Consider the following 112543-nt stretch of genomic DNA (forward strand, 5'->3'; position numbering starts at 1 on the left):
GGGATGCGAGCCCAATAGACGCCGGATAGATTGAAGCAAGCCATCCATTCCATCTGATGAACAGTATTGCAAAAAATGGGGTGACCATAGATTGGTCTTGGCCAAAGTAACCAAAGCCGTTGCGCTCCATTCATCCGGCCCTGCGCTTCGCTCCGGGTTCCCTCACTCCGGCCTTGCTCCCGGGAGGGCCGCGCTGCAGGGCCCATCCTGGGCCCCCAGCGCTTGACGGGCATCCATGGCCGTCACCTCCCTCCGCAAGACCTCCGTTCGGCCTCCTGAAGTCGCGAAGTTACGGGCGGCGCCTGGGTTGGCGCAGCTGTCGCTAGTTGCAGCTTAATTAATCTTTCGATCGCATCGCGGGGCAAGCCCGCTCCCACCCAACAGTCGACGTTATATATAATCCTGTAGGAGCGGGCTCGCCCCGCGGAAGGGCTGGAATAGCCAATGCATAATGAACTGTAAAACAACTAACTTCGCATTTCTTGCTCTTGCTCTTGCTCTTGCTCTTGCTCTTGCTCTTGCTCTTGCTCTTGCTCTTGCTTCTAAGCGCGCGATAGTCCAGGCGCCGCCAATTGCGACTTCAGGAGGCCGAGCGGAGTTCTTGCGGAGGGAGGTGACGGCCATGGATGGCCGTCAAGCGCTGCGCCCCAGGATGGGGCGTTCAGCGCGGTCCTCCCGGGAGCAAGAACGGAGCGAGGGAACCCCGAAGCGAAGCGTAGGGGCCGGATGAACGGAGCGGAACGGTTTTGCCTACTTTTGCCAAGACAAAAGTAGGCCGCCGTAAGGGCGGAAAGGTGACTAAATGTCGTTATCTTCTACGAATGCGCATAAAAAAATCAAAACAATCACCCCGAACCCGAACCCGAACCCGAACCCGAACCCGAACTACCCCCGAAAAGCCCGAACAAAAACCCCAACAGCCTCCCGCACATGCGCCTCAGCCTCATCCCCACTCAGCGCCTGCGCGCACCCCAGCAACAACCGATAATCCGGCGCCCCCTTCACCAGGCAGAAGAAATGCTCCGCCGCCCGCAACGGGTTGTCGATCCGCAGCAACCCCTGCTGGTCGACACAGTGCAGCAGCGCCGCCATCCCGGCCATCACCCGCTTCGGCCCCGCCTCATAGAAATACTGCCCAAACCCCGGATCCTGGCTGCCGAGGGCAAAGATCAGGCGACTCAGCTTGACCGCCTCGTCACTGCTGATGAGCGCCTGGAACCCCCGGGCAATGTTCAGCAGCACATCCTCCACCGCCACCCCTTCCGGATACTCGAACATCAAGTCAGGCAACTGGTTCTGGCAGGTGGCCATGACCGCCGCGCCGAACAGCGTCTGCTTGTCGGTGAAATGGCTGTAGACGGTGAGTTTGGAAACACCTGCCGCCGCCGCGACCGCATCCATGCTGGTGTTGGCATAGCCAAGGCTGAGGAACAGGTGCTTGGCGGCTTCGAGAATGGCCTCGCGCTTGGCCAGGTCCTTGGGCCGGCCTGGGCCGATGGGTGCGTCGTTGGACATGAGGGACCGCATTCAATGTGAAAGAGGCACATCTTACCGGGTCGAGAAGGTGTCGGCTGCAGCATCCGTCGCAACACTATTATGGATTTTCTCTAACGCGCCCGCTTCCCCGGCCAGGTTCGCTGACTTAATATACTCGCCAGTATAAATATTCGATGCGCCCTCTGCCAAAGGTCATTCATCATGTTGCGTCGTGCGTTGTCCCTCGCTCTGCCGGCAGCCGCCGTGCTTCTGCTCTCCGCTTGCGGCCAGGAGGCCGCTTCACCTGTCGCGCCGCGCCCGGCGCTGGTGGTCCAGCCGCACCCCGCGCAGGCCTCGGCCGACAGCTATCCAGGCGAGGTGCGCGCGCGCTTTGAACCCGAACTGGCGTTTCGCATTGGCGGCAAGGTCAGCAAGCGCTTGGTGGAAGAGGGGCAGCGGGTCAAGGCCGAGCAGCCGCTGGCCGAACTCGATCCCCAGGACGTGCGCCTGCAACTGGAGGCCAACCGCGCCCAGCTGGCGGCGGCCGAGGCCAACCTGGCGCTGGTGCGCGCCGAGCGCGACCGCTACCAGAAGCTACTGGGCCGGCAGATGGTCAGCCGCTCCCAGTTCGACAACGCCGAGAACCTCTACCGTGCCGGCCAGGCGCGGCTGAAGCAGGCCAAGGCCGAGTTCGAAGTGGCCGGCAACCAGGCCGAGTACGCGGTGCTGCGCGCGCCCCAGGCCGGGGTGATTGCCAAGCGCCAGGTCGAGGTGGGCCAGGTAGTGGCCGCCGGGCAGACCGTGTTCACCCTCGCCGCCGACGGTGAGCGCGAAGTGGCCATCGGCTTGCCCGAGCAGCAGTTCGCCCGCTTTGCCGTCGGCCAGGCGGTGAGCGTGGAACTGTGGTCGCATCCTGACCGGCGTTTCGAGGGACTGATTCGCGAGCTCTCTCCGGCGGCGGACCCACGTTCGCGGACCTTTGCCGCACGCATCGCCTTCACCTCCAATGCCACGCCGGCCGAGCTCGGCCAGAGCGCCCGGGTGTTCATCGATCATGCCGAACGCTCGCCACTGGCGGTGCCGCTCTCGGCGGTGACCGCAGAGGCCGGACAGGCCTATGTCTGGCGGGTCGGCAAGGATAATCGCCTGGAGCGTGCGCAGGTGCGCCTGGGCGCCTATGGCGCCGACAGCGTGCCGGTGCTCGAAGGACTGCAGCCCGGCGACTGGGTGGTCGCCGCGGGCGGTCATGTTCTGCGCGAAGGGCAACAGGTGCGGCCTGTGGACCGCAGCAATCGTGAAGTGAACCTGGCGGCCAAGGAGTAAGTCCCGATGGGTTTCAACCTTTCCGCCTGGGCGCTGCGCAATCGCCAGATCGTGTTGTTCCTGATGATCCTGCTGGCGGCGATCGGCGCCATGTCTTACACCAAGCTGGGGCAGAGCGAAGATCCACCCTTCACCTTCAAGGCCATGGTCATCCGCACCCTGTGGCCCGGGGCGACCGCCGAGGAAGTGTCGCGCCAGGTCACCGAGCGCATCGAGAAGAAGCTGATGGAGACCGGCGAGTACGAGCGGATCGTCTCGTTCTCGCGGCCCGGTGAGTCCCAGGTCACCTTCATGGCCCGTGACTCGATGCATTCCGCGGATATTCCCGAGCTGTGGTACCAGATCCGCAAGAAAGTCGCGGACATCAAGCACACCCTGCCGCCCGAGGCGCAGGGGCCGTTCTTCAACGACGAGTTCGGCACCACCTTCGGCAACATCTATGCCCTGACCGGCGCCGGCTTCGACTATGCCGTGCTCAAGGACTACGCCGACCGTATCCAGATCCAATTGCAGCGGGTCAAGGACGTGGGCAAGGTCGAGTTGATCGGCCTGCAGGACGAGAAGGTCTGGATCGAACTGTCCAACGTCAAGCTGGCCACCCTGGGCGTGCCGTTGGCCGCCGTGCAGCAGGCGCTGCGCGAGCAGAACGCGGTAAGTACAGCGGGCTTCTTCGAAACCGCAAGCGAGCGCCTGCAACTGCGGGTCAGCGGGCGCTTCGACAGCGTCGAGCAGATTCGCCAGTTCCCCATCCGCGTCGGTGACCGCACCTTCCGCATCAGCGATGTCGCCGACGTGCAGCGCGGTTTCAACGACCCACCCGCGCCGCGCATGCGCTTCATGGGCGAGGATGCCATCGGCCTGGCGGTGTCGATGAAGAACGGCGGTGACATCCTGGTGCTCGGCAAGGCCCTGGAAGCCGAGTTCGCCCGCCTGGCGCAGAGCCTGCCGGCGGGCATGGAGCTGCGCAAGGTGTCCGACCAGCCGGCGGCGGTGAAGGCCGGGGTCGGCGAGTTCGTGCAGGTGCTGATCGAGGCACTGGCGATTGTCCTGCTGGTGAGCTTCTTCTCCCTGGGCCTGCGTACCGGCCTGGTAGTGGCGCTGGCGATCCCACTGGTACTGGCCATGACTTTCGCCGCCATGCACTACTTTGGCATCGGCCTGCACAAGATCTCGCTGGGGGCGCTGGTACTGGCCCTGGGGCTGCTGGTGGACGACGCGATCATCGCGGTGGAGATGATGGCGATCAAGATGGAGCAGGGCTACGACCGGCTCAAGGCGGCGAGCTACGCCTGGACCAGTACCGCGTTCCCGATGCTCACCGGCACCCTGATCACCGCCGCCGGTTTCCTGCCGATCGCCACGGCGGCTTCGAGCACGGGGGAGTACACCCGCTCGATCTTCCAGGTGGTGACCATTGCCCTGCTGACCTCCTGGGTCGCCGCGGTGGTGTTCGTGCCTTACCTGGGCGAGCGCCTGTTGCCGGACCTGGCCAAGCTTCACGCGGCCCGCCATGGCGCCGACGGGCATGCCCCCGACCCCTATGCCACGCCGTTCTACCAGCGCGTCAGGCGGGTGGTGGAGTGGTGCGTGCGGCGGCGCAAGACGGTGATCGTGCTGACCATCGCCGCGTTCGTCGGCAGCATCCTGCTGTTCCGTTTTGTGCCGCAGCAATTCTTCCCGGCCTCCGGCCGGCCGGAGCTGATGGTCGACCTGAAACTGGCCGAAGGCGCTTCGCTGAACAACACCGCCGAACGGGTCAAGCAGCTGGAGGCGCTGCTCAAGCAGCAGGACGGCATCGCCAACTATGTCGCCTACGTCGGCACTGGCTCGCCGCGCTTCTACCTGCCGCTGGACCAGCAACTGCCGGCGGCGAGCTTTGCCCAGTTCGTGGTGTTGGCCAAGTCGCTGGAGGACCGTGAGCGTCTGCGCAGCTGGCTGATCGGCACCCTCGAGCAGCAGTTCCCGGACCTGCGCTCGCGGGTCACGCGCCTGGAGAACGGCCCGCCCGTGGGCTATCCGGTGCAGTTCCGCGTCACCGGCGAGCACATCGAGAAGGTCCGCGCCCTGGCTCGCGAGGTGGCGGCCAAGGTGCGCGAGAACCCCCATGTGGTCAACGTGCACCTGGACTGGGAAGAGCCGAGCAAGGCGGTGTACCTGGATATCGACCAGGACCGTGCCCGGGCGCTGGGAGTGAGCACCGCGCACCTGTCGAGCTTCCTGCAGAGCTCGCTGACTGGCAGCAACGTCAGCCAGTACCGCGAGGACAACGAGCTGATCGAGATCCTCCTGCGCGGCACCCCGGAGGAGCGGCGCGAGTTGGGTAACCTGGGCAGCCTGGCGGTACCCACCGACAACGGCCAGAGCGTGGCCCTGTCGCAGGTGGCGACCTTGGAATACGGCTTCGAGGAAGGCATCATCTGGCACCGTAACCGCTTGCCCACTGTCACCGTGCGCGCCGATATCTACGACAAGGAGCAGCCGGCGACCCTGGTCAAGCAGATCCAGCCGACCCTGGCCCAGATCAAGGACGAGTTGCCCGATGGCTACCTGCTGGAAGTGGGCGGCACAGTGGAGGACTCCGAGCGTGGCCAGCGCTCGGTGAACGCCGGCATGCCCTTGTTCATCGTGGTGGTGCTGAGCCTGCTGATGATCCAGCTGCGCAGTTTCTCGCGGATGTTCATGGTGTTCCTCACCGCGCCCCTGGGGCTGATCGGCGTGACCCTGTTCCTGCTGGTGTTCCGCCAGCCGTTCGGCTTCGTCGCCATGCTCGGGACCATCGCCCTGGCGGGGATGATCATGCGTAACTCGGTGATCCTGGTAGACCAGATCGAACAGGATATCGCCGCCGGGATGGCGCGTTGGCAGGCGATCATCGAGGCCACGGTGCGGCGCTTCCGGCCGATCGTGCTGACCGCGCTGGCGGCGGTGCTGGCGATGATTCCGCTGTCGAGGAGCGTGTTCTACGGGCCGATGGCGGTGGCGATCATGGGTGGGTTGATCGTCGCCACGGTGTTGACCCTGTTGTTCCTGCCGGCGTTGTATGCGGCGTGGTTCAGGGTCAGGAAGGACTGACAACATCGCGGGTCAAGCCCGCTCCCACGGTGGGAGCGGGCTTGAGCCGCGATCGGAACCGACGCCTCAGAGTGCGCCGAACACCTTCTTGGCCAGGCTGGTCGCGGCACCGGCCGGGTTCTGGCGAATGCTCTCTTCCTGCTTGGCGATCATCTCGAACAGACCGTCCAGCGCCTTCTCGGTCACGTAGTTCTCGATGTTGGCGCTCTTGGCGTCGACCACGCCCAGGCCTGCGGCCTGCCCGGCGAAGTTGTTGTACTGCTGGGCCAGGCCGACCTTGTCGGTGGCCTGCTTGACGATCGGCAGGAACTTGGCGCGGATCTGCTCGCGGCTGCTCTTGTTCAGGTACTGGGTGGCCGAGTCCTGGCCGCCGCTGAGGATGCCTTTGGCATCGGTCACGGTCATCTTCTTCACCGCGTCCACCAGGATCGCCTGGGCTTGCGGCACAGCGGCCTCGGCGGCCTTGTTCATGCTGGTCTCCAGGGCTTCGACCTGTTCACCCTTGCCGAACATCTTCATGGCCTTGGCGGCCTTGCCGAGGTTGCCCGGCAGCTCGATGCGCACGTCGGGGTTGTTGCTGAAACCGCCGGGGGTGCTCAATTGCTTGACGGCGATCTGCGCGCCTTGGGTGAGGGCGTCCTTCAGGCCGCCGGAGGCGTCGCTCTGGGACAGGTCGCCCAGCGACAGGGCCAGGGCGCTGGCCGACAGCAGCAGGCCGGCGCACAGGGTGGTGAAGCGCAAGGAGGAGCGAATCATGGGGATTTCCTTATGGGCAGAATGGAGCAGGTTCAGCGTATCGGGTAGACCGGGATCGGGCCAGTTCACTCAACCGCCACAGGTTCCGGTGTTTCATCGCGGTGCAAGGCTACCTGGCGGATCGACAGGCGCAGCTCCGCCGACAGTACCCGCTTGGCCACGCCTTCGGCCAGCTCGGCGAGCTTGTCGTGGTAGCCCAGCTTGCCATCGGTGTCCGGCTGCAGCACGCCTTCGCGCACCAGGGTCTGGATGAAGTGGCGGAACAGGGTCTTGTCGAAGAACTCCGGGGCGTTCAGGCCATGCAGGATCGACAGGCGCTGGGCCATCATCACACACAGCTCCTCCAGCTCCTCGGCACTCAGCGTGTGCTGGCCGCTGTTGAGCAGCAACGAGGTTGCCATGTAGAAGCGCTGCAGGGTCTGGGTGATGGTGCGCGCCAGCAGCGTCAGCAGGACGAACTGCCGCGAGCTGGGGGCCGGGCGCATGTAGATGTCCTGCTCCCGGCGTAGCAGCCCCTGCTCGACCAGCGCTGTCAGCCATTGGTCGATCACCTCGTCCAGTTGCTCGGGCGTCCAGCGCAGGAACAGCTCGGCCTGCAGGTACGGATACAACGCTCGCACGTACTGGCCCAGCAGGTCGCGGCTCATGCGCGAGCTGCTGAGGAAGAAGCTCGCCAGCAGCCCCGGCAGGGCGAAGATGTGCAGCACGTTATTGCGGTAGTAGGTCATCAGCACCGCGTTGGCTTCGTCCAGGTAGAGGATGCGACCCAGCGCATCCTTCTGCTCGGCCAGCAGGTCCATGCCCAGCACATGGTCGATCAGCGCCTTGCCGTCGCCATCGGGCAGGGTGGTGTGTGGCGAGTAGGGCACCTGGCGCAGCAGGGTCAGGTACAGGTCGAGCACGCGGGTCAGGGCGCGCTCGTCCAGGGCCAGGCGGCTGGTCGACAACAGGGCCAGAGCCACCAGGTTGACCGGGTTGATCGCCGCGGCTTCGTTCAGGTGACGGGCGACGGTCTCACCCAGGCGGGTGGTGGTGTCGTTGAGCCAGGCCGGGCGGAACTGCGGGCCGAGCGGCTGATCGCGCCAGCCGGGCTGCTGTTCGTCGAGGAAGCTATTGAGGCGGATCGGCTCGCCGAAGTTGACGTAGACCTGGCCGAAGCGCTGCTTGAGCGCGCCGATGACCTTGAAGATGTCGAAGATCGATTCTTTCTTCTTGCTGGCGCCGCGCAGTTCGCCCAGGTAGGTGCGGCCTTCGAGCACCCGCTCGTAGCCGATGTACACCGGGACGAAGACGATCGGCGTGCGCGAGGAGCGCAGGAAGCTGCGCAGGGTGATCGCCAGCATGCCGGTGCGCGGCTGCAGCATGCGCCCGGTGCGCGAACGGCCGCCCTCGACGAAGTACTCCACCGGGAAACCCTTGGTGAACAGGGTGTGCAGGTACTCGTTGAACACCGCGGTGTACAGCGGGTTGCCCTTGAACGTGCGGCGCATGAAGAAGGCGCCGCCGCGGCGCAGCAGGCCGCCGATCACCGGCATGTTGAGGTTGATGCCGGCGGCGATGTGCGGCGGCGTCAGGCCATTGCGGAACAGCAGGTAGGACAGCAGCAGGTAGTCGATGTGGCTGCGGTGGCAGGGCACGTAGATCACCTCGTGACCGGGGGCGATGCCCTGCACCTGCTCAATGTGGTTGACCTTGATGCCGTCGTAGATCTTGTTCCAGAACCAGCTGAGCACCACTTCGAGGAAGCGGATGGCGGTGTAGGTGTAGTCCGAGGCGATCTCGTTGCCGTAGTGCAGCGCCTTGGCCTCGGCCTTGGCGTAGGGGATCTTCTCGCGGTCGGCCTCGTCGCTGATGGCCTGGCGCACCAGCGGGTCGTGCACCAGGCCCTTGACCAGGTTGCGTCGGTGCGAGATGTCGGGGCCGATCACCGCGGTCTTCAGGTTGCGGAAATGCACGCGCATCATGCGCTGGGCCATGCGCACGGTGCGCTCGTGGCCCTTGTTGTGCTGCACCAGTTCGCGCAGGTGGATCGGCGCGGAGAACTGCACCCGGGTCTTGCGCCCCAGGATCAGCACGCTGAGCAGGCGGCGCAGGCGGCCGGTGACGGCCCAGCTGTCGGCGAACAGCAGCTTCCACGGACTCGACTCGCTGGCGGGGGTCTGGCCCCAGAACACGCTGACCGGAATGATTTGCGCGTCTTCCTCGGCGTGCTGGCTGATCGCCGCAACCAGGCGCTCCAGCGTCGGTGGCGCGCCGCGTTTGTCCTGGCGGCCGAGCCAGTCAGGCTCGGGGGTCAGGTAGAAGAACGCCGCAGGCTCCTGCAATGGGCCGACAGCCACCGGCAGCACTGGGCGTGGCAGCCCCGCCTTGGTGCACTCGTGGTCGATCACGGCCAGGTCGGTGAGCGACGGCGAGGAGAGGGCGTAGAACACCGGTCGGCTACGGTCGAGCTTGAGCGTCAGCGAGGATTGGTTGATGGTTTCGGAGCGCACCCACAGGTAGAGAACGCGACGCAGGGCGCCGAAGATGAGGCGGCGCAGGGGAGAACGGGTCATGGGGTGGGGCCCTGGGTGAAAGTTTTCGTGTTTTACAGCCCGTTAGTCTGCCGTATCTGCGTAAGTTCAGCAAAATTCGGCCAAAAATGACCCTGTCATGAATTTTTTTTGTTCCCTGTCATATACTCGGCCTGCCGCTTGCAGGATATTTGTGCAAGCTGCGTCGGCGCGGATGGTGAACCCGCGCCAGCAAGGCGATCTTCAAAATAAAAATCCGGAGTAGTTCAGATGTCGTCTCGTGAGACTGGGAATGTGAAGTGGTTCAACGATGCCAAGGGTTATGGCTTCATTCAGCGCGAAGGTGGTGCGGACGTGTTCGTCCACTATCGGGCTATCCGCGGTGAGGGGCATCGCACCCTGGTCGAAGGGCAGCAGGTCGAGTACGCCCTCGTGCAAGGCCAGAAAGGCCTGCAGGCCGAGGACGTGGTAGGGCTCTGAGCCTCGAGGCTTAACGCTCAAGCTGCAAGTTGACCGTGGAACTTGCAGCCTGATGCGAACGCCTTCAGTGAGTGCGCCAGGTGATTTCCTGTTCACCGTCGGCGCTGATGCGGATCCAACGGTCTGCATCTTCTTCCCCGTCTTCCTCCGTCCAGCTGCCTGGCGCGCAACGCACTTCGACGTTGAGCGCGGCGAATGCCGCCCGGGCGCAGGCGATGTCGTCGGCCCACGGGGTCTGGTCGCTTTCCAGGTACAGGCTGTTCCATTTTCCCACAGCCTTCGGTAACCAAGTGACCGGAATGTTACCGGCCGTGCACTTGAAGGTCTGGCCCTTCTGCTTCCATTCGCTGCACGGCCCCAGGGCCTGGGTGAGCCAGTCGGCGATCTGCTTGTGGTCGACGTCGTCGTCCTTGAGGTAGATCTCGATATCGGGTTGACGCATGGGGGGCTCCAGTGTGCTCAGTCTTGGCGCACGAAATAGTCATAACGCATGGAAACGGTGACCTCGAAGGGTTCGGGCTGGTCGATCACCCGCGCGCGCTTCTCGGCGCTGGCGCGCCAGCCGTGCGGGGTCATGGCCAGCAGGTCGGCGCGGGCCTTGGCGTCGGCCAGGGTCAGGCGGAACTCGAGAATCTCGCCGTGGGCGTGGGCCATGCCTTCGGGGACCAGGGCCAGGTGCTTGTCGTCGGCGTAAGGGCGCACTTCATCGTAGAGCACCTCGCGCAGTTCCATCAGGTGGCCGCTGGTTGGGCCGACCCGCATCAGGCCGCCGCCGGGTGCCAGCAGGCGCTTGGCCTCCTGCCAGTCGAGCGGGCTGAACACGCTGGCGATGAAACCGCAGCTGGCATCGGCCATGGGCACGCGGGCCATGCTGGCGACCATCCAGGTCACCTCGGGGGCGCGGCGGCAGGCGCGCTTGACCGCCTCGCGGGAGATATCCAGGGCGTAGCCGTCGGCCGCCGGCAGGGCCTGGGCGATTTGCGCGGTGTAGTAGCCTTCGCCGCAGCCGATGTCCAGCCAGGCCTGTGGCTGGCGCTCAGCGGCCAGTTGCGCCAGGCGCCGGGCCACCGGCGCATAGTGGCCGGCGTCGAGGAAATCGCGGCGGGCTTCGACCATGGCCTGGTTATCGCCCGGATCGCGGCTGTTCTTGTGCTGCACCGGCAGCAGGTTCAGGTAGCCCTGGCGGGCGCGGTCGAAACGGTGGCCGGCGGGGCAGGCCACGCCATTGTCGAGTCGCGCCAAGGGGGCCTGGCAGAGTGGGCAGGCGAGCATCAGGCGAGCAACCGCACCAGGGTCTGGTAGTAGATTTCGGTCAGCAGGTCGAGGTCGCTGGCCAGGATGCGTTCGTCCACCTGGTGGATGGTGGCGTTGACCGGACCGAGCTCGACCACCTGGGTGCCCATGGTGGCGATGAAGCGGCCGTCGGACGTGCCGCCGCTGGTCGACGGACGGGTCTCGCGACCGGTGACCGCCTTGATGCTCGACGACACCGCATCGAGCAGATCGCCCGGCTCTGTGAGGAACGGCAGGCCCGACAGCGCCCAGTCGATGCTCCATTCCAGCTGATGCCTGTCGAGGATCGCCGCGACGCGCTGCTGCAGGCCCTCGACCGTCGATTCTGTGGAGAAGCGGAAGTTGAACAGCGCGGTCAGCTCGCCCGGGACCACGTTGGTGGCGCCGGTGCCGGAGTTGAGGTTGGAGATCTGGAAGCTGGTCGGCGGGAAGAACGCGTTGCCTTCGTCCCAGTGCTCGGCGGCAAGTTCCGCCAGGGCCGGCGCGGCCAGGTGGATCGGGTTGCGCGCCAGATGCGGATAGGCCACGTGGCCTTGCTTGCCGCGCACGGTCAGCTTGGCGCCAAGCGAGCCGCGACGGCCGTTCTTGACCACGTCACCGAGCAGGGTGGTGCTGGACGGCTCGCCGACGATGCACCAGTCCAGGCGTTCGTTGCGTGCCTTGAGGCGCTCGACCACGGCCTTGGTGCCATGGTGGGCCGGGCCTTCCTCGTCGCTGGTGATCAGGAAGGCGACCTTGCCGCGATGGTTCGGGTAGTCGTGCACGAAGCGCTCGCTGGCCACCACCATGGATGCCAGGCTGCCCTTCATGTCGGCGGCGCCACGGCCGCAGAGCATGCCGTCGGCATCGATCAGCGCCTCGAACGGCTCATGCTGCCACTGCTGCACCGGGCCGGTGGGGACCACGTCGGTGTGGCCGGCGAAGCACAGCACCGGGCCATCCTGGGTGCCATGGGTGGCCCAGAAATTGTCGACGTCCTCGATACGCATTGGCTCGAGCTGGAAGCCGACGGCGCCCAGGCGGTTCATCATCTGGGTCTGGCAGTCGGCATCGACCGGGGTGACCGAGGGGCGACGGATCAGGTCGCAGGCCAGTTGCAGGGTAGGCGAGAGCTCGGCTGGGGCCGTCATTGAGGGACTCCGGGGCATGGCAAGGCGGGAAACTGAGGGGCGTTATCTTATATCAAACTGACGGGCCGATGGGGCCGCTGTGCGGCCCTTTCGCGACACAAGGCCGCTCCCATAGGAGTTGCACAGGCCTTCTGGGCTGCGGTGATCCTGTGGGAGCGGCCTTGTGTCGCGAAAGGGGCGCAACGCGCCCCCGGCGATCTCAAGCCTGTTGTGGCTCTGCAACCTTTTCGGAGGGCTTGGGCAACGACGACAGCAACGCCATCACCAGCGCCGCCAGGTATGGCAACGACTGCACCAGCAGCATCGCTACCCAGAAGCGCATGTCCGAACTCGGCAGCCCCTGTACCAGGTAGATCCCCAGTGCAGCACCCCACAGCAACAACATGATGAACAGTTCTTCGCGGGCCTCGGAGATCGCCACCAGCACACCGTGGCTGTCGGCATTCTTTGGCGTGCGGAAGAACGGCATGCTGCTGGTGAAGAACCCGTACAGCACCGCCTTGGCGATGGTGTGCGACAGCGCCAGCCCCGCCAGCGCGGCGGCGAAGGCATCCTTCAGGTTGACGCCCACCGCGCGGCGGTAGAGGAAGACGATCTTGCCGACCTTGAAGAAGAACAGCGCCAGCGGCGGAATGGCGAACATCATCAGCGGCGGGTCGACCCGGTGCGGCACGATGATCATCGCCGCCGACCACAGCAGCGCGCCGACGGTGAAGAAAATGTTCATGCCATCGGCAATCCAAGGCAGCCAGCCGGCCAGGAAGTGGTAGCGCTGGCCACGGGTCAGCTCGCTGCCCTTGCCACGCAGCAGGGCGCCGGCGTGGTGCTTGATGATCTGGATGGCGCCGTAGGCCCAGCGGAAGCGCTGCTTCTTGAAGTCGATGAAGGTGTCGGGCATCAGGCCCTTGCCGTAGCTGTTGTGGGCGTAGGCCGCCGACAGACCCTTCTCGAACACGCGCAGGCCAAGCTCGGCATCCTCGCAGATGCACCACTCGGCCCAGCCCAGTTCATCGAGCACGCTGCGCCTGGTCATGGTCATGGTGCCGTGCTGGATGATCGCGTCACGGTCGTTGCGGGTGACCATGCCGATATGGAAGAAGCCCTTGTATTCGCTGTAGCACAGCTTTTTGAACGCGCTCTCGTGTTGGTCGCGGTAGTCCTGGGGCGATTGCACCACGGCGATCTTCGGGTCGGCGAAGTGCGGCACCATGTGCTTGAGCCAATTGCGGTCGACACAGTAGTCGGAGTCGATCACCGCGATCACCTCGGCGTCCTTGGCCGTGTGCGGGATCAGGTAGTTCAGCGCGCCGCCCTTGAAGCCGGCCAGCGGCGCGACGTGGAAGAACCTGAAGCGCTCGCCGAGCTTCTCGCAGTGGGCCTTGAGCGGTTCCCACACGGCTGGGTCCTTGGTGTTGTTGTCGATCACCAGCACTTCGTAGTCCGGGTAGTCCAGCGCGGCGAGGGCATCCAGGGTCTGCTTCACCATCTCCGGCGGCTCGTTGTAGCACGGCACGTGCACCGAGACCTTCGGGCGATAGGCGCTGTCGCCCTGCACGGGCAGGAACTCACGGCGGCGCTTGTGGATCCACACTGCCTCGGCCAGTTCGTGGGCCTCGGTCAGCAGCACGATGAACACCCCGAGGGCGCCCAGCGCCAGCAGTACACCGACCGTCAGGCTGAACCAGGTGCTGTACTGCTGGCTGTAGTCGTAGGCGATCCACACCAGCACCGACCCGCACAGGAAGGTGATGAAGGTGAGGAAGGTACGCCCGCGCTGGCGCAGGGCCGAGCCGTCGATCAGCAGGATGGCCAGGGCGATCATCGCCAGCACCACCGAGGCCACGGCCAGGGCGCGCCATTGCGGGATCGCCACGATCGGGCCTTCAAAGTTGAATTTCTGCTGGCGCTCGGCGTTGTACACGCCCCAATAGGCGCCCACCGAGCCTTCGTCGCTGGCCTTCCAAGGCTGGTCGTAGGCCTCGATGACGAAGTAGTTGTAGCCGCGGCGGTTGAGGGTGTTGACCAGGGTGCGCAGGTAGATGGCCTGGTCGGCCTGGGTGGCGTCGGCGCCGCCACGCATGCGGCCGTTGCTCGGCCAGCCGACCTCCGAGAGCAGCAGCGGCTTGCGTGGGAATTGCTTGCGCAACTCGCGGGCGCGGTCGAGGACGAACTGCACCGAGTCCTTCATGGGCACGAACTCCCAGTAGGGCAGGATGTGCGCGGCGATCAGGTCGACGTGTTTCGCCAGCTCCGGGTGCTCCTTCCAGATGTGCCACTGCTCACTGGTGGTCACCGGCACCTTTACCGCGGCACGGACCCGGTCGAGGTAGCCGATCAACTGCTCGGCGCTAACTTCCTCGCGGAACAACGCCTCGTTGCCGACGACCACCCGCACCACGCTGCGCGAAGTGTTGGCCAGGCCGATGGCCTTTTCGATCTCCCGCTCGTTGCGTTCCTGGTCGTTGCTGATCCAGATTCCCAGGGTGATGCGCAGGCCAAGCTCCTCGGCCAGGCGCGGCACCTCGGCCTGGGTACCTTCGACGGTGTAGATACGGATGTTGTCGGTCAGCTTGTTCAGTTGCTCAAGGTCCTGGCGGATCTCATCCTCGCTGGGGTACTGGCCCTTCTGTGGGCTTTGGCCGAGACGGAAGGGCGAGTAGGAAAAACCGGAAATCTGTTCCGGCCAGGCGGGGGCGGATACCGGGCGGTTGATCAAGGCCCAGAACCCGGTGAACAGCGCGGCGATGGCCAGGACCACTACCAGGTTGAGACCGAATTTGCGTGATGGCATAGGTGTTCGAGGTTCCGAAGAAGGGCGCGAGGCGTAGCCGCTGGGGCGTGGGTCCACGGATTCCGGGGAAGGTAACCCGTTGGATTATCGGCAGGGGATGTAGTTCTCAGTCCGCCTGCCTGCCGTCCAGATATAGTTACTTGATAGGACATTAAAGCAGGCTTGGTAGGACTTTTTCCAACCCGTGGCCGCTCTGGCATGTCCTGGCGGCATGATCGGGTGGCGCGCTTTGCCCGCGAACCCATGGCTTGGCCTATAATGCGCGCCGGTTTTTTCGGGGTATCAGCATGAGCACAGAAGATCCACGCTTTGCCGGCGTCGCCCGGCTCTACGGCGACGACGGTTTGCAACGCTTGCGCCAGGCCCATGTGGCCATCGTCGGCATTGGCGGCGTCGGTTCGTGGGCGGCCGAAGCGCTTGCCCGCAGCGGCGTGGGCGAGATCAGCCTGTTCGATCTGGACGATGTCTGCGTGAGCAACACCAACCGCCAGGCTCACGCCCTCGAAGGCCAGGTCGGCCGGGCCAAGGTCGAGGTGATGGCCGAGCGCCTGCGGGCGATCAACCCGGCCTGCACGGTGCACGCGGTGGCCGATTTCGTCACCCGCGAGACCATGGCCGAGCACATCACCGAGCAGATGGACTGCGTGATCGACTGCATCGACAGCGTGATGGCCAAGGCGGCGCTGATCGCCTGGTGCCGCCGCCGCAAGATTGCCATCGTCACCACCGGTGGCGCCGGCGGGCAGATCGATCCGACCCAGATCCAGATCGGCGACCTCAACAAGACCTTCAACGACCCGTTGGCTTCACGGGTGCGCTCGACCCTGCGCCGGGACTACAATTTCTCGCGCAACACCAGCCGCAACTATGGCGTGCCGTGCGTGTTTTCCAGCGAACAGCTGCGCTACCCCAAGGGCGACGGCAGCGTGTGCCTGCAGAAGAGCTTTGTCGGTGAAGGCGTGCGCCTGGACTGCGCCGGTGGATTCGGCGCGGTGATGATGGTGACCGCGACCTTCGGCATGGTCGCGGCGAGCAAGGCCGTGGAGAAGCTGGTGGCCGGGGCGCGGCGGCCTTCTGAGCGGATCAAGGCCGAATAGGTTATCGCGGGCTTGCCCCGCGATGAATCCAACAGCGATTCAGGCTTGGGTAGCGAGTTCGGCCATCTTTAGCAACACCGCATGCAGCCCATTGCTGCGCGACGGAGACAACTGCCGCTCAAGCCCCAACTGGGTAAACCAGGCGCTCAGGTCGAGCGCTGCCAATCGATCGCTCGCCAAGCCCTGCACCCGCACTAGCAACAGTGCAAGCAAGCCGCGCAACAGCCGTGCATCACTAGCGGCTTTGAAATGCCACTGACCCTTTTCTTGTTGGGCCACCAGCCACACCAGGCTCTCGCAGCCATGCACTCGGTTGGCCTCGATCTTCTCGCTGTCGTCCAGCGGCTCCAGCCGATCACCCCATTGCATCAGCAACCGCGCCCGCTGCTCCCAACCGCGCGCTTGCTCGAAGCTCTCCAGCGCCTGGCTGGCCTCGGCCGACAGGCTCATCGCAGCAGCTCCAGGCCCTGATCGAGTGCGTCGAAGAACCGTTGCAGGTCGTCGCTGTCGCTGTAAAGCCCCAGCGACACGCGGATCGCGCCGTCCAGGCCCAGATGCCTGAGCAGCGGCATGGCGCAATGATGCCCGGCGCGCACGGCGATGCCCTGTTCGGTCAGCAGATGGGCAATATCGGCGTTGTGCACCCCGTCAATGACGAAGCTGGCGAGTGCCGCGTGCGGTGAGCCAAGCAGGCGAACCCCCTCGCGATCGGCCAGGCCGCGCACCAGGTGCTGGTGCAAGGTGGCCTCATGGGCGGCCACGGCATTGGCATCAAGGCTGGCCAGATAGTCCAGGGTGGCGCCCAGGCCAATGACACCGGCGATCGGCGGCGTGCCGGCCTCGAATCCCAGCGGTGCCGGGCGGAAGCTGGCCTCCTGGTAGTCCGCCAACTGCACCATCTCGCCGCCGTACTGCCAGTGGCGCAGCAGTGCCAGCGCCTGCTGGCGACCGTACAGCACGCCGACGCCATCCGGGCCGTACAGCTTGTGGCTGGAGAACACATAGAAGTCGCAGTCCAGCTGCTGCACATCGTGGCGCCCGTGGACCACGCCCTGGGCGCCATCGACCACGCTCAGCACGCCCTGGGCGCGGGCATGGGCCAGCAACGGCGCCAGAGGCTGCCAGGTCCCCAGCACATTGGACAGTTGGCTGATCGCCAGCACGCGGGTGCGCGGGCCGATCAGTTGCAGCGCTTGTTCCAGATCTACCTGCCCCAGATCGTTCACCGGCAGTACTACCAGGCGCAGCTGACGTCGGTGCGCCAACTGTTGCCAGGGCAGGAGATTGGCGTGGTGTTCCAACGCGCTGACGACAATCTCGTCACCGGCCTCGAAGCGGTGCTCCAGGCCATAGGCCAGCAAGTTCAGGGCCGAGGTAGCACCATGGGTGAAGACGATCTGCCGCGCGTCGGCGGCATTGAGCCAGGCAGCGAGCTTGTCGCGAGTGCCCTCGAAGGCTTGGGTGGCCAGGGCGCCGGGCAGGTGCTGGGCGCGGTGCACGTTGGCGGCGCCATGGCCATAGTAATGACCCAGGGCATCCAGCAGAGCCTGGGGCTTCTGGGTGGTGGCGGCGCTGTCCAGGTAGGTCTGGTGCTGCCGTTGCAGGGCGCCGATGGCGGGGAAATCGGCACGCCAGGGGGAGGGCTGGAACATGTTAGCGGGGCCTGGAAAGAAAAATCGGGTCTGCCCACAGGCAAAACCTGGGAGCAGACCCGATCTTATCACTTCAAACCCAGGCGGGTTCTCAGTTGTGCGCGTGCAGCGCCTCGTTCAGCTCGATGGCCGACTTGTGAGTCTTGCACTCCACCGCGCCATTGAGCGAGTTGCGACGGAACAGCAGGTCGGTCTGGCCGGCCAGGTCGCGGGCCTTGACCACCTTGACCAGCTGGTTGTTCTCGTCCAGCAGGTTCACCTTGGTCCCGGCGGTGATGTACAGGCCGGCCTCGACGGTGTTGCGGTCGCCCAGCGGGATGCCGATGCCGGCGTTGGCGCCAATCAGGCAGCCTTCGCCGACCTTGATGACGATGTTGCCGCCACCGGACAGGGTGCCCATGGTCGAGCAGCCGCCGCCCAGGTCCGAACCCTTGCCGACGAATACGCCGGCGGAGACGCGGCCTTCGATCATGCCCGGGCCTTCGGTGCCGGCGTTAAAGTTGACGAAACCTTCGTGCATGATGGTGGTGCCTTCGCCGATGTAGGCGCCCAGGCGCACGCGGGCGGTGTCGGCGATACGCACGCCGGCCGGCACGACGTAGTCGGTCATCTTCGGGAACTTGTCCACCGAGAACACTTCCAGCAGTTCGCCTTTCAGGCGCGCTTCCAGTTGCAACTCGGCCAGCTCGGCCAGGTCGACCGCGCCCTGGTTGGTCCAGGCGACGTTCGGCAGCAGCGGGAAGATGCCGGCCAGCGACACGCCGTGCGGCTTGACCAGGCGGTGCGACAGCAGGTGCAGCTTGAGGTAGGCCTCTGGGGTGGAGGTCAGCGCGCCGTCTTCGGCCAGCAGGGTGGCGACCAGCGGCTTGTGGCTTTCGGCCAGGCGGGTCAGCAGGGCGGCCTGGGCGGCATCGACGCCCTTGAGTGCGTCGGCCAGTTGGGCGGCCTGGGCGGTGGTGAAGGCGATGGCCTGGTTGCCCCCTTCGTAGCCCAGCACTGGTGCGACGGCTGCGACCAGCTCGGCGGATGGCTTGAGCACGGGTTGTGCGTAGAAGACTTCCAGCCAGGTGCCCTGGCGGTTCTGGGTGCCGACACCGAAGGCCAGGCTGAACAGCGATTGAGACATGCGATTACCTCGTACGAAAAGGGGATGGAGCGTAATGCGGGATCAGGCCAGCGCCGCGGCGTACAGGTCAGGCTTGAAGCCGACCAGGGTACGCTCGCCGAGGTCGAGCACCGGGCGTTTGATCATCGACGGTTGGGCGAGCATCAGTTCGACGGCCTTGGCCTGGTCGAGGTCGGCCTTGCTGGCGTCGTCGAGCTTGCGGAAGGTGGTCCCGGCGCGGTTCAGCACGACTTCCCAGCCATGTTCGTCGCACCAGCGGTTCAAGCTGTCGCGGTCGATGCCCTGGGTCTTGTAGTCGTGGAAGTCGTAGCCGATGGCCTTGTCTTCAAGCCAGGTGCGGGCCTTTTTCATGGTGTCGCAGGCTTTGATGCCGTAGAGAGTGTAAGCCATTGAATGCCTGGGGCTGCCTGGTCGGGCCAGGCGTCCCCGATGCTCCTTGAAGATTGGGTGGGCCGATTATGCGGTATCGATGGGGCTGGCGCCACGGCTGCGGGCTGGAAGGCGTCGCCGATGTGTTTCACCGCTTCTCGCGTAGCATTGTGTTACACATTCCCGGCCAGGCTGCGACTATCGTGCAGCGGTCCACGATAGCGAGTCCCCGCTAACATATTGTTTCAATGGCGAAGTTTCGCCTCGCTGTGGTTTCTCCGATCAAACAGGAAGCTTGCCGATGCAGTCAGCCTATACCGTTCTAATCCTGCTGATGCTGGTGAGCGTGTCGAAACTGGTCGGGCGGGTGCTGCCACTGCCCCTGCCGCTGGTGCAGATTGGCGCCGGCGCCTTGCTGGCCTGGCCGACCCTGGGCCTGCACGTGGCGCTGGACCCGGAGCTGTTCCTTTTCCTGTTCCTGCCGCCGCTGTTGTTCGCCGACGGCTGGCGCATGCCCAAGCGCGAACTGTGGCGTATCCGCGGGCCTGTGGTGGCGCTGGCGGTGGGGCTGGTGCTGTTCACCGTGGTCGGCGCCGGCTACTTCATCCACTGGCTGTTGCCGAGCATTCCGCTGGCGGTGGCCTTCGCCCTGGCGGCGGTGCTGTCGCCCACCGACGCCGTGGCCGTCTCGGCCATCACCCAGGACCGCCTGCCGACACCGCTGATGCACATGCTTCAGGGCGAGGCGCTGATGAATGACGCCTCGGGCCTGGTGACCTTCAAGTTCGCCCTGGTGGCGGCGATCACCGGAGTGTTCTCGTTGACCGAGGCCAGCCTGACCTTCGTCCTGGTCGCCCTCGGCGGCCTGGCGGTGGGGGTGGCGCTGAGCTGGCTGGTCGGGCGCCTGCGTATGTGGATGATCACCCGCGGCTGGGACGACCCGGCGACTCACGTGGTATTCATGCTGCTGCTGCCCTTTGCCGCCTACGTACTGGCTGAACGGCTCGGCGTATCCGGCATTCTCTCGGCGGTGGCTGCCGGGATGATGCAGAGCTGGCTGGACCTGCTGCCCCGGCAGACCAGCACGCGCTTGCTCAATCGCAGTGTCTGGTCGCTGCTGGAGTTTGCCTTCAACGGCCTGATCTTCCTGCTGCTGGGGCTGCAATTGCCGGACATCATCAAGGCAGTGGTGACCGACGAAGCCGCAGCCTGGACGACCCTGGCCTGGCGCTGCCTGGATGTGGTGGCGATCTTCGCTGCGCTGGTGCTGTTGCGGTTCATCTGGGTGCAGAGCATCTGGCGGGCTATCGGCGTGGTCAGACGCTGGCGCGGCAAGCCTGCGCTGGTGCTGATGCCGACCGCGCGCTCCTGCTGGTTGCTGACCCTGGGCGGCGTACGTGGTGCTGTGACCCTGGCGGGCGTGATGTCGGTGCCGCTGCTGATCGGCGCGGGCAAGGCGTTTCCCGAGCGCGACCTGCTCATCTTCATCGCCGCCGGAGTGATTTTGCTGTCGCTGGTCAGCGCCTGTATTGCCTTGCCTCTCTTGCTGCGCGGGGTAACCAAGAGCCCGGACGAGCGCTTGCACCAGGAGGTGCAGGAGGCCTGGCGGCGCACCGCCGAGGCGGCGATCCATGCGCTTGAGGCCGAGGAGGTGATCGATGCAAACGCGCCGCAGGATGCCGCCCAGGCGACCCTGGCCACCGAGCTCAAGGCGCGGCTGATGGCCGAATACCGCGATGAGCTGGACAGCTACAACGACAGTGCCGAGGCCCGGGCGTTGGCCGAGCAGATGGATCTGCTCGAACGTCGTTTACGCCTGCGGGCCCTGCGTGCGCAGCGGCTGGAGTTGTACGAGTTGCATCGCCAGCACCTGGTCGGGGACGAAGTGGTGCGTCAGGTGCTAGGCGAGCTGGACCTGAGCGAGGCCAACCTCGGGCAGGTCCGCTAGTTATTGGCATGAAGCCGGATAGACCAGGCGCATGAAGCGCTTGTCCTTTTTGCTGATTTTCAGGTTATGGCTGCGCTTGAACGCGTGGCGCGTGAGTTTCTGCCTGATGGGGTAGTGCATGATCGACCGCCTGTCATAGGGCAGGATGAGCAGGTCGCCGTTGTCGGGCAAGGGCAGGAACTGAGTGGCAAGGTCCTCTTCGATCAGGTCGTCGAGGTCATTCGGGTTGTTGGCCTCGTCGGCCAGGACCACGGCCAGCATTTGGCGCACCGCGTCAAGGTCCCAGGGTATGTTGGCCCTTGGGTGTTGGTGCTCATGCTCCATCCCCAATGCGTGTCCGAACTCATGCAGTACGAACGGCTCGAACAGCGGGTCCGACAGCTTGACCCCCAATGCCATGGTGGCACCGCCCACGTCCAAGGCCTGGTTGCCCAGGAAACTGAAATTCACGCCCTCCTGCACATCGGTCTGGATGCGGATCTCGGCTTTGTCGACATCGTTGTCCAGGAGCTCGAAGTTCAGGTTGGCATATTTCAGCCATTGGCACGCGGTGTCGAAAATCGATTTCTTGAGCCAGGGGCATGGCGTGCCGATGAACGAGATCCTGAGTGTCTGGCCGGGGCGCCAGAATACAGAGTAATCGGCCACCGAGCGTTTCTTGCGCGGCTTCATCGCCTGGGGCAGATGCAGCTTCTGGCGTAGACGGTAGATCGCGTTTGCCACGAGAGTATCGGACATGGTTGTGCACCTTCAGGGGTTGATAGGTGCCAACTATCGGTCGCCAGTGTTCTGCACCAGCGGTACTTAATGCTTGTCTCGATAGAGATTGCGCCCCCCTTTGAGGAGGGGCGCCTGCCATCAGCGGCCCAGGAACGCGCGAATCCGCTCGGCCGCCTCGATGCATTCGGCCAGCGGCGCGACCAGGGCCATGCGCACGCGCCCGGCGCCCGGATTGACTCCGTCTACTTCGCGGGACAGGTACGAACCCGGCACCACGGTCACATGCTCTGCCTCGAACAGGTCGCGGGTGAAGTCGGCATCGCTGCCCGGTACCTTGGCCCACAGGTAGAAACTGCCGTCCGGGCGTTGCACGTCGAGCACCGGCTGCAGGATGTCGAGCACGGCGTCGTACTTGGCGCGGTACTGGTCGCGGTTTTCGCGTACATGGGCCTCGTCCTGCCAGGCGGCGATGCTGGCCAGCTGGGTCTGCACCGGCATGGCGCAGCCGTGGTAGGTGCGGTACAGCAGGAACGGCTTGATGATTTCGGCGTCGCCGGCGACGAAGCCCGAGCGCAAGCCCGGCAAGTTGGAGCGCTTGGACAGGCTATGGAACACCACGCAGCGCTTGAAGTCATTTCGGCCCAGTGCCGCGCAGGCGCTGAGCAGGCCCGGTGGTGGCGCTTCCTCGTCGAAGTACAGCTCGCTGTAGCACTCGTCGGCGGCGATCACGAAGTCGTGCTCGTCGGCCAGGGCGATCAGCTTTTTCAGGGTGTCCATCGGCACCAGGGCGCCAGTGGGGTTGCCCGGGGAGCACAGGAACAGGATCTGGCAACGTTTCCAGACGTCGACCGGCACGGCGTCGAAGTCCGGGTTGAAACCGTTGTTTTCCAGGCAGGGCAGGTAGTGCGGCGTGGCGCCGGCCAGCAGGGCCGCGCCTTCGTAGATCTGGTAGAACGGGTTGGGGCTGACCACCAGGCCGTCCGCGGAGCGATCGACCACGGCCTGGGTGAAGGCGAACAGCGCCTCACGGGTGCCGTTGACCGGCAGGATATGGCGGTCGGCGTCCAGCCAGCCGGCCGGCACGCCGAAGCGCCGCTCGCACCACTGGCCGATGGCCTGGCGCAGGGCCGGCAGGCCCAGGGTGCTGGGGTAGACCGCCAGCTTGCCGAGATTGTCGGCCATGGCCTTGGCGACGAAAGCCGGCGATTCGTGCTTCGGCTCGCCGATCGACAGGGCGATCGGGCGTTTGTCCGCCGCCGGTTTCACGCTCCCCAGCAGGGCACGCAGTTTCTCGAACGGGTAGGGCTGGAGCTGGGTCAGTGCTGGGTTCATTGGCGCAAGGTCTCGTTATCGTCAAAAGGTCATGCGGGTGGGGCTGGCATCGCTGGCCTGGCCGGCCTGCAGCTGCCGGACGATGGCCTCCTGCAGGCGGCTGCACAGCTGCGGGTCGGACAGCGGCTGGTTGTCGGCGTCGGTGATGAAGAACACGTCCTCCACGCGCTCGCCTAGGGTGGCGATCTTGGCGTTCTGCAGCGAGATGTCGAACTCCAGGAAGATCCGCCCGATCCGTGCCAGCAGGCCGGGGCGGTCCGGGGCGGTGATCTCGAGGATGGTCACTGGCCGTTGGGCGTCGTTGAGGATGGTCACCTGCGGTGGGAAGTCAAAGTGCTTGAGCTGGCGCGGCACCCGGCGCTGGATGATCGTCGGGTAGTCTTCGGGGGTGCGAAGCGCTTCGGTCAAGCCGTCGCGGATCTGCCTGACCCGCTGCGGATTGTCGCCGATCGAGCCGCCGTCGTTATCGAGCACAATGTAGGTGTCGAGGGTGAACTGGCTGCTCGAGGTGATAATCCGGGCGTCGTGGATGTTCAGGTTGAGCTGGGCCATGGCGGCCACGGTCACGGCGAAGAAATCGTGCTGGTCGGGGGCATAGATGAAGATCTGCGTGCCGCCCTCGAACTCGCGCTGGGTGGTTTCCTTGATCAGTACCAGCGGCCCGCCGTCGGCCGGCTGCTGGAGGATCGCGTCGCTGTGCCAGGCCACGTCGGCGGCGGTGTGTTTGAGGAAGTAGTCGTCACCCAGTTGCGACCAGAGCTGTTCGACGTCGTCCGGGTCGGTCCCTTCGCGCACCAGGATGTCGAGTGCGGCGCTCTGGGTCTGGCGGATCTGCTCCTCGCGGTCCAGCGGGTTTTCCAGGCCCCGGCGCAAGGCGCGCTTGGTCTCGGTGTAGAGCTGGCGCAAGAGGCTCGCCCGCCAGGAGTTCCACAGGCTGGGGTTGGTGGCGTTGATGTCGGCCACGGTCAGCACGTAGAGGTAGTCCAGGCGCGTCTCGTCGCCCACGTGCAGGGCGAAGTCGTTGATCACCTGAGGGTCGGAAAGGTCCTTGCGTTGCGCAGTGGTAGACATCACCAGGTGGTTCTGCACCAGCCAGACGATCAGCCGGCTGTCCCAGGCCGGTAGCTGGTGGCGCGCGCAGAAGGCCTGTGCGTCCACTGCGCCCAGCTCGGAGTGATCGCCCTGGCGACCCTTGCCGATGTCGTGGTAGAGGCCGGCCAGGTAGATCAGCTCGGGCTTGGGCAGGCGGCCCATGAGCTTGCTGGCCAGCGGAAATTTCTCGGAAACCGGGGTGTACTGCAGCTTGCGCAAGTGCTTGATCAGGTTGAGGGTGTGCGCATCGACCGTGTAGATGTGGAACAGGTCGTGCTGCATCTGCCCGACGATCAGGCCGAACTCCGGCAGGTAGCGGCCGAGGATGCCGTAGCGGTTCATCCGCCGCAGGTTGCGGTGGATGCCGATTTCGCACTTGAACAGCTCGATGAACAGGCTGGTGTTGCGGATATCGTTGCGGAACTTGTCGTCGATCAGGTGGCGATGCTCGCGCAGCAAGCGCACGGTGTCGGCGCGCACGCCCTTGATCTCGGGGTGCTGGGCCATCAGCACGAAGATCTCCAGCATGGCAAAGGGGGTGCGCCGGAAAACGTTCGGGTTGACCGCTTCTATATAGCCGTCGTGCAGGCGGAAGCGCGCGTTCAGCGGCTGGGTGGCGCCGCTGTCGTCATCGGCGAGGATCACTTCCTCGAAATGCTGGATGATCAGGTCGCACAGCTGGCTGATGCTCATTACCACCCGGTAGTACTGCTGCATGAACTGTTCGATGGCGCGCTTGGGGTTGTCGTCGGTGTAGCCCAGCAGCGCGGCGATGCTGCGCTGGTGGTCGAACAGCAGGCGGTCCTCGGCTCGCCCGGCGAGCATGTGCAGGGCATAGCGCACGCGCCAGAGGAAGGCCTGCGACGAAGCCAGCAGTTCGTTCTCGCTCTCCAGCAGGAAATCCTCGCCGGCCAGGGCATGCAGGTTCAGGGTGCCGTACTGGCGCCGGGCCACCCAGAGCACCGTTTGAATGTCGCGCAGGCCGCCCGGCCCGCCCTTGACGTTGGGCTCGAGGTTGTACTCGGTGTCGTTGTATTTGTGGTGGCGGGCCTTGAGCTCGGCGCGTTTGGCCAGGAAGAACTCCTTGCTCGGCCACATGTGCGCGGTGCTGGTGGCATCGAGCATGCGTTGGCGCAGCGACTCGGGGCCGGCGATGGTGCGGCTTTCCATCAGGTTGGTGATGACCGTGAGGTCGGCCCGGGCCTGCTCGGCGCATTCGTCGACGGTGCGCACGCTCTGGCCGACTTCCAGGCCGATATCCCACAGCAGCGTGAGGAAGCGCTCGATGGCGTCGCGGTACTGCTCGTGCTCGGCGGCGTCGAGCAGGATCAGCAGGTCGATGTCCGAGAACGGGTGCAACTCGCCGCGGCCATAGCCGCCCACCGCCACCAGGGCGATGCCGTCCGGCGTGCCCCAGCTGAACTGGTGCCAGGCCTGTTGCAGGATATTGTCGACGAACCAGGCACGATCCTCGATTAGCCGGCGGATCTCGCGGCCTTCACGGAAACGCTTGTCGAGCACCTCGCCGGCCATGCGGATGGCTTTCTTGAAAGCGGCGATAGGGCTTGCCTTGAGGGCCAGTTCCGCCTGGAACTGGCCGCGGTCGAACAGCTCGGGATCCACCTGGGGCATCGAGTCGCGTTCCTGTTAGTCAGTGTCAGGCCGAGGTGCGCGCAATGGTGTCGTCCTTGCGCAGGGTGAAGATCTCGTAGCCGTTGGCGGTCACTACCAGGGTGTGTTCCCACTGGGCCGAGAGCTTGCGGTCCTTGGTGATGGCGGTCCAGCCGTCGCCAAGCACCTTGGTGTCGGCCTTGCCCTGGTTGATCATCGGCTCGATGGTGAAGGTCATGCCTTCCTTGAGCTCCATGCCAGTGCCGGCGCGGCCGTAATGGAGGATCTGCGGCTCTTCGTGGAACACCTTGCCGATGCCGTGACCGCAGAACTCGCGAACCACCGAAAAACCGTTCTTCTCGGCGTGCTTCTGGATCACCTCGCCAATGTCGCCAAGACGGCAGCCGGGCTTGACCAGCTCGATGGCCTTGTACAGGCACTCCTGAGTGACCTTGGACAGGCGCTCGGCCCATGGCGCGACGGTGCCGACATGGAACATGCGGCTGGTGTCGCCGTGATAGCCGTCCTTGATCACGGTCACGTCGATGTTGATGGTGTCGCCGTCCTTTAGCGCCTTGTCATTGGGAATGCCGTGGCAGACCACATGGTTGATCGAGGTGCAGATCGACTTGGGGAAACCCTTGTAGTTGAGAGGCGCGGGGATCGCCTGCTGGACGTTGACGATATAGTCGTGGCACAGGCGGTCGAGTTCCTCGGTGGTGACGCCGGGCTTGACGTGTTCCTCGATCATTTCCAGCACTTCGGCGGCCAGGCGGCCAGCGATGCGCATCTTCTCGATGTCTTCTGCGGTCTTGATGGTGACGGTCATGAACAGGCTCTCTACGGCGCCCTGTGTGGCGCGAACAAACGGGAAAGACCGTATTCTACCAGAGCGCGGCGGCGATCTGTCGGGAGAGTCCCGTGGATCCGGAGGTCTATTGAAGGCATTCTGGCCGCAAAGCGCGGGGCCTGCAAAAGCCGCTGACGGACGAAGCATGATCCGGGTTCCGTTCGCGCTCGGCCTGTGGTATAAAATGCGCCGCTTTCGGGGGATGTCCTCCGTCAGCTCAAACCCACACACGTGTCGACACGATGGCCTGGGTGCCCGGTTTCCCTGGAAATACGGGTTGGTCATTGGGATACGTGGAGGCCCAACCCGACTTATCAAGGAACTATCATGTCCCAAGTCAACATGCGCGATATGCTGAAGGCCGGTGTGCACTTCGGCCACCAGACCCGTTACTGGAACCCGAAAATGGGCAAGTACATTTTCGGCGCGCGTAACAAGATCCATATCATCAACCTGGAAAAAACCCTGCCAATGTTCAACGAAGCTCTGTCCTTCGTAGAGCGCCTGGCCCAGGGCAAGAACAAGATCATGTTCGTCGGCACCAAGCGTTCCGCCGGCAAGATCGTCGCCGAGCAAGCTGCTCGTTGCGGTTCGCCATACGTTGATCACCGTTGGTTGGGCGGCATGCTGACCAACTACAAGACCATTCGCGCCTCGATCAAGCGTCTGCGCGACCTGGAAACCCAGGCCGAAGACGGCACCTTTGCCAAGCTGACCAAGAAAGAAGCCCTGATGCGTTCGCGCGATCTGGAAAAGCTGGATCGCAGCCTGGGTGGTATCAAGGACATGGGCGGCCTGCCTGATGCCCTGTTCGTGATCGACGTCGACCACGAGCGCATTGCCATCACCGAAGCCAACAAGCTGGGCATCCCGGTCATCGGCGTTGTCGATACCAACAGCAGCCCGGAAGGTGTTGACTACATCATCCCAGGTAACGATGACGCCATCCGCGCCATCGAGCTGTACATGACTTCGATGGCTGACGCCGTCATCCGCGGTCGCAACAACGTTGCCGGCGGCACTGAAGTCTACGCTGAAGAAGCGGCTGCACCTGCTGCCGAGTAATTGACGCCTGGCGTCGACTTGGCACGCAAAAAGGGGGCTTGGCCCCCTTTTTGCCACCTTGAAATCCTGCTGTCAGCAACGGCCCCGCATCATGGGCGAGCTGATATAAAGGCAGCGATTTGCAGAATTTAACGCCCGTGACGAGCGGGTGGAATGGTTGAAAAACTTTCCAAGAGGATTTTGAAATGGCAGCAATTACTGCGGCGCTGGTTAAAGAACTGCGCGAGCGTACCGGCGAAGGCATGATGGATTGCAAGAAGGCCCTGGAAAAGGCCGGCGGCGACATCGAAAAAGCCATTGACGACATGCGTGCCTCGGGCGCCATCAAGGCCGCCAAAAAGGCTGGCAACGTCGCTGCTGAAGGCGCTATCGCGGTCAAGACCGACGGTAAATCCGCCGTTCTGCTGGAAGTGAACTCGCAGACCGACTTCCTGGCCCTGCAGGACGACTTCAAGAACTTCGTTGCCGAAAGCCTCGAAGAAGCCTTCGCTCAGAAGCTGACCGACGCAGCTCCGCTGATCGCCTCGCGTGAAGCCGCTCGTGAAGCCCTGGTTGCCAAGTGCGGCGAGAACGTCAACATCCGTCGCCTGGTGCGCGTTGAGGGCGACGTTGTCGGCGCTTACCTGCACGGCAACAAGATCGGTGCCGTTGTTGTCCTGAAAGGCGGCGACGTCGACCTGGCCAAGAACATCGCCATGCACGTTGCAGCCTCGAACCCAGAGTTCCTGGACGCGTCGGAAATCTCCGCCGAGGCCATCGAGCGCGAGAAGAACGTCTTCCTGCAACTGAATGCCGACAAGATCGCCGGCAAGCCGGAAAACATCGTTGAGAACATGATCAACGGTCGTATCTCCAAGTTCAAAGCCGAAGCCTCGCTGAAAGAGCAAGCCTTCGTCATGGATCCGGAAGTCAAAGTTGGCGCGCTGGCCAAGAAAGCCGGTGCTGAAATCGTTTCCTTCACCTACTTCAAGGTCGGCGAAGGCATCGAGAAGCCGGTTGACGACTTCGCTGCCGAAGTTGCCGCCCAGGTAGCTGCCGCCAAGCAGTAAGACGGATTCGTCTGTCGCCCCGAAGAGGCTGCCCGCTTACGCGCGCAGCCTCTTTGTCAAAGCGGGAGCGGTTCACGAGACCGTTGCTCGCTGACGCATCAAGTGCGTCACGCTAGAGTTACGCGCAGGCTGAAACAGCCCGCCAGATTTTTACAAACGCCGCAGGAGAGATTCGCAATGGCTCAGCAGGGCAGTGGTCATCAGGCTCGCTATAAACGCATTCTACTCAAACTTAGCGGCGAGGCCCTGATGGGCTCGGAAGAGTTCGGGATCGACCCCAAGGTCCTGGATCGCATGGCGCTGGAAGTCGGCCAGCTGGTCGGCATCGGCGTTCAGGTCGGCCTGGTGATCGGTGGCGGCAACCTGTTCCGTGGCGCGGCGCTCAGTGCGGCCGGCATGGACCGCGTTACCGGCGACCACATGGGCATGCTGGCCACCGTGATGAACGGCCTGGCCATGCGCGACGCGCTGGAGCGGGCGAACATCACCGCCATCGTCATGTCGGCTATCTCCATGGTGGGTGTGACCGATCACTACGATCGCCGCAAGGCCATGCGCCACCTGAATTCCAAGGAAGTCGTAATCTTCGCTGCCGGTACCGGCAACCCGTTCTTCACCACCGACTCCGCCGCTTGCCTGCGCGCCATCGAAATCGATGCCGATGTGGTATTGAAGGCAACCAAGGTCGATGGTGTATACACTGCAGATCCATTCAAGGACCCGCATGCCGAGAAGTTCGATCATCTGTCCTACGATGAAGTGCTGGATCGCAAGCTGGGCGTAATGGACCTGACGGCAATCTGCCTTTGCCGCGATCACAAGATGCCGCTGCGCGTCTTCAACATGAACAAGCCCGGCGCCCTGCTCAATATTGTGCATGGTGGTGCGGAAGGAACTCTGATCGAGGAAGTTCAAAAATGATCAACGACATCAAGAAAGACGCCCAGGAGCGCATGGGCAAGTCCCTCGAGGCCCTGGCCCGCAACCTGGCGGCGATCCGCACCGGTCGCGCCCACCCGAGCATCCTGGATAGCGTCAAGGTGCCGGCCTGGGGCAGCGACATGCCGCTGAACCAGGTGGCCGCGATCACCGTCGAGGACGCCCGTACCCTGAAGATCGTCGCCCACGACAAGAACCTCAGCGCCGCCATCGAAAAGGCCATCCTGACCTCTGACCTGGGCCTGAACCCGTCCAGCGCCGGCACCACCATTCGTGTGCCGATGCCGGCCCTGACCGAAGAAACCCGCAAGGGCTACACCAAGCAGGCCAGCGGCGTTGCCGAGGACGCCAAGGTCGCAGTGCGCAACGTGCGTCGCGATGCCCTCGCCGATCTGAAGAAGCTGACCAAGGACAAGGAAATCAGCGAAGACGAAGAGCGCCGCGCGGCTGACGAGATCCAGAAGCTGACCGACAAGTTCGTTGCTGAGGTCGATGCTGCCTTCAAGGCCAAGGAAAAGGACCTGATGGCCGTTTGAGGCCAGGGTTGCTCTCTTAATGGAAAAGACCAAGTCAGCGGCACCGGGCTCGGTGCCGCGTCACGTCGCGATCATCATGGACGGCAACAACCGCTGGGCGAAGAAGCGTCTTCTGCCCGGCGTCGCCGGCCACAAGGCCGGCGTGGATGCCGTTCGCGCGGTGATCGAAGTCTGCGCCGAGGCCAAGGTCGAGGTGCTCACGCTCTTCGCCTTCTCCAGCGAAAACTGGCAGCGTCCGGCCGAGGAGGTCGGTGCGCTGATGGAACTGTTCTTCTCGGCATTGCGTCGGGAGGCCAAGCGCCTGAACGACAATAACATCAGCCTGCGCATCATCGGTGATCGCTCGCGGTTCCACCCTGAGCTCCAGGCGGCGATGCGCGAAGCCGAAGCGGCGACGGTGGGTAGCAACCGTTTCATCCTGCAGATCGCCGCCAACTATGGCGGCCAATGGGACATCGCCCAGGCCGCGCAACGCCTGGCGCGAGAAGTCCAGGCCGGTCATCTTCGCCCCGAGGACATCACCCCGGATCTGCTGCAGACCTGCCTGGCTACCGGTGACCTGCCGTTGCCCGACCTGTGCATCCGAACCGGTGGCGAGCACCGCATCAGCAACTTCCTGTTGTGGCAGCTGGCCTACGCCGAGCTGTACTTCTCCGACCTTTATTGGCCGGACTTCAAACACGAGGCCATGCGCAACGCGCTGGCCGATTTCGCTTCACGCCAGCGCCGCTTCGGTAAGACCAGCGAGCAGGTCGAAGCCGGAGCCCGTGCTTAATGCTTAAACAACGCATCATTACCGCGCTGATCCTGCTGCCGATCGCGTTGGGTGGTTTCTTCCTGCTCAACGGTGGGGATTTCGCCCTGTTCATCGGCTGCGTGGTAACGCTCGGCGCCTGGGAGTGGGCACGTCTGGCCGGCCTGGTGGCGCAGTCGCTGCGCATTGCCTACGCCGCCGTGGTGGCCGGTGGCTTGATGCTGCTCTACCTGATGCCCGACCTCGCGCCTTGGGTGCTGGGTGCATCGGTGATCTGGTGGGCCCTGGCCACCTGGCTGGTGCTGACCTACCCGCGCAGCGGCGAGCTGTGGAGCAGTGCCGCCTGTCGTCTGCTGATCGGCCTGCTGGTGCTGCTGCCTGCCTGGCAGGGGTTGGTGCTGCTCAAGCACTGGCCATTGGGCAACTGGCTGATCCTGTCGGTCATGGTCCTGGTCTGGGCTGCCGATATTGGCGCTTACTTCTCCGGTCGGGCCTTCGGCAAGCGCAAGCTGGCGCCGCAGGTCAGCCCGGGCAAGAGCTGGGAGGGCGTCTATGGCGGTCTTGCGGTCAGTCTGCTGATCACCCTGACCGTGGGCTTTGCCCGTGACTGGAGTATCGGCCAGGTGCTACTGGGGCTCTTGGGCGCCGGGGTGGTGGTGATGTCTTCGGTAGTCGGTGACTTGACCGAAAGCATGTTCAAGCGCCGTGAAGGCATCAAGGACAGCAGCAATCTGCTGCCGGGTCATGGCGGCGTGCTCGATCGCATCGACAGCCTGACTGCGGCGATTCCGATGTTTGCCGTGCTGTTGTGGGCGGCTGAGTGGGGTGTGATGTGAGTGCTGTGCAACGCATAACCGTGCTGGGAGCCACTGGCTCCATCGGCCTTAGCACGCTGGACGTCATTGCCCGGCACCCTGATCGTTACCAGGTGTTCGCCCTGAGCGGCTATTCGCGCATCGATGAGCTGCTCACCCTGTGCAAGCGTCATCGTCCGGCGTTTGCCGTGGTGCCGAGCGCCGAGGCGGCCACGCGCCTGCGTCAGGGGCTGGGCGCGGCGGGCTGCGCCACCGAGGTGCTCGAGGGTGAGGCCGGATTGTGCCAGGTGGCCGCTGCGTCAGAGGTGGACACCGTGATGGCGGCCATCGTCGGCGCCGCCGGCCTGCGCCCGACCCTGGCCGCGGTCGAGGCGGGCAAGAAGGTGTTGCTCGCCAACAAGGAGGCCCTGGTGATGTCCGGGGTCCTGTTCATGGATGCGGTGCGCCGCAGCGGTTCGGTGTTGCTGCCGATCGACAGTGAGCACAACGCGATCTTCCAGTGCATGCCCGGCGACTACGCCCGTGGCCTGGGTGCTGTCGGTGTGCGCCGGATCCTGCTGACCGCCTCAGGCGGGCCGTTCCGCGAAACCCCTGCCGAAGTGTTGCTGGATGTAACCCCGGAGCAGGCCTGCGCGCACCCGAACTGGTCCATGGGTCGCAAGATCTCGGTCGATTCGGCCAGCATGCTGAACAAAGGCCTGGAGCTGATCGAGGCCTGCTGGCTGTTCGATGCCAAGCCGTCCCAAATTGAAGTGGTGGTACACCCGCAAAGCGTCATCCATTCGCTGGTGGATTACGTCGATGGCTCGGTGCTTGCCCAGCTGGGTAACCCGGACATGCGCACGCCAATCTCCAACGCCCTGGCCTGGCCAGAGCGTATCGATTCGGGCGTCGCGCCGCTGGACTTGTTCGCCATCGCCCGTCTGGATTTCCAGGCGCCCGACGAACAGCGCTTCCCATGCCTGCGCCTGGCGCGTCAGGCTGCCGAGGCGGGCAACAGTGCGCCGGCGGTGCTCAACGCCGCCAACGAAGTGGCCGTCGAGGCGTTTCTCCAGCGGCGTATCCGCTTCCCGGAGATCGCGGGTATGATCGAACAGGTGCTCGACCAGGAGCCCGTGGTGGCATTGCCCACCCTCGAGGCGGTGTTCGCCGCCGACCAGCGTGCCCGGGAGCTGTCCCGGGAGTGGCTGCGACGCCACGGCCGCTGAAGCCTGCGGCCGACTCCGCCGAATGTCACCCGGAGATTGGACATGACTGCGCTCTACATGATTGTCGGCACCCTGATTGCACTGGGTGTGCTGGTTACCTTCCACGAGTTTGGCCACTTCTGGGTGGCGCGGCGTTGCGGGGTCAAGGTCCTGCGTTTCTCGGTGGGTTTCGGCACGCCGCTGGTGCGCTGGCATGATCGCCACGGTACCGAGTTCGTCGTCGCCGCTATTCCGCTGGGCGGTTACGTCAAGATGCTCGACGAGCGCGAGGGCGAGGTTCCTCCGGCGCTGGTCGAGCAGTCGTTCAATCGCAAGTCGGTTCGCCAGCGTATTGCCATCGTGGCCGCCGGTCCCATCGCCAACTTCCTGCTGGCCATCCTGTTCTTCTGGGTTGTGGCCATGCTGGGTTCGCAGCAGGTACGTCCGGTCATCGGCGGCGTCGAGGCTGGCAGCCTGGCGGCCAGCGCCGGTCTGAGCGTTGGCCAGGAAATCGTTTCCATCGATGGCGAACCGACCAATGGCTGGTCGGCGGTCAATCTGCAACTGGTACGCCGTTTAGGCGAGACCGGCACGTTGCGGATCGGGGTGCTCGATGAGGGCGCGACGGCCGAGCGCCAATTGAATGTTTCCCTGAATCAATGGCTCAAGGGCGTTGACGAACCCGAGCCGATCCAGTCCCTAGGCCTGCGCCCATGGCGTCCGGCTGTGGTGCCGGTACTGGCAGAGATCGATCCGAAAGGGCCGGCGGCCGCGGCCGGGCTCAAGACCGGTGACAAGCTGCTGGCGCTCGACGGCGTGGAGCTGGCCGATTGGCAGCAGGTGGTCGACGCAGTCCGTGCCCGTCCCGAGAAAAAGGTCAGCCTGCGCATCGAGCGTGACGGCGCGCCACTCGAGGTTGCCGTCACCCTGGCGCGCAAAGGCGAGGGCCAGGCTTCTGGCGGCTATCTGGGCGCCGGGGTCAAGGCCGCCGAGTGGCCGGCGAAGATGCTTCGCGAAGTCAGCTATGGGCCGCTGGAGGCGGTGGGCGAGGGACTTTCCCGCACCTGGAACATGAGCGTCCTTACCCTCGAATCGCTGAAGAAAATGCTGTTCGGGGAGCTCTCGGTAAAAAACTTGAGCGGACCGATAACCATTGCTAAAGTGGCGGGCGCTTCAGCCCAGTCGGGCGTTGGGGATTTCCTGAATTTCCTGGCCTACCTGAGCATAAGCCTGGGGGTTCTGAACCTGCTGCCCATCCCGGTACTGGATGGGGGGCATTTGCTGTTCTACCTGATCGAGTGGGCGCGCGGTCGTCCGCTCTCGGATCGGGTGCAAGGTTGGGGGGTCCAGATCGGTATCAGTTTGGTCGTCGGGGTGATGTTGCTCGCCCTGATCAACGATCTGGGTCGACTATAAAAGCTTCGCTCAATCGCGAAAACCTGCCGCCTTGTCGCGGCAGGTTGTTTATTGCCAGTTGGAATAAAAGGACTTCATGAAACGTCTGCTGCTAACTGCGGTGCTCTCCGCACTGATGATCGCTGAAGTTCACGCCGAGTCCTTCACCATCTCCGATATTCGTGTCAACGGCCTGCAGCGGGTGTCCGCCGGCAGCGTGTTCGGCGCGTTGCCGCTGAACGTCGGTGACCAGGTCGACGACCGCCGTCTGGTCGAATCGACCCGCTCGCTGTTCAAGACCGGCTTCTTCCAGGACATTCAGCTGAACCGCGACGGCAATGTCCTGATCATCAACGTGGTCGAGCGCCCCTCGGTGTCGAGCATCGAGATCGAAGGCAACAAGGCGATCAGCACCGAAGACCTGATGAAGGGCCTGAAGCAGTCGGGTCTGGCCGAAGGTGAAATCTTCCAGCGCGCGACGCTGGAAGGCGTGCGTAACGAACTGCAGCGCCAGTACGTTGCCCAGGGCCGCTACTCCGCCGAGGTCGACGCAGAGGTCGTTCCGCAACCGCGCAACCGCGTCGGCCTGAAGATCAAGATCAACGAAGGCACCGTGGCCGCGATCCAGCACATCAACGTGGTGGGTAACACGGTCTTCGACGACGAGACCCTCGGCCAGTTGTTCGAGCTCAAGACAACCAACTGGCTGTCGTTCTTCAAGAACGACGACAAGTACGCCCGGGAAAAGCTCTCCGGTGACCTGGAGCGGCTGCGTTCCTACTACCTGGACCGCGGCTACATCAACATGGACATCGCGTCCACCCAGGTGTCGATCACCCCGGACAAGAAGCACGTCTACATCACCGTCAACATCAACGAGGGCGAGAAGTACACCGTACGCGACGTGAAGCTGTCCGGTGACCTGAAAGTGCCGGAAGACCAGGTCAAGTCGCTGCTGCTGGTGCAGCCGGGCCAGGTGTTCTCGCGCAAGGTGATGACCACCACCTCCGACCTCATCACCCGTCGTCTGGGCAACGAAGGCTACACCTTCGCCAACGTCAACGGCGTGCCGCAGCCGAACGACCAGGATCACACCGTCGACATCATGTTCGTCGTCGATCCGGGCAAGCGTGCCTACGTCAACCGCATCAACTATCGCGGCAACACCAAGACCGAAGACGAAGTGCTGCGCCGCGAAATGCGTCAGATGGAAGGTGGCTGGGCTTCGACCTACCTGATCGACCAGTCCAAGACCCGCCTCGAGCGCCTGGGCTTCTTCAAGGAAGTCAACGTCGAGACGCCGCCGGTACCGGGTACCGACGACCAGGTCGACGTCAACTACAGCGTCGAAGAGCAGGCCTCCGGCTCGATCACTGCCAGCGTCGGTTTCGCCCAGAGCGCCGGCCTGATCCTGGGCGGCTCGATCAGCCAGAACAACTTCCTCGGTACTGGTAACAAGGTCTCCATTGGCCTGACCCGCTCCGAGTACCAGACCCGCTACAACTTCGGCTATGTCGATCCCTACTTCACCGCCGATGGCGTGAGCCTGGGCTACAACGCCTTCTACCGCAGCACCGACTACGACGACCTCGACGTCGACGTGGCCAGCTATGCGGTGGACAGCCTCGGTGCCGGTGTCAGCCTCGGCTACCCGATCAGCGAGACCTCGCGCCTGACCTACGGCCTGACCGTGCAGCAGGACAAGATCAAGACCGGCCGTTACACCGTCGATGAGATCTTCAAGTTCCTTCAGGACGAAGGCGACAACTTCCTGAACTTCAAGGCCTCGATCGGCTGGTCCGAGTCGACCCTGAACAAAGGCGTGCTGGCTACCCGTGGTCACTCCCAGAGCCTGACGCTGGAAACCACCGTGCCGGGCAGCGACCTGTCGTTCTACAAGCTCGACTACCGTGGCCAGCTGTTCAAGCCGATCAATAACGACTACACCCTGCGCCTGCACACCGAACTGGGCTATGGTGATGGTTTCGGCTCGACCTCCGGCCTGCCGTTCTATGAAAACTACTATGCGGGCGGCTTCAACTCCGTGCGCGGCTTCAAGGACAGCACCCTGGGCCCACGCAGTACTCCGAGCCGTGGCGCTGCGGTAACCGGCAACCAGGGCACCATCGCCGACCCGGACCAGGATCCGCTGCCGTTCGGTGGTAACGTCCTCGTCCAAGGTGGCGTGGAGCTGCTGTTCCCGCTGCCGTTCGTCAAGGATCAGCGTTCGCTGCGCACGTCCGTGTTCTGGGATGTGGGTAACGTGTTCGACACCAACTGCGGCTCGAAGCCCGATTGCACCAAGGTCGGCTTCTCGGACATGGCCAGCTCGGTCGGTCTGGGCGTGACCTGGATCACCGCGCTGGGCCCGTTGAGCTTCAGCCTGGCGATGCCGATCAAGAAACCGGACGACGCCGACACGCAAGTGTTCCAATTCTCTCTGGGCCAGACCTTCTGAGGTCGGCCCTTGCATAACGACAACGGATTATCCAGGAGTGCATCGTGCGTAAGTTGACCCAACTGGCCTTCGTAGCCGCGGCGCTGGTCGCCACCCCGGCTTTCGCCGAAATGAAAGTTGCCGTGCTGAACTATCAGATGGCTCTGCTGGAATCCGACGCGGCCAAGAAGTACGCCGTTGACGCCGAGAAGAAGTTCGGCCCGCAACTGACCAAGCTCAAGGGCCTGGAAAGCAGCGCCAAGGGTATCCAGGACCGCCTGATCAAGGGCGGCGACAAGATGCCTCAGCCTGAGCGTGAACGCCTGGAGCTTGAGTTCAAGCAAAAAGCCCGCGACTTCCAGTTCCAGTCCAAGGAACTCAACGAAGCCAAGGCCGTGGCCGACCGCGACATGCTCAAGCAGCTCAAGCCGAAGCTCGACGGTGCTGTCGAGGAAGTGATCAAGAAGGGCGGTTTCGACCTGGTTCTGGAGCGTGGCGCGGTCATCGATGTCAAGCCTCAGTACGACATCACCCGTCAGGTCATCGAGCGCATGAACCAAGCCCGTTGATATGACTGTGACCATGACGCTCGGCCAGCTGGCCGAAGCCCTCGGGGCCGAACTCAGAGGCCCCGAGGCGCTGCAGATCACCGGGCTGGCCACCTTGCAGGAGGCCGGTTGCGGGCAGTTGAGCTTCCTGGCCAACAAGCAGTATCGCAAGTTCCTGGACGATTCCTCGGCCAGTGCGGTACTGCTCAAGGCCGAGGACGCCGAAGGTTTTGCCGGCAACGCCTTGATCGTTCCCGACCCTTACCTGGCCTATGCGCGCATTTCGCACCTGTTCGATCCGAAGCCCAAGGCTGTGGCGGGAATCCATCCCAGCGCCGTGGTGGCCGAGGATGCCCAGGTCGATGCCAGCGCCAGCATCGGCCCGTTCGCGGTGATCGAAAGCGGCGCGTGCATCGGCGCCAATGTGACGGTCGGCGCGCACTGCTTCGTCGGTGCCCGCTGTGTCATCGGCGAGGGTGGCTGGCTGGCTGCGCGTGTCACGCTGTATCACGACGTGACCATTGGTAAGCGCGTGGTCATCCAGTCTGGCGCGGTGATCGGTGGCGAGGGCTTCGGCTTTGCCAACGAGAAGGGCATCTGGCGCAAGATCGCGCAGATCGGCGGCGTCACCCTGGGTGATGATGTGGAGATCGGCGTGAACACCGCGGTAGACCGTGGTGCGCTGTCGGACACCCGCATCGGCGATGGCGTCAAGCTCGACAACCAGATCCAGATCGCCCACAACGTGCAGGTCGGCGACCACACGGCGATGGCGGCCTGCGTCGGGATTTCCGGCAGTACCCGCATCGGCAAGCATTGCATGATTGCCGGTGGTGTCGGGATGGTCGGCCACATCGACGTCTGCGACAATGTCTTCGTTTCCGGCATGACCATGGTGACCCGTTCGATTACCGAGCCGGGTGGCTATTCTTCCGGTACGGCCATGCAACCCTTGGCCGAGTGGCGCAAGAGCGCCGCTCGCATTCGCCAGCTGGACGAGATGTCCAAGCGTCTCCAGCAGCTGGAAAAGCGTGTCGACACCGTGACCTCAGGTGGCCAGCCGACATCAGAAGGCTGATACCATTTACTGAGCGAGCGTTACAGTCGCTAGCTGGCTCCTCTTTGGATCTGCAAAAGGAGCGTGTGGTCAGCACCTGCGCTCCCTATTCTTATACAGGCTTCCCCCCGAAATGATGGACATCAACGAGATTCGCGAATACCTGCCTCACCGTTACCCGTTCCTGCTCGTGGACCGTGTGACGGATCTGGACTTCGAGGCTCAAAGCATTCGTGCCTACAAGAATGTCAGCATCAACGAGCCGTTCTTCAATGGCCACTTCCCGGCGCATCCGATCATGCCGGGCGTGCTGATCATCGAGGCGATGGCCCAGGCGGCCGGGATTCTCGGATTCAAGATGCTCGACGCCAAGCCGGCGGACGGCACCCTCTACTACTTCGTCGGCTCCGATAAGCTGCGTTTCCGCCAGCCGGTGCTGCCGGGCGACCAGCTGGTGCTGGAAGCCAAGTTCCTCAGCCGCAAGAGCATGATCTGGAAGTTCGAGTGCCGCGCCCTGGTGGACGGCAAGCCGGTCTGCTCGGCCGAGATCACCTGCGCGGAACGCTCCCTATGAGTTCGATTGACCCACGGGCGATCATCGACCCCTCGGCCAAGTTGGCCGAGGGCGTCGAGGTCGGCCCCTGGTCGATCGTAGGCCCCGATGTGGAAATCGGGGAGGGTACCGTCATCGGTCCGCATGTGGTGCTAAAGGGGCCGACCCGTATCGGCAAGCACAACCGCATCTATCAGTTTTCCTCGATCGGCGAAGACACCCCTGACCTGAAGTACAAGGGTGAGCCGACGCGCCTGGTGATCGGTGACCACAACGTGATCCGCGAGGGTGTCACCATCCACCGCGGCACCGTGCAGGACCGTTCGGAAACCACCCTGGGCGATCACAACCTGATCATGGCCTATGCCCACATCGGCCACGACAGCGTCATCGGCAACCACTGCATCCTGGTCAACAACACCGCGCTGGCGGGCCATGTGCATGTCGGCGACTGGGCCATCCTGTCCGGTTACACGCTGGTGCACCAGTACTGCCATATCGGCGCCCATGCGTTTTCCGGCATGGGCACCGCGATCGGCAAGGACGTACCGGCCTATGTCACCGTGTTCGGCAGCCCGGCCGAGGCGCGCAGCATGAACTTCGAAGGCCTGCGTCGTCGCGGTTTCAGCGACGAAGTGCTGCACGCCCTGCGTCGCGCCTACAAGATCGTCTACCGCCAGGGCCTGACCGTCGAAGAGGCGCTCAAGGAGCTGGATGAGCTGGTCACGCAGTTCCCTGAAGTCGATCTGTTCCGTCAATCGATCGCCAATTCCGCACGCGGCATCACCCGCTGATATGGCCCAGCTCTGCGTGGCGCTGGTCGCCGGCGAGGCCAGCGGGGACATTCTCGGTTCCGGCCTGATGCGCGCTATCAAGGCACGTCATCCCGATGTGCGGTTCATCGGTGTTGGCGGTCCCTTGATGGAAGCCGAGGGCATGACCTCCTACTTTCCGATGGAACGCCTGGCCGTCATGGGCCTGGTCGAGGTGCTCGGGCGCCTGCGCGAGCTGCTCAAGCGGCGCAAGGAACTGATCCACACACTGATCGGCGAAAAGCCCGACGTGTTCATCGGTATCGATGCCCCCGATTTCACCCTCAATATCGAACTCAAGCTGCGTCAGGCCGGAATCAAGACGGTGCATTACGTCAGCCCGTCGGTCTGGGCCTGGCGGCAGAAGCGCGTGCTGAAAATTCGTGAGGGCTGCGACCTGATGCTCACCCTGCTGCCGTTCGAGGCGCGCTTCTATGAAGAGCAGGGCGTGCCGGTGCGTTTCGTTGGCCATCCGCTGGCGGACACGATTCCCCTGGAGGCCGACCGTGGCGCGGCGCGTGCCGAACTGGGCCTGGCCGAAGGCCCGGTGATCGCGTTGATGCCTGGCAGCCGGGGCGGTGAGGTAGGGCGCCTGGGAGCTTTGTTCCTCGATGCCGCCCAGCGCTTGCGCGAGCTGGTGCCCGGCGTGCGCTTCGTGCTGCCGTGCGCGAATGCCGCCCGGCGCGCTCAGGTCGAGCAGATGCTCGAAGGGCGCGAACTGCCACTGACCTTGCTGGATGGCCGCTCGCACCAGGCGCTGGCCGCCTGTGACGCGGTGCTGATCGCCTCCGGCACCGCCACCCTGGAAGCGATGCTGTACAAGCGACCGATGGTGGTGGCCTACCGCTTGGCGCCGCTGACCTACTGGATCCTCAAGCGCATGGTCAAGAGCCCGTACGTGTCGCTGCCCAACCTGCTGGCCCAGCGCCTGCTGGTACCGGAGCTGTTGCAGGACGCCGCTACCAGCGAAGCCCTGGCACAGACCCTGGCGCCGCTGGTCAAGGACGGCTCGCAGCAGACCGACAGCTTCGACCAGATCCACCGCACCTTGCGCCGCGACGCCTCCAATCAGGCGGCCGACGCGGTGCTCGCCCTGTTGAAGGACCGCTGAGATGCAGATGGGACTGGATTTCAACCTGGTTGAAGAGCTGGTAGCCGGCGTCGATGAAGTGGGCCGTGGCCCGCTGTGCGGCGCGGTGGTCACCGCGGCGGTCATTCTCGACCCGCGCCGACCGATCCTCGGCCTGAACGACTCGAAAAAGCTCACCGAGGCCAAGCGCGACGCGCTGTTCGACGAGATCTGCGAGAAGGCGCTGAGTTTCTGCATCGCTCGCGCCGAGGTCGAGGAAATCGACCGACTGAACATCCTCCATGCGACCATGCTGGCCATGCAGCGTGCGGTCGAAGGGTTGCACATCACACCGAAACTGGCGCTGATCGACGGCAACCGTTGCCCGAAGCTTTCGGTACCGGCTGCGCCTGTGGTCAAGGGTGACTCGCAGGTGCCGGCGATCGCCGCTGCATCGATCCTGGCGAAGGTCACCCGCGACCGCGAGATGAGCGCGTTCGAGTTGATCTACCCGGGTTATGGGATCGGCGGGCACAAGGGGTATCCGACTCCAGTGCACCTTGAGGCCCTGGCCCGGCTTGGGCCGACGCCCATTCATCGGCGTTCGTTCGCGCCGGTTCGGGCCGCATGGGAAGCCCGTGAAGGCATTTCCACTTCGCTGATCTGATCGGCGCCACTCATCGCGGGGCAAGCCCGCTCCCACGCCAAGCCTGCACTGGAATCGGCTGCGTGGGAGCGGGCTTGCCCCGCGATGCATTCTGCAACCAACCGCTGACCTCCAGGCGAGGCAAGCGAAGAGCAATACGCTACAATCCCGCCCTTGTCGTTCAGCACTGCTACAGGATCCTCCATGTCGGTCTCCTTCGTTCACCTTCGCGTGCACTCCGAATTCTCCCTGGTCGACGGCCTGGTGCGGATCAAGCCGCTGGCCAAGGCCCTGGCCGGGATGAACATGCCGGCGGTGGCAATTACCGACCAGAGCAACATGTGCTCGCTGGTGAAGTTCTACAAGACCGCCATGGGCGCTGGCATCAAGCCGATCTGCGGCGCCGACCTGTGGCTGGCCGGGGCCGATTCCGAGGCGCCGCTGTCGCGCATCTGCTTCCTGGCCATGAATCCCAAGGGCTATCGCAACCTCACCGAGCTGATCTCCCGAGGCTGGACCGACGGCCAGCGCAACGGCCTGGTGATCATCCAGCGCGACTGGATCGCCCCGGCCAGCGAGGGGCTGATCGCCCTGTCGGCAGGCAAGGAAGGCGATATTGGCGTGGCCCTGATGGCCGGTCGCCAGGACGAAGCCGAAGCCCTGCTCGGCGACTGGATGGGCATGTTCCCGGACCGCTTCTATGTCGAGTTGCAGCGTACCAATCGCGCCGGTGACGAAGAGTACGTGCACGCCGCTGTGGCCCTGGCCGACAAGCTCGGCGCCCCGCTGGTGGCGACCAACGATGTGCGCTTCATCAAGCAGTCGGATTTCGACGCCCACGAGACCCGCGTGTGCATTGGCGAGGGCTGGACCCTCGACGACCCGCGCCGCCCGCGCGGCTACAGTGACCAGCAGTACCTCAAGTCACCCGAAGAGATGGCCGAGCTGTTCAGCGACCTGCCGGACGCCATCGCCAACACCGTGGAGATCGCCAAGCGCTGCAACATCACCGTGCAGCTGGGCAAATACTTCCTCCCCGATTTCCCGACGCCCAACGGCATGGGCATCGACGACTACCTGCGTCACGTCTCCCACGAAGGCCTGGAGGAGCGCCTGGCGGTGCTTTGGCCGAAAGAGACCACGCCCAATTACGAAGAGAAGCGCCAGGTCTACCTGGACCGCCTGAAGTTCGAGCTGGACATCATCATCCAGATGGGCTTCCCCGGTTACTTCCTGATCGTTATGGACTTCATCAAGTGGGCGAAGAACAACGACGTGCCGGTTGGCCCGGGCCGGGGCTCGGGTGCCGGCTCCCTGGTGGCCTATGTATTGAAGATCACCGACCTCGACCCGCTGGCCTATGACCTGCTGTTCGAGCGCTTCCTGAACCCAGAACGTATTTCCATGCCTGACTTCGACGTCGACTTCTGCATGGATGGCCGTGACCGGGTGATCGACTACGTGGCCGAAGCCTACGGCCGCAACGCGGTGAGCCAGATCATCACCTTCGGCACCATGGCCGCCAAGGCGGTGGTGCGCGACGTGGCGCGGGTGCAAGGCAAGTCCTACGGCCTGGCCGACCGCCTGTCGAAGATGATCCCGTTCGAAGTGGGCATGACCCTGGAGAAGGCCTACGAGCAGGAAGAGATCCTGCGCGACTTCCTCAAGGGCGACGAGGATGCCCGCGAGATCTGGGACATGGCGCTCAAGCTCGAAGGTGTCACCCGCGGTACCGGCAAGCACGCCGGTGGCGTGGTGATCGCGCCGACCAAGCTCACTGACTTCTCACCGATTGCCTGTGACGAAGAGGGCGGCGGCCTGGTTACCCAGTTCGACAAGGACGACGTCGAGGCTGCGGGCCTGGTGAAGTTCGACTTCCTCGGCCTGCGGACCCTGACCATCATCAAGTGGGCGATGGAGATCATCAACCGCGAGCAGGCCAAGAAGAACCTGCCCGACGTCAACATCGACTTCATCCCGCTGGACGACCGCAAGACTTACGAGCTGCTGCAGAAAGCCGAAACCACGGCGGTGTTCCAGCTCGAATCCCGGGGCATGAAGGAGCTGATCAAGAAGCTCAAGCCCGACTGCCTGGAAGACCTCATCGCACTGGTGGCGCTGTTCCGTCCGGGCCCGTTGCAATCGGGCATGGTGGACGACTTCATCAACCGCAAGCACGGCCGGGCGGAACTGGCCTACCCGCACTCCGACTACCAGTACGAAGGTCTGAAACCGGTACTCGCGCCTACCTACGGCATCATCCTGTACCAGGAACAGGTGATGCAGATCGCCCAGGTGATGGCCGGCTACACCCTCGGTGGCGCCGACATGCTGCGCCGGGCCATGGGTAAGAAAAAGCCCGAGGAAATGGCCAAGCAGCGCGGTGGTTTTATCGAAGGCTGCGTGGCCAACAACATCGATGCGGACCTGGCCGGTAACATTTTCGACCTGGTAGAGAAATTCGCCGGCTACGGCTTCAACAAATCCCACTCCGCCGCCTACGGCCTGGTGTCCTACCAGACCGCCTGGCTGAAAACCCACTACCCGGCGCCGTTCATGGCCGCGGTGCTGTCGGCGGATATGCACAACACCGACAAGGTGGTGGTGCTGGTCGAGGAAGTGCGCAGCATGAAGCTGCGCCTGGACGCGCCGGACGTGAACTTCTCGGACTTCAAGTTCACCGTCAACAACGATGGCCGCATCGTCTATGGCCTGGGCGCGATCAAGGGCGTCGGCGAGGGGCCGGTGGAGGCAATCGTCGAGGCCCGCGCCCAGGGCGGCCCGTTCAAGGACCTGTTCGACTTCTGCGAGCGTATCGACCTCAAGCGGGTCAACAAGCGGACCCTCGACGCGCTGATCCGCAGTGGTGCGCTGGACCGCCTGGGGCCGCATTTCCATGACGAGATCAAGGCCTATCAGGCCAACATCGACATCAACCGTGCAACCTTGCTGTCGGCGCTGGGCGAGGCAGTCAAGGCTGCCGAGCAGGCCGCCCATACTGCGGACAGTGGCCACGTCGACCTGTTCGGCGGCATGTTCGACGAGGCGGATGTCGACGTCTACGCCAACCACCGCAAGGTGCGCGAGCTGACGCTCAAGGAACGCCTCAAGGGTGAAAAGGACACCCTTGGCCTGTACCTGACCGGCCACCCGATCGACGAATACGAGACCGAGATCCGCCGCTTCGCCCGCCAGCGCATCGTCGACCTCAAACCGGCCCGCGACACCCAGACCATCGCCGGCATGATCATTGCCCTGCGGGTGATGAAGAACAAAAAGGGTGACAAGATGGGCTTCGTCACCTTGGATGACCGTTCCGGGCGCATCGAGGCCTCGCTGTTCGCCGATGCCTTCATGGGCGCCCAGGCCCTGCTGCAGACCGACGCCATGGTGGTGGTGGAGGGGGAGGTGAGCAACGACGACTTCTCCGGCGGCCTGCGCCTGCGGGTCAAGACCGTGATGACCATGGAGGATGCCCGGACCAAGCTGGCCGAGAGCCTGCGCCTGAAGGTTGGTCACGACGCGCTCAAGGGCGATCGTCTGAAATGGCTGGGCGAGCTGATCACCCGGCACCGTGGTGGTTGCCCGATCACCCTGGAGTACACCGGCAGCGACGCCAAGGCCATGCTGCAGTTTGGCGACCAGTGGTCGATCGACCCGGCCGATGGGCTGATTCAGGCACTGCGTGACCAGTTCGGGCGTGAGAACGTCTTCCTGCAATACCGTTGAAACGACGCATTTTAATCTCGACCTTTATGCGCCTGATCCCTTAAGGTAGGGCGCCAAACGGATCAACCGGCCGGCCGCCTGGCCGTAGACCCAAGACGGAAGCCTATGAACCCGAATTTCCTCGATTTCGAACAGCCGATTGCCGACCTGCAAGCCAAGATCGAAGAGCTGCGCCTGGTGGGCAACGACAACTCGCTGAACATCAGCGATGAAATTGCCCGTCTGCAGGACAAGAGCAGCACCCTGACCGAGAGCATCTTCGGCAACCTGACCAGCTGGCAGATCGCCCGTCTGGCCCGTCACCCGCGCCGCCCGTACACCCTCGATTACATCGACCACATCTTCACCGAGTTCGAGGAGCTGCACGGCGACCGTCACTTTGCCGACGACGCCGCGATCGTCGGTGGCACCGCGCGCCTGAACGACAAGCCGGTCATGGTCATCGGTCACCAGAAGGGCCGTGAGGTGCGTGAAAAGGTACGCCGCAACTTCGGCATGCCGCGCCCTGAAGGCTACCGCAAGGCCTGTCGCCTGATGGAAATGGCTGAGCGTTTCAAGATGCCGATCCTGACCTTCATCGACACCCCGGGTGCCTACCCGGGCATCGACGCCGAAGAGCGCAACCAGAGCGAGGCCATTGCCTGGAACCTGCGCGTGATGGCGCGCCTGAAGACGCCGATCATCGCCACCGTGATCGGTGAGGGTGGTTCCGGCGGCGCACTGGCCATCGGCGTGTGCGACCAGCTGAACATGCTGCAGTACTCCACCTACTCGGTGATCTCGCCGGAAGGTTGCGCCTCGATCCTGTGGAAGACCGCCGACCGCGCGGCCGATGCCGCCGAGGCCATGGGCGTGACCGCCGAGCGCCTGAAGAGCCTGAACATCGTCGACAAGGTCATCCCCGAGCCGCTGGGCGGCGCCCACCGCGATCCGGCGAAGATGGCGGCCAATGTTCGCGCCGATCTGATCGAACAGCTGGACATGCTCGGCAAGCTCGACAACGACGCGCTGCTCAAGCGCCGTTACGATCGCCTGATGAGCTACGGCCTCTGATGGATTCCGGGGGGCCGCTTCGCGGCCCTTTCGCGACACAAGGCCGCTCCCACAGGATTGCGCAGTATTCGAAACTGACGCCATCTTGTGGGAGCGGCCTTGTGTCGCGAAAGGGGCGCAAGGCGCCCCCGGCGATCTCAAGTCCTGTGAGGCCCTGATGCTCAACCTCACCCCCTGGCTCAACGCCCCCGCCTGGTACGTCGCCTTCTCCGGTGGCCTGGACTCCACCGTCCTCCTGCACCAGCTCGCCGACTACACCCGCAACCACCCCGCGCCCCCTCTGCGCGCCATCCATGTCCATCACGGCCTGCAAGCCGCCGCCGATGCCTGGCCCGATCACTGCCGAGCGGTGTGTGCTGCACTGGGTGTCGAACTCGATGTGCTTCCTGTCCAGGTTGCCCCCGGTGCCAGCCTCGAACAGGCGGCCCGCAACGCCCGCTACGACGCCTTCGAAAAACGGCTGGGCCTAGGCGAAGTGCTGTTCACCGGCCAGCACCGTGACGATCAGGCCGAGACCCTGCTGTTTCGCTTGCTGCGCGGCGCCGGCCTGCGTGGCTTGTCCGCCATGCCGCAACAGCGGCCGCTAGGGCAGGGCAGCCTGGTGCGCCCATTGCTGGGGCTGTCGCGCCAGCAACTGCAGACCTACGCCGACATGCACGGGCTGGTATGGGTCGACGACCCTTCCAATAGCGATACAGCCTTTGCCCGCAACTTCCTGCGCGGCGAGGTCTTCCCAATCCTGCGCCAGCGTTGGCCACAGGCCGAAGCCAATCTGGCACGCAGTGCCGAACACCTGGGCGAGGCGATGGGCCTGCTGGACGAACTGGCCGCCAGCGACCTGGCGATCGCCTGCGACAATGCGCCGCTGCCCTGGCTGGAGCTGTATTCGCTCAGCCTCGAGGTGCTCGCCGCGATGTCCCCAGCGCGCCAGCGCAATGCCCTGCAGTTCTGGCTCAGCCAGCGCACCCGCCTGCCCGACAGCCGCCACTGGGCCGGTTGGAACGATCTGCGCGACGCGGCGGCCGATGCCTGCCCGGTCTGGCGCCTGACCGATGGCGAACTGCATCGCAGCCATGGACGTATCTGGTGGCTAAATGGCGTTTGGCTGGCTGCGGTGTCGGGTAATTACCCCTGGCTGGACAGCGGGCAACCGTTGCGCCTGCCGGGTAATGGCAGTGTCCGCCTGATGTCGGCCCCGTTGGGTGAAGGCCTGCACATCCGCTACCGCCAGGGCGGCGAGATCATGCAACTGCCTGGTCGCGGTCGGCGCGATCTCAAGCGCCTGCTCAACGAGCTGCAGGTCCCGCACTTCGTGCGCCCGCGACTGCCGCTGCTATATCGCGGCGAGCAGTTGCTCGCGGTGGCCAACCTGCCCGAGCTGGCGCAGGCGAATTGTCAGTTGCACTGGCAGCCGCCGACGAACGTGCAAGGTTTGAGCTGAAGGGTACATTCGGGTAGACTACCCTCCCTTCTTGATACAGCTTCTGTGGGTTGCGCAAAATCACAGAGGTTGCCGATTACCAAGCAGTTTTTTGCTGGGCTGATTTCTTAAAATGACGAGCGAGCTCCATGCCGGGGACACCCCTGGTCTGTACAGACGCGGCAGTTTTTCGAGATGCACTGTGATTGACGCAGGTGATCGGGGGCTTCGGCCTTCCTTCGCTTTCTCCGGCGGCCCATGCCGCCTTAACGCAGACTTCTAGGGTTTTTCATGACGCGCTACATATTCGTCACGGGCGGTGTTGTTTCTTCATTGGGGAAAGGCATTGCCTCGGCTTCCCTGGCGGCCATCCTGGAAGCGCGGGGGCTCAAAGTCACCATGCTCAAGCTGGACCCGTACATCAACGTCGACCCGGGCACCATGAGCCCGTTCCAGCACGGTGAAGTATTCGTCACCCACGACGGCGCCGAGACCGACCTTGACCTGGGCCACTACGAGCGGTTCATCCGCACCACGATGACCCAGAACAACAACTTCACCACCGGCCGCATCTACGAGCACGTGCTGCGCAAGGAACGCCGTGGTGATTACCTGGGCGCGACCATCCAGGTCATTCCGCACATCACCGACGAGATCAAGCGCCGCATCATCAAGGGCGCCGGCGATGCCGACGTCGCGCTGGTCGAGATCGGCGGCACCGTGGGCGACATCGAGTCGCAACCGTTCCTCGAGGCGATCCGCCAGCTGCGCGTCGAAGTGGGCTCCAAGCGCGCCATGCTGATGCACCTGACCCTGGTCCCGTACATCGCCACTGCCGGCGAGACCAAGACCAAGCCGACCCAGCACTCGGTCAAGGAGTTGCGCTCCATCGGCCTGCAGCCCGATGTGCTGATCTGCCGCTCCGACCACCCGGTCGATGCCTCGTCGCGTCGCAAGATCGCGCTGTTCACCAACGTCGAAGAACGTGCGGTGATCTCGCTGGAAGACGTCGACACCATCTACAAGATCCCAGGCGTACTGCACGCCCAGGGCCTGGACGACTTCGTCGTCGAGCGCTTCGGCTTGCAGTGCAACAGCGCCGACCTGTCCGAGTGGGACAAGGTCGTCGATGCCAAGCTCAACCCTGAGCAGGAAGTGACCATCGCGATGGTCGGCAAGTACATGGAGCTGCTGGACGCGTACAAGTCGCTGATCGAAGCGATGAGCCACGCCGGCATCACCAACCGCACCAAGGTCAACCTGCGTTACATCGACTCCGAGGACATCGAGAACCAGGGCACCAGCCTGCTCGAAGGCGCCGATGCCATCCTGGTCCCGGGCGGTTTCGGCCTGCGCGGCGTCGAAGGCAAGATCACCGCGGTGCAATATGCCCGTGAGAACAAGGTCCCGTACCTGGGCATCTGCCTGGGCATGCAGGTGGCCGTGATCGAGTTCGCCCGCAACGTGATGGGTTGGAAAGACGCCAACTCCACCGAGTTCGACCGCAACAGCGGCCACCCGGTTGTCGGCCTGATCACCGAATGGGCCGATGCCACCGGCGCGGTCGAGACCCGTACCGAAGCCTCCGACCTGGGCGGCACCATGCGCCTGGGCGCCCAGGACTGCCAGCTGGCGGCCGGCTCCAAGGTTCACGACTGCTACGGCAAGGACGTGATCACCGAGCGCCACCGTCACCGTTACGAAGTCAACAACGTCCTGCTGCCGCAACTGGTCGACGCCGGCCTGGTGGTTTCCGGCCGTTCCGAGGACGGCGCGCTGGTCGAAGTGGTCGAGTCCAAGGACCACCCTTGGTTCGTTGCTTGCCAGTTCCACCCGGAGTTCACCTCGACCCCGCGTGACGGCCACCCGCTGTTCAGCGGCTTCGTCAAGGCGGCCCTGGCACAGAAGAACAAGGCCTGATCCATGACTCAGAAGATCATTCGCGTCGGTAACATCGAGATCGCCAACGACAAGCCGTTCGTCCTGTTCGGCGGCATGAACGTCCTGGAGTCCCGTGACCTGGCCCTGAAGGTCTGCGAGGAGTACGTGCGGGTGACCGAGAAGCTCGGCATCCCGTACGTGTTCAAGGCCAGCTTCGACAAGGCCAACCGTTCGTCGGTCAACTCGTACCGCGGCCCCGGCATGGAAGAAGGCCTGAAGATCTTCGAGGAGATCAAGCAGACCTTCAATGTGCCGGTGATCACCGACGTGCACGAGCCCTACCAGTGCGAGCCGGTGGCCAAGGTGTGCGACATCATCCAGCTGCCGGCCTTCCTGTCGCGCCAGACCGACCTGGTCGTGGCGATGGCCAAGACCGGTGCCGTGATCAACATCAAGAAGGCGCAGTTCCTCGCGCCCCACGAGATGAAGCACATCCTCGCCAAGTGCGTCGAGGCAGGCAACGACCAGCTCATCCTCTGTGAGCGCGGTTCGAGCTTCGGCTACAACAACCTGGTCGTGGACATGCTCGGCTTCGGCATCATGAAGCAGTTCGAGTACCCGGTGTTCTTCGATGTGACCCATTCGTTGCAAACCCCAGGTGGTCGCGCCGACTCCGCCGGCGGCCGCCGCGCCCAGGTCACCGACCTGGCCAAGGCTGGCATGAGCCAGGGCTTGGCGGGCCTGTTCCTCGAGGCCCACCCGGATCCGGACAACGCCAAGTGCGACGGTCCGTGTGCCCTGCGCCTGGATAAGTTGGAGCCGTTCCTGGCCCAGCTCAAGCAACTGGACGACCTGGTGAAAAGTTTTCCGACGGTAGAAACCGCGTAAAGCTCGTTTCTCGGGTAAAGTACCGCCCGTTCCACCCCTGACCTTTCGGTCAGGGGCTCCCTTCGCCAGGCCTGCCCGTGCCATGTCGCCTGGTGAACGGCAAGAATTCCCAAAGCTGCGTTGTTTTCGTCAATTCTGGAGTGCTTACAACAATGGCAAAGATCGTCGACATCAAAGGTCGTGAAGTTCTCGATTCGCGTGGCAACCCCACCGTGGAAGCCGATGTACTGCTCGACAACGGCATCATCGGCAGCGCCTGCGCGCCGTCGGGTGCTTCCACTGGCTCGCGCGAAGCGCTGGAGCTGCGTGATGGCGACAAGAGCCGTTACCTGGGCAAGGGCGTGCTGAAGGCCGTCGGCAACATCAACGGCCCGATCCGTGACCTGCTGCTGGGCAAGGACCCGGCCGACCAGAAAGCCCTGGACCGTGCCATGATCGAGCTGGACGGTACCGAGAACAAGGCCAAGCTGGGCGCCAACGCCATCCTGGCAGTATCCCTGGCCGCCGCCAAGGCCGCCGCTCAAGACCTGGACCTGCCGCTGTACGCCCACATCGCCAACCTCAATGGCACCCCGGGCCAGTACTCCATGCCGGTGCCGATGATGAACATCATCAACGGCGGCGAGCACGCCGACAACAACGTCGACATCCAGGAGTTCATGGTGCAGCCGGTTGGCGCCAAGACCTTCTCCGATGGCCTGCGCATGGGCACCGAGATCTTCCACCACCTCAAGGCTGTACTGAAGGCCCGTGGCCTGAACACCGCCGTCGGCGACGAAGGTGGCTTCGCGCCGAACCTGGCTTCCAACGAAGACGCCCTGGCAGCCATTGCCGAAGCCGTCGAAAAGGCCGGCTACAAGCTGGGCACCGACGTGACCCTGGCCCTGGACTGCGCGGCTTCCGAATTCTATGAAGACGGCAAGTACAACCTGTCCGGTGAAGGCAAGTCGTTCGACGCCGAAGGCTTCGCCGAGTACCTGAAGGGCCTGACCGAGCGTTTCCCGATCATCTCGATCGAAGACGGCCTGGACGAGTCCGACTGGGCCGGTTGGAAGATCCTGACCGACAAGATCGGTGCCAAGGTGCAACTGGTTGGCGACGACCTGTTCGTGACCAACACCAAGATCCTCAAGGAAGGCATCGAGAAGGGCATCGGCAACTCGATCCTGATCAAGTTCAACCAGATCGGCTCGCTGACCGAGACCCTGGAAGCCATCCAGATGGCCAAGGCCGCCGGCTACACCGCGGTGATCTCGCACCGTTCCGGTGAAACCGAGGATTCGACCATCGCCGACCTGGCCGTGGGTACCGCCGCCGGTCAGATCAAGACCGGTTCGCTGTGCCGTTCCGACCGCGTCAGCAAGTACAACCAACTGCTGCGCATCGAAGAGCAACTGGGCGCCAAGGCTGTATATCGCGGTCGTGCCGAGTTTCGCGGCTGAGCAAGAGATGGTAAAAAGGCAGCAGCCGGGGCCGGCTGAACGTTCGTACTGATCGTTCGGTCGTTTCCACGGGTTTCTGTCGACGAAGCCTGGCCTCGGCCAGGCTTCGTGCTATCGGAAGCTCGCTGCGGCGGCCTTTTTTACCCTGGATATCTTCATGCGCAGTCCCTATTGGTTGTTCCTCGTCCTGCTCCTGCTGCTCGGCGGCCTGCAATATCGCCTTTGGGTAGGCAATGGCAGCCTGGCGCAAGTGACCGAACTCAAGCAGCAGATCGCCGACCAGCATGCGGAAAACGAGCGCCTGCTGGAGCGCAATCGCGTGCTCGACGCTGAAGTCCTGGAATTGAAGAAAGGTATGGAGACCGTGGAAGAACGGGCTCGTCATGAACTGGGGATGGTCAAGGAGGGCGAAACCCTCTACCAGCTGCCGCAGAAATGACACATGAACTGCCGGCCTTCTGGGCCGTGATTCCCGCCGCGGGCGTTGGTGCCCGCATGGCTGCCGACCGTCCCAAGCAGTACCTTCAACTGGGCGGGCAGACGATTCTCGAGCACAGCCTCGACTGTTTCCTCGACCATCCCATGCTCAAGGGCGTGGTGGTCAGCATTGCCGAACAAGACCCTTACTGGCCCGGCCTGCGCTGCGCCAGCGATCCACGCATCCAGCGCGCCCCGGGCGGTCGCGAGCGCGCCGATTCGGTGCTCAATGCGCTGTTGCTGCTGCACGCACAGGGTGCATCGGATGACGACTGGGTGCTGGTGCACGACGCCGCGCGGCCGAACCTGGCGCGCAGCGATCTGGACAAATTGCTGTCAGCCCTGGCTGAAGATCCCGTCGGCGGATTGCTCGCCGTTCCCGCCCGGGACACGCTCAAGCGTGCCGACGGCGAGGGCAGGGTGGCGGCCACGGTCGATCGCAGCACCGTCTGGCAGGCGTACACCCCGCAGATGTTCCGCCTTGGCATGCTGCACCGGGCGCTGGCCGAGTGCCTGGTATCCGATGTGGCGGTCACCGACGAGTCGTCGGCCATCGAATGGGCCGGTAATGCGCCACGCCTGGTCGAAGGGCGCAGCGACAACATCAAGGTGACCCGTCCGGAAGACCTGGAGTGGCTGCGCCAGCGCTGGGCCGGGCGCCGCTGAGCGCCTGCGGGGGAGTGGTGCGATACTCCGGCAACTGTGCCAACCCTTCCTTCAGGTAGTCGACCAACCTGCGCACCTTCGGCGACAGATGCCGTTGCTGTGGATACAACGCCCACACCGCCGTATTCGGCGGCTGATGGCCCTCCAGCAACGACACCAGCGCGCCGCTGCGCAAATGCTCGAGCACGTAGTAGTCCGGCAACTGGCACAGCCCCATGCCTTGCAGCGCCGCGTCCAGCACCGCCTGGCCGCTGTTGCAGCGCCAGTTGCCCTGCACCCGCTGGCTGATCTCGCGTCCCTCCTGCTGCAGCGCCCACAGGTCCGAACTGCCCACCAGGCAGTTGTGCCGCGCCAGCTCAGATAAGCTGTGCGGTCGACCATAGCGCTCCAGGTAGGCCGGCGACGCGCACAGGTACATGCGCCGAGGCGCCAGGCGCGTGGCCACCAGCCGCGAATCCTGCAGCCGTCCCAGGCGGATCGCCAGGTCCATGCCTTCGTGCAGCAGGTCGAGGGTACGGTTGCTCAGCTCCACTTCGACCCGCAACTGCGGGTACTGCGCCATGAAGCGTGTCACCAAGGGCACGATGAAGCGTTCGCCATAGGCCACCGCGCACGTCATGCGCAGCAGGCCCTTGGGCTCGCTGGCCAAGTCGCCCATGGCCCTCAGCGCCTCCTCGCGGCCGTCCTGCAGGCGCTGGCAGTGCTGGAGAAAGGTCTGCCCGGCTTCGCTCAGGGTCACCCGTCGGGTGCTGCGGTACAGCAAACGTGTCTGCAGGCGTTCCTCCAGGCGGGCGATTTGCCGGCTGATGTGCGAGGACGACACCCCAAGTCGTTCGGCGGCGGCGGTGAACTGACCTGATTCGGCCACCGCGACGAACTCGTCGATGCCTTCCCAGCGGCTGCTCATGGATTATCCCTGTGTAGCAATAATGTTTTGTGAGTGGCTGGATTATTCATCAAAAGACGGTGAATTACACTGTAAGCCAGCAACCCATACCTGTTCTGGAGACCTTTGATGATCAAGTCCCGCGCCGCCGTCGCCTTCGAGGCCAAGAAACCCCTGGAAATCGTCGAAGTGGACGTGGCCATGCCCAAGGCCGGCGAAGTGCTGCTGCGCGTTGTCGCCTCCGGTGTCTGCCACACCGACGCCTATACCCTGTCCGGCGCCGACCCGGAGGGCATCTTCCCGTCGATCCTTGGCCATGAGGGTGGTGCGATTGTCGAAGCCGTAGGCGAAGGCGTCACCTCGGTGGTGGTCGGTGACCATGTGATCCCGCTTTACACCCCGGAATGCGGCAAGTGCAAGTTCTGCCTGTCGGGCAAGACCAACCTGTGCCAGGCCATCCGCGCCACCCAAGGCAAAGGCCTGATGCCCGACGGCACCACCCGCTTCAGCTACAAGGGTCAGCAGCTGTTCCACTACATGGGCACCTCGACCTTCTCCGAGTACACCGTGCTGCCGGAAATCTCCGTGGCCAAGATCCAGAAGGAAGCTCCGCTGGAAAAGGTCTGCCTGCTCGGTTGCGGCGTGACCACTGGCATCGGCGCGGTACTCAACACCGCCAAGGTCAAGCCGGGTGACACCGTGGCCATCTTCGGCCTCGGCGGCATCGGCCTGTCGGCGGTGATCGGCGCGGTCAAGGCCAAGGCTTCGCGCATCATCGCCATCGACATCAACCCGGCCAAGTTCGAGATCGCCCGCCAACTGGGCGCCACCGACTGCATCAACCCGAAAGACTACGATCGCCCGATCCAGGAAGTGATCGTCGACCTCACCGACGGCGGCGTCGATTTCTCCTTCGAGTGCATCGGCAACGTGCAACTGATGCGCGCGGCGCTGGAGTGCTGCCACAAGGGCTGGGGCGAGTCGGTGATCATCGGCGTCGCCGGTGCCGGCCAGGAAATCGCCACCCGTCCGTTCCAGCTGGTCACCGGCCGCGTCTGGCGTGGTTCGGCCTTCGGCGGCGTGCGGGGTCGCAGCGAGCTGCCGAGCTACGTCGAGATGTCCGAGAAGGGCGAGATTCCGCTGGACACCTTCATTACCCACACCATGGGCCTGGAGGACATCAACAAGGCCTTTGACCTGATGCACGAAGGCAAGAGCATCCGCAGCGTGATCCACTTCTGAGGGCCTCGCCATGACCCTGGACAACCTCTCCTGCCAGAAAAGCTTCGGCGGCTGGCACAAGCGTTACCGGCACAGCTCCAAGGTACTCGGCTGCGACATGGTGTTTGCCGTCTACCTGCCGCCCCAGGCCGAGCAGGGCGATAAGCTGCCGGTGTTGTACTGGCTCAGCGGCCTGACCTGCACCGACGAGAACTTCATGCAGAAGGCCGGTGCCCAGCGCCTGGCTGCGGAACTCGGGCTGATCATCGTTGCCCCGGATACCAGCCCGCGTGGCGAGCAGGTGCCGGGCGACCCGGATGGCGCCTGGGACTTCGGCCTGGGCGCAGGGTTCTACCTCAATGCCACCCAGCAGCCCTGGGCCCAGCATTACCGGATGCACGACTACGTGGTGGAGGAGTTGCCGGCCCTGATCGAGGCGCACTTCCCGGCGTCGGACCAGCGCAGCATCAGCGGCCATTCCATGGGTGGGCATGGCGCGCTGGTCTGCGCCCTGCGCAACCCAGGGCGCTACCGTTCGGTGTCGGCGTTTTCGCCCATCAGCAATCCGATGGATTGCCCGTGGGGCGAGAAGGCGTTTTCCCGCTACCTGGGGGAGGACCGTGCGCGTTGGCGGGAGTGGGACGCCAGCGTGTTGCTGGCCGAGGCAGGGGAGTGCCCGCCGTTGCTGGTGGACCAGGGCGATCGCGATGACTTCCTCGAGAAGCAGCTCAAGCCGCAAGCGCTGGAGCAGGCGGCGCGCAAGGGTGGTCATGCGCTGACCCTGCGCCTGCAGCCGGGCTATGACCACAGCTACTACTTCATCGCCAGCTTCATCGATGAGCACCTGCGTCATCATGCGGTGGCGTTGGGCAGGGTCTGACACCGCCTGCAATTTCTGGGAGAGCTGGCTTGCCGGCGATGGGCTGCGAAGCAGCCCCATTACCTCAAAAGCAGGTAGAATCACGCCCTGACTCAATCAGGGCGTTTTTCTATGCGTATTGGCCACGGCTACGATGTCCACCGTTTCTGCGACGGTGATTTCATTACCTTGGGCGGGGTGCGTATCCCCCACAAGTTCGGCCTGCTGGCCCACTCCGACGGTGACGTGCTGCTGCACGCCCTGAGCGATGCCCTGCTCGGCGCTGCGGCGTTGGGCGACATCGGCAAGCATTTCCCTGACACCGACCCGCAGTTCAAGGGTGCCGACAGTCGCGTGCTGCTGCGCCACGTGGTCGCCGTCGTGCGCGACAAGGGCTGGAAGGTCGGCAACGTCGACGCCACCATCGTCGCCCAGGCGCCGAAGATGGCCCCGCATATCGAGACCATGCGCCAGCAGATCGCCGCAGACCTGCAGGTCGAACTCGACCAGGTCAACGTCAAGGCCACCACCGAAGAAAAGCTGGGCTTCACCGGCCGCGAGGAGGGCATCGCCGTGCACGCGGTTGCCCTGCTACTGCCAGCATGACCGAACTGGAACTGCTGGGGCCGCGGGCCTCGGGCGAAGCCTTGGGCACCGCCGTGCTCAAGGCGGTGGCCGAAGACTTCCAGGTCGATGAAGTCCTCGATATCCCGCTGTCCGGTCAGGGGGAGCATCTGTGGCTGTGGGTCGAGAAGCGCGATCTCAACACCGAGGAAGCGGCCCGCCGCCTGGCCCGCGCCGCCGGTGTGCCGGTGCGCGCCATCAGCTATGCCGGCCTGAAGGACCGCCAAGCCTTGACACGCCAGTGGTTCAGCCTGCACCTGCCGGGCAAGGCCGACCCCGACCTGTCCCGCGCCGAGGACGACACCCTGCGGGTGCTCAAGCAGGTGCGCCATCAGCGCAAGCTGCAGCGTGGGGCCCATTCGGCCAATGGTTTCACCTTGCGCCTGACCGCGCTGCAGGCCGACCGCCCGGCCCTCGATGCCCGCCTGGAGCAACTCAAGCAGCAGGGTGTGCCTAATTACTTCGGCAGCCAGCGTTTCGGTCATGCCGGCGGCAACGTGCATGATGCCCAGGACTGGGCTGCACGCCAGGCATTGCCCGAGCAGCGCAACGTGCGCTCGCGGCTGTTGTCGGCCGGGCGCAGCTACCTGTTCAACCAGGTGCTGGCCGCCCGGGTGGCCGACGGCAGCTGGCAGCGTGCCCAGGTCGGCGACCTGCTCGCGTTCACCGACAGTCGCAGTTTCTTCCCGGCGGGAGAGGGCGAGTGCAGCGATCCGCGCCTGGCCATTCTTGACTTGCATCCCACCGGCCCGCTGTGGGGCGAAGGGCAATCGCCTTGTGCCGGCGCGACCCAGGTGCTCGAGAGCGAAGTCGCCGCGCGTCATCCTGCGTTGTGCCAATGGCTGGCGCGAGCGGGCATGGATCACGAACGGCGCATCCTGCGGCTCCCTATTGGGCGTCTGTCGTGGCATTATCCCGAGCCTGATATCCTGCAACTGGAATTCGTCCTTCCGGCCGGATGCTTCGCCACCGTGGTGGTGCGCGAACTCGTCGATCTGGTGCCGGCAGGGCAGACGGACAGCCCATGCGTATTCTGATTTCGAATGACGACGGTGTTACCGCACCCGGCATCGCCGCGCTGCATGAAGCGCTGGCGGATTACGCCGAGTGCGTGGTGATTGCCCCGGATCAAGACAAGAGCGGCGCCGGCAGTTCGCTGACGCTCGATCGGCCGCTGCACCCGCAGACCCTGGCCAACGGTTTCATCAGCCTCAACGGCACGCCCACTGACTGCGTGCACCTGGGGCTCAACGGCCTGCTGCCAGAAACCCCCGACATGGTGGTGTCCGGCATCAACCTGGGCGCCAACCTGGGTGACGACGTGCTGTATTCCGGCACGGTCGCCGCCGCCCTGGAAGGGCGTTTCCTCGGCGGTACCTCGCTGGCCTTTTCGCTCCTGTCGCGCCTGCCCGACAACCTGCCGACTGCCGCCTATATCGCCCGGCGCCTGGTCGAGGCGCAGTCGCGCCTGGAGCTGCCACCGCGCACCGTGCTCAACGTCAATATCCCCAACCTGCCGCTGGAGCACATCCGTGGCATCCAGCTCACCCGCCTGGGACATCGGGCGCGTGCCGCAGCGCCGACCAAGGTGGTCAACCCGCGGGGCAAGGAAGGCTACTGGATCGCCGTGGCCGGCGATGCCGAGGACGGCGGGCCGGGTACCGATTTCCATGCAGTGATGCAAGGCTACGTGTCGATCACGCCGTTGCAGCTGGATCGCACCTTCAACGATGCCTTCGAGCGCCTCGACGGCTGGCTGGAGGGCGTGCTCTGATGCGCGAACAGGACGATCTGCAGCGTCGCGGTATCGGCATGACTTCCCAGCGTACCCGGGAGCGGCTGATCCAGCGCCTCTACGAAGAAGGCGTGTCGAACGCCAAGGTGCTCGAGGCCATTCGCCGCACTCCGCGCCACCTGTTCGTCGATGAAGCCCTGGCCCATCGGGCCTACGAGGACACGGCGCTGCCGATCGGCCATAACCAGACGATCTCCCAGCCGTTCATGGTCGCGCACATGAGCGAGCTGTTGCTGGAAGCCGGGCCCCTGGACAAGGTGCTGGAGATTGGCACCGGCTCGGGCTACCAGACGGCGATCCTGGCCCAACTGGTGGAACGGGTGTTTTCGGTTGAGCGGATCAAGGTCCTGCAGGATCGGGCCAAGGAGCGTCTGGTCGAGCTCAACCTGCGCAACGTGGTGTTCCGCTGGGGCGACGGCTGCGAAGGTTGGCCGGCGCTGGCGCCGTACAACGGCATCATCGTCACCGCGGTTGCGCCCGAGGTGCCCCAGGCACTGCTCGACCAGCTGGCACCGGGCGGGCGCATGGTGATCCCGGTCGGTCCGGCGGGGGAAACCCAGCAACTGATGCTGATCGTGCGTGAAGAACATGGTTTCTCGCGCCGGGTGCTCGGGGCCGTGCGCTTCGTGCCCCTGCTCAACGGCCCGCTGGCCTGAGTGGCGCAACGGAATATTTGCGTCGGCGACGAATTCTTGCGTCGGGCCCCTGTCTATCTGGCGTGGCGATATTCGTACACCGATCAGGCCAATTGCGAGTCACCCCTGGCAGGGTGGCTCGGTTATAATTGAAACAATATTGCATTTTGTATCGTCATTATTTGACAGCATGAGGGGAGCGCGGGTGGGTCACACAGGCATGCGGCAGCGCAAGGAACGGTCGGTATTGAAGCTTCTGGTGATTGCGCTGGCCATGGGTACCCTGTTGGCTGGCTGTTCCAGCACCAGCTCCAACGGCGCCCGTGTGGTCGATCGCAACAACACCGCGCCCAAGCGCCCGACAGTCACCTCGGGGCAGTACATCGTCAAGCCTGGGGATACGCTGTTCTCCATCGCCTTCCGCTATGGCTGGGACTACAAGGAGCTGGCGGCGCGCAACAACATTCCCGCCCCCTACACCATTCGCCCGGGTCAGCCGATTCGTTTCAGTAGCGGCGTGGGGGGGAGCACCACGGTTGTCAGCAGCCCTTCTTCGTCGAGCAAGACCACCGTCATCCGCCGACCGGTCGCGACCACCGTACCGGCGACCGGTAATGGCAAAAGTGCCACTACTGCCTCTTCCACCACCTCGCAAACGGTTGCCCAGGTGCCCGCCGCAGAGCGCGCCGTGGGCGGTTGGACGTGGCCGGCGAACGGCGTGCTGATTGGTAAATTTGCTTCAAACGGTAGTTTGAATAAAGGCATTGATATCGCCGGTGATTTGGGACAGCCTGTTTTTGCTGCGTCTGATGGAGCGGTGGTCTACGCCGGCAGTGGCTTGAGGGGCTATGGCGAGCTCATCATCATCAAACACAGCGATACCTACGTCAGTGCCTACGGTCACAACCGCAGGCTTTTGGTTCGGGAGGGGCAGCAGGTCAAGGCAGGGCAGACGATCGCAGAAATGGGGTCCACGGGCACTGATCGGGTGAAGCTGCATTTCGAGATTCGCCGCCAGGGCAAACCCGTCGATCCTCTCCAGTTCCTGCCACGCCGTTGATCAATGTCCCAGCCTGTTCCTTGGATGTAGAGGGGACAGGCTCAGGCGCTGCCATGGAAGGGTGACGCTCGAGTCTGAGTTCGAACTCAGCAAAGGACTATAACAATGGCTCTCAGCAAAGAAGTGCCGGAGTTTGACATCGACGATGACCTCCTTCTGATGGAGACAGGCATCGTTTTGGAAACGGATGTGGTGTCAGACGAACCTGCTGTACCTTCGGTTCGGACCAAGTCGAAACAGGGCGCGTCGCTCAAGCAGCACAAGTACATCGACTACAGTCGCGCACTTGATGCCACTCAGCTCTATCTCAATGAAATCGGCTTCTCGCCCCTGCTTTCGCCAGAGGAAGAAGTGCATTTCGCGCGTCTGTCGCAAAAAGGCGACCCGGCCGGTCGCAAGCGCATGATCGAAAGCAACCTGCGCCTGGTGGTCAAGATCGCCCGCCGTTACGTCAATCGCGGCCTGTCGTTGCTCGACCTGATCGAGGAAGGCAACCTGGGCCTGATCCGTGCGGTGGAGAAATTCGACCCCGAGCGGGGCTTCCGTTTCTCGACCTACGCGACCTGGTGGATCCGCCAGACCATCGAGCGGGCGATCATGAACCAGACCCGCACCATTCGCCTGCCCATCCACGTGGTCAAGGAGCTCAACGTCTACCTGCGCGCTGCCCGTGAGCTGACGCAAAAGCTCGACCACGAGCCGTCGCCGGAAGAAATCGCCAGTCTGCTGGAGAAGCCGGTGGCCGAGGTCAAGCGCATGCTTGGCCTGAACGAGCGGGTGTCCTCGGTGGATGTCTCGCTCGGGCCTGACTCCGACAAGACGCTGCTCGACACGCTTACCGATGATCGCCCCACCGATCCGTGCGAGCTGCTGCAGGACGACGACCTGTCGCAGAGCATCGACCAGTGGCTGGGCGAACTGACCGACAAGCAGCGCGAGGTGGTGGTGCGGCGTTTCGGCCTGCGTGGGCATGAAAGCAGCACCCTCGAGGATGTCGGCCTGGAGATCGGCCTGACCCGCGAGCGTGTGCGGCAGATCCAGGTTGAAGGCCTCAAGCGCCTGCGCGAGATCCTCGAGAAGAATGGCCTGTCCAGCGAGTCGCTGTTCCAGTAGTCACTGACGTGCGCCAGGCAAACGCCCCGACTTGTTCGGGGCGTTTGCGTTTTTTGCGCAGGCGCCAATCTGGTTGACTGACCTGACATCATTGAGGGGCCTTACTCACAACCCCATAGCCTGTCACCTGCGAAGTATTTATTTCTCCACCCTCGTAGCATCGCGTGTAAGCATTCGCTTACTCGTCATGTAAGCGATCGCTGTAGGGATCAGTAAATCAATGTCGTTTCCAGTGGCGTACTTTTTCTAACTATATGAAATATATAGGTTTTATAAATATCAAAAGATGTGTCGTCTGAATCATCCTGAGATATTCGTCGCTTGTTCCGTACCGGGGAATCGCTAGTATTCGAACTGTGTCAAGGGACAGACACAGGCCTTCAAGGATGACGGCCAGGGACATCGCGGGACGCGATTCATCAGTGGATGATGATTGGGACATACAGGGACTACGGAAAAAAATGTGGGCGGGTCAAACCGCCCCTTTTTTTTGCCTGTCGGAAATGAAAAAAGGCCCTTTCGGGCCTTTTTCGCAACTGAACGCGATCAGCGCTCCAGATCGGCAATCTTGCCAGTCTTGCCGTCCCACGCTTCGGCGTCCGGCAGGGCGTCTTTCTTCTCGGTGATGTTCGGCCAGATCTCCGCCAGCTCGGCGTTCAGCTCGATGAAGTTCTCCATGCCGGACGGCACTTCGTCTTCCGAGAAAATCGCCTGAGCCGGGCACTCCGGCTCGCACAGCGCACAGTCAATGCACTCGTCCGGGTGAATCACCAGGAAGTTCGGGCCTTCGTAGAAGCAGTCCACCGGACAGACTTCCACGCAGTCGGTGTACTTGCATTTGATGCAGTTGTCGGTGACGACGAAGGTCATTTCTAATTCTCTCCTCAGGCGACGGCAGCTTGCCCTTCCTTACCAGGGCAGCGCGGTTAACGGTGCTGGCTGCAGGCCAGGCTAATAACCTGCAGTGCTCGCAAACCGCGCCGGATTCTACCAGCTTGCGCGGTGGGCCGTTATAACAGGTTTTTCAGTTGATATAGCATTTCGATAGCTTGGCGCGGCGTCATGTCGTCCAGGTCCAGCTTGGCCAGCTTCTCGATGGCCGGGTGTGGCAGGCTGGCGAACAGGTCGCTCTGGTGCGGCACGTGAGGCATGTTGTCGCGGGCCGGCATGACTGGCGCCTCGTGGGGCAGGCTGGCAGTCTCCAGCCGGCCCAGATGCTCGCGGGCGCGCTGGATCACCGCCGCCGGCACGCCCGCCAGTTGTGCCACGGCCAGGCCGTAGCTCTGGCTCGCCGGCCCCGGCAGGACGTGGTGCAGGAACACGATGCGTTCGTTGTGTTCGGTGGCGTTCAGGTGCACGTTGGCCACCAGTGGTTCGCTGTCCGGCAACACGGTGAGTTCGAAGTAGTGGGTGGCAAACAGCGTGTAGGCGCGCAGCTGGGCCAGGCGCTCGGCGGCGGCCCAGGCCAGCGACAGGCCATCGAAGGTGCTGGTGCCGCGGCCGACCTCGTCCATCAGCACCAGGCTGCGGTCGGTGGCATTGTGCAGGATGTTGGCAGTCTCGCTCATCTCGACCATGAAGGTCGAACGCCCGCCGGCAAGGTCGTCGCTGGAGCCGATACGGGTGAAAATGCGGTCGACCGGCGACAGTTCGCAGGCGGCGGCCGGGACGAAGCTGCCGATATGGGCCATCAGCACGATCAGGGCGGTCTGGCGCATGTAGGTGGACTTACCGCCCATGTTCGGGCCGGTGATGATCAGCATGCGCGTGCCGTTGTCCAGCCCGAGGTCGTTGGCCACGAACGGCGTGGTCAGCACCTGCTCGACCACCGGGTGACGACCCTGCTCGATGCGCAGGCACGGCTCGTCGACGAAGCTTGGGCAGTTCAGGTCCAGGTTCAGGGCGCGCTCGGCCAGGTTGCTCAGCACATCCAGTTCGGCCAGCGCGGCGGCGCTGTCCTGCAACGGCGCCAGGTGCTCGATCAGGGTTTCGAGCAGGGCGTCGTAGAGCATCTTCTCGCGGGCCAGGGCGCGGCTCTTGGCCGACAGCGCTTTGTCCTCGAACGCCTTGAGCTCGGGGGTGATGAAGCGTTCGGCCCCTTTGAGCGTCTGCCGGCGGATGTAGTCGACTGGCGCCTGCTCGGCCTGCTTGGTCGGCAGCTCGATGAAGTAGCCGTGCACGCGGTTGTAGCCGACCTTGAGGTTGGCCAGGCCCGTGCGGGCCTTCTCGCGGGCTTCCAGGTCGATCAGGAACTGGCCGGCGTTCTCGCTGATCGCCAGCAGCTCGTCCAGCTCGCTGTCGTAGCCGGTCTTGAGCACGCCACCGTCGCGGATCACCGCCGGCGGGTTGTCGATGATCGCCCGCTCCAGCAGGCCGGCCAGCTCCGGGTAGGTGCCGGTGATCGCGGCCAGCCGCGCCAGGTGCGGCGCTTCCAGCTCGGTCATGGCGTTCTGCAGCTCCGGCAGGGCGCCGAGGGCATCGCGCAGGCGTGCCAGGTCACGGGGACGGGCATTGCGCAGGCCGATTCGCGCCAGGATCCGCTCGATGTCGCCGATTTCCTTGAGCTGCGGTTGCAGCTTCTCGAAACGGTAGCCGTCGAGCAGGCATCGGATCGAATCCTGACGGGCCTTTAGCACCTTCAGATCGCGCAGCGGACGGTTCAGCCAGCGGGTCAGCAGCCGGCTGGCCATGGCGGTCTGGCAACGGTCGATGACCGATTGCAGGGTGTTGTCGCGGCCACCGGCCAGGTTGATGTCCAGCTCCAGGTTGCGGCGGCTGGCGGCATCGAGGATGACCGTGTCGTCCATGCGCTCGTGGCGCAGGCTGCGCAGGTGGGGCAGGGCGGTGCGCTGGGTTTCCTTGGCGTAGGTCAGCAGGCAGCCGGCGGCGCCGATGGCCAGGGTCAGCTTGTCGCAGCCAAAGCCCTTGAGGTCCTGGGTTGCGAACTGCTGGCAGAGGCTCTTGCGCGCCGTGTCGCGGTCGAAGTCCCACGGTGCGCGGCGGCGGGCGCCGGGGCGCTTCTCGGCCGGCAAGCCCTGCGGCCAGTCGTCGGGGATCAGCAGTTCCACCGGGTTGATGCGCTCGAGTTCGGCCAGCAGGTTCTCCCAGCCCTTGATCTCCTGCACGGTGAAGTTGCCGCTGGTGATGTCCAGCACCGCCAGGCCGAACAGGCGCTCGTCACCCAGCAGGGCGGCGATCAGGTTGTCGCGGCGCTCGTCGAGCAAGGCCTCGTCGCTGATCGTGCCCGGGGTGATGATGCGCACCACCTGGCGCTCCACCGGGCCCTTGCTGGTGGCCGGGTCGCCGATCTGCTCGCAGATCACCACCGATTCGCCGAGCTTGACCAGCTTGGCCAGGTAGCCTTCCAGCGAGTGGAACGGAATCCCGCACATGGGAATCGACTGGCCCGCGGACTGACCGCGGGCGGTCAGGGTGATATCCAGCAGTTTCGCGGCTTTCTTCGCATCTTCGTAGAAGATCTCGTAGAAATCGCCCATGCGGTAGAACATCAGCTGGTCCGGGTGCTGGTTTTTCAGCTTCCAGTACTGCTGCATCATCGGGGTGTGTGCGGAGAGATCAGACATTCAGGGCCTTACAGCGGGTGGTCTGGTGGCAAATTTCGAAACCGCTAATGGTACAGGCTTTTTCCGGTCGACGCAGGTCGGATGGGATGGGGCAAATCTGCGCAGGTTGCCTGTTGCAGGGCCCATTGCATTTTCGCTTCCGCGGTTGCATTATGCGCATTATGCAAAAACGCAACGTAGCCTCCGTACTCAGAGAACTGCTCGCCCGCCACGGCCTGTCCCCTACAGAGCTGCATCGGCGCACGGGTGTGCCTCAATCCACCCTGTCGCGGATCCTCAGCGAGAAGATCGTCGATCCTTCGGACAAGCATGTCTCGAAGATCGCCGAGTACTTCGGCGTGAGCACCGACCAGTTGCGCGGCCGTGTCGAACTGGGTGAATCCCGTGACGCGGTCCCGCTCGCCCAGGGCCACGCGGCCCTGAGCGATATCAGCCTGTGGGACGATGAAACCCCCGTCGAGGACGACGAGGTTTCCGTTCCTTTTCTTCGTGAGGTCGAGTTGGCAGCAGGATCAGGAAGATTCGTCATCGAGGAAAGCGAGAACGCTCGCTTGCGCTTCGGCAAACGCAGCCTGCGCCACAATGGCGTGCAGTTCGACAACGCCAAGTGCGTGACGGTACGTGGCAACAGCATGCTGCCGGTGCTGCGCGATGGCGCCACGGTCGGGGTCAATACCGGTAAAAGCACCATCGGCGACATCATCGACGGTGACCTTTATGCCATCAACCACAATGGCCAGCTGCGGGTGAAACAAGTGTACCGCCTGCCCACCGGCATCCGCCTGCGCAGCTTCAACCGCGATGAGCACCCCGACGAGGACTACAGCTTCCAGCAGATGCAGGAAGAACAGATCAGCCTCCTCGGTCACGTTTTCTGGTGGGGCATGTACGCCCGTTGATCCCCGCGCCTCGATAGAAACCCGCCTCGGCGGGTTTTTTTTCGTCCTCAGAACCCCCCTACATCCACGTCGGATCAGGCCTCCATGCATAGGAGCAAAAGCTGATGCATAAAAATTTGAGTTTGTGCATTGACTGCATATGCATGAATGCATAATATGTATCCCAAGCCGGACGCAAACCGGTTGAGATACAGGCAGCGATGAACAGGCCTCGACTGTTCAGAGGGTTGGCAACTGGCCCGGGTGTGCAGCGTAAAGCACCACGATCAGTTATCCGGCGGGCAGGCGGCCGCGGTCGGAGTCACCAATTTGAAGCGCAACCGTACGGCGTCACCAGTCGTGGCCGACGGTTACACCGCGCATTACTGAAAAGCCTGCATAGCGGGCTTTTTGGAATGCCGAGTCAAGCCAATCACGATCCGCCGGCCTGTCGCCGGCGGGCAAACACACAGGAGACAGGAACGTGACGAACGAGCAACAGACGTTGCTGGAGATGCCGCTCTGGCTGGTGATCCTCCTGGCATTGCTGGGCGGACTTTCCGGCGAGATGTGGCGCGCCGACAAGGCCGGCGCCCGCGGCTGGGGGCTGCTCAGGCGGCTGGCGCTGCGCTCGGGGGCCTGCATGGTCTGCGGGGTGTCGACGGTCATGCTGCTGTACGCCAGCGGCATGTCGATCTGGAGTGCCAGCGCTTTTGGCTGCCTTACCGCCATGGCCGGCGCCGACGTGGCCATCGGCCTTTACGAGCGCTGGGCCGCTCGGCGGCTGGGGTTGGACGAACAGCCCGCGGCTGTACGCCAGGACGAAGAATGAACGTGGCAACAAGGAAGAAAAGCGAATGTTCAACGAGTTTCGCTGCGGTAAATGCAACCGCTTGCTGGCCCGCATCGGCGGGGCGGCGGTGGTCCAGATCAAGTGCTCGCGTTGCGCGACCTTGAACCACATGAAGGCCACGGGCCTCGACAACGTGCCGACGAGCGATCAGGACGGGCCGCAGAGTCCAGCTCCCCTTCAATCGATCCAGTAGGAGAAACACCATGGCAGGTCGTACCCGCATTCCTTTCAACGGCGTCGGCACTTCGGTGCTGCCCGCTTACCAGACCCTGTCGGCGGGCCAGTACCTGCTGTCGCCCAATCAGCGCTTCAAGCTGCTGCTGCAGGGCGATGGCAATTTGGTGATCCAGGACAACGGCGCCACCGTCTGGGTCGCCAATGAACAGCAACCTTTCAGCTCGACTATCCCCTTGCGCAACAAGAAGGCCCCGCTGGCCTTCTACGTTCAGTACGGCGCGTTCCTCGACGACTACTCGCGACGCCGGGTGTGGCTGACTGACAACAGCACCTTCACCAGCAACGACCAGTGGAACCGTACCCACCTGGTGCTGCAAGACGACGGCAATATCGTGCTGGTCGACTCGCTGGCGCTGTGGAACGGCACGCCGGCCATCCCGTTGGTGCCTGGCGCGATCGACTCGCTGCTGCTGGCACCTGGCTCCGAGCTGGTACAGGGCGTGGTGTACGGCGCGGGCGCCAGCAAGCTGGTGTTCCAGGGTGACGGTAATCTCGTGGCCTATGGCCCGAACGGCGCGGCCACCTGGAACGCCGGCACTCAAGGCAAGGGCGCCGTGCGCGCGGTGTTCCAGGGTGACGGCAACCTGGTGGTCTACGGTGCCGGCAATGCGGTGCTGTGGCACTCGCATACCGGCGGCCATGCCAGCGCTGTGCTGCGCCTGCAGGCCAACGGCAGCATCGCCATCCTCGACGAGAAACCGGTATGGGCGCGCTTCGGCTTCCAGCCGACCTATCGCCATATCCGCAAGATCAACCCTGACCAGAAGCCGATCGACATCTGGACCTGGCATTTCTGAGTCGGGCGCCGGGCCTTCACGGGCCCGGCCTTTGTCGAACCGAGCGTTCAAGGAGCACAAGCATGAGCGAACTGGCCCAGTTGTACGCGGCCGTCACCTCCACCCTGCGGGCGACGTTGCCGGCCTTCGCCACGGTCGCCACGGAGGGCGACGTCACGCTCGAACCAGCCTTGCCGGCCTTGGTCCATGGCGTGTTGCGCATGCGTGGCGACGAGGCGCTGCGTGACGGTCGCTCATTGCTGATGGCGACCTTCGAGGCCCGCGTCACCGCCCAGGGCACCCCCGCGCAGGCACGGACGCAGGCCGGCGTGCTGGCGGCGCAGCTGATCGATGTGCTGCGCCAGCAGTCCTGGGGGCTTGATTACGTCGAGGGCGCACGAGACATCCTCGCCGAAGCCGAGGGCACTTCCTGGCGGGTGCAATGGGAGCAACCGGTCCTGCTGGGCAGTGTCCAGTGGCCCTGGCCCGACCAGCCGGCGGGCAGCCTGATGCTGGGCTTCGCGCCGGACACCGGGCCCGGCAACCAGGACAAGTACCTGTCACCGGAGGACCTGGCATGAGCTACGCCAGCGCTATGCACGATCGCATGCTGGCCAGCCTGGTGATTCCCTGCCGGGTAGTGGCGGTGGACCTGGCCGCGGCCCGGGTACGGGTGTCCGATGGCGGCGGCTGGACCAGCGCCTGGGTGCGCTGGCATGCCCAGGCTGCCGGCAAGGCCCGCCATTGGCGGGCACCGAGCCTGGACGAGCAGGGCGTGTTGATCAGCCCCAGCGGCGAACCGGCCTTGGGCACCTTCGTCGCGGGGTTGTACGGCAATGCCGGGACGGCGCCGGACAACCGCGACCATGTCGAGGTCTGGCGCTTCGACGATGGCGGCTCACTGGCCTACGACTGGCAGGCCAAACGTTATGACATCCAACTGCCCAGCGGCCAGGCCACGGTCAAGGTCGGCGCCAGTACCCTGGTGGTCAGCGACAACGCCATCACTCTCGACGCCGCGTCGATCACCCTGACCGGCAAGGTTGCCATCAACGGCCCGCTGACGGTCAGCGGCGACATCAACGGCGGTGGCCGGATCATCGACACGGCCGGCAACACCGCCAACCACAAGCACTGAACCAAGGCCTGTACGAAATGTGTCTGCGCGAAGGCCAGACAAGGCGAAACGGGGGGCGGAACGGCCGGGGTCGCGCCCGACTGTACTGGAGTACATGAGCATTCCGAGCCCCGTTTCAACGCAGTATGGGCGAGTGCAGATACATTTCGTACAGAGCCTAAGGCCTTGAGCCCAGCAAGATCGCCATTGAGCGACATGAGTGCGGCATGTGCCGCGACCCATCATTTCGACTCAAAAGGTAAAGCAACATGGAAGCAGTAAAAGTCGGCAAGCATTTCTTCAACGCCCACCCAACCGCCGTCAGCCAGGTCTTCAGCGCCGCGGATAACAAGGATGGCGTGTACCTGCGCACTGCCACCCTGTGCACCGGCGGCGGCATCCTCAACCTGTACACCGGCCCGAAGGCGCCGGCCTACCTCGGCGACATGAGCGTCCACGCCATCATGGGCGGGATCAACGGCGGCATTGATTCGCAGTACACCCTGCCTTATCCGCTGTTCATCCCGGCGGGCTACGGCCTGTGGACCGTCGCCAACAACGCCACGGCGGCCATCGCCCTGACCTACGACTTCGTCTCCTGAAACGGCTGTCCGGCTTGTCCGGGCAACCCTTTCCTGCCTGCCAGGTGATAACCATGCGCTATCCGAACAGGCTACCTGGAGCCTCAATTCCAGGAGGTGCCCCATGATCGGCATGGACCGCCGCACCGGCCAGCCCCTGTCGGGCGTGGCCCACCTGCGTCAATCCATCGAGGACATTCTTACCACGCCGTTGGGCAGCCGGCGAATGCGTCCGGAGTACGGCAGCCAGCTGCGCCGTTACGTCGACCTGCCGGTCAACGAAGGCTGGAAGAGTGCGGTGCAGGCCGAGGTGGCCAGGGCCCTGGGGCGCTGGGAGCCGCGGCTGAAGCTGGAGCGGGTCAAGGTCGTCGCGGTGCTCGATGGCCAGGTCAGCCTGGCCTTGAGCGGTCGTTACCTGGGGGATGACGCCCTGGTGGAGGTGACGGTATGAGCCAGGTCGACCTGTCGAAACTGCCCGCTCCGCAACTGCTCGAAGACCTCGATTTCGAGGCGCTGTACCAGGAAGACCTGGCCAGCTTCCGCGCCCAGCTGGGCGACGACTGGACCGCCAACCTGGAAAGCGACCCGGTGACCAAGCTGCTCGAAGTCGGCGCGTACCGCAAACTGCTCAACCGGGCACGGATCAATGACGCGGCCAAGGCGCTGCTACTGGCCTATGCCCAGGGCAGCGATCTGGATCAGCTGGCGGCCAACGTCAGCCTGCAACGCCTGGTGATCCAGGCGGCGGACCCGGGCACGATTCCACCGACCGAGGCCGTGCTCGAATCCGACGACGCCCTGCGCGAACGGGTGCAACTGGTCTACGAAGGGCTGACCACCGCCGGTCCGCGTAACAGCTACATCCTCCATGCCCGCAACGCTTCGGGGCGGGTCGCCGACGCGACCGCCGAAAGCCCGTCGCCGGCGGTGGTGGACGTTACTGTGCTTAGCCTGGACAACGACGGCGTGGCCAGCCCCGAGCTGCTGGCGCAGGTAAACGCCTACCTCAACGACGACGATATTCGCCCGGTCGCCGACCGGGTCAATGTGCGCAGCGCCGAGGTGCTGCCGTACCGCGTCGAGGCAGTGCTGCACATGGCCGACAACGGCCCGGAGTTCGAGGCGATCCTCAGCGAATGCCGGCGCCGTCTCCAGGCCTGGGTCAATCCGCGTCGACGCCTTGGCGTCGAGGTCGCCCGCTCCGGGATCGATGCGCAGTTGCACATTGATGGCGTAAGCCGTGTCGAGCTGGTCGGTTGGAGCGACATTCGCCCGAGCAAGGCCCAGGCCGCCTGGTGCACCGGCATCGTACTGCGGCGGGGAGGTTGATATGCAGAGCCTTCTGCCGCTCAACCGCACGCCGCTGGAGCGGGCCATCAAGGTGGCGGCCGACGAGGACCTCAAGGTCACGTTGCGCACCCTCTACAACCCCGACACCTGCCCGGCGCACCTGCTCTACCAGCTGGCCTGGGCCTGGTCGGTGGACCGCTGGGACGACAGCTGGAGCGAGGCGATCAAGCGCTCGGTGATCCGCTCGGCGTTCTTCGTCCACGCCCACAAGGGCACCCTCGGCGCTCTCCGGCGGGTGGTCGAGCCATTCGGCTACCTCATCGAGGTGCAGGAATGGTGGCAGACCCAGCCTGCCGGCGTACCGGGGACCTTTGCCCTGAAGGTCGGGGTGACCGACACCGGCATCAGCGAGGAAACCTACAACGAACTGTCGTCGCTGATCGACGACGCCCGGCCGGTCAGCCGCCACATGACTGGTCTGGCGATCAGTCTCGAAAGCCGTGGCGGTCTCTATTTCGGCTGCGCGCTGCAGGACGGCGACGAACTCGACGTCTACCCGCCGGCACCTCCTGACCTGATCGTCAGTGGCGCCATGGGGCGTGGCGGCCGGGAACACACAATCGATACCTTGGACATTGCACATGGTTGACCAGAATTCCCAGTTCTACGCCATCCTCACCAACGTGGGCGCGGCGAAACAGGCCAACGCGGATGCCTTGGGCATCCCGTGGAAAATCACCCAGATGGGCGTGGGCGACGCCAACGGCACCGACCCCACCCCCAACGCCACCCAGACCAGCCTGATCAACGAATGGCGCCGGGCGCCGCTGAACCAGCTGAAGGTGGACGACAAGAACAGCGCGATCATCGTCGCCGAGCAGGTCATCCCGGCGGATGTCGGCGGCAAGTGGATCCGCGAGATCGCGCTGTACGACGCCGATGGCGACATGGTCGCCGTGGCCAACTGCGCGCCGACCTACAAACCGTTGCTCAGCCAGGGCTCGGGGCGCACCCAGGTGGTGCGCATGAACCTGATCGTCAGCAGCGCCAGCAACGTGCAACTGAAGATCGATCCAGCGGTGGTCCTAGCCACTCGTGAGTGGGTTACCGAGGAGCTGGCGCGGCAGGACTTCAAGCATTCGGTGCAGGTGGCTACGACGGCAGCCATCTCGCTGAGTGGGTTACAGGTGATCGATGGCGTTGCATTGCAGGTTGGCGCTCGGGTTTTGGTGAAGAACCAGGCGGCAGCCAAGGACAATGGTCTCTACTTGGTCGCCGCAGGCGCATGGGTGCGCTGCACTGATGCTGATACCGATACCAAGGTTACACCAGGGCTTCTGGTGCTGATAGAGAGAGGCGTAGTCAATGGCGATAGTGCTTGGCAACTAGTCAGTGATGGTCCGATCACGCTGGGAGTAAGTGCACAGGACTATGAAATGGCCTTCGGTCGAAGTGGAGTAGGCGCGGGTACTTATCGCAGTGTCACGGTCGATAAATATGGACGTGTGACAGCCGCAAGCAATCCGACTACGGCTGCTGGATATGGCCTGACTGATGTCTATACCAAAGCCCAGGTTGACAGCGCTCTGCTGCTTAAAGCACCGCTCGCAAACCCAGTACTTACGGGTGATCCCAAGGCACCCACACCACCAACAACAGACAACGATACGTCAATTGCCACTACCGCATTCGTACGAAATGTACTGGCTCGTTATGGTTTGGCAACAAATGTCGCGTATGTGTGGGCTGGTAATATTGATCAGCTTAACGAAACAGGTCTGTATATCTCTTCGACGATTACCAGCGGTACGTTTCCTGTATATGCGCCAACCGGGGAAACCATCGTTGGTGGAATGTTGCTTCATTTGGAGCGAGACTCTGAAAAGTCCGCCTTGCAGTTCTGGGAGTCTGTCACCAACGGCGTGGGGGGGGCACCAGGCGGGCTGACTTTTAAGCGATCTCGTTTTCTTAACGGTACTTGGAGTGCCTGGGCGCAATTGTGGGACAGCCTCAATACACCGAAGATGGCCTCGCAGACGGACAACACACCGGGTCGGATGGTGACTTCCGGTGCCTATGGGTTGGGCGTGGCCATCGTCAACGGCGAGGTGGACCTAAACAAGTACACCGTTCCTGGCAATTACATGACGCCGATAGCGGGTATGATAAACCTGCCTACCGGATGGGCAAATGGTTCGCGTCGCTATTCGCTGGTCGTCAACGGTTTCAATGATAAAAACTATCTGACTCAGACGCTTACTTCTGGACAATCAGGGGCGATATCCGATCCGGTGTTTCAGGCCGTTCGAGTGATGTCCGATGAGCAGAAATGGTCACCGTGGCGGGTACTTGCATCTACGGATAGCCCGGCACTCATAGGTAACCCCGTAGCACCGACACCTGGACGGGGTGACATTTCGACGCGCTTGGCTACAACCGAGTTCGTCAAAGAGAGCGGTTTTACCCTGTCTTCAAAAGTCGTGTCCGCTGCGGTGGGCTCCACACTGACGGCCGAACATGTTGGGCGCTTGACCTACATGGGAGGTGTCGGTGCTTGGAGTGGCAGTCTCCAGTTACCGTCCTCGGGAATTGCAACCGGTTCGGTCTTCACGATTTCGGTGGGCGATGGTGACGGGACGGTGACCATAAAGAAACCCGTAGCTGCTGGTGGGTACATCAGCATCGGATCCAGGCAGTACGACACAATCACCATCCGCTCCAACGAGCTACCGGTTATGTTGATGTGTGTATCCGACAATATCTACACGGTGATCGCTGGTGGCTTGTCCAATACCCCTGGGTATTCATCCCTAATTGCTATGAACGGTTGGGCAAAAAATCCCAATGGGTTAATTGAGCAGTGGGGGACAATCTATCTTCCGGCAAACATTTCAACAGCCAATATTGATACGGTTTTCCCATTGAGATTTCCTAACGGTTGCCTGTCCGTTGTCGCGAGCATTGGCGTAACGATTGAGGATTATGATCGTGTGTCCTATTACCGACAGGATCGACAGTCAGTAAGTATTGGAAAGCCCAGTACTCTGGGCTTTGATGGGCAGGCTTTCTGCGATACCAATCCTGCAGACGGGCGCACGGTGCAGTGGCGCGCGATCGGCTTTTGAGGAGTAGTCAATGTCAATTTTCGTGGTGAAAGGTGAACGTACGTTTTACAACGATGAGGTTCATCAGGATATTCCGGAGTCTGGTAAAAAAATTTCTGATGAGCTCTATGGGCAACTTTTACAGGCACAATCGGATTACAAAACCCTGGATTTCAGCGTATTTCCACCTGCGATCCTGGAACGTGACAAAGTGTGGCCAGCATTCACAGAGCTGCAAAGATTGATCGATGATCAGGTGGCAATCATTTATGCGAACTGGAGCCGTTTTGAAAAGGAGCATCTTGCTCGTGAAAATGCTGCCCGACAATACAGGAATGCCGGCTATCAAAGCGATGCCGGAATCTGGATCAAGAGTTACGCGGACTCCGCAGGCGTGAGCTGCACCGAAGCTGCTGACCTCATCATTCAGCAGGCTGAGCAACAACGGATGGACCAGGAGGCTCTAGCGGTACTGCGCATGCGCAAGCATGAACTGGATATTGCCGATGGCGAAGCCCGATTCGAACGCTATCAGTCTTTGGTGCGAGAGATCGAACTAATCACCAGTTCTAAAGCCAAGTAACTTCTGCCTTTCAGGAGGCCCCACATATTCGGGGCGTTGTTCATCCTGCCCCCCTTCCAGGCCCCGCACCCGCGGGGCTTTTTCATATCTGAACCTGGAGTAAACCTACATGAGTGGATTCTTCCACGGCGTCACCGTGACCAACGTCGACACCGGCGCCCGCAGCATCGCGCTGCCGTCGTCCTCGATCATCGGCCTGGTCGACACCTTCACCGAAGGCCCGGGCGTCACCGCCAAGGCCAATGACCTTATCCTGATCACCAGCGAGCGCGAAGCGGTCGCGGCGTTCGGCCAGGACGCGGCGATCACCAAGGCCTGCCGCGCCATCTACAGCCGCGCCAAGGCGGTCATCGTCGCCTGCGGCGTGGCCAAGCTCGAAGATGCCGCCGAGCAGACCTCGGCGATCATCGGCAACGTGCTGGCCGACGGCAAGCGCACCGGCCTGCAGGCGCTGCTCGACGGCAAGAGCCGCTTCAACGCCCAGCCGCGCCTGCTGGTCACCCCCAAGCACAGCGCCACCCAGGCCGTCGGCACCGCCCTGGTGGCCCTGGCCGACAAGCTGCGCGCCATCGCCATCATCGACGGCCCCAACACCACCGATGAAGCGGCCATCGCCTACGCCAAGAACTTCGGCGCCAAGCGCGCCTTCCTGGTCGATCCGGGCGTGCGCTACTGGGACAACGCCGAAGAGGCCACCGTCGACGCGCCGGGGTCGGCCTGGGTTGCCGGCCTGTTCGCCTTCACCGACCGCGAGTACGGCTTCTGGGCTTCGCCTTCGAACAAGGAGTTCGTCGGCATCACCGGCACCACCCGCGCCGTGGAGTTCCTCGATGGCGACGACACCTGCCGCGCCAACCTGCTGAACAACGCCAACATCGCCACCATCATCCGCGACGACGGCTTCCGCCTGTGGGGCAACCGCACCCTGTCGAGCGACCCGAAATGGGCTTTCGTCACCCGCGTACGGACCATGGACATTGTCATGGACGCGATCCTCTACGGCCACAAGTGGGCCGTCGACCGCTCCATCACCGCCACCTACGTCAAGGACGTCACCGAAGGCCTGCAGGCCTTCATGCGCGACCTGAAGAACCAGGGCGCGATCATCAACTTCGAGGTCTTCGCCGATCCGGAGCTGAACACCGCCAGCCAACTGGAGCAGGGCAAGGTGTACTGGAACATCCGCTTCACCGATGTGCCGCCTGCCGAAAACCCCAATTTCCGCGTCGAAGTCACCAACCAGTGGCTGACCGAAGTCCTCGATTCCGCCGCTTAAGGAGCGCATCCGCATGGCAATGATTCCCGAAACACTGGCCAACCTGAACCTGTTCGTCGATGGCGTCAGCTTCCAGGGCGACGTGCCCAGCCTGACCCTGCCCAAGCTTACCCTGAAGATGGAAGAGCACCGCCCCGGCGGCATGGACATGCCGGTCGAGATGGACCAGGGCATGGAGAAGCAGGAAGCCGCCTTCACCACCACCGGCGTGCGCCGCGAGTCGCTGAAGTTCTTCGGCCTGGCCGACGGCACCGCCTTCAACGGCACCTTCCGCGGCGCCTTCAAGGGCCTGAAGGGCAAGATCAACCCGGTCATCGTCACCCTGCGCGGCTCGCTGAAAGAGATCGACATGGGTGACTGGAAGTCCGGCGACAAGGCCGAGATCAAGCACAGCGTCGCCGTCACCTACTACAAGCTCGAAGTCGATGGCCGCCTGGTCTACGAAATCGACGCCCTGGGCATGAAGCGGGTGATCGACGGCGTCGACCAACTGGCCGCCCAGCGCGCCGCCCTGGGTCTTTAAGGAGAACGCTCGATGGCTCAAGCGAAAAAATTGCCGCAATGGCTGACCGTCGACGCCGAGCGCGTGACCGTGCGCCTGTCGCGCCCCAGCGAGGCCAACGGTGTGCAGGTTGACAGCCTGTCGCTGCGCGCACCGACCGTGCGTGACATCCGCAATGCCCAGGCCGGTGGCGTGGGCGATGACGAGCAGCGCGAACTGAACCTGTTCGCCTCGCTCGCCGAGGTTGGCGTCAAGGACCTCGAGGGCCTGGCCCTGAAGGACTACAGCCGCCTGCAGACTGGCTATTTTCGCCTGGTGCAGGACGACGAGGTTTGACCCTGCCCGGCAGAAAGCCGCCGCCAGGCGGCTGGCCAAGGAGCTGAACTTTTCCGCCAGCGAAATCATGACCATGTCGTACAGCGACATGGTCTGGTGGTTGGCGGAATGACAAGGAGGAACCCATGGCGAACACACAGGTGTTCACCCTCGGGCTCGGCGTCAGCGCCGACAGGCCGTTGGGCGCCGCGTTCGATAAGCTCCGTCAGCGCATCGGACACTTGCGCATGGAGGCGGATGGCACCCGCCTGGGACGCCTCATCGCAGAGGTGATCCGTCTGGGGTTGGAGCTGGACAAGGCGGGGCAGGTCGGCAGGAGGCTGGCCGGTGAACAGGCAGGAAGTCATTACACGCAGGTCGAGCGCTTGCGCGATGAAGGCGATCGTGTCGCTGATCTGCAGCAGGCTTACGTTCGCCTCGGGCAGGTGATCGCGGGGTTGCCGCGACTCAAACCGTTGCCCGCTCGCAGCGTCTGGCACCCACCCTTGCTGCTGCCGGCGGCGAACGGCAAGACAACGGTTGGGACGCCGGTCAAGCCGACGACACCGGCCAAAACCACATCCACGCCCCGTAGTGCCGGCGAGAAAACCAGAATCGTCATGGCAAGCCTGGGTGGGCTTGCCGCAGGGGGGATTGCGGCATACAAGGCCAGTCGCCGTCTGTCTCCTGAAGAGCGGCAGCGGGCCGTCAAGGCGGTCAATAGCAAGACCGAGATGGGCGCTGTTACAGCGCTGCTGAAGGGCACCGAGGCAATGGTGACCGGTGAGGATGGCCGGGCGAAGTCCAAGGGTGTCGGTGCTGCCATCGGCGAGCTTGCCGGCAACCTCCTTGGCGCGGCCCTTGGGGCGGCGAAGGGCGGTGCGAGCGGCGGCAAGCGTGGTGAGGAGTACGGCAGCCTGTTTGGTGCCTACCTGGGCGATAAGCTTGGCGGTCGCGCTGGCGAGGGGCTGTACGACTTCTTCACCGACAGCAGTGACGACAAGGGCAGCAAGCCTGAGGCGTCTGCGGATAATTCTGCCACGACTGCATCGCCGCTCCAGTTGGCCGGGCCCTCGGTCAGCCTGTTCGAGGCACAGGTTGACGCAGGCACGCTACCGGCCTTGGGCAGCGCCTTTGGCGAACTCGGGGCCGGCGCTACACTTGCGGGTCAACGCTTGTTGGCTCTGGGTGATGCAACCGGGTCTGGTGCACAGGTCCCTCTGGTAGCTGCACCCATGCAAGCACCCGCTAGCGGTTTGCTGAAGGCCGTGACGGATAAGCCACCAGCAGCACCCGCTTCAACGCCAGTCACGCCGTCCTCAGCAGCAGCCGACGCTCCCAAGGGAATGCTCGCCAAGATGGGCGGTGCCGTTAAATCGCTCGGCAAGCCAGCGGTACTTGGAGCCGTGGGTAAAGGCCTTGGGACATTCACCAGTGACAAGTCCGATAGCGAGAAGGCCGAAGGCTACGGCAATGCTGTAGGTGGTTTGGTCGGCACGCTGGTTGGTGGTGCTTTGGGCTCGGTCGTGCCGGGCCTGGGAACTGTCGTCGGCTCCACGGTCGGCGGCATGGTGGGTGAGGCGGTCGGTGGCTGGGTCGGTAAAACCTGGTTCGGTGGTGACAAGGAGGTTGCCAAACTGGCCGCCGGAAACGTGGAGTCATCCGCAACGCCTGCTGCCGAGGGTGATCCGGGGGGCGCGAAGTCTGCAAGCAACAAGATTGCCGCGGCAAGCGAACCTGCCAAGGAAGGCGCGCAAGCTTCCCAAACGGCTCAACCTACACCCGATGCAGCCTCAGCACCGGAACCCAGGGGCGTTGGCGCGGCGATGAAGGTCCTGGCCAAGCCTGCGGTGCTGAAAGCGACTCGGCAAGGGTTGGAAACCTTCACCAACGACAAGCCTGATGGCGAGAAAGCCGAAGGCTACGGCAGCGCCGTCGGTGGGTTGGTCGGGACGCTGGTCGGCGGGGCCATCGGCTCTGTCGTGCCGGTGCTCGGCACCACCTTCGGTGCCGCACTGGGTGGGATGGTGGGCGATCAGCTCGGCGGTTGGTTGGGCAAGACCTGGTTTGGCGGCAAGGATCAGCCGGTCAAAGGGGATGCTGCAGCCAAGGCCGGCGGGGCTACGTCCGCTGCGCCCAAGGACACGCTCGAACAGAAGGCCGTACCCGGTGATGTGGTGCGCTCGATAAGCAGTCAGGTGACACCTGCACAGGGGCCGCCCGCCGTTACATCGACACCTGCTGCCACACCGCCGGCAGCCGTCTACAACCAGCAGTTCACGTTCACCTCGAACATGCCCGTCAGTGTCACCAATAGCCTCGACGACCCAGGCACGCTTGCGCAACTGGAGACCATCGCCCGTCGCCAGCTCGAGGAACTCATGCGCCAGGCCCGTTCCGCGCAGTTGGCCGACACCCCACATATCGCACTTTAAGGAGGATCCATGACCTATCTGGAGCAGCTGCAAGCCACGCTGCACGCCCTGGTCAAGGCGGGAGAGGCAGGGCGTCGGCGTGCCGACGCCATGCTCGATCCGATGAACGACGCGATCGTCCATATACAGGGCGCGGTGGGTGAGCTGGAAGGCTTGCCGGTGGTTGGCCCGATCATCGGGGCCAAGCTGCAGCGCACCATGCGCGCAATCACCAACGCCCAGGCCCGGGTTGCCAAGGTGGTAGCCAAGTATGACCAGACGGTGGCGGTGGTGCGCCAGGTGCGTGATCGCATCGACGGCTTCGCCGCCCATGCCGCCAAGGCCGGTGCGGCGATTCGCCGTGTGGTGGGGGAGGTGCGCTCGACCGTCAATGGCGTGCTGTCGACGCTGGGCTTCGCGCCCGAGGCGACGCCGGCTGCCGAAGCGGTCAAGCCGTTCCCGCACTTGCTGGTGCTGCAACCGCTCAAGGCGGGCGCGGCGCCGTACTACTTCAACCTGGACACCGCCGCCTTCGACCAGCTGCGCCGGCAGACGCGCTTTCGCTGGGCCGGGCAGGAGCGCCTGAGCCGCGCGAACGCCCAACAGGCGGTCAGCCTGGGTGAGGAGAGCATCAACATCCGTGGCGCGATCTTCCCCGGGTTCAAGGGCGGCCTCGGCCAGTTGCAGACGCTGCGCAGCATCGGCCGCCAGCTGCTGCCGCTGTCATTGACCACCGGTTACGGCGAGGTGCTCGGCACCTGGTGCCTGACCAGCATCGAGGAGGAGCAGAGCGTCCTGCTGGCCGGCGGCATTCCGCGCAAACAAGGGTTTTCACTGGAGTTCGTGAGCTATGGCCAAGACCTGCACAACGTCTGAGGGCGACCTGCTCGATACGCTCTGCCAGCACTACTACGGCCACTTGGCCGGTACGGTCGAGGCCGTGCTGGATGCCAACCAGGGGCTGGCGGACGAGGCGCAGCCGTTTCGCGCCGGGGTGAGGATCCTGTTGCCCGAACTGCCGATGACGACGAGCGATACCGTGCAACTATGGGACTGATCTGGAGCCTCAATCGTGCAACCCCAATTTCGTATCACCGCCGATGGCAACGATATTACCACCCTGATCAACGACCGTTTGCTGCTGCTGCGCACCACCGACAAGCCGGGCCTGGAGTCCGATGAGTTCGAACTGCGCCTCGATGCGCGGGACGGCGCCCTGGCCTTGCCAGCCAGGGGCGCAATGCTCGAAGTGCACCTGGGTTACGCCGGTCAGCCATTGAACCGCCTGGGTCGCTACACCGTGGACGAGGTCGAGCTGTCCGGACCGCCGGACACCCTGGTGATCCGCGGCAAGGCGAGCGACCTGCGCGGCAGCGGCAAGACCATTCGCAGCGGCAACTGGGAGAATTCGACGCTGCAGCGCATCGTCGCCGAGATCGGCGCCCGCAATGGCTGGCAGGCGGTGTGCCCGGTGGCCGTGCAGGTGCCGAGGGTCGACCAGTACAGCGAGTCGGACTTCAACTTCATCACCCGCCTGGCGCGCCTGCACGACTGCACCGCCAAGCTCGCCAACGGCCAGTTGCTGGTGCTGCCGCGCCAGGGTGGGCAGAGCGCCAGCGGCAAGCCCCTGGGGATGATCGGTATTGCCCGCAGCGACGTCAGCCAGTGGCAGTTTCGCCTGGCTGACAAGAGTACCCACAAGGCCGTCAGGACCCGCCACCAGGACAGCGCCAGCGGGCGCCTGCAGGCGGTGGAACTGGTCAATGACGATGCGCCGGACGGCCTGCAGCCGGTCTACACCGACCGCCACCTGTACCCCAACCGCGCGGCGGCGGAGCAGGCAGCCCGCGCCCGGCTGGCCAGCTTCAACCGCGACACCGCCAGCGTGCGCCTGGACATGCCCGGGCGCACCGACCTGTTCGCCGAGCGCGCCATCGATGTCCAGGGCTTCCTGGCTGGGCTCGATGGGCACTACCTGATCGAGTCGGTCGAGCAGGTGTTCACCAGCAGCGGCTGGCGCACCACCGTGCAGTGCAACGGCGGCCGCCAGGGCAAGGCCAAGGCCAAGGGTTCCGCGCCTCGGCGGGCGGGTTCGCTCAAGGCCTGAGACAGGGCGGTGAGGGTTTCCCGATGCCTGCCGGCGGTGGCGTTCCCTATAGTCGCTGTCAGCCGGCCGCATCACCCTGTTTCCGAGCTCCAGATCAGGTGCGGCGCTCGCCATACCTTGAATCCTGTGAAAGCCACGCGCTTCGAGCCATCGCCCATGAGCGAGCCACAGGCGGCACCGGCCGCCTTTCGATCAGACCGCAATGGAGAATGCACCGATGCCGCTCACTGAACAGCAACTCAAGCAGATCTACCCGCTCGCCGGCCAACGCGTCGCCGCCTTCCTACCGGCGCTGAACACGGCCATGGCCAACTGGGAGATCGACCACCCCAAACGCATTGCCGCGTTCCTGGCCCAGGTCGGCCATGAGTCCGGTCAGCTGCGCTACGTCAAGGAACTGGGCGGCGACCGCTATCTGGCCCGCTACGACACCGGCAGCCTGGCCTTGCGCCTGGGCAATACGCCCGAAGCCGACGGCGATGGCCAGCGCTATTGCGGCCGTGGCCTGATCCAGGTGACCGGACGCAACAACTACCAGGCCTGCAGCCGTGCGCTGTTCGGCGACGAACGCCTGCTGGCGCAACCGCAGATGCTCGAGCAGCCGCGCTGGGCCTGTGAATCGGCAGCCTGGTTCTGGCACTCGCGCGGGCTCAACGCCCTGGCCGACCAGGGTGAGTTCAACCGCATCACCCGGCACATCAACGGCGGCCTGAACGGCTTGTCGGAACGCCTCGAACTGTGGGCGCGGGCGCGGGAGGTGCTGTGCTGAGCCGCCTGCAACTGGCGCTGTGCCTCGGCTTGATGGCGCTCTCCGCCGCGTTGGCCTGGCAGCTGCAGGGCTGGCGCCTCGGACGTCAGCTGGCCGAGCAGGAACAGGCGCTGGTGCAGCAGCGCCTTGACCAGGCCGAGGCGCTGCACGGCCTGCTGCTCGCCGAACGCGATCAGCGCCAGGACCTCGAACAACGCCTGCATGACAGTGAAGCGAAATATTTCCAGGAGCTGACCGATGCCCAACAGACTCAGGCTCGCCTGCGTGACCGCCTTGCTACTGCCGATCTGCGCCTGTCGGTCCTGGTCGAGCGCGACACCGCCTGTGCCCCAGTGCCTGCCGCCGCCGGCGCCAGCGGCGTGGATCATGGCCCCGTACGCGCCCGACTTGACCCGGCGCATGCTCGACGAATTGTCGCCATCACCGACGAAGGCGACCGTGGACTGATCGCCCTGCGGGCGTGCCAGGCTTATGTGCGTGCACTGTCGCACTGATCTGCATTTCTTATCTTTTTTCCATGGCCGGCCTCACTTTCGTGGGGCCGGCCATTTTTCAAGCAAGCCAATTCAAGGAGTAGAGAATGGGCGAAAAGAACATCATCGTGGACCGTGGCATTCCCTCTTCGGGTTCCTCAGGTGGAGGGGGACGCGGTGGAAGTTCAACGGGAGGCATCACTATCCCTTTGGGTGTCAATGGTGAACCCTCCCACCATGCACTCAACGTTGCCGCGCTGATGAACGGCACAGTGCTTGAAGCGGTGCTGGAGGGGCAGGGTTGGCCAAGCCCGGATGCCTACTATGACCTGGGCGTCGATATGTGAGGCATGTTGCCCTATCAGATCGTCGAGATGCGTAATGAACTGAGTGACAGCTACCTCAGAAAGGAGCGCAACCTGCCGGCCAGCCTCAATGCCGAGTTGGCTGCGGCCGAAGCCGCCGCGGGTAGCACTGCGGCGCTGCCGGACTCGAAGAAAGCCGAGCGCTCCATTGGGATCATCAAGTCGATGATGGCTACTCGCGACCAGCAGATCGCATTCAACCGTGGGCGACTGGGCACGGAGCAGGGCGGTCGTTTCGATGACCGCAGCATCAAGGAAGTGATCGACGAACTGCGCAAGCTGGACGATTACGATGTGCCAGCGGCACTGGATGTCGAGCTTTCGCTTTATACCGCAGCCCTGGCCTTGTATGTCGACTTGAAGGCGCAGGAGCAGTTGCGCGAAAAGCTCGATGCCCTGGAGAAGGCGCGCCGCGATGCCCTGGAGAAAGAGTCCTACAAGGAAGCGGCCACCTACGCCAGTGATATTGGCAAGGAAATCGCCAATCGCTTTGGCAACCAGGTGGCGCAGGCCGCCAACGACATGCAGAAGGGCATCGCGGGCAAGCGCATAGGCAGCTACCAGGAGGCCTTGAAGGCCTTCGAAAAGCTGTCGCAAAACCCTGGCTTGCGGCTGAACGCCAAGGACTCGGTGGCGGTTGCCCAGGCACTTGAGGCGCTGGACAAGGCCACGCTTGGCGATAACATGCTGCGTTTGGGCAAGGCCTTCGGTGTGACCGGTGGCGTCATTCAGGCTGCCGGGCTGGTTGACTCGGCAGTGAGCGGTTTCAAGACCGGTGACTGGAAACCCTTTCTTCTGGAACTCGAAAGTGCTGTCGTCGGCAAGGTGGCGGGCAGTCTGGCGGGCGCCATGGCTGGCATCGCCCTGGGCTTTCTGGTTTCCGTCCCCGCTGGCGCAGTGGCGGGAACCGTTTTGGCGGCCGTCTTCATCGGGGCTGCCAGCTCATACTTCGATACCGAGAAGGTCGACCAGATCAATCAGTGGGTCACGGGCGTAGTAGCACCCTGATACCTTTGCACCGAGCGCGCACAATGTTGCTCTCGGTGCCTCGCAACCTGTCTGTGCAAGGAGTTGTGACGTTGAATGCGAAACACACGGCCAGTCACTGGCCGTTGTATCTGATCACGGTCTCGAGCCTTGTGCCGGTGTTCCTGCTAGCCTGTTGGGTGCCGACGCTGAGTCAGGAGCAAGCCTTGGTCTTGGATCGCCTGCTTGACCAGCATCTGCTGGGGCAGGTGGGTGTCTGGTCGTCCAATTTTGCGCTGATGTCCAAGGCGGTCGCCAACTATGTAGCGATCGCCGCACCGTTGTGTTCAATCGGCCTGGCGCTGCTGGTATGCCGCCATCATCTACGTCCCTTGGAGCTACTGCCGGTGCTGTCATTGCGCCGCCAGTTATTTTTCCATGTCGGTTGGGTGGTGGTGGTTGGGGTGCTACTTGCCCAGAACTACTTCGGCTACACAGATTTCGCCCACCATCGTGCGAAGTTTCGCTGGGTGGGCAATCACCCTGGTTTGTATCCCTTTTTTGCCAGCATGATGTTGCTTGCGCTCGAATTCGCGTTCGTCTTCAGCTATGTCGTGCTGGTGCATTACCCATTGCTGCGCCTGGCCTATCGGCGTAAGGCAAGCCAGGACTGAGCCTGGCTTGAATGGTAGGGTATGGCGGTCGCAAACGAGGAGCCGCCATGGACCCGATCACCGTACTCTCCACCCGCCTGGGCGAACACCTGCGGCGCTTCAACGCCCAGGTGAGCACCGCCGAATCCTGCACCGGCGGCGGCATCGCCGAGGCGATCACCCGTATCCCCGGCAGCTCGGCCTGGTTCGAGGCCGGCTATGTCACCTATTCCAATGCCCAGAAAACCCGCCAGTTGGGCGTCCCCGAGGCGTTGTTCGCCCAGGTGGGGGCGGTCAGCCAGGAAGTGGTCGAGGCCATGGTGCGGGGCGCCCAGGCCGCCAGCGGAGCGCGCTTCGCGGTGGCGGTCAGTGGCGTGGCCGGGCCAGACGGCGGTTCGCCGGCCAAGCCGGTGGGCACGGTGTGGCTGGCCTGGGCTGACGGAACCCACGTGAGCAGCGAGCGCCGGCACTTCGACGGCGACCGCGAAGCGGTGCGCCGACAGACGGTGATAGCCGCGTTAGACGGCTTGTTACAGCTTGGTGCGGAGTAAATCGCCCGACGGGGGTTTGCGGAAACGAATCGCTGTGGAATAATACTGGCTACTTATACAGTTATTCCGGCCGTCAGGGCCACGTCGAACACGTGAGGATTTCAATGGACGACAACAAGAAGCGCGCCTTGGCTGCGGCCCTGGGTCAAATCGAACGCCAATTCGGCAAGGGTGCGGTCATGCGCATGGGCGACCACGAGCGCCAGGCCATCCCTGCCATTTCCACCGGTTCCCTGGGCCTGGACATCGCCCTGGGCATCGGCGGCCTGCCGAAAGGCCGTATCGTCGAGATCTACGGCCCGGAATCCTCGGGTAAAACCACGCTGACCCTGTCGGTCATCGCCGAAGCCCAGAAGAACGGCGCCACCTGCGCCTTCGTCGACGCCGAGCACGCCCTCGACCCTGAGTACGCCGGCAAGCTGGGCGTCAACGTCGACGACCTGCTGGTCTCGCAGCCGGACACCGGCGAACAGGCCCTGGAAATCACCGACATGCTGGTGCGCTCCAACGCCGTCGACGTGATTATCGTCGACTCCGTGGCCGCCCTTGTGCCGAAGGCCGAGATCGAAGGCGAGATGGGCGACATGCATGTCGGCCTGCAGGCCCGCCTGATGTCCCAGGCCCTGCGCAAGATCACCGGTAACATCAAGAACGCCAACTGCCTGGTCATCTTCATCAACCAGATCCGTATGAAGATCGGCGTGATGTTCGGCAGCCCGGAAACCACCACTGGTGGTAACGCCCTGAAGTTCTACGCCTCGGTGCGCCTGGACATCCGCCGTACCGGCGCGGTCAAGGAAGGCGACGAAGTGGTCGGTAGCGAAACCCGCGTCAAGATCGTCAAGAACAAGGTTTCGCCACCGTTCCGTCAGGCCGAGTTCCAGATCCTCTACGGCAAGGGCATCTACCGCAACGGCGAGATCATCGACCTGGGTGTGTCCCAAGGCCTGGTGGAAAAATCCGGTGCCTGGTACAGCTACCAGGGCAACAAAATCGGTCAAGGCAAGGCCAATGCCGCCAAGTACCTGCAAGAGAACCCGGCCATTGGCAGCGAGATCGAGAAGCAGATTCGCGACAAGCTGCTGACCGCGGGTGCCGCCGCCGCTGCAGCAGCTGCCGCCAAGGCCGGTGCAGCCGAAGCCGATGCCGACGACCTGGCTGACGCCGACGCCGGTTATTGATTGGCCCCATGTCCGTCGTACTCGACACCCCCGTCGCCGTTCGGCGGACAGCCATGGACCTGCTCGCTCGCCGCGAGCATGGTCGCGTCGAGCTGACGCGCAAGCTGCGTCAGCGTGGCGCACCGGACGAGCTGATCGAGCCTGCGCTCGATCGGCTGGCCGAAGAAGGGCTGCTCAGTGAGGCCCGCTATCTGGAAAGCTTCATCCGCTACCGGTCCAGTGCCGGCTACGGCCCCGCGCGAATTCGCGAGGAGCTTGGCCAACGCGGCTTGAACCGTGGCGATATCGACCAGGCCCTGCGCGACAGCGAAGTGGACTGGGCGACGCAACTGCGTGATGTCTGGCAGCGCAAGTTCGCCGGGCAACGCCCGCAAGATCCACGCAGCCGGGCGCAGCAGACGCGTTTTCTCGCCTACCGTGGTTTCCCCATGGACATGATCGGCCGGCTGCTCAGCGGTCGCGATCTCGACGATTATTGATGCCCTGTACGGCTGACACCCATGCGTGTCAGCCGTACAGGGCATTTTGCGTTCAGCTGACCCGCAAGGCTTCCCGGGCGCGCTGGGTGGTGTGCATCGGCTGGGGTTTGGCCCAGTTCTCCGGCAGATTGATGAAGTCGACCAGTTCGCGCAGGCGGCCCTGGTCGCGGCCGTTGAAGGCAAAGGTCAGGCGCGTCAGGTGGCTGAAGTTGCCTTCCTCGTGTTCGGCGCCGCTGTCCGGTTGCTGGTGGTACCTGCCGCTCAGGCGCAGGTCGGCGAAGCCTTCTTCCACATCATGCAGGGCCGCCTCGCTCAAGGGGTGGTGCATGCGGATCACGAACTGGCTCTTCAGCCAGCGGCTGGAGTGGTAGTTGCTGTAGAACTGGTTGATCTCCTCGACCGCCTCGTCGGCGCTGTGCACCAGGCGCACCAGCTTGAGGTCGCTGGGCAGGATATAGCGGTTCTCTTCGAGCTGGCGGCTGATGAAGGCCAGGGCGTCCTGCCAGAAACTGCCGCCGGGCGAGTCGAGCAGCACCACCGGCACCAACGGGCTCTTGCCGGTCTGGATCAGCGTCAGCACCTCCAGCGCCTCGTCGAGGGTGCCGAAGCCGCCGGGGCAGAGCACCAGCGCGTCGGCTTCCTTGACGAAGAACAGCTTGCGGATGAAGAAGAAATGGAACGGCAGCAGCTTGTCGGTGCCATTGACCGTGGCATTGGCGTGCTGTTCGAACGGCAGGGTGATGTTGAAGCCCAGGCTGTGGTCGGTGCCGGCGCCTTCATGGGCGGCGGCCATGATGCCGCCACCGGCGCCGGTGATGACCATCAGGTCCGAGCGCGCCAGCGTTGCGCCCAACTCCCGGGCCAGGGCGTACATGGGGTGTTCCATTGGTGTGCGCGCCGAGCCGAACACGGTGACTTTGCGCCGCCCCTTGTAGTGCTCGAGGGTGCGGAAGGAGTGGTCGAGCTCACGCAGGGCTTGCAGGGTGATCTTGGCGTTCCAGCGGTTGCGGTCGTCGTGGGCCATGCGCAGCACGGTCAGCAGCATGTCGCGGTACAGCGGCAGGTTGGGACTGTTCGGCGCGACCAGTTGCAGTTGTTCGTCGATCTTGCTCAGGTCGATGCCGTTGTCCCTGAAATGGTTGAACAGCAGCTCGTTCGATTGGTAAGGCATTCAACGTCTCCTTCTGCAGCAAAACCTCTGACCGGGTCGATGGCGTGTCCCGGCCGCGACACTGCGTGTGTCGCTGGCTGCTGTGGCTCGAGTGTGCCCCCCGAGCGTTGCAGTAGGCCTTCAAGGCCATGTTGCAGTGGCAATTCCATCGCGTTGTCGTTGTTATGGGTACTCGATATCAATCTAGACGCTGGCGCGGCTTTGTGCCGCCACAGGCGCGCACTACCGCCGGTCAGGCGAAAGCCAGTGACGACAGGGCTTTGGTTAACTGGGGGCAGTAAGGCGATACAGCGAGGTGACGGTATGCACCGGCTGGTGATCGAGGTGGATAGGCAACTGTTGCAGTTGCTCGAGTACGAGGCCAAGGCTCATCACCTGAGTCTTGAGGGGGAGTGCCTGCGCCGGCTGCAAGGGGCCGAGGCGCATTCGCGCTACTTGCAGGCCCTGCTGGCCGAGTTGCGCGCCGATGATGAGCAGCGGCGCGCCAGTAACAGCGATCAGTTGGCTTGAATCACTTCTTCTTGTTGCCGGCCGCGCAGCTGGCGGCGTCGAAGGCCTGGTCCATGACCGGCTGGTTGGTCTTGTAGACAGTGAAGCGGTAGACCATTACGGCACCCTTGGACATCAGCTGGCGGTAGCCGTTGTTACGGCACACGCTGTCACCCAGCTGGCTGCGAACCTGCGCGGGATTGGCCTGCATGCGCTGGGCGTGCTCCTGGCGTACACTCAGGTGATTGACCAGTGCCTTGCCTTCGACGGTGTAGCCCTGGTCGAGGATGTCCTCGTTGATGGCACGCGGGGTGCCGACGCTGCTTTCCTTGGCGACCTTCTGCAGCATCTGGTTCAGCTCGTATTCCTGCTTGGACGCAGCCTGGGCGGCCAGGGGCAGGGCGAGCAGCAGGCTCAGGGTCGGGACGATAAGACGCAGCATGGATCTCTCCTGGTTCGATGACTGGCGCTTTGACCAGCGCCGACGGGCGGCGTTCCATGAAACCGCAGGGTTTCCAGGCCGCCAGGACCTGCGAGTATAAAGGAGCGGCGCCGCTGGCTGCACGGCAAATGACGTGGGCTCTGGTAGACTGGGCGCCTTGTTTTCATCGAGTCGTCGCCGTGCCCCTCCCACTTCCCTGCCAAGGCCTGTTGCCATGAGCCACGCGGTAGCGCGCCTGCGCGCCGAACGCCTGGCGCGCAGCATCAAACCCTTTGTCGCCCGAGGCTCGCGCGCCGAGCGTTGCCCGGATTGCCGGGTGATCGCCACGCACTGCCTGTGCGCCTGGAAACCCCGGGTGCCGGCCGAGTCCGGCATGTGCCTGCTGATGCACGATACCGAGCCGCTGAAGCCGACCAACACCGGCTGGCTAATCGCCGACGTGATTGAGGACACTTCGGCCTTCGGCTGGCTGCGCACCTCGGTGGACGAGGGGCTGCTGGCGCTGCTGGACGATCCACGCTGGCAGCCCTACATCGTCTTTCCGGGCGAGTTCGTCAAGGAAGATCGGGTGGTCAGCGAAGTCGTGCGCGAGCCGGGCAAGCGCCCGTTGTTCATCTTGCTCGACGCCACCTGGACCGAGGCGCGCAAGATGTTCCGCAAGAGCCCTTACCTCGATCGCTTCCCGGTGCTGAGCCTGCAGCCCGAGCAGATGTCGCGCTACCGCCTGCGCCGTTCCAAGCGTGATGACCACTTCTGCACCGCCGAAGTGGCCGCCATGTGCCTGGAACTGGCCGGCGACGGCCAGGCTTCGCAGGCCCTGGACGCCTACCTGGACGTCTTCAGCCTGCACTACCTCAGTGGCAAGCGGCGCCTGCCGCTGGACGAGCAGGACGAGGTCCACCAGCGTTTGCATACCTTCCTATAGTCCAAGGGGCAGGCGCGACGGATTGGTTCATACTGTCGGGGCTGGCAGCCAGGGTAGGCGGGTTCGACCGGGCAAGTGGCTTGACCACCCGGGGCGTGCTCGGCATCCTTGGCGCCGCTTCGGGCACGACGAAGCTGCTGTTATCCCGGACTTCGCCGTGCCATCCCGGCCCGCGGCCCTGCCGTTCGCGCCATGAGTTGCCCGCCAGGCGTCTCCCGTATCCCCTGCGCCTGGCACAGAACAGGATCCATAGATCGATGGCCACATACGAAATCCTGATTGCCGATGACCACCCGCTGTTTCGCAGCGCACTGCGCCAGGCCGTTACCCTCGGCCTGGGCCCGGACGTGCGCCTGGTCGAGGTGGCGAGCATCGCCGAACTGGAAACCAGCCTCACCGAGAAAGCCGACTGGGACCTGGTCCTGCTGGACCTGAACATGCCCGGCGCCTATGGCTTCTCCGGCCTGGTCCTGCTGCGCGGCCAGTACCCGCAGATCCCGGTGGTGATGGTCTCGGCCCAGGAAGAGGCGGCCGTCGTGGTCAAGTCCCGCGAATTCGGCGCCAGCGGTTTCATTCCCAAGTCCAGCGAGCTCAGCAAGATCCAGGAAGCTGTGCGCAACGTGCTCGATGGCGATGTCTGGTGGCCGCCGCAGGCATTCGACAAGGTCGATGTGTCGGCCGAGGCCAAGGCCGCCAGCGAAGGCCTGGCCAGCCTCACCCCGCAGCAGTTCCGCGTGCTGACCATGGTCTGCGAAGGGCTGCTGAACAAGCAGATCGCCTATGAACTGAACGTTTCCGAGGCGACCATCAAGGCCCACGTGACGGCGATCTTCCGCAAGCTGGGGGTGCGCACGCGGACCCAGGCGGCGCTGCTGCTGCAACAACTTGAATCGGTTTCGGCCAGCTAAGTACCCGTGCATTCACGCTTTTTTGACTCAGGCTGGACTAGCCTTCGGGCCTTTCTCCGGTGAAGTGACGGACACACATGTCGCCATTCAAAGGCCAGACCGGCCTCAAACGTATCGTCAACGCCGCCAGCTATTCGCTGGACGGCCTGCGCACCGCCTTCAAGGGCGAGGCCGCCTTCCGGCAGCTGGTGCTGCTCAACGTGGTGCTGGTGCCGCTGGCCTTCTGGCTGCCGGTCAGCCGCGGTGAGCGGGCGATCCTCATTGCCGTGTGCCTGCTGGGGCTGATCGTCGAATTGCTCAATTCGGCGGTGGAGGCTGCCATCGACCGCATTTCCCTCGACCGCCACCCGCTGTCGAAGAACGCCAAGGACATGGGCAGCGCCGCGCAGCTGGTGGCCATGAGCATGGTTGCGGTGGTCTGGGGTGTGATCCTGCTTGGTTGACCTTCAAGCGATCGGCGGCAGCACGATTTCGTCGCTGCGCCGCACGCCTGCAGTAAAGCTGCGGCACAGTTCGAGGAACTCGCGCATGGCCGAGGTCTGGTACTTCTGTTTGTGCCAGATGAAGTAGAACTGCCGCGCCAGGTCCAGGGTCGGGGTCTCCACCGGTACCAGGCTGCCGCGGCGGAAAGCATCTCGCAGGGCCAGGCGTGAGATGCAGCCGATGCCCAGGCCCGACTCCACGGCACGCTTGATCGCCTCGGTATGTTCCAGTTCCAGGCGGATGTTCAGGTTGGCGCGGTGATGGCGCATGGCCTGGTCGAAGGTCAGGCGCGTGCCCGAGCCCTGCTCGCGCAGGATCCAGGCTTCATGGGATAACTGCTCGATACCGGCATGGCCGACCTTGGCCAGGGGGTGCTGGGGCGCACAGAACACCACCAGCTCGTCCTCCACCCAGGGCTGAACCTCAAGATCGGGATGGTTGCAGTCACCTTCGATTAGACCCAGGTCAATTTCATAGTGGGCGACCTGTTGCACGATATGCGCGGTGTTCTGCACGTGCAGCTTGACCTGGCTTTCCGGGTGTACCTGCATGAAGCTGCCGATCAGCAGGGTGGCCAGGTAGTTGCCGATCGTCAGCGTGGCGCCGACGGCCAGCGAGCCGAACCCCGACTTGCCGTTGAGCAGGTCCTCGATCTCCTTGGCCTGGTCGAGCAGGGCCACGGCCTGGGGCAGCAGTTGATGGCCCAGAGCATTGAGACTCAGGCGCTTGCCTGCGCGGTCGAACAGCTGGCAGCTGGACTGGCGCTCCAGTTCGGTGATCGAGGTGCTGGCGGCCGATTGCGACAAGGCCAGCACGCCGGCGGCCCGGGACACGCTCTGGTGCTGGGCGACGGCGACGAATACCTGGAGCTGACGGAGTGTGAATCGCATATCTATATAACCGATAACACATATCTTGATAATTCAGTTAACAGATATTGTCGCTGCCCCTAAACTATCGCGCAACTGCGCGTCTTGCGCGCGCCGCGTTTTCCTTCAGGAGCCCCATCGATGAGCAACATGAACCACGAACGTGTCCTCAGTGTGCACCACTGGAACGACACCCTGTTCAGCTTCAAGTGCACCCGTGATCCGGGCCTGCGCTTCGAGAACGGTCAGTTCGTGATGATCGGCCTGCAGCAGGACAGCGGCCGTCCGCTCATGCGCGCCTACTCCATCGCCTCGCCGAACTGGGAAGAGCATCTGGAGTTCTTCAGCATCAAGGTGCCGGACGGCCCGCTGACCTCGCAGTTGCAGCACCTGAAGGAAGGCGACGAGATCATCATCAGCAAGAAACCTACCGGTACCTTGGTGCTGGATGACCTGAACCCGGGCAAGCACCTGTATCTGCTGAGCACCGGCACCGGCCTGGCGCCGTTCATGAGTGTCATCCAGGACCCGGAGACCTACGAGCGCTTTGAGAAAGTGATCCTGGTTCACGGCGTGCGTTACGTCAACGAAGTGGCCTACCGCGAGTTCATTACCGAGCACCTGCCGCAGAACGAGTTCTTCGGTGACGCGGTGCGTGACAAGCTGATCTACTACCCGACAGTGACTCGCGAGCCTTTCGAAAACCAGGGTCGCCTGACCGACCTGATGCGCAGTGGCAAGCTGTTCAGCGACATCGGTCTGCCACCGATCAACCCGCAGGACGACCGCGCGATGATCTGCGGCAGCCCGAGCATGCTCGACGAGACCAGCGAAGTGCTCGACAGCTTCGGCCTGAAGATCTCCCCGCGCATGCGTGAGCCAGGTGACTACCTGATCGAGCGTGCGTTCGTCGAGAAGTAAGGCGAGCGGCAGGCATTAAAAACGCAGGCTTGGCCTGCGTTTTTTTATGCCTGGAATGTGCGTCTTATCGACACCCCATTACTCCGGCGTCACCTCCAGCACCCGAATCACCTCCGGCTGCGGATAATGCCAGCGCACCTGCACATCCCAGAACTTCACCCCATACACTCGTTCGGGCGGTGGCACCTGGTAGGCCGGGCGTGGATCCTGGGCCAGGCACTGCTCGATCAGCTCGACCAAGGGTTCGCCCAGGCGCAGTGCGTGGGTGTGTGCCTGGGGCAGTGCGCTCTCGCTCCATAGCACGCTGATCGGCTCCGGCGCATCACTGGCCATCAGGTTCGATGCCTCGGCGACGCTGTCCGCGTACGGCACGTAAGGCTTGATATCCAGCACCGGCGTACCGTCCAGCAGGTCGATCCCCGACAGCAGCAGACGCCCCGGTTCGACGCCTTCCAGGCGCACCACTGACTGGCCGATGCCATTGGGCCGGTGGGTGGCCCGGGTGGCGAACACCCCCATGCTCTTGTTGCCGCCCAGGCGCGGTGGCCGCACCTTCAGGCGTGGCTTGTCTTCCAGTGCCTGGTGGAACAGGAACAGCAGCCACACATGGCTGACCTGTTCCAGCCCTTCGACGGCATCGCCCTGGTCAAAGGGCGGCAGCAGTTCCAGCACGCCACGGGCAGCCGGCGCCAGCTGGGGCTGGCGCGGGATGGCGAACTTTTCCTTGAAGCAGGAACGGACGATGCCGACCGGCGAGACGCTATGCTGCATCACGGCTCAGCCGCGCACGCGCAGGGTCAGGCCCTTGAGGAAATTGCGCAGCAACTGGTCGCCGCAGGGCCGGTAGTTGTCGTGGCCGACCTTGCGGAACAATGCGCTCAGCTCGGGCTTGGACACCGGGAAATTGACTGACTTGAGCACTGCGTGCAGGTCGTCTTCCTTCAGCTCGAAGGCCACCCGCAGCTTCTTGAGTACGGTGTTGTTGGTCACCGGTACTTCGATCGGCTGCGGTGGGCGGCTGTCGTCACGACCGCGACGGTGGATCACCAGGCCGTCGAGGAAGTGCGCCATGACCTTCTCCGGGCAGCGCACGAAGCCAGGTTCCTCTTCTTTCTTGACGTAGCCGGCGATGGCCTCGGCGGAAACTTCCAGGCCCGAGAGCTTGATAATCTCGGCCAGCTTCTGGTCGTTGGCCTTGAGCATGTAGCGCAGGCTGCGCAGTACATCGTTGTGGTTCATTGCAGCGAATCCTGTTCTGTTGCCGTGTCAGTCTTTGCGCGGCGGTAATGCTGGGCTCTGTACGAAATGTATCTGCACTCGCCCATACTGCGTTGAAACGGGGCTCGGAATGCTCATGTACTCCAGTACACTCCGCTTCCCCCCGTTTCGCCTTGTCTGGCCTTCGCGCAGACACATTTCGTACAGACCCTAGAAGCGTTCTGTAGCGGCCACATAGCGCCACTGGCCCACTGGCAGCTTGCCCATCGACACGCCGCCCAGGCGAATGCGGCGCATCGCCAGGACCTTGAGGCCGGCGGTTTCGCACAGTTGTTCGATCAACCCGGGCTGCGGGTTCTTCAGGACCATGCGCAAGTGCTGTTCGTTCTGCCAGCTGGCCTTGGCCTTCGGCAGTTCGACGCCCTTGCGCTCGACACCGCGGGCCAGGCGCTCGAGAGCGCCTGGCTTGGCTTCACCGCTGACCTGGACGATGTATTCCTGCTCCATTCGGCGCAGGTCGGCGTCGAGCTTGCGGGTCACCCGCCAGTCCTGGGTGAACAGTTGCAGGCCGCTGGCGCCTGGCAGCAGCGGGGCGACACAGGCCTGGCGGGCGAAATGCCCGTGCAGCGGGCGCACGCCATCGCGGTGCGCTTCGCTGAGACTGGCCATGCTCATGCCCGCCTGGGCGCTGGCGACGTCCTGTCCGGCCTGCTGATTGAGCAGCAGGGTCACCGGTTCAAGTGTTTCGGCACGGGCGCCCGGGAGCAGTTCGATGCGTTGTCCGGCGACCTTGAACTGCGGCTGTTCGACCACCTCGCCGTCGACCGTGACCCAGCCTCCCTCGATGTACAGTTCGGCCTCTCGGCGGGAGCAGCCAAGCTGTTCGATGAGGCGTTTGGAGAGACGAATGGGTTCGGACATGGACACGGGCATCACGCGGTAGGGAAAGCTCTCATTGTACCTGCCCGCGCAGGGTAGCGGCTGCAAATCGATGTCATTTGCGCCATTTCGGAGCGGGGTGGTGGTTTCCTTGGCTTTTGTCCTAGGACGTTGTACGAATCAGCCTCATGTGCAGCAGGGGATAGGGCTGCCCCAGGCCGTCGGTTTCCGAGCGCCCGTACACCTCGAAGCCTTCGTGCAGATAGAAGCCCAGGGCCTGCGGGTTCTGCTCGTTGACGTCCAGGCGTTCGGCATTGAGCTCTCTTACAGCATGCCGCAGCAGGCGTTGGCCAATACCCTGGCCACGGTACTGCGGCGCGACGAAGAGCATGTCGACACGGCCATTGGCCACGCCGGCGAAGCCGAGGATGCGTCGCCTGGCGTCCTTGCAGCAGACCAGCATCACCGCGTCGAGGTATTTGCGCAGCACATGCTCGCGCAGCAGCACGATGTAGCCGTCGGGCAGGAAGTCGTGGGTGGCGCGCACCGACGCCTCCCACACCCGCACCAGTTCGGGGTAGTCGCTCAAGTGGGGCGTTTGCAGCGTGACGGTGGGCGACATCCTGTGATCCTCGGGGCCATTGAGGAAAACATAGATGCAAAAAAATACCCCGCCAGTGGGCGGGGTATCTTCAGGCGAGCATCGCTCAGACGGGCTCGGCCCACATGTCGTACTCGTCGGCATCGACGATGCGGCAACGGACCTTGTCGCCCGGCTTGAAGCCGTGGTCGCCGTCGATGAACACGTTGCCGTCGATTTCCGGTGCGTCGAAGAAGCTGCGACCGACCGAGCCCTGCTCCTCGACCTCGTCGATCAGCACTTCGATCTCCTTGCCGATGCGCTGTTGCAGGCGCGCGGCGCTGATCGCCTGCTGGTGGGCCATGAAGCGGTCCCAACGTTCCTGCTTGACGTCGTCCGGTACTTCATCCAGGCCCAGGTCATTGGCCGGGGCGCCTTCGACCGGCGAGTACTGGAAGCAGCCGACGCGGTCGAGCTGGGCTTCGGTCAGCCAGTCGAGCAGGTACTGGAAGTCTTCCTCGGTCTCGCCGGGGAAGCCGACGATGAAGGTCGAACGGATCACCAGCTCCGGGCACTGCTCGCGCCAGCTCTTGATGCGCGCCAGGGTGCGGTCTTCGAAGGCCGGGCGCTTCATCGACTTGAGCACCTTGGGGCTGGCGTGCTGGAACGGAATGTCCAGGTACGGCAGGATCTTGCCGGCTGCCATCAGCGGGATCACGTCGTCGACGTTCGGGTACGGGTAGACATAGTGCAGGCGCACCCAGGCGCCCAGGCTGCTCAAGGCCTCGCACAGCTCGAGCATGCGGGTCTTGACCGGGCGGCCGTTCCAGAAGTCGGTCTTGTACTTGACGTCGACGCCGTAGGCGCTGGTGTCCTGGGAAATCACCAGGATCTCCTTGACGCCGGCCTTGACCAGGCGCTCGGCCTCGCTCAGCACTTCACCGACCGGACGGCTGACCAGCTTGCCGCGCATCGACGGAATGATGCAGAAGCTGCAGCTGTGGTTGCAGCCTTCGGAAATCTTCAGGTAGGCATAATGGCGCGGGGTCAGCTTGATGCCTTGCGGCGGCACCAGGTCGATCAGCGGGTTATGGTCCTGGCGTGGCGGCACCACCTCGTGCACGGCGTTGACCACCTGCTCGTACTGCTGGGGGCCACTGACCGACAGCACGCTGGGGTGCACGTCGCGGATATTGCCTTCCTCGACACCCATGCAGCCGGTGACGATGACCTTGCCGTTCTCCTTGATCGCCTCGCCGATCACTTCCAGCGACTCGGCCTTGGCACTGTCGATGAAGCCGCAGGTGTTGACCACCACCACGTCGGCGCCATCGTAGGTAGGCACGACTTCATAGCCTTCCATGCGCAGCTGGGTCAGGATGCGCTCGGAATCGACCAGGGCCTTGGGGCAACCCAGGGAAACGAAGCCGACCTTTGGGGTGGCGGGAGTGGTGGACATGGCTAACCTCGGTATTGAATACAGGTCGCCCGACCGGTAACGGGGGCGATCCTGGCGGACGCTTTTGGCGCCTCTGATCAAAAAGTGCGCAATTCTAGCGAGCGCAAGGTCGCTTTACCAGCAGAAATACGACGAACGCTGCGCTATGCTTCGCGCCGTTGCGCCGGGGCATCCGGGATGGCCCGGCGCGGGTAGGAATTCAACCGGTCTAGATGGCCGTCTGCGGGAGTGGTCGATGGTTCAGGCAAGCAGTCACGCCGAAGGCGGACAGGGCGCGGCACGGCCGCTGGGCCTGCTGGTGGCAGCTGTTGGGGTGGTCTATGGCGATATCGGCACCAGTCCGCTTTACACCCTCAAAGAGGTCTTTACCGGTGGTTATGGCGTACAGGTCAACCATGACGGGGTGCTGGGCATCCTGTCGTTGATCCTCTGGTCGCTGCTGTGGGTGGTGTCGTTCAAGTACGTGATGTTCATCCTGCGCGCCGACAACCAGGGCGAGGGCGGCACCATGGCCCTGACCGCGTTGGCGCGGCGGGCCACGGCGCAGTACCCGCGGTTGCGCATGCTGATGGTCGGTTGCGGCCTGGTCGGCGCCTCGCTGTTCTACGGCGACAGCATGATCACCCCGGCGGTGTCGGTGCTCTCGGCGGTGGAGGGCATGGGCCTGGCGTTCGAGGGTATCGATCACTGGGTGGTGCCGATTTCGCTGGTGGTACTGGTGGCGCTGTTCCTGGTGCAGAAACACGGTACGGAGAAGATCGGCAAGGCCTTCGGCCCGATCATGGTCGCCTGGTTCCTGGCCCTGGCGGCGCTCGGGGTGCACGGCATCTCGCAGAGCCCGGAAGTGCTCAAGGCCTTCAACCCGGGCTGGGCGCTGAACTTCTTCATCGTTCATCCGGGCATGGGGGTGGCGATTCTCGGTGCTGTGGTGCTGGCGCTGACCGGCGCCGAGGCCCTGTACGCCGACATGGGCCACTTTGGCCGCAAGCCCATCGCCCGCGCCTGGTTCGCCCTGGTGCTGCCGGCGCTGGTGCTCAACTACTTCGGCCAGGGTGCGATGCTGCTGCAGAACCCGGAGGCGGCGCGCAACCCGTTCTACCTGCTGGCGCCGAGTTGGGCGTTGCTGCCGCTGGTCGGGTTGGCCACCATGGCCACGGTGATCGCTTCGCAAGCCGTGATTTCCGGTGCCTTCTCCCTGACCCGACAGGCCATCCAGCTGGGCTACGTGCCGCGCATGCAGATCCAGCACACTTCCAGCGACGAGCAGGGGCAGATCTACATCGGCGCGGTGAATTGGACGCTGATGGTTGGCGTGGTGCTGCTGGTGATCGGTTTCGAGTCCTCCGGCGCCCTGGCCGCCGCCTACGGCGTGGCAGTGACCGGCACCATGTTGATGACCACGATCCTGGTGTCGGCGGTCATGCTGCTGCTGTGGAAGTGGCCACCGGTGCTGGCGGTGCCGCTGCTGGTGGGCTTCCTGCTGGTCGACGGGCTGTTCTTCGCCGCCAACGTGCCGAAGATTGTCCAGGGTGGTGCCTTCCCGGTCTTGGCCGGGATCGTGCTGTTCGTGCTGATGAGTACCTGGAAGCGCGGCAAGCAGATCCTGGTCGATCGCATCGACGAAGGCGCGCTGCCGTTGCCGGTGTTCATCAGCAGCATTCGCGTACAGCCGCCGCACCGGGTGGAGGGCACCGCGGTGTTCCTCACTGCCCGGCCCGATGCCGTGCCCCATGCGCTGCTGCATAACATGCTGCACAACCAGGTGTTGCACAGCCAGGTGGTGCTGCTGACGGTGGTCAGCGAAGACCGGCCCAGGGTGCCGGAGCACGAACGGTTCGAGGTGGAAGCCTATGGCGACGGGTTCTTCCGGGTGCTGCTGCACTTCGGCTTCATGGACGAGCCAGACGTGCCGGCGGCGCTGAAACTGTGCCACCTGGACGCGCTGGACTTCAGCCCCATGCGCACCACTTACTTCCTCAGCCGGGAAACGGTGATCGCTTCGCGCCTTGAAGGCATGTCGCGCTGGCGCGGGAACCTGTTCGCGTTCCTGCTGAAGAACGCCAACGGCAACTTGCGGTTCTTCAACCTGCCGCTCAATCGGGTGATCGAGTTGGGGACACAGGTCGAGATCTAAGCTGGGTCAGGGCCGCGAAGCGGCCCTTTTCCCTGTCATTTTTCAGCGACGTTGGCCTTTCCCTGGCGGGTCTCGATCTCGCCGATCAGGCGCTTGGCCAGCGCCGGGTAGTTCTCGTCGAAGTGATGGCCGCCCGGCAGCTTCATGCGCTCGCCCACGGCTGTCTTGTCAGTGCAGCCGCTCTCGTCGGTCTCTTCGACGCCATAGATGCACACCACCTTCGCTGCTGGCAACCTGGCCATCTCAGGTCCGGTCGGCGCCTCCTGGCCTTCCTTGCCCAGCCAGCCCTCCACCTCGATCTCGAAGCTGCCGCTGCGGGCGAAGGCCAGCAGGATCACCGCGTCGATACGCTTCTGGTCTTCCTCGGAGAGGCGGTTGTAGATGGCCGGCAGCACATCGGCGCCGAACGAGTAGCCGGTCAGCACGAAGCGCTTGGTGCCCCATTTCTGGCGGTAGTGCTGCATCAGTTCGGACAGGTCGGCGGCGCTCTGTTCCGGGGTCTTGTGCTGCCAGTAATAGCGCAGGGTGTCGATGCCGACCACCGGGTAGCCGAGCTTGGCCATCTCGCCGGCCACGTCGCGGTCCAGGTCGCGCCAGCCGCCGTCGCCGGAAAGGAACAGGGTCACGGTGTCGGTGGTCTGCCCGGCCGGAACTTCCACCACTGGGATCGCCAGGGCGTTGCCGTCATGGCCGACCAAGGCCTGGGTCAGTTGGGCCTTGAGCACCTGGGGCAGGTGGATGTCGTAGTCGGCGATGCTGGTCTCGGCGTTGGCCTGGTCGCGCACGAAGGCGGCGCTGGCGTCATCCGGGTTGTCGTTCCAGGCCACGTTCCAGTGGCCGTGGGCGGCGGACTTGGGCAGGGCGACCTGGCAGCCGGGCTGCTCGACGGTAAAGTCCACCGAGATGGCCCGGGCCTCGTCGTCGCCTTGTGCGGCCAGCCAGCGCCAAGCCTGGGCCGCGCCCGGGCCGATGCCGGCGACCAGGGTCGGTTTGTCGGCCAGGCGGGTGAGGGCCTGGTCCATCGCCGCCTGCTGCTTGGCGCAGTCGGCGGGCGGCAGGATCACCTGCACCAGCTGAGCCTCGCCGGCCTGGCTGAGATCGAGCAGTTGCTTGTCGGTCAGGGCTTGGGCCTGGGGCACGCCGATGGCCACCCGGGCCTTGGCGTGCACGCCGGGGGTGGCGCGGGTCAGGGCACTGCCGTCGTCGAGGGTGAGGTGCTCCAGGCGCGCCTCGGGCGCCGGCCGGGTCCACAGCCAGAAGGCCGCGCCGCCGGCCAGCACGGCCAGCAGCAGGGGAATCAGTACGTACAGCCAATAGCGTCGGATCATCAACGTTTCACCAATCCAGTCAGGCCGCCAGCGATCAGGGCGGCAGTATCAGCCAGCGCCACGAGCGGGTCGAGCCCGGCCGGCACGGCCATGTAGCGGGGTTCCCAGTCCGGCTGGAACTTGTCCTTGAAGCGCCGCAGGCCCTGGAAGTTGTAGAGCTGCTCGCCGCGCTGGAACACCATCGAGCCCAGACGCTGGGTCAAGGGGGCGCCACGGCGTGGCTGCAAGCCGGAGAGAGGGACCATCCCCAGGCTGAATCGGCCATAGTCATGGCTCTTGTAGTGCAGGATCAGGCCGACCATCATGAATTCCATGGTCAGTTTCGGTGCCTCAGGGTGCGCACGCATCAGGTCGAGGCTGGCCAGTTCGTTGCTGCGGGTTTCCAGCAGGTTGGCGAAGGCCACCGGACGGCCCTGGAAGCGGATCAGCGCGATGCGGAAATGCTGCAGGTACTCGGGGCTGAAGCGACCGAGGGAGAAGCCTTTCTCGCGCACATTCTTGCCGTCGAGCCAGGCGTCGGAGATTTCCTTGAGCTCGGCCAGCGGCGCTTGACCAGGCTCGTGGATCTCCAGGCTCAGCCCGTCCCGCCCGCCTCGGTTCCAGGTGTAGCGCAGGTCCTTCATCTCCTTGCCCTTGGCTTCGATGTCGAAGCGCCGCAGGTCGACCCGGGCCTCTTCGCCGAGCTTGATCGCGGTCAGGCCGATGTCCATGTAGAACGGCAGGTTCTCCGCGCGTACCTGGTAGAACACCGGGCGTGCATGATGCAGGTCGCACAGGTCGCGGAACTGCCAGATCATCTCGGCGCGCTCCTGGGCCGGGCCGATCGGATCGTACAGGGCCACCAGGCTGCGGCCACGGCGGGCATACATGAGGAAGGCGTTGTCGTTGGGGTGGAACAGCAGCGCCTTGTCGCCGGTCAGGGCCAGGCCGCCGTCGGGCTGGTCGGAAGCCAGCAGGATGCGGTTGGCGCGTTGCAACTCGTCGTCGGTTGGCAGATGGATGACCGGGCGGGCGGTGCGTAGCAGCCAGGTCAGGGCGACGATCACCAGCAGCACGGCGCTGCCGAGGGCGGCGCGCAGGCCGCGCGGCGCGTCGGCGTCGAGGGTGAATTGCCACCACAGCTTGTGGGTGTAGGGCACGTCCTGATAGGCAAACAGCAGCAACCACACCGAGGCACCGACCACGCAGGCGCTGGCTACCAGGTACACCGGCGAGAACGGGAGCTCCAGCAGACGGCTGGGGCGGTAGAACGAGCGGCGGAACAGGGCGAGCAGGGCGGCGGTGAAGCACATCAGGCTGGCTTCTTCCCAGTCGAAGCCCTTGAGCAGCGACAGCACCGCGCCCACCAGCAGCAGCACCGTGGTCAGCAGCCAGGCGGCCGAAAGGCGCCGGCGCAGGCCCTGGGCGAGCAGCAGGCAGAGCACGCCGATCAGGCTGGCACCGAAGTGCGAGGCATCGATCAGGCGGTGCGGAATCAGAAAACCCATGTGTTCCAGACGGCTGTCGATCTCCGGGGTGGCGCCGGAGAACAGCAGCACCACACCGGAGAGAAACACCAGGATTGCCAGCACCGGCGCGGCCAGGCCGGAGGCGGCGCGGATCGCCTGCTGGGCGACCATCAGGCGCCGGGCCTCGTTGGCCAGCAACAGCACACAGGCCAGCAACAGTGGCAGGACCACGTAGATCAGCCGGTACAGCAGCAGCGCGGCAGCCAGTGGCGCGGCCCCCAGCTGGTTGGCAAAGGCCGCCAGCAGGATCGCCTCGAACACGCCGACGCCGCCCGGCACATGGCTGAGCACGCCGGCGGCGAGGGCCAGCAGGTAGACCAGCACGAAGGCGCCGAACGGCGGCGCTTCCGGTAGCAGCAGATAAAGCACGGTGGCGGCGGCGGCGACATCCAGGGCAGTGATCAGCAGTTGCAGCGCGGTCAGGCGCGCACCCGGAAGGCGCAGAGTACGACGGCCGAACTGCACCATCAGGCTGTCGGCCAATGGTTGTTCGGGTAGGCGCCGGCGATACAGGCCCATCACCACGGCTGCGGCGGCCACCAGCACGGCAATTGCAATCCCGCCCAGCAGTGGCGCGGGCAGACGTAGCGCGGTTGCCGCCGCCGGCAAGTCGCTCAGGGTGGCCAGGGCAGCCAGGGGGGGGAGGGCGCATCCCAGCGAGAGGCTGGCAAACACCGTCATGCGCGCGACTTCCGCGGCGCCCAGGCCTTGGCGCGCATAGAGGCGATATCGGACCGATCCGCCGGACAGCATCGACAGGCCAATGGCGTTGCCGATGGCGAAGGCACTGAAGCCGCCGAGCACCAGGATGCGGGGTGGCAGTTGCACGGCCGCATAACGGCTGGCGGACCATTCGTAGCCCAGCAGGATCACGAAACCGATCACGGTGGCCAGTATTGCGCCGATCAGCGAACGTGCCGGTACTTCGAGCATGGCGTCATGCAGCGCGTAGATATCCAGCTCGCTCAGCAGGTGACGGCAGGCAATCAGGCCCATGGCGAACAACACCAAGGTCACTGCCAGCCCAATGGGCTGGCGGTACTTGCTCAGCCGCTCCAGCCAGGGCAGGCGCTGAGCCGCCGTGGGCAGGGCCGCTGTCAATGGCGCCTGGGTTTCGGGAGTGGGGGCGGTCATGGGGTGCCTCGTGCAGTCTGCGCGAGGTGGAGGCGAGGTACGGCCAAGTGAAAGTCCCTTTGGAAAACGTATCCGAATATTACTCCGGGCCGGCGTCTTAATCTGTTTCAGGATAGTTAAAGATAGTTCATTCAGCCGCAGGGTCGGCATGGGAGCGAGGAGGGCGGGGAGGATTGTCTTTTACAGGGCGCTGAATGCAACGAACCCCGCGCTATCTTGCGATAGGCGGGGTTCGTTCTGACGAATATGGTTGCGGGAGCCGGATTTGAACCGACGACCTTCGGGTTATGAGCCCGACGAGCTACCAGGCTGCTCCATCCCGCGTCAGAGGGGCGCATTATACGGATTGGCCGTGAGTTGTCAAGTGCGTACATTAAGTACAACGTCGCTTGGCTGATCAACAGACAATAAAAAGGCCACTGTCGAAACAGTGGCCTTTTTTTGAATCTGGTTGCGGGAGCCGGATTTGAACCGACGACCTTCGGGTTATGAGCCCGACGAGCTACCAGGCTGCTCCATCCCGCGCCTGTGGAATCGAATTCTACGGATTTTGTACTGGGAGTCAAGCGTTACTGTTTGATTTTTCGAATGTTTTTACTGATCGATAATCAAGAGACAATAAAAAAGGCCACTGTCGAAACAGTGGCCTTTTTTTGAATCTGGTTGCGGGAGCCGGATTTGAACCGACGACCTTCGGGTTATGAGCCCGACGAGCTACCAGGCTGCTCCATCCCGCGCCTGTGGAATCGAATTCTACGGATTTCCTTTCCGGTGTCAAGCATTAATTCAAAAAAATCCTTTTTTGTTCAAACCCTTAGCGTCTCAAATCGGCACGCGGCTCAGTCGCGACGGGGCTTGCAGGCCGATCGTCCCGCGCAGGCTGTTTCGTGGCAGGGGCATGGGATACTATCTGTATGAATTTACAGTAGTGGCTGTCGTCCATGTCCCTGCGCAAGATCATCCACATTGATTGTGACTGTTTCTACGCCGCCATCGAGATGCGTGACGACCCGCGCCTGGTCGGTCGACCCATGGCGGTGGGCGGGCAGCCTGGGCAGCGCGGGGTGATTGCCACCTGCAACTATGAGGCGCGCGCCTACGGGGTTCGTTCGGCGATGGCGTCCGGGCATGCCCTGAAGCTGTGTCCGGACCTGGAGATCGTCAAGCCGCGCTTCGAGGCCTACCGCGAGGCGTCGCGGGAGATCCATACGATCTTTCGCGACTACACCGAGTTGATCGAGCCGCTGTCCCTGGACGAGGCCTACCTGGATGTCAGTGACAGCCAATGGTTCGCCGGCAGCGCCACACGGATTGCCGAGGACATTCGCCGTCGGGTGGCCCGGCAGTTGCACATCACGGTTTCTGCCGGTGTGGCGCCGAACAAGTTCCTGGCCAAGATTGCCAGTGACTGGCGCAAGCCCAACGGCCTGTTTGTCATTACCCCGGACCAGGTGGAGGCGTTCGTTGCCCATCTGCCGGTGGCGCGCTTGCATGGGGTTGGCAAGGTGACAGCGGACAAGCTTTCGCGGCTGGGGATCGATACCTGCCTGTCGCTGCGCGACTGGTCGCGGCTGGCGTTGGTTCGCGAGTTCGGCAGTTTCGGCGAGCGCTTGTGGGGGCTGGCGCGGGGGATCGACGAGCGTGCGGTGCAGAACGACAGCCGGCGGCAGTCAGTCAGCGTCGAGAACACCTATGACCATGACCTGCCCGACTTGAACAGTTGCCTGGATAGACTGCCGGAGTTGCTGGCCAGCCTGAACGAGCGGATTGCGCGGATGGACAGCAGCTATCGGCCCGACAAGCCCTTCGTCAAGGTCAAGTTCCATGACTTCAGCCAGACCACCCTGGAGCAGGCGGGGGCGGGGAGGGATCTGGAAAGTTACCGGCAGTTGCTGAGCCAGGCGTTTGCCCGGGGTGGCAAGCCGGTACGTTTGCTGGGCGTTGGCGTGAGGCTGCGCGATCTGCGCGGGGCGCATGAGCAGTTGGAGTTGTTCGCAGATATATAGAAGAAGGGCTGCAAAGCAGCCCTTTTTCGTATTACTGCGCGCCCGGATCGGCCACCAGGCGCCCGGTGGCCTTGGTCAGTGTCTGCAGGAACTCCTGTTGCAGCTCCGGATCGTTGCGGGTCAGCTCGATCAGGCTCTGCTCCAGTTCACTGGCTTCTTCTTCCAGACCCAGTTCCGACAGGCGCTTCACCCGGTGGACCCACTGACCGACATCATCGTCCTCGAGATCGTCGAAGATCAGCTCATGGGCCTCGAGCAGCTTGCCGCGCAGGTTGCCGCTGACCAGCAGGCTGGCATCGCCGCGCACCTGGTTGTCCTCGTCGACCACCTGCAGGTGCAGGGTGCCGATATGGTTGAGGTTCTGCTCGGAGAACGGGCTATCGAGCAGGTTCAGGCGTAGCACACCGTTCTTGTCGGTGGTCAGCTCGTGAGTCATCTTGCCGGCTTTGACCTCGACCAGACGTTCGTTCCACGGCAGGCTGATGGACTCCTCGCGCTTGCCCTTCTCGATCTCGTCGATGCCGGCCAGGTTCTGCTGGGCGCGACCGTTGGACTGCACGTTCATGAACGGGTTGACCCCCGCCAGGCCATAGCTGAGCCAGTCGTGGGTGACGCTGTCCGGCAGGTTGCCCAGAGCGAACACGTTGACCACGTTGGCACCAACGCCGGCCACCACCGCCACTGCGCCCAGCGGGATCTCGTAGATCTCCCGCCAGGGTTGGTAGGGGGTGTAGCGGTCGTAGCGGCGGGTCACCTCGAACTCGGTGACCTCGAAGCGCTTGAGCTCATGGATGCGTACACGTCGTTGCGGAAGCTCCATCACCTTCGGCTCGCCGACATCGATCTGCAGACTGTGCTCGAGCAGTTTGCGCTCGACGCGCTCCTCATGATCGCTGCGCTGGGACATCTGGTTGGCGCAGCCGCCGAGGAGCAGGGCGCCGCACAGTGCGGCGCCCCCCAGGGTGTAGGTACTTCGCTTGGACATGATCACTCGCGTAACGGGTTATCAGCGGCTGATGCGGGCCTGCAGGAAGGTCAGCACGTCATCGAGCGGCAGTGCCTGGGCCTCCGATTCGGTGCGGTGCTTGTACTCCAGGTTGCCTTCGGCAAGGCCCCGGTCGCTGACGACGATGCGGTGCGGAATGCCGATCAGCTCCATGTCGGCGAACTTGATGCCGGGGCTGGTCTTCTTGTCGCGGTCGTCCAGCAGTACCTCGTAGCCGGCGGCGGTCAGTTCGGCATACAGCTTGTCGGTGGCTTCGCGGACTACGTCGGTTTCGTAGCGCAGCGGTACCAGGGCGATCTGGAACGGGGCCAGGGCGTCGTTCCAGATGATGCCTTTTTCGTCATAGCTCTGCTCGATGGCGGCGGCAACCACGCGGGACACGCCGATGCCGTAGCAGCCCATGGACAGCACCACAGGCTTGCCGTTCTCACCCAGTACCTGGCACTTGAGCGCCTCGCTGTACTTGGTGCCGAGCTGGAAGATGTGGCCGACTTCGATGCCGCGCTTGATCACCAGGGTACCCTGGCCGTCCGGGCTCGGGTCGCCCTCGACCACGTTGCGCAGGTCGGCGACCTGTGGAACCGGCAGGTCGCGCTCCCAGTTGACGCCGAAGTAGTGCTTGTCGTCGATGTTGGCGCCGATGCCGAAGTCGCTCATCAGGGCGACCGAGCGGTCGATGATGCACTCCAGCGGCAGGTTCAGCGGGCCGAGGGAGCCTGCGCCGGCACCGATGGCGGCGCGCAACTCGGCGTCGGACGCCATCACCAGCGGATCGGCGACCTGTTCCAGCTTGGCGGCCTTGATCTCGTTGAGTTCGTGGTCGCCACGGACGATCAGGGCGACCAGCTTGCCTTCCTCGGCGCCATGCACGATCAGGGTCTTGACGGTCTTCTCGATCGCCAGGCCAAAGTTTTCCACCAGTTCGGCGATGGTCTTGGCGTTCGGGGTGTCGACCAGGCGCAGCTCTTCGGTCGGCGCCGGACGCACGGTTTCACGCGGGATGGCCTCGGCCTTCTCGATGTTGGCGGCGTAGTCGGAGGTGTCGCTGAAGATCACGTCGTCCTCGCCGGAGGAGGCGAGCACGTGGAACTCGTGGGAGTAGCTGCCACCGATGGAACCGGTATCGGCCTGCACCGGACGGAAGTCCAGGCCCAGGCGGGTGAAGATGTTGGAGTACGCCAGGTGCATGCGGTCGTAGGTTTCCTGCAGGGAAGCCTGGTCGGCATGGAAGGAGTAGGCGTCCTTCATGATGAACTCGCGGCCGCGCATCAGGCCGAAGCGCGGACGGATCTCGTCACGGAACTTGGTCTGGATCTGGTACATGTTCAGCGGCAGCTGCTTGTAGCTGGACAGCTCGTTGCGCGCTAGGTCGGTGATGACCTCTTCATGGGTCGGGCCGACGCAGAATTCGCGCTGGTGGCGATCCTTCAGGCGCAGCAGCTCGGGGCCGTATTGCTCCCAGCGGCCGGATTCCTGCCACAGTTCAGCCGGCTGGATGCTCGGCATCAGCACTTCGAGGGCACCGGCGGCGTTCATTTCCTCGCGGACCACGGCTTCGACCTTGCGCATCACCCGCAGGCCCATCGGCAGCCAGGTGTACAGGCCAGAGGCCAGTTTGCGGATCATGCCGGCACGCAGCATGAGCTGGTGGCTGATGACCACTGCATCGGCAGGGGTTTCTTTCTGGGTGGCGAGCAAATATTGACTGGTGCGCATGGTGGGCCGTGTCGATTGCCTGAATGTGAAATGACCCCGCATTGTACGGGGGCGAAACGAAAGCGTACAGAATGCAGCAGTCAGGCTTTTCTGTCAGCCAGGAAAAAGCCCGGCAATTGCCGGGCTTCTTCATTTGCAGAGCAATGCAAGCGCGGGCTTACAGGATGCTCAGCGGGTACTCGACGATCAGGCGCAGTTCGTCGATCGAGCTGGAGCCGTAGTAGACACCATCCGCGGATCGGTAGGTGGCTTGACGTACGCGGAAGCTCAAGTCTTTGGCCGGGCCTTCCTGCAGGACGTATTTGACGTCGATATCGCGTTCCCACTCCGAGCCGTTATCGGTGGTGCGGGTCTTGGCGTCGGTACCGCGTGCGTAACGGGTCATGAAGGTCAGGCCTGGGATGCCGTACTCGGCAAAGTTCAGGTCGTAGCGTGCCTGCCAGGACTTCTCGTCTTCGGCGTTGAAGTCCGAACGTGCGATGGAGTTGGCCAGGAACACGGTACCGCCGCCATCTACGCCATAGGCGTAGTCGCCGTCGCCGCTGACTTTCTGGAAAGCCAGGGTGAAGGTGTGGGCGCCGATGTTGTACGCGGCCGAGAGGCTGGCGGCGATGTTGTCAAGTTTGTTGGAGCCGTCGGCCTTCTTGACCCAGGCGCCAGTCAGGTTCTGGCCAATGGACTTGGTGTCATAGATGTTGAAGTCGAACACCAGTCCTTGCTTGTCGCTGATCGGCAGTGCCCAGTTGACGTTGCCGTACCATTTGCGGAAGTGATCCTCGACGTGCGAGTAGTAGACGCTGGTGCTCAGGCTGTCGGTGATGGCGTAGGTGCCACCCAGGACATCGGCTTCCTTGAGGCGGAAGCTGTCACGGTTGGTTTCTGCTTGAGCGGTCAGGCTGGTGAAGCGACCGGCGTGCAGGGTAAGGCCTTTGATCTCGTTGCTGGTGATCAGGCCGCCTTGAGCAATTTCGGGCAGCAGGCGGCTGTCATCGGTAGCAAAGACCGGCAAGGCGGTGAACTGATCGCCGACCTTCAGTACGGTGTCGGAAATACGGAATTTGGCTGCTGCGCCAGCCTTCGAGTAGTCGTCCTGGGAGCGGCCATCGAGAGCGGTGGGGAACAGGCCGGTGCCAGCGCGGCCTTTGCCGCTGTCCAGTTTCAGGCCAAGCATGCCGACGGCGTCGAAGCCTACGCCCACGGTGCCTTGGGTGAAGCCGGACTCGTAGGTGCCGACAAAGCCCAGGCCGGTCTCTTCGGCGCGGCTTTGACGGTTGCCCTCGTCATCCCGGTCGTTGTTGCGGAAGTCACGGCTGAAGTACAGCATCCGGGTCTTGACGTTGAGTTTGCTGTCTTCGAGGAAGCCCTTGGACTCATCCTGCGAAGAGGCGATAGCCAGCTGCGAAGTCCCTGCCGCTACGGCCAGGGCGATCATGCTCCACTTCATCACGCGCATCGTGATTTGCTCCTTTGGTTTTTAGGAAGAGTACCGCCGCACCCGGGTATTTTAGTTATGGGGCCGGCTCTTTCTTGTTATGTCGGCGAAAATGTATATCACGCGGACTATTCTTGGCGATATGGGCAGAAACAACCTTTCGGTAACTTTATGGCCATGTCGCTGTTGGTTGTCTCCATGTCGCAAATCACGCCTGTCATATAAGGGCGTACAACTCCAGCGCTGTCTCGAAACCGTCATTTTTGTATAAATACAAAGTACGGCTTGTGAAACTCCCTGGTTTATCCGATGCCGCTGTTGTTATTTGTCGCGTCCACCCTGCAATGCAGGGGTCGTGCCGACTTGGCGTGAAACGAATGCAACAAGCGTGCTCAAAATCACGAACGCTTGATGAAATTTTCACATTTGCCTTGAGCGGGGCTGGGAAACCTCCGCAAACACGGGGCGCGACCGGTTCGTCGGTGGGTCGCGATCCCTCCTTGTGTTTGCTTGTGAAGCTGCCTTCCAAGTCAAGGTGTTACCGCCGATTGTTTATCCTGGCTGTTTTATGTGAAGGATGTGTGGCGAAGGTCTGGCGAGCGGCATCATTTTGGTGCGAAAAGTAGCGCAGTGTTACCGAAGCAGGGCGTTGATGTTGTCATTCGCGTGCCACAAATGCCCAGGATCGACGTCGACGGGTGTGGCAGCGGTCGAAGCGGAGTATCCTTGCGCGCCTGTGCCCGACCGCTCGGAAGGGCAGAATCGCTTTAAGGAGGTTTGCCGTGTTCACTCTCGATTCGCGTCTGCAGGAGGATTCCCTAGTACTGGGCGACCTGCCGCTGTGCCGCCTGCTGCTGAGCAAGGATGCCAACTACCCTTGGTTCATTCTGGTGCCGCGTCGCGCCGATATCACCGAAGTGTTCGAGCTCGAGGAGGCCGACCAGCAGCAACTGTGGGTCGAGACCACCGCCCTGGCCGAAGCGCTGAAGGATGCCTTTACCGCCGACAAGATGAATGTCGCGGCGTTGGGTAACGTGGTCAGCCAGTTGCACATGCATGTGATCGTGCGCCGCCAGGGTGATGCTGCCTGGCCTGCCCCGGTTTGGGGCAAGGTGCCGGCCATCGGCTACACCCAGGAACAGATCGACGGCATTCGCCAGCACGTGCGTGCGCTGCTGGGCGAAAGCTTCAAGGGGGCTTGAGGATGTCGCAGGAGCTGGAAATGCGCATGGTCGAACTGGAGACCCGTCAGGCGTTCCAGGACGACAGCTTGCAGGCGCTCAATGATGTGATTGTCGAGCAAAGTCGAGTGATCGAACGCTTGCAATTGCAAATGGCGGAGCTGATCAAGCGCTACGAGGAAATGGCCGGCCAGCAGGGCGGCGGGGAAGAAGAAGCGCCGCCGCCTCATTATTGAGCGCGGCGGCGCAAAGGGTCAGCGGCGGGCGACGGCGACCACGTCTTCGGCCTGCAGGCCCTTGTCGCGGTGCATCACCGAGAACTCCACGCGCTGGCCTTCGACCAGCACCCGGTGGCCTTCGCCGCGGATGGCGCGAAAGTGCACGAAGATATCGTCACCGGAGTCGCGGGAGATGAAGCCGAAGCCCTTGGAGGTGTTGAACCACTTCACGGTGCCGGTATCGCGATTGCCGGCGTCATGCGAAGTGCCTTGCGTGGAGCGGGCCTTTCGCGTGCCGCGAACGAAGCCGGCAATCAGGTGCAGGGCGCAGGCCAGGACAGCACAGGCCAGGGCAGGCAGGTTGCCCAGCTCCGGGCGGGCCAGCAGGGTGACGGTCTGCAGCACCACGGCCAGCACCAGCAGCAGGCTGGCGGCGTGTTGCAATTGCTGGCGCATGCCTTTGTAGTACTGCGGCAGTACCGGGGCGATGACCAGGTTGAGCAGCCCGAGCAGCGCCAGGTAGACGGCTTCGGGTTGTTGCAGGAAGGGTGTTGCGTCAGCTTTCAGGCTGGGTATGAGCGATAGCAGCAACGCCGCCAGGCCCGTCACCAGATGGACGATCTTGAACATTGGTTTGGCTCACATTGATAAGGCCGATCACAGGATGAGCTGGTCGCACGGTGCGCGTGAACGGTAGGCGCGAAAACGTGGCGGCCCAGCCTATGCACCCGGCACTGACAATCCGCACGGGTGGCACACTGCCTATTTAACAGCAAAGGCGCAGGCTTCTCAAACCGGTTGGCACGGGCGGCCCTGTGCCGCATGCGCCGGGCGGCAACTCTTGTTAGAGTGTTTGCTGCCCGCTTGATGATCAAGCCTTATGGAAAGGGGAGCTTCATGGCAATCGATATCGGTATCAGTGAAGAAGATCGCAAGTCCATCGTCGATGGGTTGTCCCGCCTGTTGTCGGATACCTATGTGCTGTATCTGAAAACCCATAACTTCCATTGGAACGTCACCGGTCCGTCGTTCCGTACTCTGCACCTGATGTTCGAGGAGCAATACAACGAGCTGGCCCTGGCGGTCGATTCGATTGCCGAGCGCATTCGTGCCCTGGGCTTCCCGGCACCGGGTTCCTACGCCTTCTATGCCCGCCACTCCTCCATCAAGGAAGAGGAGGGGGTGCCGCCTGCCGAGGAAATGATCCGCCAACTGGTGCAGGGGCAGGAGGCGGTGGTGCGCACCGCGCGCAGCATCTTCCCGGTGGTGGACAAGGTCAGCGATGAGCCGACCGCCGACCTGCTGACCCAGCGCATGCAGGTCCACGAGAAAACGGCGTGGATGTTGCGGGTCCTGCTCGACGGGAACTGATTGCCGGTTGCTTGTCGTTCTGCCGAATGCACCCGGGCCCGATACCGTTCGGCGGTATCGGGCCCGGGTGTTTGTGGGGAAGGCTTTGCCGCTGCTATCGGCCTGGTGGGTGGCGCTTCATGACGGTCATGGACCCGTTTGCTGACGAACGGGGTGTGTTTCGTGACGATGGGGCGGTGCGATGGGCGATCCGATGCGTGGTATCGATGGCAATGCAAGGCAGGGGGGAGGCAGTCCCCGGATTGATCCGTTCAGGCGGGATTTCGATATGGCCCAGGCCGGCCCCGTGTCACGCTCGGTGCGGCTCAACGGCTTTGCCACCTGCCTGCGCCTGGAGGTGGTGTACTGGCGCATCCTGGAGCGCATCGCCCAGGCCAACCGCTGTTCGGTGAGCGCCGTGCTGTCCTATGTGGATCGTGAGGTGCACCTGCGTCATGGTGGGGTGCGCAATTTCAGCGGCTTGGTCAGGGTGATCTGTGTCGCCTGGCTGCAGGAAGCGCGGGACGCGCACTGATCGCCGGGCTGCGCTGCTCTTCTTTACCATATATAATCCCGCTCTTTGCTGCCCTGGGCAGCGTGCGATGTGGTTGACGAGAGACACCCATGCCCCTGTATGACTATCAATGTGCATCCTGCGAACACCGAATGGAGGTGTTGCAGAAGATCAGTGCCGCGCCGCTGACCGATTGCCCGGCGTGTCAGGCGCCGGCATTGAAGAAGCTGCTGTCGGTCCCCGGCTTTCGCCTGAGTGGCAACGGCTGGTACGAGACCGACTTCAAGACCGGGGCAAAAAAGAATCTGGCAGGCGGCGACAAGGCCGACTGAGTTGAATTGCACCCGCCGGGTCTTGCAGTATTAGCCCCTTGGGC

107 protein-coding genes, 3 tRNA genes and 1 pseudogene are annotated in these 112543 nt (G+C 63.7%); 76 read left to right on the top strand and 35 right to left on the bottom strand.

Translation table 11 applies throughout. The features are described from left to right. Positions 1-885: 885 nt before the first annotated feature. Positions 886-1527: a TetR/AcrR family transcriptional regulator gene (locus AC25M7_RS19900; RefSeq protein ID WP_028690696.1), complete on the bottom strand. Its 642-nt coding sequence runs from the start codon at positions 1525-1527 to the stop codon at positions 886-888. Positions 1528-1698: 171 nt separating this feature from the next. Between AC25M7_RS19900 and AC25M7_RS19905 the strand changes: the two genes are divergently transcribed. After that, entirely contained in the window at positions 1699-2799 is a 1101-nt protein-coding gene (locus AC25M7_RS19905; RefSeq protein ID WP_062361406.1) for an efflux RND transporter periplasmic adaptor subunit, read from the top strand. A gap of 6 nt (positions 2800-2805) precedes the next feature. Then, positions 2806-5871, top strand: a complete 3066-nt coding sequence (locus tag AC25M7_RS19910) for an efflux RND transporter permease subunit (protein WP_062361404.1) — start codon at positions 2806-2808, stop codon at positions 5869-5871. Between the two features lie 66 nt (positions 5872-5937). On the opposite strand, the gene AC25M7_RS19915 is transcribed toward AC25M7_RS19910, so the two are convergent. After that, positions 5938-6627, bottom strand: a complete 690-nt coding sequence (locus tag AC25M7_RS19915; protein ID WP_028690693.1) for a DUF4197 domain-containing protein — start codon at positions 6625-6627, stop codon at positions 5938-5940. A 65-nt stretch (positions 6628-6692) separates the two neighbouring features. Beyond that, entirely contained in the window at positions 6693-9182 is a 2490-nt protein-coding gene (plsB, locus tag AC25M7_RS19920; RefSeq protein ID WP_280062700.1) for a glycerol-3-phosphate 1-O-acyltransferase PlsB, read from the bottom strand. A gap of 228 nt (positions 9183-9410) precedes the next feature. Between plsB and AC25M7_RS19925 the strand changes: the two genes are divergently transcribed. Beyond that, the gene (locus tag AC25M7_RS19925; protein ID WP_011535295.1) at positions 9411-9620 is read left to right on the top strand and encodes a cold-shock protein; all 210 of its coding nucleotides are present in this window, start codon (positions 9411-9413) and stop codon (positions 9618-9620) included. A gap of 64 nt (positions 9621-9684) precedes the next feature. On the opposite strand, the gene AC25M7_RS19930 is transcribed toward AC25M7_RS19925, so the two are convergent. From AC25M7_RS19930 to AC25M7_RS19945, 4 genes are all read right to left on the bottom strand, one after another. Next, entirely contained in the window at positions 9685-10062 is a 378-nt protein-coding gene (locus AC25M7_RS19930; protein ID WP_028690691.1) for a hypothetical protein, read from the bottom strand. A 17-nt stretch (positions 10063-10079) separates the two neighbouring features. Continuing rightward, positions 10080-10892: a putative RNA methyltransferase gene (locus AC25M7_RS19935; RefSeq protein ID WP_028690690.1), complete on the bottom strand. Its 813-nt coding sequence runs from the start codon at positions 10890-10892 to the stop codon at positions 10080-10082. After that, positions 10892-12043 carry a succinyl-diaminopimelate desuccinylase gene (dapE, locus tag AC25M7_RS19940; RefSeq protein WP_028690689.1) on the bottom strand — a complete coding sequence of 384 codons (1152 nt, stop codon included), beginning with the start codon at positions 12041-12043 and terminating at the stop codon, positions 10892-10894. The genes AC25M7_RS19935 and dapE overlap by 1 nt, the downstream gene beginning before the upstream one ends. Positions 12044-12242: 199 nt before the next feature. After that, the gene (locus tag AC25M7_RS19945; protein WP_028690688.1) at positions 12243-14834 is read right to left on the bottom strand and encodes a glycosyltransferase; all 2592 of its coding nucleotides are present in this window, start codon (positions 14832-14834) and stop codon (positions 12243-12245) included. A 287-nt stretch (positions 14835-15121) separates the two neighbouring features. Between AC25M7_RS19945 and tcdA the strand changes: the two genes are divergently transcribed. After that, a complete protein-coding gene (tcdA, locus tag AC25M7_RS19950) occupies positions 15122-15931 on the top strand; it encodes a tRNA cyclic N6-threonylcarbamoyladenosine(37) synthase TcdA (RefSeq protein WP_062361401.1) in 810 nt (269 codons plus the stop codon). Between the two features lie 39 nt (positions 15932-15970). Here the strand turns inward: tcdA and AC25M7_RS19955 are convergent, their stop codons facing one another. The 4 genes from AC25M7_RS19955 to AC25M7_RS19970 all read right to left on the bottom strand — a co-directional run bounded on the left by AC25M7_RS19955 (position 15971) and on the right by AC25M7_RS19970 (position 19099). Then, positions 15971-16381: a SufE family protein gene (locus AC25M7_RS19955; RefSeq protein ID WP_062361399.1), complete on the bottom strand. Its 411-nt coding sequence runs from the start codon at positions 16379-16381 to the stop codon at positions 15971-15973. Then, positions 16378-17583, bottom strand: a complete 1206-nt coding sequence (locus AC25M7_RS19960; protein WP_186596857.1) for a cysteine desulfurase — start codon at positions 17581-17583, stop codon at positions 16378-16380. Before AC25M7_RS19960 ends, AC25M7_RS19955 begins: the two co-directional genes overlap by 4 nt. 91 nt (positions 17584-17674) lie before the next feature. After that, complete coding sequence (dapD, locus tag AC25M7_RS19965; protein ID WP_028690684.1) at positions 17675-18709, bottom strand: 2,3,4,5-tetrahydropyridine-2,6-dicarboxylate N-succinyltransferase; 1035 nt, start codon at positions 18707-18709, stop codon at positions 17675-17677. 42 nt (positions 18710-18751) lie between these two features. Next, positions 18752-19099 carry an ArsC family reductase gene (locus AC25M7_RS19970; protein WP_028690683.1) on the bottom strand — a complete coding sequence of 116 codons (348 nt, stop codon included), beginning with the start codon at positions 19097-19099 and terminating at the stop codon, positions 18752-18754. A gap of 280 nt (positions 19100-19379) precedes the next feature. Between AC25M7_RS19970 and AC25M7_RS19975 the strand changes: the two genes are divergently transcribed. Further along, positions 19380-21026 carry a Na+/H+ antiporter gene (locus AC25M7_RS19975; protein WP_288519262.1) on the top strand — a complete coding sequence of 549 codons (1647 nt, stop codon included), beginning with the start codon at positions 19380-19382 and terminating at the stop codon, positions 21024-21026. Here the strand turns inward: AC25M7_RS19975 and AC25M7_RS19980 are convergent, their stop codons facing one another. The 4 genes from AC25M7_RS19980 to map all read right to left on the bottom strand — a co-directional run bounded on the left by AC25M7_RS19980 (position 21027) and on the right by map (position 26610). Further along, on the bottom strand, positions 21027-21764 hold the full coding sequence (locus AC25M7_RS19980; protein WP_069016712.1) for a zinc metalloprotease: 738 nt from the start codon (positions 21762-21764) through the stop codon (positions 21027-21029). Positions 21765-21884: 120 nt separating this feature from the next. Next, a complete protein-coding gene (gene dapC, locus AC25M7_RS19985; protein WP_207851737.1) occupies positions 21885-23078 on the bottom strand; it encodes a succinyldiaminopimelate transaminase in 1194 nt (397 codons plus the stop codon). Between the two features lie 21 nt (positions 23079-23099). Continuing rightward, complete coding sequence (locus tag AC25M7_RS19990; RefSeq protein ID WP_028690680.1) at positions 23100-25802, bottom strand: [protein-PII] uridylyltransferase; 2703 nt, start codon at positions 25800-25802, stop codon at positions 23100-23102. 25 nt (positions 25803-25827) lie between these two features. Continuing rightward, positions 25828-26610: a type I methionyl aminopeptidase gene (gene map, locus AC25M7_RS19995; RefSeq protein WP_028690679.1), complete on the bottom strand. Its 783-nt coding sequence runs from the start codon at positions 26608-26610 to the stop codon at positions 25828-25830. 348 nt (positions 26611-26958) lie between these two features. On the opposite strand from map, the gene rpsB reads away from it, so the two are divergent. From rpsB to ispD, 23 genes are all read left to right on the top strand, one after another. Beyond that, complete coding sequence (gene rpsB / locus AC25M7_RS20000) at positions 26959-27696, top strand: 30S ribosomal protein S2 (protein WP_028690678.1); 738 nt, start codon at positions 26959-26961, stop codon at positions 27694-27696. A gap of 185 nt (positions 27697-27881) precedes the next feature. Then, entirely contained in the window at positions 27882-28745 is an 864-nt protein-coding gene (gene tsf / locus AC25M7_RS20005; protein ID WP_028690677.1) for a translation elongation factor Ts, read from the top strand. A 177-nt stretch (positions 28746-28922) separates the two neighbouring features. Next, the gene (pyrH, locus tag AC25M7_RS20010) at positions 28923-29666 is read left to right on the top strand and encodes a UMP kinase (protein ID WP_028690676.1); all 744 of its coding nucleotides are present in this window, start codon (positions 28923-28925) and stop codon (positions 29664-29666) included. After that, positions 29663-30220, top strand: coding sequence for a ribosome recycling factor (gene frr, locus AC25M7_RS20015; RefSeq protein WP_028690675.1), 558 nt, complete (start codon positions 29663-29665; stop codon positions 30218-30220). Before pyrH ends, frr begins: the two co-directional genes overlap by 4 nt. A 19-nt stretch (positions 30221-30239) precedes the next feature. Further along, the gene (uppS, locus tag AC25M7_RS20020; RefSeq protein ID WP_028690674.1) at positions 30240-30995 is read left to right on the top strand and encodes a polyprenyl diphosphate synthase; all 756 of its coding nucleotides are present in this window, start codon (positions 30240-30242) and stop codon (positions 30993-30995) included. Beyond that, on the top strand, positions 30995-31810 hold the full coding sequence (locus AC25M7_RS20025) for a phosphatidate cytidylyltransferase (RefSeq protein WP_213882844.1): 816 nt from the start codon (positions 30995-30997) through the stop codon (positions 31808-31810). Before uppS ends, AC25M7_RS20025 begins: the two co-directional genes overlap by 1 nt. Further along, the gene (gene ispC, locus AC25M7_RS20030; RefSeq protein ID WP_486971385.1) at positions 31807-32997 is read left to right on the top strand and encodes a 1-deoxy-D-xylulose-5-phosphate reductoisomerase; all 1191 of its coding nucleotides are present in this window, start codon (positions 31807-31809) and stop codon (positions 32995-32997) included. The genes AC25M7_RS20025 and ispC overlap by 4 nt, the downstream gene beginning before the upstream one ends. A 42-nt stretch (positions 32998-33039) precedes the next feature. After that, positions 33040-34392 carry an RIP metalloprotease RseP gene (rseP, locus tag AC25M7_RS20035; protein WP_062361388.1) on the top strand — a complete coding sequence of 451 codons (1353 nt, stop codon included), beginning with the start codon at positions 33040-33042 and terminating at the stop codon, positions 34390-34392. A 76-nt stretch (positions 34393-34468) separates the two neighbouring features. Next, positions 34469-36829, top strand: a complete 2361-nt coding sequence (gene bamA / locus AC25M7_RS20040; protein WP_028690670.1) for an outer membrane protein assembly factor BamA — start codon at positions 34469-34471, stop codon at positions 36827-36829. 44 nt (positions 36830-36873) lie between these two features. Further along, entirely contained in the window at positions 36874-37377 is a 504-nt protein-coding gene (locus AC25M7_RS20045; protein WP_028690669.1) for an OmpH/Skp family outer membrane protein, read from the top strand. Position 37378: 1 nt separating this feature from the next. Further along, positions 37379-38434: a UDP-3-O-(3-hydroxymyristoyl)glucosamine N-acyltransferase gene (lpxD, locus tag AC25M7_RS20050; protein ID WP_028690668.1), complete on the top strand. Its 1056-nt coding sequence runs from the start codon at positions 37379-37381 to the stop codon at positions 38432-38434. A 112-nt stretch (positions 38435-38546) separates the two neighbouring features. Next, positions 38547-38987, top strand: coding sequence for a 3-hydroxyacyl-ACP dehydratase FabZ (fabZ, locus tag AC25M7_RS20055; RefSeq protein ID WP_003252314.1), 441 nt, complete (start codon positions 38547-38549; stop codon positions 38985-38987). Continuing rightward, positions 38984-39760 (top strand): acyl-ACP--UDP-N-acetylglucosamine O-acyltransferase, encoded by a 777-nt coding sequence (gene lpxA / locus AC25M7_RS20060; protein ID WP_028690667.1) that lies wholly within the window; start codon positions 38984-38986, stop codon positions 39758-39760. The genes fabZ and lpxA overlap by 4 nt, the downstream gene beginning before the upstream one ends. A gap of 1 nt (position 39761) precedes the next feature. Then, the gene (gene lpxB / locus AC25M7_RS20065) at positions 39762-40889 is read left to right on the top strand and encodes a lipid-A-disaccharide synthase (protein WP_028690666.1); all 1128 of its coding nucleotides are present in this window, start codon (positions 39762-39764) and stop codon (positions 40887-40889) included. A 1-nt stretch (position 40890) separates the two neighbouring features. Further along, positions 40891-41514 carry a ribonuclease HII gene (gene rnhB / locus AC25M7_RS20070; RefSeq protein ID WP_088852257.1) on the top strand — a complete coding sequence of 208 codons (624 nt, stop codon included), beginning with the start codon at positions 40891-40893 and terminating at the stop codon, positions 41512-41514. 183 nt (positions 41515-41697) lie between these two features. Beyond that, complete coding sequence (dnaE, locus tag AC25M7_RS20075) at positions 41698-45222, top strand: DNA polymerase III subunit alpha (RefSeq protein ID WP_062361385.1); 3525 nt, start codon at positions 41698-41700, stop codon at positions 45220-45222. 105 nt (positions 45223-45327) lie between these two features. Next, the gene (locus AC25M7_RS20080) at positions 45328-46275 is read left to right on the top strand and encodes an acetyl-CoA carboxylase carboxyltransferase subunit alpha (protein ID WP_028690663.1); all 948 of its coding nucleotides are present in this window, start codon (positions 45328-45330) and stop codon (positions 46273-46275) included. Positions 46276-46432: 157 nt separating this feature from the next. Next, positions 46433-47716, top strand: a complete 1284-nt coding sequence (tilS, locus tag AC25M7_RS20085; protein ID WP_486971386.1) for a tRNA lysidine(34) synthetase TilS — start codon at positions 46433-46435, stop codon at positions 47714-47716. 270 nt (positions 47717-47986) lie between these two features. Next, positions 47987-49615 (top strand): CTP synthase, encoded by a 1629-nt coding sequence (gene pyrG, locus AC25M7_RS20090; RefSeq protein ID WP_028690661.1) that lies wholly within the window; start codon positions 47987-47989, stop codon positions 49613-49615. Between the two features lie 3 nt (positions 49616-49618). Then, positions 49619-50464, top strand: a complete 846-nt coding sequence (kdsA, locus tag AC25M7_RS20095) for a 3-deoxy-8-phosphooctulonate synthase (RefSeq protein ID WP_028690660.1) — start codon at positions 49619-49621, stop codon at positions 50462-50464. A 152-nt stretch (positions 50465-50616) separates the two neighbouring features. Then, complete coding sequence (gene eno, locus AC25M7_RS20100; RefSeq protein ID WP_028690659.1) at positions 50617-51906, top strand: phosphopyruvate hydratase; 1290 nt, start codon at positions 50617-50619, stop codon at positions 51904-51906. A 157-nt stretch (positions 51907-52063) separates the two neighbouring features. Further along, positions 52064-52345, top strand: coding sequence for a cell division protein FtsB (ftsB, locus tag AC25M7_RS20105; protein WP_011535259.1), 282 nt, complete (start codon positions 52064-52066; stop codon positions 52343-52345). After that, positions 52342-53049: a 2-C-methyl-D-erythritol 4-phosphate cytidylyltransferase gene (gene ispD, locus AC25M7_RS20110; RefSeq protein ID WP_028690658.1), complete on the top strand. Its 708-nt coding sequence runs from the start codon at positions 52342-52344 to the stop codon at positions 53047-53049. The genes ftsB and ispD overlap by 4 nt, the downstream gene beginning before the upstream one ends. Here ispD and AC25M7_RS20115 read toward each other — a convergent pair. Beyond that, positions 52988-53956, bottom strand: coding sequence for a LysR substrate-binding domain-containing protein (locus AC25M7_RS20115; RefSeq protein WP_062361383.1), 969 nt, complete (start codon positions 53954-53956; stop codon positions 52988-52990). The two genes, ispD and AC25M7_RS20115, sit on opposite strands and share 62 nt — an antisense overlap. A gap of 108 nt (positions 53957-54064) precedes the next feature. Between AC25M7_RS20115 and AC25M7_RS20120 the strand changes: the two genes are divergently transcribed. From AC25M7_RS20120 to rpoS, 8 genes are all read left to right on the top strand, one after another. Continuing rightward, a complete protein-coding gene (locus tag AC25M7_RS20120; RefSeq protein WP_486971387.1) occupies positions 54065-55177 on the top strand; it encodes an S-(hydroxymethyl)glutathione dehydrogenase/class III alcohol dehydrogenase in 1113 nt (370 codons plus the stop codon). A 10-nt stretch (positions 55178-55187) separates the two neighbouring features. Next, complete coding sequence (gene fghA, locus AC25M7_RS20125; RefSeq protein WP_486971388.1) at positions 55188-56036, top strand: S-formylglutathione hydrolase; 849 nt, start codon at positions 55188-55190, stop codon at positions 56034-56036. Between the two features lie 111 nt (positions 56037-56147). Further along, on the top strand, positions 56148-56621 hold the full coding sequence (ispF, locus tag AC25M7_RS20130; protein ID WP_028690655.1) for a 2-C-methyl-D-erythritol 2,4-cyclodiphosphate synthase: 474 nt from the start codon (positions 56148-56150) through the stop codon (positions 56619-56621). Continuing rightward, positions 56618-57676, top strand: coding sequence for a tRNA pseudouridine(13) synthase TruD (gene truD, locus AC25M7_RS20135; RefSeq protein WP_062361379.1), 1059 nt, complete (start codon positions 56618-56620; stop codon positions 57674-57676). The genes ispF and truD overlap by 4 nt, the downstream gene beginning before the upstream one ends. Then, positions 57664-58413 (top strand): 5'/3'-nucleotidase SurE, encoded by a 750-nt coding sequence (gene surE, locus AC25M7_RS20140; RefSeq protein ID WP_028690653.1) that lies wholly within the window; start codon positions 57664-57666, stop codon positions 58411-58413. Before truD ends, surE begins: the two co-directional genes overlap by 13 nt. Positions 58414-58451: 38 nt before the next feature. Further along, positions 58452-59090 (top strand): protein-L-isoaspartate(D-aspartate) O-methyltransferase, encoded by a 639-nt coding sequence (locus AC25M7_RS20145; protein ID WP_162175259.1) that lies wholly within the window; start codon positions 58452-58454, stop codon positions 59088-59090. A 184-nt stretch (positions 59091-59274) separates the two neighbouring features. Then, entirely contained in the window at positions 59275-60129 is an 855-nt protein-coding gene (locus AC25M7_RS20150) for a peptidoglycan DD-metalloendopeptidase family protein (protein ID WP_028690651.1), read from the top strand. 105 nt (positions 60130-60234) lie between these two features. Further along, positions 60235-61242 carry an RNA polymerase sigma factor RpoS gene (gene rpoS / locus AC25M7_RS20155; RefSeq protein WP_011535249.1) on the top strand — a complete coding sequence of 336 codons (1008 nt, stop codon included), beginning with the start codon at positions 60235-60237 and terminating at the stop codon, positions 61240-61242. 546 nt (positions 61243-61788) lie between these two features. On the opposite strand, the gene fdxA is transcribed toward rpoS, so the two are convergent. Further along, on the bottom strand, positions 61789-62112 hold the full coding sequence (gene fdxA, locus AC25M7_RS20160) for a ferredoxin FdxA (RefSeq protein ID WP_028690650.1): 324 nt from the start codon (positions 62110-62112) through the stop codon (positions 61789-61791). A 140-nt stretch (positions 62113-62252) separates the two neighbouring features. After that, a complete protein-coding gene (gene mutS, locus AC25M7_RS20165) occupies positions 62253-64826 on the bottom strand; it encodes a DNA mismatch repair protein MutS (protein ID WP_486971389.1) in 2574 nt (857 codons plus the stop codon). A gap of 152 nt (positions 64827-64978) precedes the next feature. On the opposite strand from mutS, the gene AC25M7_RS20170 reads away from it, so the two are divergent. The 28 genes and pseudogenes from AC25M7_RS20170 to recX all read left to right on the top strand — a co-directional run bounded on the left by AC25M7_RS20170 (position 64979) and on the right by recX (position 86296). Next, a complete protein-coding gene (locus AC25M7_RS20170) occupies positions 64979-65725 on the top strand; it encodes a LexA family transcriptional regulator (protein ID WP_081791564.1) in 747 nt (248 codons plus the stop codon). A gap of 463 nt (positions 65726-66188) precedes the next feature. Then, a complete protein-coding gene (locus tag AC25M7_RS20175) occupies positions 66189-66536 on the top strand; it encodes a phage holin family protein (protein ID WP_028690647.1) in 348 nt (115 codons plus the stop codon). Between the two features lie 25 nt (positions 66537-66561). Then, positions 66562-66750 carry a zinc finger domain-containing protein gene (locus AC25M7_RS20180; RefSeq protein ID WP_028690646.1) on the top strand — a complete coding sequence of 63 codons (189 nt, stop codon included), beginning with the start codon at positions 66562-66564 and terminating at the stop codon, positions 66748-66750. Between the two features lie 10 nt (positions 66751-66760). Beyond that, complete coding sequence (locus AC25M7_RS20185; RefSeq protein WP_062361286.1) at positions 66761-67591, top strand: putidacin L1 family lectin-like bacteriocin; 831 nt, start codon at positions 66761-66763, stop codon at positions 67589-67591. Between the two features lie 62 nt (positions 67592-67653). Further along, positions 67654-68151 (top strand): hypothetical protein, encoded by a 498-nt coding sequence (locus AC25M7_RS20190; protein ID WP_028690644.1) that lies wholly within the window; start codon positions 67654-67656, stop codon positions 68149-68151. Further along, a complete protein-coding gene (locus AC25M7_RS20195) occupies positions 68148-68708 on the top strand; it encodes a phage baseplate assembly protein V (RefSeq protein ID WP_028690643.1) in 561 nt (186 codons plus the stop codon). The genes AC25M7_RS20190 and AC25M7_RS20195 overlap by 4 nt, the downstream gene beginning before the upstream one ends. A 248-nt stretch (positions 68709-68956) precedes the next feature. After that, entirely contained in the window at positions 68957-69289 is a 333-nt protein-coding gene (locus AC25M7_RS20200; RefSeq protein ID WP_023631778.1) for a hypothetical protein, read from the top strand. 103 nt (positions 69290-69392) lie between these two features. After that, a complete protein-coding gene (locus tag AC25M7_RS20205) occupies positions 69393-69719 on the top strand; it encodes a GPW/gp25 family protein (protein ID WP_028690641.1) in 327 nt (108 codons plus the stop codon). Beyond that, positions 69716-70597: a baseplate assembly protein gene (locus AC25M7_RS20210; protein ID WP_182323100.1), complete on the top strand. Its 882-nt coding sequence runs from the start codon at positions 69716-69718 to the stop codon at positions 70595-70597. The genes AC25M7_RS20205 and AC25M7_RS20210 overlap by 4 nt, the downstream gene beginning before the upstream one ends. Position 70598: 1 nt before the next feature. Beyond that, complete coding sequence (locus tag AC25M7_RS20215; RefSeq protein ID WP_486971390.1) at positions 70599-71207, top strand: phage tail protein I; 609 nt, start codon at positions 70599-70601, stop codon at positions 71205-71207. Next, positions 71200-72336: pseudogene (locus tag AC25M7_RS20220) on the top strand (phage tail protein); the annotation flags it as partial. The gene AC25M7_RS20215 and the pseudogene AC25M7_RS20220, both read left to right, overlap by 8 nt. Positions 72337-73377: 1041 nt before the next feature. Further along, on the top strand, positions 73378-73683 hold the full coding sequence (locus AC25M7_RS20225) for a gp53-like domain-containing protein (RefSeq protein ID WP_476261450.1): 306 nt from the start codon (positions 73378-73380) through the stop codon (positions 73681-73683). Positions 73684-73693: 10 nt separating this feature from the next. Beyond that, positions 73694-74245 (top strand): hypothetical protein, encoded by a 552-nt coding sequence (locus AC25M7_RS20230; RefSeq protein ID WP_486971391.1) that lies wholly within the window; start codon positions 73694-73696, stop codon positions 74243-74245. A gap of 109 nt (positions 74246-74354) precedes the next feature. After that, on the top strand, positions 74355-75521 hold the full coding sequence (locus AC25M7_RS20235; RefSeq protein WP_069016700.1) for a phage tail sheath subtilisin-like domain-containing protein: 1167 nt from the start codon (positions 74355-74357) through the stop codon (positions 75519-75521). 13 nt (positions 75522-75534) lie between these two features. Then, on the top strand, positions 75535-76044 hold the full coding sequence (locus AC25M7_RS20240) for a phage major tail tube protein (protein ID WP_023628885.1): 510 nt from the start codon (positions 75535-75537) through the stop codon (positions 76042-76044). A 12-nt stretch (positions 76045-76056) separates the two neighbouring features. Then, positions 76057-76359 (top strand): phage tail assembly protein, encoded by a 303-nt coding sequence (locus AC25M7_RS20245; protein ID WP_028690637.1) that lies wholly within the window; start codon positions 76057-76059, stop codon positions 76357-76359. A gap of 125 nt (positions 76360-76484) precedes the next feature. Then, positions 76485-78773 (top strand): hypothetical protein, encoded by a 2289-nt coding sequence (locus AC25M7_RS20250; RefSeq protein WP_486971392.1) that lies wholly within the window; start codon positions 76485-76487, stop codon positions 78771-78773. Between the two features lie 9 nt (positions 78774-78782). Beyond that, positions 78783-79628 (top strand): phage tail protein, encoded by an 846-nt coding sequence (locus tag AC25M7_RS20255; protein WP_486971393.1) that lies wholly within the window; start codon positions 78783-78785, stop codon positions 79626-79628. After that, positions 79603-79809, top strand: a complete 207-nt coding sequence (locus AC25M7_RS20260) for a tail protein X (protein ID WP_028690634.1) — start codon at positions 79603-79605, stop codon at positions 79807-79809. Before AC25M7_RS20255 ends, AC25M7_RS20260 begins: the two co-directional genes overlap by 26 nt. Positions 79810-79824: 15 nt before the next feature. Next, on the top strand, positions 79825-80859 hold the full coding sequence (locus tag AC25M7_RS20265; RefSeq protein WP_182323112.1) for a phage late control D family protein: 1035 nt from the start codon (positions 79825-79827) through the stop codon (positions 80857-80859). 217 nt (positions 80860-81076) lie between these two features. Next, positions 81077-81628, top strand: coding sequence for a glycoside hydrolase family 19 protein (locus tag AC25M7_RS20270; RefSeq protein WP_182323114.1), 552 nt, complete (start codon positions 81077-81079; stop codon positions 81626-81628). 32 nt (positions 81629-81660) lie between these two features. Next, the gene (locus tag AC25M7_RS20275; RefSeq protein ID WP_182323199.1) at positions 81661-82122 is read left to right on the top strand and encodes a lysis system i-spanin subunit Rz; all 462 of its coding nucleotides are present in this window, start codon (positions 81661-81663) and stop codon (positions 82120-82122) included. An 86-nt stretch (positions 82123-82208) separates the two neighbouring features. After that, positions 82209-82448, top strand: a complete 240-nt coding sequence (locus AC25M7_RS20280) for a hypothetical protein (RefSeq protein WP_486971394.1) — start codon at positions 82209-82211, stop codon at positions 82446-82448. A gap of 3 nt (positions 82449-82451) precedes the next feature. Continuing rightward, positions 82452-83474 carry a colicin-like pore-forming protein gene (locus AC25M7_RS20285; protein ID WP_486971395.1) on the top strand — a complete coding sequence of 341 codons (1023 nt, stop codon included), beginning with the start codon at positions 82452-82454 and terminating at the stop codon, positions 83472-83474. A gap of 71 nt (positions 83475-83545) precedes the next feature. Beyond that, complete coding sequence (locus AC25M7_RS20290) at positions 83546-84106, top strand: hypothetical protein (protein ID WP_182323120.1); 561 nt, start codon at positions 83546-83548, stop codon at positions 84104-84106. A 47-nt stretch (positions 84107-84153) separates the two neighbouring features. Next, on the top strand, positions 84154-84636 hold the full coding sequence (locus tag AC25M7_RS20295) for a CinA family protein (RefSeq protein ID WP_028690617.1): 483 nt from the start codon (positions 84154-84156) through the stop codon (positions 84634-84636). A 104-nt stretch (positions 84637-84740) separates the two neighbouring features. Continuing rightward, positions 84741-85817 carry a recombinase RecA gene (gene recA, locus AC25M7_RS20300; RefSeq protein ID WP_028690616.1) on the top strand — a complete coding sequence of 359 codons (1077 nt, stop codon included), beginning with the start codon at positions 84741-84743 and terminating at the stop codon, positions 85815-85817. 8 nt (positions 85818-85825) lie between these two features. After that, positions 85826-86296: a recombination regulator RecX gene (gene recX, locus AC25M7_RS20305; RefSeq protein ID WP_028690615.1), complete on the top strand. Its 471-nt coding sequence runs from the start codon at positions 85826-85828 to the stop codon at positions 86294-86296. 52 nt (positions 86297-86348) lie between these two features. Here recX and AC25M7_RS20310 read toward each other — a convergent pair whose 3' ends face one another. Next, a complete protein-coding gene (locus AC25M7_RS20310) occupies positions 86349-87467 on the bottom strand; it encodes an LOG family protein (RefSeq protein ID WP_028690614.1) in 1119 nt (372 codons plus the stop codon). A gap of 303 nt (positions 87468-87770) precedes the next feature. On the opposite strand from AC25M7_RS20310, the gene AC25M7_RS20315 reads away from it, so the two are divergent. Continuing rightward, a complete protein-coding gene (locus AC25M7_RS20315) occupies positions 87771-87977 on the top strand; it encodes a hypothetical protein (protein WP_028690613.1) in 207 nt (68 codons plus the stop codon). A 1-nt stretch (position 87978) separates the two neighbouring features. Here AC25M7_RS20315 and AC25M7_RS20320 read toward each other — a convergent pair whose 3' ends face one another. After that, positions 87979-88398 carry a quorum-sensing-regulated virulence factor family protein gene (locus AC25M7_RS20320; protein WP_028690612.1) on the bottom strand — a complete coding sequence of 140 codons (420 nt, stop codon included), beginning with the start codon at positions 88396-88398 and terminating at the stop codon, positions 87979-87981. A 214-nt stretch (positions 88399-88612) separates the two neighbouring features. On the opposite strand from AC25M7_RS20320, the gene AC25M7_RS20325 reads away from it, so the two are divergent. The 3 genes from AC25M7_RS20325 to AC25M7_RS20335 all read left to right on the top strand — a co-directional run bounded on the left by AC25M7_RS20325 (position 88613) and on the right by AC25M7_RS20335 (position 90674). Next, positions 88613-89323, top strand: coding sequence for a tRNA-uridine aminocarboxypropyltransferase (locus tag AC25M7_RS20325; protein WP_028690611.1), 711 nt, complete (start codon positions 88613-88615; stop codon positions 89321-89323). Positions 89324-89580: 257 nt separating this feature from the next. Then, positions 89581-90231, top strand: a complete 651-nt coding sequence (erdR, locus tag AC25M7_RS20330; protein WP_028690610.1) for a response regulator transcription factor ErdR — start codon at positions 89581-89583, stop codon at positions 90229-90231. Between the two features lie 77 nt (positions 90232-90308). Continuing rightward, on the top strand, positions 90309-90674 hold the full coding sequence (locus tag AC25M7_RS20335; protein WP_028690609.1) for a diacylglycerol kinase: 366 nt from the start codon (positions 90309-90311) through the stop codon (positions 90672-90674). 3 nt (positions 90675-90677) lie between these two features. Here the strand turns inward: AC25M7_RS20335 and finR are convergent, their stop codons facing one another. Continuing rightward, positions 90678-91604 (bottom strand): LysR family transcriptional regulator FinR, encoded by a 927-nt coding sequence (gene finR / locus AC25M7_RS20340; protein ID WP_028690608.1) that lies wholly within the window; start codon positions 91602-91604, stop codon positions 90678-90680. Between the two features lie 120 nt (positions 91605-91724). Between finR and fpr the strand changes: the two genes are divergently transcribed. Further along, positions 91725-92504 (top strand): ferredoxin-NADP reductase, encoded by a 780-nt coding sequence (gene fpr / locus AC25M7_RS20345; protein WP_028690607.1) that lies wholly within the window; start codon positions 91725-91727, stop codon positions 92502-92504. A gap of 78 nt (positions 92505-92582) precedes the next feature. On the opposite strand, the gene tsaA is transcribed toward fpr, so the two are convergent. From tsaA to rimO, 5 genes are all read right to left on the bottom strand, one after another. Then, positions 92583-93275 (bottom strand): tRNA (N6-threonylcarbamoyladenosine(37)-N6)-methyltransferase TrmO, encoded by a 693-nt coding sequence (gene tsaA, locus AC25M7_RS20350; RefSeq protein ID WP_486971396.1) that lies wholly within the window; start codon positions 93273-93275, stop codon positions 92583-92585. A 6-nt stretch (positions 93276-93281) separates the two neighbouring features. Then, positions 93282-93743, bottom strand: a complete 462-nt coding sequence (locus AC25M7_RS20355; RefSeq protein ID WP_028690605.1) for a YehS family protein — start codon at positions 93741-93743, stop codon at positions 93282-93284. A 189-nt stretch (positions 93744-93932) separates the two neighbouring features. Continuing rightward, positions 93933-94643 carry an rRNA pseudouridine synthase gene (locus AC25M7_RS20360; protein ID WP_062361255.1) on the bottom strand — a complete coding sequence of 237 codons (711 nt, stop codon included), beginning with the start codon at positions 94641-94643 and terminating at the stop codon, positions 93933-93935. A gap of 121 nt (positions 94644-94764) precedes the next feature. Further along, complete coding sequence (locus tag AC25M7_RS20365; protein WP_088852271.1) at positions 94765-95223, bottom strand: GNAT family N-acetyltransferase; 459 nt, start codon at positions 95221-95223, stop codon at positions 94765-94767. Between the two features lie 85 nt (positions 95224-95308). Continuing rightward, positions 95309-96640 (bottom strand): 30S ribosomal protein S12 methylthiotransferase RimO, encoded by a 1332-nt coding sequence (rimO, locus tag AC25M7_RS20370; protein WP_050704462.1) that lies wholly within the window; start codon positions 96638-96640, stop codon positions 95309-95311. A 235-nt stretch (positions 96641-96875) separates the two neighbouring features. Here rimO and AC25M7_RS20375 point away from each other — a divergent pair, with 235 nt between their 5' ends. Next, entirely contained in the window at positions 96876-98774 is a 1899-nt protein-coding gene (locus AC25M7_RS20375; RefSeq protein WP_028690601.1) for a potassium transporter Kup, read from the top strand. A 35-nt stretch (positions 98775-98809) separates the two neighbouring features. Here AC25M7_RS20375 and AC25M7_RS20380 read toward each other — a convergent pair whose 3' ends face one another. The 5 genes from AC25M7_RS20380 to AC25M7_RS20400 all read right to left on the bottom strand — a co-directional run bounded on the left by AC25M7_RS20380 (position 98810) and on the right by AC25M7_RS20400 (position 103481). Continuing rightward, complete coding sequence (locus tag AC25M7_RS20380) at positions 98810-100102, bottom strand: virulence factor family protein (RefSeq protein ID WP_069016694.1); 1293 nt, start codon at positions 100100-100102, stop codon at positions 98810-98812. After that, complete coding sequence (gene mprF / locus AC25M7_RS20385; protein WP_028690599.1) at positions 100102-102744, bottom strand: bifunctional lysylphosphatidylglycerol flippase/synthetase MprF; 2643 nt, start codon at positions 102742-102744, stop codon at positions 100102-100104. Before mprF ends, AC25M7_RS20380 begins: the two co-directional genes overlap by 1 nt. Before the next feature lie 247 nt (positions 102745-102991). Next, positions 102992-103068: transfer RNA gene (locus tag AC25M7_RS20390), tRNA-Met, on the bottom strand. A 124-nt stretch (positions 103069-103192) separates the two neighbouring features. Then, positions 103193-103269: transfer RNA gene (locus tag AC25M7_RS20395), tRNA-Met, on the bottom strand. Positions 103270-103404: 135 nt separating this feature from the next. Further along, positions 103405-103481 (bottom strand) — tRNA-Met (locus tag AC25M7_RS20400). Positions 103482-103691: 210 nt separating this feature from the next. Between AC25M7_RS20400 and dinB the strand changes: the two genes are divergently transcribed. Then, positions 103692-104750, top strand: a complete 1059-nt coding sequence (gene dinB / locus AC25M7_RS20405; protein WP_199522813.1) for a DNA polymerase IV — start codon at positions 103692-103694, stop codon at positions 104748-104750. A gap of 31 nt (positions 104751-104781) precedes the next feature. Here dinB and AC25M7_RS20410 read toward each other — a convergent pair whose 3' ends face one another. From AC25M7_RS20410 to AC25M7_RS20420, 3 genes are all read right to left on the bottom strand, one after another. Further along, entirely contained in the window at positions 104782-105735 is a 954-nt protein-coding gene (locus tag AC25M7_RS20410) for a hypothetical protein (protein ID WP_028690597.1), read from the bottom strand. A gap of 21 nt (positions 105736-105756) precedes the next feature. Continuing rightward, positions 105757-107472 (bottom strand): proline--tRNA ligase, encoded by a 1716-nt coding sequence (locus AC25M7_RS20415; RefSeq protein ID WP_486971397.1) that lies wholly within the window; start codon positions 107470-107472, stop codon positions 105757-105759. Between the two features lie 157 nt (positions 107473-107629). Then, the gene (locus AC25M7_RS20420; RefSeq protein WP_050704469.1) at positions 107630-108925 is read right to left on the bottom strand and encodes an OprD family porin; all 1296 of its coding nucleotides are present in this window, start codon (positions 108923-108925) and stop codon (positions 107630-107632) included. Positions 108926-109686: 761 nt separating this feature from the next. Here AC25M7_RS20420 and AC25M7_RS20425 point away from each other — a divergent pair. Further along, positions 109687-110106: an HIT family protein gene (locus tag AC25M7_RS20425; RefSeq protein WP_486971398.1), complete on the top strand. Its 420-nt coding sequence runs from the start codon at positions 109687-109689 to the stop codon at positions 110104-110106. A 2-nt stretch (positions 110107-110108) separates the two neighbouring features. Continuing rightward, positions 110109-110321: a SlyX family protein gene (locus tag AC25M7_RS20430; protein ID WP_036986089.1), complete on the top strand. Its 213-nt coding sequence runs from the start codon at positions 110109-110111 to the stop codon at positions 110319-110321. Positions 110322-110339: 18 nt separating this feature from the next. Here AC25M7_RS20430 and AC25M7_RS20435 read toward each other — a convergent pair whose 3' ends face one another. After that, complete coding sequence (locus AC25M7_RS20435) at positions 110340-110933, bottom strand: cold-shock protein (protein ID WP_028690592.1); 594 nt, start codon at positions 110931-110933, stop codon at positions 110340-110342. Between the two features lie 267 nt (positions 110934-111200). Here AC25M7_RS20435 and AC25M7_RS20440 point away from each other — a divergent pair, with 267 nt between their 5' ends. From AC25M7_RS20440 to AC25M7_RS20450, 3 genes are all read left to right on the top strand, one after another. Continuing rightward, positions 111201-111674 (top strand): Dps family protein, encoded by a 474-nt coding sequence (locus tag AC25M7_RS20440; RefSeq protein WP_028690591.1) that lies wholly within the window; start codon positions 111201-111203, stop codon positions 111672-111674. A gap of 193 nt (positions 111675-111867) precedes the next feature. Then, positions 111868-112188 (top strand): ribbon-helix-helix domain-containing protein, encoded by a 321-nt coding sequence (locus AC25M7_RS20445; protein ID WP_051555674.1) that lies wholly within the window; start codon positions 111868-111870, stop codon positions 112186-112188. 89 nt (positions 112189-112277) lie between these two features. Further along, entirely contained in the window at positions 112278-112499 is a 222-nt protein-coding gene (locus AC25M7_RS20450) for an FmdB family zinc ribbon protein (protein ID WP_003254776.1), read from the top strand. Positions 112500-112543: the final 44 nt, after the last annotated feature.

The organism is Pseudomonas sp. P106(2024) (assembly GCF_057480815.1).

Excerpts from the sequence above, each read along its gene's own strand:
- eno (WP_028690659.1), top strand. The coding sequence starts at position 50,617 with ATGGCAAAGATCGTCGACATCAAAGGTCGTGAAGTTCTCGATTCGCGT.
- AC25M7_RS20080 (WP_028690663.1), top strand. The coding sequence starts at position 45,328 with ATGAACCCGAATTTCCTCGATTTCGAACAGCCGATTGCCGACCTGCAA.
- pyrG (WP_028690661.1), top strand. The coding sequence starts at position 47,987 with ATGACGCGCTACATATTCGTCACGGGCGGTGTTGTTTCTTCATTGGGG.
- mprF (WP_028690599.1), bottom strand. The coding sequence starts at position 102,744 with ATGACCGCCCCCACTCCCGAAACCCAGGCGCCATTGACAGCGGCCCTG.
- mutS (WP_486971389.1), bottom strand. The coding sequence starts at position 64,826 with ATGTCTGATCTCTCCGCACACACCCCGATGATGCAGCAGTACTGGAAG.
- rpoS (WP_011535249.1), top strand. The coding sequence starts at position 60,235 with ATGGCTCTCAGCAAAGAAGTGCCGGAGTTTGACATCGACGATGACCTC.
- map (WP_028690679.1), bottom strand. The coding sequence starts at position 26,610 with ATGACCGTCACCATCAAGACCGCAGAAGACATCGAGAAGATGCGCATC.
- AC25M7_RS20120 (WP_486971387.1), top strand. The coding sequence starts at position 54,065 with ATGATCAAGTCCCGCGCCGCCGTCGCCTTCGAGGCCAAGAAACCCCTG.
- AC25M7_RS20235 (WP_069016700.1), top strand. The coding sequence starts at position 74,355 with ATGAGTGGATTCTTCCACGGCGTCACCGTGACCAACGTCGACACCGGC.
- AC25M7_RS20195 (WP_028690643.1), top strand. The coding sequence starts at position 68,148 with ATGAGCTACGCCAGCGCTATGCACGATCGCATGCTGGCCAGCCTGGTG.
- AC25M7_RS20325 (WP_028690611.1), top strand. The coding sequence starts at position 88,613 with ATGAGCCACGCGGTAGCGCGCCTGCGCGCCGAACGCCTGGCGCGCAGC.
- kdsA (WP_028690660.1), top strand. The coding sequence starts at position 49,619 with ATGACTCAGAAGATCATTCGCGTCGGTAACATCGAGATCGCCAACGAC.
- AC25M7_RS19945 (WP_028690688.1), bottom strand. The coding sequence starts at position 14,834 with ATGCCATCACGCAAATTCGGTCTCAACCTGGTAGTGGTCCTGGCCATC.
- AC25M7_RS20440 (WP_028690591.1), top strand. The coding sequence starts at position 111,201 with ATGGCAATCGATATCGGTATCAGTGAAGAAGATCGCAAGTCCATCGTC.
- AC25M7_RS20320 (WP_028690612.1), bottom strand. The coding sequence starts at position 88,398 with ATGCTGCGTCTTATCGTCCCGACCCTGAGCCTGCTGCTCGCCCTGCCC.
- AC25M7_RS19905 (WP_062361406.1), top strand. The coding sequence starts at position 1,699 with ATGTTGCGTCGTGCGTTGTCCCTCGCTCTGCCGGCAGCCGCCGTGCTT.
- uppS (WP_028690674.1), top strand. The coding sequence starts at position 30,240 with ATGGAAAAGACCAAGTCAGCGGCACCGGGCTCGGTGCCGCGTCACGTC.
- AC25M7_RS20240 (WP_023628885.1), top strand. The coding sequence starts at position 75,535 with ATGGCAATGATTCCCGAAACACTGGCCAACCTGAACCTGTTCGTCGAT.
- dapE (WP_028690689.1), bottom strand. The coding sequence starts at position 12,043 with ATGACGGCCCCAGCCGAGCTCTCGCCTACCCTGCAACTGGCCTGCGAC.
- rseP (WP_062361388.1), top strand. The coding sequence starts at position 33,040 with ATGACTGCGCTCTACATGATTGTCGGCACCCTGATTGCACTGGGTGTG.
- AC25M7_RS20225 (WP_476261450.1), top strand. The coding sequence starts at position 73,378 with ATGAACGGTTGGGCAAAAAATCCCAATGGGTTAATTGAGCAGTGGGGG.
- AC25M7_RS20230 (WP_486971391.1), top strand. The coding sequence starts at position 73,694 with ATGTCAATTTTCGTGGTGAAAGGTGAACGTACGTTTTACAACGATGAG.
- erdR (WP_028690610.1), top strand. The coding sequence starts at position 89,581 with ATGGCCACATACGAAATCCTGATTGCCGATGACCACCCGCTGTTTCGC.
- AC25M7_RS20275 (WP_182323199.1), top strand. The coding sequence starts at position 81,661 with ATGGCGCTCTCCGCCGCGTTGGCCTGGCAGCTGCAGGGCTGGCGCCTC.
- AC25M7_RS20315 (WP_028690613.1), top strand. The coding sequence starts at position 87,771 with ATGCACCGGCTGGTGATCGAGGTGGATAGGCAACTGTTGCAGTTGCTC.
- AC25M7_RS19900 (WP_028690696.1), bottom strand. The coding sequence starts at position 1,527 with ATGCGGTCCCTCATGTCCAACGACGCACCCATCGGCCCAGGCCGGCCC.
- tilS (WP_486971386.1), top strand. The coding sequence starts at position 46,433 with ATGCTCAACCTCACCCCCTGGCTCAACGCCCCCGCCTGGTACGTCGCC.
- AC25M7_RS20360 (WP_062361255.1), bottom strand. The coding sequence starts at position 94,643 with ATGTCCGAACCCATTCGTCTCTCCAAACGCCTCATCGAACAGCTTGGC.
- AC25M7_RS19990 (WP_028690680.1), bottom strand. The coding sequence starts at position 25,802 with ATGCCCCAGGTGGATCCCGAGCTGTTCGACCGCGGCCAGTTCCAGGCG.
- AC25M7_RS20190 (WP_028690644.1), top strand. The coding sequence starts at position 67,654 with ATGAGCGAACTGGCCCAGTTGTACGCGGCCGTCACCTCCACCCTGCGG.
- AC25M7_RS19930 (WP_028690691.1), bottom strand. The coding sequence starts at position 10,062 with ATGCGTCAACCCGATATCGAGATCTACCTCAAGGACGACGACGTCGAC.
- AC25M7_RS20270 (WP_182323114.1), top strand. The coding sequence starts at position 81,077 with ATGCCGCTCACTGAACAGCAACTCAAGCAGATCTACCCGCTCGCCGGC.
- plsB (WP_280062700.1), bottom strand. The coding sequence starts at position 9,182 with ATGACCCGTTCTCCCCTGCGCCGCCTCATCTTCGGCGCCCTGCGTCGC.
- tsf (WP_028690677.1), top strand. The coding sequence starts at position 27,882 with ATGGCAGCAATTACTGCGGCGCTGGTTAAAGAACTGCGCGAGCGTACC.
- AC25M7_RS20170 (WP_081791564.1), top strand. The coding sequence starts at position 64,979 with ATGCGCATTATGCAAAAACGCAACGTAGCCTCCGTACTCAGAGAACTG.
- AC25M7_RS20410 (WP_028690597.1), bottom strand. The coding sequence starts at position 105,735 with ATGTCCAAGCGAAGTACCTACACCCTGGGGGGCGCCGCACTGTGCGGC.
- pyrH (WP_028690676.1), top strand. The coding sequence starts at position 28,923 with ATGGCTCAGCAGGGCAGTGGTCATCAGGCTCGCTATAAACGCATTCTA.
- AC25M7_RS19915 (WP_028690693.1), bottom strand. The coding sequence starts at position 6,627 with ATGATTCGCTCCTCCTTGCGCTTCACCACCCTGTGCGCCGGCCTGCTG.
- lpxB (WP_028690666.1), top strand. The coding sequence starts at position 39,762 with ATGGCCCAGCTCTGCGTGGCGCTGGTCGCCGGCGAGGCCAGCGGGGAC.
- recX (WP_028690615.1), top strand. The coding sequence starts at position 85,826 with ATGTCCGTCGTACTCGACACCCCCGTCGCCGTTCGGCGGACAGCCATG.
- fghA (WP_486971388.1), top strand. The coding sequence starts at position 55,188 with ATGACCCTGGACAACCTCTCCTGCCAGAAAAGCTTCGGCGGCTGGCAC.
- AC25M7_RS20145 (WP_162175259.1), top strand. The coding sequence starts at position 58,452 with ATGACTTCCCAGCGTACCCGGGAGCGGCTGATCCAGCGCCTCTACGAA.
- AC25M7_RS20200 (WP_023631778.1), top strand. The coding sequence starts at position 68,957 with ATGGAAGCAGTAAAAGTCGGCAAGCATTTCTTCAACGCCCACCCAACC.
- AC25M7_RS20185 (WP_062361286.1), top strand. The coding sequence starts at position 66,761 with ATGGCAGGTCGTACCCGCATTCCTTTCAACGGCGTCGGCACTTCGGTG.
- AC25M7_RS20295 (WP_028690617.1), top strand. The coding sequence starts at position 84,154 with ATGGACCCGATCACCGTACTCTCCACCCGCCTGGGCGAACACCTGCGG.
- recA (WP_028690616.1), top strand. The coding sequence starts at position 84,741 with ATGGACGACAACAAGAAGCGCGCCTTGGCTGCGGCCCTGGGTCAAATC.
- AC25M7_RS20435 (WP_028690592.1), bottom strand. The coding sequence starts at position 110,933 with ATGTTCAAGATCGTCCATCTGGTGACGGGCCTGGCGGCGTTGCTGCTA.
- surE (WP_028690653.1), top strand. The coding sequence starts at position 57,664 with ATGCGTATTCTGATTTCGAATGACGACGGTGTTACCGCACCCGGCATC.
- AC25M7_RS19975 (WP_288519262.1), top strand. The coding sequence starts at position 19,380 with ATGCAGTCAGCCTATACCGTTCTAATCCTGCTGATGCTGGTGAGCGTG.
- AC25M7_RS19935 (WP_028690690.1), bottom strand. The coding sequence starts at position 10,892 with ATGCTCGCCTGCCCACTCTGCCAGGCCCCCTTGGCGCGACTCGACAAT.
- bamA (WP_028690670.1), top strand. The coding sequence starts at position 34,469 with ATGAAACGTCTGCTGCTAACTGCGGTGCTCTCCGCACTGATGATCGCT.
- AC25M7_RS20280 (WP_486971394.1), top strand. The coding sequence starts at position 82,209 with ATGGGCGAAAAGAACATCATCGTGGACCGTGGCATTCCCTCTTCGGGT.
- AC25M7_RS20355 (WP_028690605.1), bottom strand. The coding sequence starts at position 93,743 with ATGAACCACAACGATGTACTGCGCAGCCTGCGCTACATGCTCAAGGCC.
- AC25M7_RS20365 (WP_088852271.1), bottom strand. The coding sequence starts at position 95,223 with ATGTCGCCCACCGTCACGCTGCAAACGCCCCACTTGAGCGACTACCCC.
- lpxA (WP_028690667.1), top strand. The coding sequence starts at position 38,984 with ATGAGTTCGATTGACCCACGGGCGATCATCGACCCCTCGGCCAAGTTG.
- AC25M7_RS20450 (WP_003254776.1), top strand. The coding sequence starts at position 112,278 with ATGCCCCTGTATGACTATCAATGTGCATCCTGCGAACACCGAATGGAG.
- AC25M7_RS20375 (WP_028690601.1), top strand. The coding sequence starts at position 96,876 with ATGGTTCAGGCAAGCAGTCACGCCGAAGGCGGACAGGGCGCGGCACGG.
- AC25M7_RS19925 (WP_011535295.1), top strand. The coding sequence starts at position 9,411 with ATGTCGTCTCGTGAGACTGGGAATGTGAAGTGGTTCAACGATGCCAAG.
- ispF (WP_028690655.1), top strand. The coding sequence starts at position 56,148 with ATGCGTATTGGCCACGGCTACGATGTCCACCGTTTCTGCGACGGTGAT.
- tcdA (WP_062361401.1), top strand. The coding sequence starts at position 15,122 with ATGAGCACAGAAGATCCACGCTTTGCCGGCGTCGCCCGGCTCTACGGC.
- lpxD (WP_028690668.1), top strand. The coding sequence starts at position 37,379 with ATGACTGTGACCATGACGCTCGGCCAGCTGGCCGAAGCCCTCGGGGCC.
- fpr (WP_028690607.1), top strand. The coding sequence starts at position 91,725 with ATGAGCAACATGAACCACGAACGTGTCCTCAGTGTGCACCACTGGAAC.
- rimO (WP_050704462.1), bottom strand. The coding sequence starts at position 96,640 with ATGTCCACCACTCCCGCCACCCCAAAGGTCGGCTTCGTTTCCCTGGGT.
- AC25M7_RS20115 (WP_062361383.1), bottom strand. The coding sequence starts at position 53,956 with ATGAGCAGCCGCTGGGAAGGCATCGACGAGTTCGTCGCGGTGGCCGAA.
- AC25M7_RS19910 (WP_062361404.1), top strand. The coding sequence starts at position 2,806 with ATGGGTTTCAACCTTTCCGCCTGGGCGCTGCGCAATCGCCAGATCGTG.
- AC25M7_RS20205 (WP_028690641.1), top strand. The coding sequence starts at position 69,393 with ATGATCGGCATGGACCGCCGCACCGGCCAGCCCCTGTCGGGCGTGGCC.
- fabZ (WP_003252314.1), top strand. The coding sequence starts at position 38,547 with ATGATGGACATCAACGAGATTCGCGAATACCTGCCTCACCGTTACCCG.
- AC25M7_RS20430 (WP_036986089.1), top strand. The coding sequence starts at position 110,109 with ATGTCGCAGGAGCTGGAAATGCGCATGGTCGAACTGGAGACCCGTCAG.
- dnaE (WP_062361385.1), top strand. The coding sequence starts at position 41,698 with ATGTCGGTCTCCTTCGTTCACCTTCGCGTGCACTCCGAATTCTCCCTG.
- AC25M7_RS20415 (WP_486971397.1), bottom strand. The coding sequence starts at position 107,472 with ATGCGCACCAGTCAATATTTGCTCGCCACCCAGAAAGAAACCCCTGCC.
- finR (WP_028690608.1), bottom strand. The coding sequence starts at position 91,604 with ATGCGATTCACACTCCGTCAGCTCCAGGTATTCGTCGCCGTCGCCCAG.
- AC25M7_RS20380 (WP_069016694.1), bottom strand. The coding sequence starts at position 100,102 with ATGATCCGACGCTATTGGCTGTACGTACTGATTCCCCTGCTGCTGGCC.
- dapD (WP_028690684.1), bottom strand. The coding sequence starts at position 18,709 with ATGTCTCAATCGCTGTTCAGCCTGGCCTTCGGTGTCGGCACCCAGAAC.
- tsaA (WP_486971396.1), bottom strand. The coding sequence starts at position 93,275 with ATGCAGCATAGCGTCTCGCCGGTCGGCATCGTCCGTTCCTGCTTCAAG.
- AC25M7_RS20210 (WP_182323100.1), top strand. The coding sequence starts at position 69,716 with ATGAGCCAGGTCGACCTGTCGAAACTGCCCGCTCCGCAACTGCTCGAA.
- fdxA (WP_028690650.1), bottom strand. The coding sequence starts at position 62,112 with ATGACCTTCGTCGTCACCGACAACTGCATCAAATGCAAGTACACCGAC.
- truD (WP_062361379.1), top strand. The coding sequence starts at position 56,618 with ATGACCGAACTGGAACTGCTGGGGCCGCGGGCCTCGGGCGAAGCCTTG.
- AC25M7_RS19955 (WP_062361399.1), bottom strand. The coding sequence starts at position 16,381 with ATGAGCCTGTCGGCCGAGGCCAGCCAGGCGCTGGAGAGCTTCGAGCAA.
- AC25M7_RS20250 (WP_486971392.1), top strand. The coding sequence starts at position 76,485 with ATGGCGAACACACAGGTGTTCACCCTCGGGCTCGGCGTCAGCGCCGAC.
- rpsB (WP_028690678.1), top strand. The coding sequence starts at position 26,959 with ATGTCCCAAGTCAACATGCGCGATATGCTGAAGGCCGGTGTGCACTTC.
- AC25M7_RS20215 (WP_486971390.1), top strand. The coding sequence starts at position 70,599 with ATGCAGAGCCTTCTGCCGCTCAACCGCACGCCGCTGGAGCGGGCCATC.
- AC25M7_RS19960 (WP_186596857.1), bottom strand. The coding sequence starts at position 17,583 with ATGTTCCAGCCCTCCCCCTGGCGTGCCGATTTCCCCGCCATCGGCGCC.
- AC25M7_RS20260 (WP_028690634.1), top strand. The coding sequence starts at position 79,603 with ATGGCCAAGACCTGCACAACGTCTGAGGGCGACCTGCTCGATACGCTC.
- ftsB (WP_011535259.1), top strand. The coding sequence starts at position 52,064 with ATGCGCAGTCCCTATTGGTTGTTCCTCGTCCTGCTCCTGCTGCTCGGC.
- AC25M7_RS20310 (WP_028690614.1), bottom strand. The coding sequence starts at position 87,467 with ATGCCTTACCAATCGAACGAGCTGCTGTTCAACCATTTCAGGGACAAC.
- AC25M7_RS20285 (WP_486971395.1), top strand. The coding sequence starts at position 82,452 with ATGTTGCCCTATCAGATCGTCGAGATGCGTAATGAACTGAGTGACAGC.
- AC25M7_RS20445 (WP_051555674.1), top strand. The coding sequence starts at position 111,868 with ATGCGTGGTATCGATGGCAATGCAAGGCAGGGGGGAGGCAGTCCCCGG.
- AC25M7_RS20255 (WP_486971393.1), top strand. The coding sequence starts at position 78,783 with ATGACCTATCTGGAGCAGCTGCAAGCCACGCTGCACGCCCTGGTCAAG.
- AC25M7_RS20245 (WP_028690637.1), top strand. The coding sequence starts at position 76,057 with ATGGCTCAAGCGAAAAAATTGCCGCAATGGCTGACCGTCGACGCCGAG.
- AC25M7_RS19970 (WP_028690683.1), bottom strand. The coding sequence starts at position 19,099 with ATGGCTTACACTCTCTACGGCATCAAAGCCTGCGACACCATGAAAAAG.
- AC25M7_RS20335 (WP_028690609.1), top strand. The coding sequence starts at position 90,309 with ATGTCGCCATTCAAAGGCCAGACCGGCCTCAAACGTATCGTCAACGCC.
- dapC (WP_207851737.1), bottom strand. The coding sequence starts at position 23,078 with ATGAACCCAGCACTGACCCAGCTCCAGCCCTACCCGTTCGAGAAACTG.
- AC25M7_RS20025 (WP_213882844.1), top strand. The coding sequence starts at position 30,995 with ATGCTTAAACAACGCATCATTACCGCGCTGATCCTGCTGCCGATCGCG.
- AC25M7_RS20180 (WP_028690646.1), top strand. The coding sequence starts at position 66,562 with ATGTTCAACGAGTTTCGCTGCGGTAAATGCAACCGCTTGCTGGCCCGC.
- AC25M7_RS20420 (WP_050704469.1), bottom strand. The coding sequence starts at position 108,925 with ATGCGCGTGATGAAGTGGAGCATGATCGCCCTGGCCGTAGCGGCAGGG.
- AC25M7_RS19980 (WP_069016712.1), bottom strand. The coding sequence starts at position 21,764 with ATGTCCGATACTCTCGTGGCAAACGCGATCTACCGTCTACGCCAGAAG.
- ispD (WP_028690658.1), top strand. The coding sequence starts at position 52,342 with ATGACACATGAACTGCCGGCCTTCTGGGCCGTGATTCCCGCCGCGGGC.
- frr (WP_028690675.1), top strand. The coding sequence starts at position 29,663 with ATGATCAACGACATCAAGAAAGACGCCCAGGAGCGCATGGGCAAGTCC.
- rnhB (WP_088852257.1), top strand. The coding sequence starts at position 40,891 with ATGCAGATGGGACTGGATTTCAACCTGGTTGAAGAGCTGGTAGCCGGC.